This window comes from Promicromonospora umidemergens (assembly GCF_024171995.1).
Taxonomy (GTDB): domain Bacteria; phylum Actinomycetota; class Actinomycetes; order Actinomycetales; family Cellulomonadaceae; genus Promicromonospora; species Promicromonospora umidemergens.
The window spans coordinates 588,827-702,319 of the sequence record NZ_JAMTCT010000001.1 but is presented as its reverse complement, the minus strand read 5'-3'; the positions used below and the strand labels follow the sequence as shown (position 1 = coordinate 702,319).

The window sequence follows — 113,493 nt, the reverse complement described above, 5'->3', positions numbered from 1 at the left end:
GAGGTCGACGTCGCGGAAGGTCTTGCCGGACAGGCCACGCACCACGAGACGGGGAGTGCGGGGCTCGTCGGACCGCTCGTCTGACCGCACCGCGGCGGACGCGCCGTGGTAGTGGTCGTCACCCCCGGTCGAGCCGATCATCATGCGGTGCAGCTCGGCCGGGGCGGCGTCCGCCGCGGGCACCTCGCCCACCGACCGGCCACCACGCAGCACGGCGACCCGGTCGCAGACGTCGAGCACCTCGTCGAGCCGGTGCGAGACGAAGACGACGGACGCGAACTCGCGCAGCCGGCGCACCTGGGTGAACAGGGTCTCGATCTCCTTCGACTCCAGCACCGACGTCGGCTCGTCGAGGATGATCACCGGCGGGTGGGACGTGCGCTCCTCGATCCGGAGCACCTTGGCGATCTCGACCATCTGCCGGTCGGCGAAGCTCAGGGTGTCGGTGCGAGCCAGCGGGTCGATGTGCGACCCGATCTTGTCGAGCTGCTCCTGCGCGAGCCTGCGCATCGTGTTCCAGCGGTAGACGCCGCGGCGCACGCCCGGCCCCTCGCTGCCGAGCACGATGTTCTCGGCGGCGGTCAGGTTGGGTACGAGCGACTGCTCCTGGAACACCATGCCGATGCCGTGGTCGGCGGCGTCGACGATGCTCCGCAGGCGCACCTTCTCGCCGCGCACCCAGATCTCGCCGCCGTCCGGCCGCACCAGGCCGACCAGGGCCTTGAGCAGCGTGGACTTGCCCGCGCCGTTCTCGCCGGCCAGGCCCAGCACCTCGTGCTGGCGCACGACCAGGTCGACGCCGTCGAGCGCCTTGACGCCCGGGTAGCTCTTGACCAGGCCGCGCACCTCGAGGGCGTGCACGGGCGCTGGCACCCGTGCCTCGGGCTGGGCCTGCAGGTTGGTGGTCATTTGGTCACCTGGTTCCTACGACGCTGTGGGATGACGGCGGCCGCTACGGCCGCGACGACGATGAGGCCCTGGACCCCGCCCTGCCAGTAGGGGCTCACCCCGACCTGGACGAGGCCGTTGGTGAGGACCGTCACGAGCAGGACTCCGACCGTGGAGTGGAGGATGCCGCCGCGGCCGCCGATGAGCAGCGTGCCGCCGACGACGGCGGCCGTGATGGCGGAGAAGTCGTAGCCCCTGCCCGCCTGGACGAGGCCGGCGCCGAGCTGGCTGGTGACCATCACGCCGGCGAGACCGTAGAACGCACCCGCCATCGTGAAGACCGCCACCTTGTAGGGCGCGACCTTCACCCCGGAGAGCGCCAGCACCTCCTCGGCGCCGCCGATCGCGAAGGCGTACCGGCCCAGGCGCGAGTATCGCTGCACCAGCCAGCCCACGAGCACGCAGGCGAGCGCGATCCAGGTCAGGTAGGCCAGACCGAGGAACCGCTCGACCGCCCAGCCCTGCAGCATCGTGTCCGAGACGTTGGGCTGCACCCCCGCGAACATGAGGGTGGCCACGCCAAGACCCACGGCGGAGATGCCGAGGGTGGTCATGAACGACGGCACCTTCAGCACGACCAGGGCGAGCCCGCTCAGGCAGCCGAGCCCTGCCGCGAGGAGGACGGCGACGACGACTCCGAGGACCCCGAGGTCGTTGTCGTTGCGGTTGTTGGCGACCAGGAGGGCGACCGTGATCGCGGACGCCCCCATGATCCCCGGGGAGGACAGGTCGATCGACCCCATCATCAGCACGAAGCTGATGCCGCAGGTCACGACCGCGAGGACCGCCGCGGCGTCCAGGACGTTCTGCACGTTCGAGACCGTCCGGAAGTCGGGGCTGAGGACCGCGAAGACGCCGAAGATGACGACCAGGGCGATCGGCGGACCGGCGTCCCTCAGCGACACCCCCCGCCGAGGCCGGGGGCGCTGCGCAGGCACGACGTCGCCGTCTGCTTCTGTGCCGGTAGCTCTGCCGGCCCCTCTGCCGGCTTCGGTGGGGGACGTCATGGTCACGACATCGAGCCCTGCGAACGGCTGAAGAGGCTGTCGCAGGCGAAGTCGGCCTCGCTGGTCTCCGGGGAGACGAAGTCGGCGACGTTGTCCTGCTCGATGAGGAACTGCTCGGCGAACCAGGCGCGGTCCTCGTCGGCGATGTCCTCGACGGCGAGCTCCCCCGTGGCCACGCAGTAGCCGATGGCCAGGCCGATGCCACCCTGCCAGGGCCCGTCGCTGGAGACGGTGGCCGTCATGGTGCCGTCCTGGATCGCGGTGAGCGCGTCGGGCACTGCGTCGATGCCGACCACCGCCACGTCGTCGCGGCCCGCCTGCTGCAGCGCCTCGAGCGCACCGAGCGCCATGTCGTCGTTGGCAGCCCAGATGCCCTTGATGTCCTCGCCGTGCTTGGTGAGGAGCGTCTTGGTCACCTCCAGCGCCTCCGCGCGGGAGAAGTTGGCGGTCTGGTCGTCGAGCAGCTCGACGTCCGGGTTGGCCGCCAGCGACTCCTCGAGCCCGACGAAGCGGTCCTTGGCGGCGGCGGTGTCCAGGACGCCCTGCAGGGCGACGACGCCGCCCGAGCCGCCGATCGCCTCGGCCAGCGCGTCGCCGATCTGCTTGCCTGACTCCACGCCGTCGTAGGTGATGTGGGACAGCCAGGAGTCGTAGTCGGTGACGTCGAGGTCGGCCGGCTTGTTCCACTGAGTGACGAGGTAGGCGCCCGCCGCCTCCGCGCCCTCCACGATGGGCGGGGTGTCGGAGTCGCCGTTGGGCAGGATGTTCATGACCAGGCACTCGGTGTCGCCGGCGAGCAGCTGGCTGATCTGCTCCTGCTGACGCGTCGAGTCACTGTCGTAGGTGAGCCGCTCCTGGGTGAGGCCGACCTGCTCGGCGAAGGCGTCGCCGCCGTCCAGCCACGAGGCCTCGTAGGGGTTGGACTCGGTGCGCACCTGGCCCACCAGGGTGACGTCAGCTGGCTCGCACGCGCCGGCCGCGGCGGCGTCGTCGCCCCCGGCGGCCGTCTCGGTGCAGCCCGTGAGTGTTGCGGCCGCGAGGGCGACGCCGATGACGGCGGCCGTGTTTCGAGCGGCAGAGTGTCGAGCGGCAGAGTGTCGAGAGGTGAACTTCATTGTCGTTTCCTCGATTTTCGTTCGATGCCATGTGGTTCTGTGCCGCAGCGCGGCGGTGGGACTGTCGTGAGAGGGACGGTGTCAGCGGGCCATCCAGCCGCCGTCGACGGCCAGCACGTGACCGTTGACGTAGTCGGCGGCGGCGGAGCTGAGGAACACTGCCGCCCCGGCGATGTCCTCGGCGGTACCCCAGCGGCCGGCCGGGATGCGTTCGAGGATGGAGCGCGAGCGGTCCGCGTCGGCGCGGAGCGCGGTGGTGTTGTCGGTGACCATGTAACCCGGTGCGATGGCGTTGACCTGGACGCCGTGGGGCCCCCACTCGTTGGCCAGCGCCTTGGTCATGCCGGCGACGCCGTGCTTGCTGGCGGCGTACGACACCACGCGCAGGCCGCCCTGGAAGGACAGCAGGCTGGCGATGCTGACGATCTTGCCGTGGCCGCGTTCGACCATCGGCCGACCGAGCTGCTGGGTGAGGAAGAAGAGCCCGTTGAGGTTGACGTCGAGCACCCGCTGCCAGGAGTCACGGCCGACGGCGACGGAGTCCGCGCGGTCGATGATCCCTGCGTTGTTGATCACGACGTCGATCTGACGCGAGCCGTTCAGCTCGGCGCTGACCTGCTCGACCGCGTCGAGATCGCTCACGTCGAGGTCGACGACGTCGACCTTGGCACCGAGGTCGGCGACGAGGTCGCGGGTGGCCTCCTGGTTGCCCGGCCGGCCGAGCAGGACGACGTCCGCCCCCGACCGGGCGAGGCCGAGCGCGATCGCCTGGCCGAGGCCGCGCCCCGCACCGGTCACCGCCGCGCACCTGCCGTGCAGGTCGAACGGCGAGCGTGCGTCGGTGCTGGGATCGGTGACCGTCCCGGTGGTGGTGGTCACAGGTCCTCCACGGCCACGGGGCTCAGGTCGGTGTAGGCGTTGTTCTCGCCGGCCATCGCCCAGATGAAGGCGTACGACCCGGTGCCGGACCCGGCGTGGATCGACCACGGCGGGGAGATGACGGCCTCCCGGTTCTTGAGGACGAGGTGGCGGGTGGCGCCGGGCTCGCCCATGAAGTGGAAGACGCGGTCCTGCTCGTCGAGGTCGACGTAGCAGTAGATCTCGGTGCGGCGGGCGTGCAGGTGCGGCGGGAAGGTGTTCCAGACCGAACCGCCGGCCACGACGGTCACGCCGAGCTGGAGCACGGAGGACTCCACGTCCTGGCCCCAGACGTAGCGGAAGAGGTTGCGCTCGTTGGCCGCCTCGGCCGAGCCGAGCGCGACCGGCTCCACCTCGCTGTGGCTGAGCAGCCGGGTCGGGTACGTCGCGTGCGCCGGGGCGGACACGAAGTAGAACGCGGCGTCGGTGCCGCCGAAGGACACCTCGCTCCCCCGGCCCGCGAAGAGGCCGTCGAGGTGCTCGAGCTCGAACTTCTCGCCGTCGACGACGACGTGGCCGGCGGCGCCGACGTTGATGACGCCGAGCTCGCGACGCTCGAGGTGGGCCTCGGTGCCCAGCACCTCGGCCCAGGCCGGCAGCCCGAGCTCGGCGGTACCGGGAACGGCCCCGCCGACCACCATCCGGTCCTCGTGCGTATACGTGCCCCGGACCTCACCGCTGACGAACAGGTCTGGGACGAGGAAGTTCTCCCGCAGGTCCGCAGTAGTAGCCGTCTCCGCGCTGGACGGAGATGTCGAGTATCGAACCTGGATCATGAATCACCCTCGGTCTGTGAACTGTGTTCGTCTATGTGAACTTGCCTGACGATAGACGTGATCCCGCTCACTGGTCAAGGGGTCGAAACATGTCCACGTATGCGAACTCGGGGGTAGGGTGAATCACCCCCGGGGCGGTCCCGGTGCCCCGCAGAAGGACCAGAGGAGAGCGTTCATGCAGCTTCAGAGGGAGCTCCAGAGTGAGACGACCGGCACCAACGACGCCGGACCGGTCAAGTCAGCGGCCCGTGCACTGGACCTGCTGGACGACATCGCGGCCAACGGCCCTGGAACCCAGCTGCAGCTCTCGACGCGCCTCAGCATCCCCAAGAGCAGCCTGCACGCGCTGCTGCGGACCATGACCGACCGGGGCTGGCTGCAGACCGACCCGACAGGCAGCGTCTACCAGCTCGGCATCCACTCCCTCGTCGTGAGCTCGGCCTACCTCGACGGCGACCCGGCGCTGGCGCGTGCCACGTCCGTGCTCGACGAGGTGGCCGCCGCCACGCAGGAGACGGTCCACCTCGGACGCCTCGACGGCGCCGACGTCATCTACACGGCCAAGCGCGAGTCGGTGCACCCGCTGCGCATGCACTCCGCCGTCGGGCGCCGGCTCCCTGCGTACGCCACCTCGTTGGGGCGTGCCCTGCTCGCCGAGATGCCGGCCGAGGCTCGCGGCGACCTGGTGCCCGAGTCGATCTCCGCGATCACACCGCGCACGACCACCGACAAGGACGCCGTGCTCGAGATCATCGACCGCGCGGCCCACCAGGGCTACGCCACCGAGAGCGAGGAGTCCTGCATGGGCGTGCGCTGCTTCGGCGTCGCGCTCCCGTTGAGCCACGACGCCGTGGACGCGATGAGCATCGCGGTACCGATCAGCCGGCTCGGCGACGGGCGCGAGGACCTCATCATCGAGACCCTGCTCAGCGTGAAGGCGCGGCTGGCGGCCGTGCACGGCAACAGCATGGTGCGCTGAGGATCCTGTTCACCCGGCTGGCGCGCCGAACCGCAAGCTAATCGTCACGGCGAGCCGGCTGGCGCGCCGAACCGCAAGTTGGAGGTCATCTGCGGCGCCGAACCGCAAGTTGATCGTCTCCGAGTCGCCGAGCCGAAGGTTGCACGTCGATCAGCCCCCTGATGGACCCATATGTTGCGGCTGAGCAGCCGGATTGACAACCAACTTGCGGCTCGGCACCGCCGACCGCCCACGAAGGCCAGCAACTTGCGGCTCGGCACCGCTCCAGCGCCGTCGAGGTCAACCCGCCTCGTCCGACGACCAACGCGGCCGCGACGCGAAGTCGGGGCCGGTGATCACCGCCACGATCCTCGTCCCGGCGGGAAACCGCCCCCTGGCGACGAGGTCGTAGACGCCGTACATCATCTTGGCCACGTACACCCGGTCCAGGCGCACGCCGTGACGGGCCTGGAAGTCGTCGACGAACTGGGTCAGCTCGGGCTTCACTCTGGCGTACCCGCCGAAGTGGTAGCCGGTCTCGATCTCCCAGTTCTCGGTCACCTCGCCGAGAGCGGCCCGCTGGAGCGCGGCGACGTCGTCGGACAGGAAGTCCCCGCCCTTCAGCGAGGAGAAACCGATCGCCAGCTGCCCGGGCTCGCGGCCGGGCTCGCTGCCGGGCTCGCGGCCAGACGCGAGCCCGGCCGCGATTCCGGCAAGCGTCCCGCCGGTGCCGACGCCGCAGCAGACGACGTCGAAGTCCTCGTCGATCTCACCGACCAGCTCCGCACACCCGCGCACGGCCAGGGCATTGCTGCCGCCCTCTGGCACCAGGTAGAAGTCGCCGTGCTCTGCACCGAGGCGCTCGAGCACGTCGGGGCCGGTCTTGCGCCGGTACGTCTGGCGGTCCAGGTACGCCAGCCGCATGCCGTGGTCGACCGCGAACTGCAGCGACGGGTTCAGCGGGTCGTACGCCTCGCCCCGGATCACACCGATCGTCTCGAACCCGAACAGCGCTCCCGCGGCGGCCACCGCCCGGATGTGGTTGGAGTACGCGCCGCCGAACGTCAGCAGCCGCGCAGCCCCGGCAGCCTCGGCTGCTTCCAGGTTGTACTTCAGCTTGCGCCACTTGTTGCCCGGCAGCTCCGGATGGATCAGGTCGTCCCGCTTGAGCAGCACCCGCACGCCTGCCGCGTCGAGACGTTCGTCGTCGAGCGCCTCGACGGGCGACGGGAGCAGCAACGCGGGCGCGGACATGTCGGGCAGTCTGGCAGGCCGAGTCCGAACCCCGAGTCCGAACCTCAGGCCTCCTCGGCGCCGGCGGCCCGACGTGCCCATCGGTCGTAGTACTGCTCGAACGCGGCGATGACGGGTTCGGGACCACCACGCAAGCCGGTCAGCCCGATGCACACGGGCGTCCCGACGAGCTTGATGTTGCCCCGGGACATGAGTCGCGCGACCGGTCTCATCGCCGCGAGCACCGGCTCGGGGTCCTTCACCACCACGCACAGGCTGGTCTGCTTCTGAACCTGGTGAAGGTGCCATCCGGTGACCTGGTCCCAGGTGGTCCTCCCGGTCGCCACGCCGCTCGAGGTATCGGTGAAGCCCTCGGTGTCGACGACCAGGCCGGCACCAGGCTTCCGCAGGAAGGTCAGGCAGAGCACGGTGCCGTAGCCGAAGAATGCCGCACCGACCACACCCACGACCATGTACAACAGCCACAGGAGCGGTGATATCGGTGCCAGCCATCTGACTGCTGTCGGGTTGAGGGCGGCGATCACGATCAGCACGCTGGCTGCCGTCATCAAGGGTCCGGCCACCAGCCCGATCAGGAGGATGCGGGTGCGTGAGACCTCGAACTCCACGGCTTCGGTCACTGCGGAAAGATAGCGAGACGGAGCACGCGCCCGACAGAGGCCACCACGCACTGCACCCGGCTCAACCCTGCTGACGGGGCCGGGGCCTGCCGGAGCATCTGGTCCGGTGTGGTTCGCACAGCATCCGCGCCCGGTCGGTACGGTGCCCGTCGGTGGTCGTATGGTCAGACACCGTTCGGCTCCGCGTCACCCCTGCGCCAGCAGGCCGGGCCACGATGCGACGGTGGAAAACAAGCTCTCCCGCCGGTCCCTGCTCCAGGCAGCAGCGGCCGTCCCGATCCTGTCAGCGGCCTCCGCGACGGTCAGCGCACCGTCGGCTGCCGCCGCGACGACCCCGGCAACGCCGCACGGCGGCCACCCGGACACGGCCGACCCGAGGTTCACGATCGCCGTCCTGCCCGACACCCAGTACCTCCTGGACGACGGCGGCTCCGACCCCGAGCCGGTGCGCGCCACGCTGCGCCACCTCGTGCGTGAGCAGGCCCGGGACAACATCGTCTTCATGGCCCACCTGGGCGACGTGACCGAGCACGGCACGGTGACCGAGATGCGCGCGGCGAGCCGCGCCTTCGACGCCGCCGGCCGGCTGCCGTACAGCGTGCTGGCCGGCAACCACGACGTCAGCGGCGACGACCAGCGCGGCGACACGCCATACCTGCGCACCTTCGGGCCGCAGCGGTTCTCCCGGATGAAGACCTACGGCGGCTCCTCCCCCGACGGGTACAACAGCTACCACGTGGTTCGCGGCGGCGGACGGGAGTGGCTGGTCCTGGCGCTGGACTGGCGGGCGTCCGACGCCGGGCTCACGTGGGCCAAGGGCGTGCTCGACGAGCACCCGCTCCCCGCGGTCCTGACCACCCACGACATCGTCTGGGCCGAGGGCGACGGCAAGGCCAGCCTCTCCGACAACGGGCAGCGCCTCTGGGACCGGCTGATCCGGGGCAACGACCAGATCTTCCTCGCGCTCGGCGGGCACTACTGGCCCTCCGGCCGCACGACGATGACCAACGACGCCGGCCACCCCGTGCACCTGCACATCACCAACTACCAGGACCGCTACTACGGCGGCGCCGGCATGGTGCGGTACTACTCGTTCGACCTGGACCGCGGCGTGATCGACGTCGAGACGTTCTCGCCCTGGCTGCAGGCGAAGCAGGACCCGACACCCCTGGAGTCGGAGCACGTCGAGCTCAGCGGCGACGTCGACCGGTTCACCGTCGAGATCGACTTCGACGAGCGCTTCGCCGCCTTCGCACCGCCGCTCCTGCCGGTACCGCTCCCGCCATCGGCCGTCATGCCGCGCGGCACCGTCGCGTACTGGCGGTTCGACGAGGCCGGGCTGGCCACCGCTGGGGCCGACGGCGCCCCGGTCGCGCCGGGCACTGTCGCCCGCGACCTCACCGGCAACGGCAACGACCTCACCTCCCAGCTCCTGCACGCCAGCGCCCCGGAGGCGCTGACCTGGTCGGCCGAGCACCACGACGCCCAGCCGGCCCGTGGGAGCCTGCGGTTCGACGGCGGCAAGGGACCCGACCGTGGCGCGGTGCTGCGGACCGGTCCCGACGCCCCGGTCAACAGCGCGACGTTCGAGTCCGGCTACACGATCGAGACGTTCCTCAAGCTGCCAGAGCCCTTCGAGGGGGACCACGCCTGGATGGGCATCCTCAGCTGGGAGGGCCGCGCCGGCGACGCAGGCAAGCACAGCGGCTGGTCCGACGACGAGCCGACGTGCAGCCTGAACCTGTCGGGCGAACGGTTCCTGCAGTTCGTCGTCTACCCCGTACCGGGCGACGCCGACCCCACGTCCTGGAGCCACGCCATCCCGGTCGGCCGATGGATGCACGTCGCCCTCGTCAACGACGGCCGGCACACGACGATGTACGTCGACGGCTCGAAGATCGTCCGTAACGCCGCCGAGGAGTCACGGGGCATCTCGACGCTCGGCAAGCCGTTCGCCATCGGCGGCACCCAGTCCGCGGAGCGGTACGGGCAGGGGTTCTACGGCTGGATCGGCGACACCAGGATCGTCTCCCGCGCCCTGCGGCCCAGCCAGTTCCTCACGGCAAGGAGCCGCTGACAGGCGACGCAGGACGCGCCTCTCAGCGTATTCTGTCTCGGCGCACTACCCCGGGGCGGCTGGTCAGGTGACCAGCCGCCCCCGGTCTTTCGTGCGTCCGGGGCGACCGGCCCGCTAGATTGCCCCGGTGATCGTGCTGCTGCGGGACTGGCTCGAGCGAATTCCAGGGCTGAAGGGCACCGCGATCGTCGTCGGCCTCGCCGTCGGCGTCGTGGCGACGGTCGGCGTCCTCGACCTGCTCGCCCCGGCACCGGACGGAGCGAGCCCTGACGGCTGCGTCCAGGCATCGACGTCGGTCGATCGACGAGGGGAGACTTCCGTGTCCGAGCCGTCTCACGTCCCGGGCGAGGACACCCTGTACCGGTTCGAGACCTGGCAACCCCTGCTCGAGCTGGTCCGGTCGGAGCGTCCCGAGCTGTGCGAGTGGTCGGGCAGCTACAGCCCGGGCGCGTACAGCGTCCCCCTGTCCCTGCCGCCCGACGACGGGACGCTCTTCCTGGCGCTCACGGAGGCCACCGAGCCGTTGCGGGCGGCGCTGGAGGAGGCCGGCAAGGGCTCGATCACCTTCTCGGTACGGATCGACGCGGACGGCCGCACGGTCGTCACCCCAGCGGCCGAGTCGCCGACCGCGACGGTGATCAGGGACTTCGGTGTGAACAGCGCCGGCCACGTCGTGCTGGTCGACGGCGCCGAGCCTGAGCCGGTCCGGCGCGGACCGGAGGCGTTCGAGGGACGTGGCCCCGCCCCGTCGTCGGACCCCGAGGCGCTGGAACGGACGCTGCGCGAACGGATGCCCGACGCGGTCGGGGCGACCGAGCAGGAGCTCGCCGCGCTCGAGGAACGGCTCGGCACGCCGCTGCCGCCCGAGCTGCGCGCGCTGCTGAGGGTGACCCGGGCGGAGTACGGCGACTACGGCGACTACGGCGAGGACGACCGCTACGAGCGCGACGCCGAGGCGCTCGGCGGGATCCAGCAGTTCGACCTCGACGAGATCGAACGGGCCTCCGAGGCGGACGTGCGCAAGGGGCTGCCGTTCGACTTCCTGGCCCGGACCGCCGTCGTCACCCGGCCCGACTCCGCGGTGCAGGGTCTCGTGGACTCGTCGGAGTGGATAGTGATCGGCGACTACGGCGGCACCGGGGACTGGGTCGCCGTCGACCTGGCGCCCGGGCCCGCCGGCCACGTGGGCCAGCTCGTCGTGCTGAGCCACGAGTCCGACATCGGTGCCTGGCTGCTGGCGGAATCGCTCACCGACCTCGTGCGCGACGGCGGGAACCCCTGGCCGTCCGGCGAGCCCGGCGAGGAACCGCCCGCGGTGGTCATGGTCGACAGCGGCGCGGGCAGGTCGGTCCGCGCGGCGGCGACCGACGAGCTCGAGGTGCTCTCGGTCGGGTCCTGGGACGAGACGCCGTCGGACCTGTCGCCCCTGGTCGGGCTCCCCCGGCTGCGCACGGTCACCGCCGAGCCGGGCACGATCGCCGACCCGCTGGTCCTCGGGCGGCTCGACCACCTGGAGTACCTGGAGATCGGCCTGGAGGACTGGCGGGCGCTGATCGCCGCGGACGCCGTCCCGGAGTCGCTGCTCGCCGCCGGGATCTCCGGCTACGACCTCGACCAGGCGGAGATCGACTCGGTCTACGACGCGCTCATCCGGCAGTGGGGCGGCGACAGCCTGCGCACCGTGACGATCGAAGGTGAGCTGTCACCGTAACGGGCGCGGACGGACACAACCTTTCAGGCCGCCGACGCGTCATAGCAGTCATGACACGCACACACACGAAGGCACGTTCCATCGTTCTGACGGCCGCCCTCGCCGTCGGCCTCACCGCGGGCGCGACCGCGACCGCCACCGCCTCCCCCGCGACGCCGGCCTGCTCCGCCACCTCCGCGCACGTCCCGGGCCACGCCGCCGGTCCGGCCGACTGCGACCCGGTCGGGATCCCGGTCGACCTGGGCGAGCCCACCGACGGCGCCACGGACACCTGGCAGATCACCGAGACCAACGACGTCGGCTACGCGATCCCGGCCGACTGGACCGGCCGTGCCATCGTGGGCGACGGCGGCGCCGGTCACGAGTGGGAGTCCCCCGAGATCGCCGTCTCGGACGAGTACGGCGACCTGCACTGGCGGATCCTGGTCCAGTCGCCGTTCTACGACCAGGAGATGCCGGACCCGAAGGAGCTGAACAAGCTCGGCTACCACGCCTCGTACATCGAGGTCGAGGGTGCCTCGGAGGCCGTGCTCACGGCCGCGCAGACCGAGCACTGGGCCGACGGGGCGGTCGAGACGATCGACTTCCAGGTCTACGTCCAGTCCGCGAGCACTGGCGTCGTCACCCGGTTCATGGGCGAGCTGCCCGCGGGCGCGGAGGGCCAGTTCCTCCTCGACAACTTCGTTCCAACGATCCAGCCCTGACCAGTCCAGCGCTGACCGATCCTGCTCTGACATCCCGCCCTGACCATCCGGCTCTGACCGGAGCGGGCTGACCGGAGGCGGGCCCTGGCGTCGTCCAGGGCCCGCCTCTGCCTGTCCGGCCTTGCGCGAAGCGTTCGGCGCTCCTTAGCGGAAGGCGTCGATGTTGCGCGCGACCCAGTCGGTGAAGTCCCGGGGCGCACGGCCCAGGGCCAGCTCGGTATCGGACGACGGCTTGCGCTCTTCGTCAGTGGGGGTACCGAGCGCGTCGAGCGTCTTCTCGACGACCGCGGGCGGCCAGATCCGCGACAGCTCGGCGAAGGACTCCTCCCGGGTCTGCTCGACGAGCTCGACCGGTTCGCCGAGCGCGTGGCCGATCGCGGCGACCTGCTCACGCGGCGTGACGGCAGCGGGGCCGTTCAGCGTGTAGTACCGCCCGACATGGGCGTCCTCCAGCAGGGCCGCCGCTGCCGCGGCAGCGATGTCCGCCGGATCGATCGGCGGGAGCCCGACGTCGGCGAACGGCGCTCGGACCGTCCTGGTGGAGCGAACCGACTCGGCCCACAGGAGTGCGTTCGAGGCGAAGCCACCGGGTCGCAGCACCGTCCACTCGGGAACCGAGCCGGTCACGGTCTGCTCCATGCTCGTCAGGACCGGGTCCTGCCTCGACTGCGCCCGCTGGGAGGACAGCAGCACGATGCGGCGTATCCCGCTGGCGCGTGCGGTCTCGACGATCCGGGACACCGGCAGCGCCGGGTCCGGGATCATGAGGAACAGCCGGTCGGCGCCGCGGAACGCGGGCTCCAGGCCCTCCGGGTCGTTCAGGTTCCCGGCGAAGTGCCGAGCGCCCTCGGGAAGACTGATCGGGTTCCGGGAGACGGCGGTGACCGACTCCCCTGCGGCGGTGAGCGCGTCGAGCAGGGGGCGCCCGATGTTCCCGGTGGATCCGGTGACTACGATCATGATCGTTCCTTCCAGTGTCAGGTACGCGGCAGACTCTAGGAAAGCGACTTACTTCTCGAAAGGACGTACCTCGACGTAAGGTCCTGACATGGAGCTCGGAATCTTGGCAGGGCAGTCAGCGGCACCCAAGGAACGTGACCCGTTCCACACGGACTGCGGGGCACGGCAGGTCCTCGACCACGTCACGAGTCGCTGGGGTGTCTGGGTCCTGCTCAGGCTGCAGGAGCAGCCGTTGCGCTTCTACGAGCTGCGCGACCACATCGAGGGCATCAGCGAGAAGATGCTGTCCCAGACCCTGCGCAACCTGGCCAAGGACGGCCTGGTCTGGCGCAAGGTCGAGCCGACCTCCCCGCCCCAGGTCACCTACGGGCTGACCTCTCTCGGCAGCGGCCTTCGGGGCCACCTGGCCACCATGCTCGACTGGATCGAGGACAACACCGAGCCGGCGCGCGATGCGGCTCAGCCGACGTTGTAGACCACGATCAAGGCCAGCCACGCGCTCACTGTCGAGATCGCGGTCCACAGGATGATCGCTATGCCCTGCCAGAGCAGTACCCGGGGTTTGGACACACCACCGGCGACCAGCAGCGCGGCGGTGAACTGGGTCGGCATCGCGAGGGGGCCGAGAAGGCTCGCCCCCGGTACTCCGTACCGATCGAGGTAGCGCCGGAAACGTTCCTTGCCCTTCGAATCGGGCTTCACCTTCGTCGGCGGTTCCTCCGGCGCGTCGCTGCCCCGCTCCGTCGGGTTCACCGGTACCCGCACCGCTTCCCGCCGCGCGCGTCGCGCGAGGGTCGCCGTACGGACACGACTGCTGAGCGTGACGATCAGGAAGACGCAGAGGAAGTTGCCGCCCGCTGCGGCGATCCCGGCCACGATGGGGTTGAGGCCACCGAGCACACCGACCGTCGTCGCGAGCTCGCCCTCGACGAAGGGCACGGCACCGGCCAGCGCGATGACCAGCGGCTGGACCACGTCTGGAACGTTTGCGACAAGATCTCGGAATCCTTGGACCACTGGTTCGACCGGATTCATCGTGTCTCTCTTTCAGCGACTGTCGATGCGATCTGGGCGCGCCAGATACGCGTGGTGAGTGGTGGGTGGTCTGCGCAGGTCGCTCGAGGGCGCTGCGACTCCTACGACTGCGGAGGTGATCAGTCGGGCTGTGCGAACGTCGCCAGGGCCGTCGCGAACGCAGTCCCGACGACCTGCACGACCAGGGTGCTCAGGATGATGTCGGAGGCGGCCTTCGCGCCCCAGTCGCCGCGCTCGAACTTCTTGCCGCGTGTATAGACCTCACCGGACCAGGGGATGTCGGCATGCATCGCGGCCAGGTTCTTGCTGGCCGAGAGCAGCGCGGCGAGTGTGGCGGTCCGGGCGTCGGGATCGACGCCGTCCACCAGCGCCGACCGAACCGGCCTGAGCAACCGGTCGCGCGTGTCGGTGTCTCCGCCCTTGAGTGCGTGTGTCGGGATGAAGCCGAGGAGACGGCGGGGCTCCTTGCGAATATCGCCTCGCACGACGAGCCGGTCCAAGGTGCTCTCTCGGGACCGGACGCCGATATCGATCGCGAGCGCCCTGATTCCTGTCGCGGTCTCCGGGACCCGTTCCCATGCTCCGCGTAGCAGCAGGTCTTCGGGGGCGTGGCCGACGGCGCGAACGCGGCGGTTCTTGTCGTCGAGCTCGATGTGCTTTCGTACGGCGAGCTCGGTGAGCATCGCGCCGCCGAGCGTGTACATCAATGACTGGCCCTCGCCTGCGATGGTGCCGGTGCGGGGATCGAACAGGAGCAGCATGACGGCTTCGGGAAGCGTCACGTCCGCACCACGGGCGTCGTCCGTGTTCCCCGGTCGAGGGCCTGAGGTCGGGTCGGTCACCTTGTTCCTCCGTCAGTCGCGCCAGGAGAGAGTGCGTCGCCGTGCGGGAGGTGCGAGTGGGCTTCTGAGGAGGGCGTAGCGATCGCGTGCGCTCGACGGAGCACTTCCAGCTGGGCCGGGTGGTACAGATCCCCCATCGCCTGCGAGACGGTGCTGGCCGTGCGCTCGACGCTGTGCGTGGAGAACTGGGCGGCGTCACCGACGACCGGAAATGCGGCCTGTGCCGCGGCGAGCGGACCGGCCATCCGTTCGGCAAGGTCTTGGATCAAGGCTTCGTCTGCGTCCGCCGGTAGAGCGTCGAACTCGTCGTCGATGGGATCGCGCCGGCTCAGTAGTTCACGGAGCTCGCCCATCGCGTTCTCGTCGAGGACCTGGCCATAGATGGCGAGCATGGCGCGGTCGTTGTCCGAGAGGCCTTCCATGATCGACTCGAAGCCACGGGGAACATCGATCGGAGCGCGGTGACGCAGTATGACGGCAAGCTCTGCCCGAACTCTCTGTAGCCGTTCGATCGTCGCCGCGAGTTCCGCATCGATCAACCGGACCGCTTCGTCCGGCACCTGATCAGCGCGATCCATGGTGGCGATCTGCGAGAGCGGAAGCCCTAGATCGCTCAGCCTCTTGATCTGCAGCAGCCGGATGAGGTGGGCCGTCTCATACTGCTTGTAGCCGTTCGCCGTACGACGCGGTTCATCGAGCAGCCCGAGCGCGTGATAGTGCCGTACAGCCTTGATCGTCGTACCTGCGAGGTCCGCGAGCTGACGTGTGCTCCAGGCCATTGCTCTCACCGCCCTTCCGTTGAGAACCAGTGAAAACTATGCCCTTGGGGCACAGTCAACCGGCTCGTGGAACGGTGACGACGGCAGGCCCCCAGCAAGCCATCATGACCCGGCTCCTCCTTCGCCTCCCCCGCCCAGCGCACCCAGCAGCGTCCTGACCAGCAGCTCGACCCGGGCGTCGAGGTCATCGTCCGGCGCGTCCGCCGCCCCGGTCAGCGCAGGGGAGCCACCGGGCAGCTCGTGGACCTCGTGCAGGAGCGCGACATAGAGACGCCGGCACCAGGCCGGGTCGCCGACGGCGATCTCGCCCGCCGCATGGAGCCGGGCGAAGAGTCGCTCGAGCCCGTCCTGGATCTCGGGGTCCGACGCGGGGCCGGTGCCCTGCTCTGCGGGAGTGAGACTGATGACGAAGGGATGGCTGACCTTCAGCTCGAAGGCCATCTCGGTGAGGCGGTACAGGCCCACCAGTGGCGGGCCGTTCATCACTCGCGCCTGGTCGAAGGCGCTCCTGTAACGGGCGTTGAGATCACCGACCAGCGCCGCGAGCAGCGACTGCCGGGACGGGAAGTGCCGGTGCACGGTCGCCCTGCCCAGCCCCGCGGCCCCCGCGATCTGCTCCATCGAGGCGCTCGGGTCGCCGGCGAGCACGCGCTGCGCCGCGTCGAGGATCCGGGCAATGCTCTGCTGCGCATCCGCTCGCACCGGTCTGGACCGGACGTCCTCGCTCATCACGCATCGCCTCCCGCGCTCATGCTATCCGAGCCGGACGCGGAGCCGTATCCGGGCGATCTGAGACTTAATTGTCTTAGTTATTGACGCGAACGGGGCATCCGTGGTCCAGTTAGCGCACCGGAAGTCGACCCCACGAACGGGAGAACATGATGGATCTCGGCCTTGCAGGTAAGCGCGTCCTGGTCACCGGAGCGAGCAGAGGGATCGGCCTCGCCACCGTCCAGGCGTTTCTCGCGGAGGGTGCCTCGGTCACCGCCGTCTCCCGGCGCAGCACCCCGGAGCTCGAGGCGACCGGCGCCACGTTCCTCGCCGCGGACCTCTCCACGCCCGACGGACCGGTGCGCGTGGTCGAGTCGGCCCTCGCGAACGACCCCCGGCTCGACGTGCTGGTCAACAACGCCGGGGGCGGCGTACTGCCCGACGGCGTGCTCGCCGACCCGTTCGGCGGTGACGACGATGTCTGGGAGCACGCTCTCGCCCTGAACTTCTTCAGCGCCGTGCGGACCACGCGTGCCGCCCTGCCCGCGCTGACGACGGCGCGCGGGTCGGTGGTGAACGTCGGCTCCGACTCCGCGCTGATGCCGCACCGGGCACCGCTGTCCTACTCCACGGCGAAGGCGGCGATCAACGCGTTCTCCCGGGGGCTGGCCGAGCAGGTCGGCGGCGCGGGCGTGCGCATCAACGTCGTCACACCTGGCGCGACGCGCACGTCTCTCCTGACCGGGGCGGACGGCGTCACCGGCCAGGTGGCCGCCGCCATGGGCGTGAGCCACGCCGCCGTGCTGGAGGGCTTTCCCGAACAGAACGGCATGGTGACCGGGCGCCTGATCGAGCCGTCCGAGATCGCCCGCGTGATCGTGCTGCTGTCCTCCCCTACGCTGCCCAGTGCCGTCGGGTCCAACTGGGCGCTGCACGGCGGTTCGCTCAAGGCGCCCGCCTGAGCCGAGTACCCCGCCGGCTGTGAGCACGCCGCCGATCGCGGGACGATGAGCACATGCCATCTCCCGTCCGCCCCGGCCTGACCGTCACCACCGTACTGACGATCCCCCGGGCCGAGCTCACCGAGCGGTTCTCCCGCTCGTCCGGCCCGGGCGGTCAGGGCGTGAACACGACGGACTCGCGCGTCGAGCTGTCGTGGGACGTCGGCCGGTCCGCCGTCCTGAGCGACACGCAGCGCCAGCGCATCACCGACCGGCTGGCGGACCGGCTGGTCCACGGCATCCTCACCGTCGTCGCCTCGGAGCATCGGGAGCAGCGCCGCAACCGCGACGCCGCCGCACGACGCCTGACCGCTCTGGTGGCCGACGCACTGGCTCCCTCCTCGCGGGCACGCCGCCCCACGCGGGCGACCCGCGGATCGCAGGAGCGCCGGCTGACCGCGAAGAAGCAACGCTCCGCGACCAAGCGGATGCGCTCGTCGAAGCCCCGCCGCGAGGACTGAACCCCGCAGGCGTCGGCCCTCTCCGCACCAGGCAGGGGGATACGATCCGAGACCAATGACCCGCACCGAATCGTCCGCGCTGGCCGCGGCCCTGCAGACCGCTCTGCCCGACGGCGCCGTGCTGATCGACGAAGCGGCGGTCGAACGCTACGCCCACGACGACGCCGAGTGGGCCGACTACGCGACGCCGGCCGCCGTCGTGCTCGCGACGAGCCTGGACGACGTCGTCGCGACGGTGCGGATCGCCGCCGAGCACGACGCGCCCGTCGTCCCGCGCGGCGCCGGCACGGGTCTGTCCGGCGGAGCGAACGCGATGGCCGGCGCCGTCGTGCTGTCGCTGGAACGCATGACCCGGATCCTCGAGGTCGACGCCGCGGAGCGCTACGCCGTCGTCGAGGCAGGCGTGCTCAACGACGATCTGCGCAGGCACGTGGCCGAGCACGGGCTCTGGTATCCCCCGGATCCGGCGAGCCAGGCGATCTCGACGATCGGGGGCAACGTCGCGACGAACGCGGGCGGACTCTGCTGCGTGAAGTACGGGGTCACCCGTGACTACGTGCTCGGGATGACGGCGGTGCTCGCCGACGGCTCGGTCGCCCGGCTCGGCCGGACCACGGCGAAGGGCGTCACGGGCTACGACCTGACGGGGCTCCTGGTCGGCTCCGAGGGGACGCTGGGGATCATCGTCGACGTGACGCTGAAGCTCCGCCCGCTCGCCGGCCGCGAGGACCGGGCGATCGTGGGCTGGTTCCCGTCGCTCGCCGACGCCGGGAACGCCGTGGCCGCCGTCTCGGCCGCCGGGATCGTGCCCGCCGCACTGGAGCTCATCGACAGCACCTGCCTGCGCGCCGTCGCCGACTGGCAGGAGTGGACGCTCCCCGAGGGCGCCGACGCGCTGCTCCTCGCGAAGGTCGACGAGCCAGGAGGCGCGGGAGAGGCCCTGGCGGACCAGGTCGCCGCACTCTTCGAGGACGCGGGCGGCACCCAGGTGGAGCGGGCCTTCGCGGCCGATGAGGTCGACCGGCTGTTCCTCGCCCGACGTCTCGCGTACCCGGCGCTCGAACGGCTCGGCCCCGTGCTCACCGAGGACGTCTGCGTCCCGCGCGGCGCCGTGCCCGAGATGCTCAGCCGCATCGAGCGCATCGCCGAGGAGGCCGACGTCGTGATCGCCAACATCGCGCACGCCGGTGACGGCAACCTGCACCCGCTCATCATCGCGCCGGAGGGCGACGACGCGGCGAAGGCCCGCGCGAAGACGGCCTTCGACCGCATCGTCGACGAGTGCCGGGCGCTCGGCGGCACGGTCACCGGCGAGCACGGCGTCGGCATCCTCAAGCTCGCGGGTGCGGCGGCGGAGCTCAGCCCCGTGGCGCTTGCCATGCACCGGGCGATCAAGGATGCGCTGGACCCGCGCGGGCTGCTGAACCCCGGCAAGGCGTTCCCCGCCGGCACCTGACGGTCCCTCCTGGCCCGGCCATCCGTGGCCCGGGCCAGGAGGTCTCGTGGTCAGCCCTCTGTGCGGCGCTCCGCGAGCACGTCCTCGAGGACGTCGGGGAAGTTGGTGATCACGCCGTCGACGCCCCGGTCGAGAACCTGGTTCATGTCGCCGGCCCTGTTGACGGTGTAGGTGTGCACCTCCATGCCGAGCTCGTGAACCGTCCCGACGTATGCCGCGTCGAACGTCGTGTAGCCGGGGTTGATCTGGTCGGCCCACGTCGAAAGCTCGGGAAGGAGCGCCTCGGCGGGGCGGCCCAGCAGGCCGACGGGGACGGACGGCTGCACCTCGTGGTACCGCTCCATCGACGCCCAGTCGAAGCTCTGCACGACCAGCCGCTCGGCGCGGACCGCCGACGTGACGTAGCCGGGGTAGCTCGCGAACTCCTCGGCGACCTGCCGCTCGATCCCCGGGTAGAGCGCCGGCGACTTCAGCTCCATCAGGATGCCCGCGCGGGTCGGCCTGATCAGCTCGATCATCTGCGCCATCGTCGGAACGGGCTCGCCCGCGTACTCCTCCGAGAACCAGGAGCCTGCGTCGAGCTGCTGGATCTCCTCGTAGGTGAAGTCGCTCACGCGCCAGGGCGCCCGGTCGGGAAAGACCTGCTCGACGTCGGTGGTGCGGGACAACGTCGTGTCGTGCATGAGAACCAGGACGCCGTCCTTGGACCGCTGCACGTCCGACTCGACCAGGTCGGAGCCCATCTCGACGCCCAGGGCGAAGGCGGCCAGCGTGTTCTCCGGTGCGTGGCCCATGGCCCCGCGGTGCGCGGTGCTGACGACGTCGACATGCTCAGGGGAACCAGCCGCCAGGGCGGACGAAGCGGGCAGCACGGTGGAGGCACCGGCGAGGGTGACGGCAAGCAGGGCGGACAGGCGTGGGGTCAAGCGCATGATCGATCTCCCGAGGGGCCGAACGGACAGGGCAGGACGTGACGTTGCCGAGCCCACGCGACCCAGGGATGGCCTTCGGGTGACTCGGCCGGGAACTTGTCCGGAACATCCTGCCAGGGCCCCGTTCCGGCCAGCTGTTCGACGGGCCGCGGCCACCGCGCGTCATACCGGGGTGAAGAAGTTGACCAGGTTGCCGTCGGGGTCCCGGAACAGCAGCGACCGGTTTCCCCACGGCATCGTGGTGGGCTCGTTGACGAAGTCGGTGACGAACCCGGTCAGGTTCTCGTGGACGCGGTCCACGTCGTCGACGAGGAACTCGATGATCACGCTGTGGTTGTCCCCCGGACCTGACGGCGAGGTGCCGATGTCCGGCGCCCGGTTCGTTCTCCGACCCGCCGCGCTCCGGACGCTCAGCCGACCCGCACCGGTCCTGCACCCGTTTCGCCCTGCCAGCAGCGTCGCCCCACATCCTTGGTGCTGACGTAGTAATACTGTACAGTCTAGTTTTATGCCCGTCATTGAGAGGACGCAGATGAACGCCACAGAACTTCGACCACCTTCCAACGATGTCGCCGTGCCGTTGCTCGTCGCGGGTGCGCTGGGTGGGGTCGTGTTCGCTGCGTCCAGCCTCGTGCAGGCTGTGGTGCGAGAAGGTTTCGATCCGTTGCGGCACGCAGTGAGCCAGCTGGTGCTCGGGCCCGGGGGCGCCGTCCAGATCGTCACCTTCGTCGTCGCCGGCGTGCTGATGATCCTCGGCGGCATCGGCCTGCGCCGCGCCCTGCACGGAGGGCGCGGCGCGCGCGCTGTCCCGGTACTCATCATGATCGAGGGCCTCGGATTCATCGCCGCCGGCACCTTCCGCGCAGACCCGGGAAACGGATTCCCGCCGGGGTCGGAAGCCGCGTTCTCCGTGACCGGCATGGTGCATCTCGCGTGCGCCGGCATCGCCTTCATCGCCCTCATCGCGGCATGCTTCGTCCTTGCCAGCCGCATCTCGAAGCAAGGAGACCGCGCATGGGCGGTCGCAGGCCGGGTCAGCGCCATCCTGTTCGCGCTGGGCTTCCTGTTCGCCAACACCGGGATGACCGGCGGTCCGCTCGCCCTGTTCATCGGAGCCACCATCGCGTGGGTCTGGTTCGGGCTGACCCTCATCTCCCGCCGCCGACTCGCGTCCTCCTGAGACAGGAGCGAGGAGGGAGATGGCGATGCGCCGTCGTGAGGGCACCGTGTCCGCGGCCAAGCATGAAGCGATCCGGGAAGCCGCTACACGCGCGTTCCTGGAAAAGGGGTACGCCGGAACCAGCATGGACGAGGTAGCGGCCCTCGCCGAGGTGGGCAAGCAGACCGTCTACAAGCACTTCTCCGACAAACGTCAGCTCTTCACCGACATCGTCCTGGCCACGACGCACCAGGTCGATGGCCTGGTGCGGCTGATCGCTCAGACGCTGGATGCGTCCGACGATCCGCGCAGCGACCTGGAAGCACTGGCCCACCGGTTCCTGACCACATTGATGCAGCCGCAGATGCTCCGGCTCAGGCGACTTGTCATCGCCAATGCGGCCGATTTTCCCGAGCTAGGAGAGGCCTGGTACGAGCTCGGCTTCGAACGCGTCCTATCGACTCTGACTTCGTCGTTCTCCTTGCTCGACGAGCGCGGCGTGCTTCGCGTCCCAGACCCGGAGAGCGCTGCCGAGCACTTCGTCGGAATACTGTTGTGGATTCCACTCAACAAGGCCATGTTCACCGGCAACGAGCATGCCTACACCGAGGACGCGCTCCGTCGACGAGCCGACCTCGCCGTGCACGCCTTCCTCGATCTCTACCGAGTTGCCGAACACCCCCTCGCCAGGAACAACCCGGCAACCGATTCCACCGACCGACCCCTCTGACTGATCGGAGACTGCTCATGACCACTTTTCGCACGACCCTGTGGCCCGCTGGCGGCAACAACGTCGGCATCGTCGTCCCCGAGGAGATCGTCCTCAGCTTCGACCGGGGCAAGCGCGTCCCGGTCGTCGTCACCATCGACGGTGGCTACAGCTACCGCAGCACGATCACCAGCATGGGCGGACAGTATCTGATCTCGTTCAACGCCGAGACTCGCAAGGCGACCGGCCGCGGCGCAGGTGACGAGGTCGAGGTCACCCTCGAAGTCGATGACCAGCCCCGCACCGTCGAGCCGCCGGAAGCCCTTGCGGCAGCACTGGCGGACAACCCTGACGCGGCGAAGACGTGGTCGGCACTGTCGTACAGCAAGCAGCGACAGCGCGCGGAGTCCATCGCCGGCGCCAAGACCGAGGAGACCCGGCAACGCCGTCTCGCCAAGACCCTCGACGCGCTCACCGCCAACTGACGTCGGGAGAGAGAAGCGAAGCTGACACAACCGACTCAAGCCGTTCCTCAGAGGAACGACTCCGGCGGGTCGAACTGCGCGAGCACGAGCTCGGCGCCGAACGGGTCGCGGATCGTCGCCTCCTTGCTCCACTCGCCGTCCTCCGTCGCCAGGACCGTTGCACCGGAGCGCTGTGCGGCCGTGACGGAGGCGTCCCGGTCACCGACGGCGAAGGCCACCGACCAGCGCGCCGGTCCCGCGGCTCGCAGGATCCCGGCCACGACGTCGGCGAACCCGGGTGGCACGAACTCCTGCCGCTCGTGGATGCCGGGATCGATCGTGCGGGCCAGGTGGTCCCCGTACCCGGGGACGCGCGCCATGCCGGCCCCGAGGTCGTCGGTGCGTTCCCAGCCCAGCAGCGGGCCGTAGAACCGCAGTGCGGCGTCGACGTCCGGCGTGAGCAGGTTGCTGAAGTTCCACGTGCCCGGCGCGTTGGCAACCTGGGCACCGAGTCGTGTGCCCGCCTGCCACAGCCGGCTGGGCGCCCCCTGCGGGTCGACGATCCGCGCCATCCGGCCGGCGGGCTGCCCCGGGGGTCCGACCGCCTCCGGCGCCGAGCTCACGACGCCGCCCAGCTCCGCGGCCCGGGCGGCCGCGGCGTCGACGTCGTCGACGGCGAGGTAGGTGTGCCACGCCACCTCGCCGTCGAGCCCCGCGGCGGGCGTGGCGACCGCGGCGATCACCGTGGCATCTGTGCCGTCCAGCGAGGCGACGACATAGCGCCCGGCGCTCCTGGCGGTAGCTTCTCGGTGAACTTCCAGCCGAACAGCTCGCCATAGAAGTCGAGCGCCGCGTCGACGTCCTGCGTCTCGAGGTCGATCCAGCTGGGTACGCCGTGCGGGTAGGTCCGGGGCGTGGTGGGTGTGTCAGCCATGAGGTCCTCCAGGTCGGTTCTGCCATCCCCGATCCTGCCCCCAGCCACTGACACTGGTGATCTCTGCGGGCAGGCCTCGGCGCCGGCGGGCGCGCGGACACGGCGGAGGACCTTCACCGCTCACAGATCCCTGGCCAGGAACAGCGAGTCCCCGTGCACCTCGTCGGGGTCCACGCGGCCGGTCTCGACGAACCCGAGCTTCGCCAGCACCCCGCGGGACGCACCGTTCCAGTCCCGGACGGTGGCCCACAGCCGCCGGTAGCCCGACGCCTGCGCCCAGCCCAGAACCGCCCGTGCCGCCTCTGTCGCGTACCCCTGGCCCCAGACCCTGCGCAGGAGCTCGAACGCCAGCTCCGGCTCGTCGTCCGACCCATCGGTGTTGGGGATCAGTCCGCAGTAGCCGATGACGTCGCCCGATGCCTTGCGTTCGGCGGCCAGCACCCTCGGAGAGCCGGACTGCGACCAGCTCCGGATCCAGTCCTCGACGTCCTCGAGGGTGGGGTGGCCTTCGGCGTCGATCCGACGGTGCGGAGGGACACGAGGGTCACGCTCGGTCCACATCTCGCGCTGGACAGCCGCCTCAGACACCTGCCAGGGCCGCAGGAGCAGGCGGTCGGTCTCGAGCACGATCTCCCGCACGCGAGCTGTGGGATGTTCCATCGCGTCGACGTTAGCAGTGCTCTGATCGGCGAGGGAGCTGCCGTGAGTCCAAGGCCCAGGGCCTAGGCTTGGCCGCGCAGCTCGTCGAGGCACTCGGCCCATCGCAGGACGAGCTGCACGAGCACTACGTACCGGGAAGCTGGACACCGCACGTCACCGTGGCGACACGTGTGCGCCTGGAGCAGACGCCGCTGGTGCTCGAAGCAGCCTACGAGATCGTGCCCCTGACCGGAACGATGACGCATGCCGCGCTCGTTGACGCGGGCACCGGCACGGTGCACCCGCTGGCGGGCGTCCCCTGATCTCCCGTCACGCCAAGATCGGGCGTCCCCTCCGCCGCGAGCGCTCAGGACAGCCCAGCGTCGTCGACCGCCTGCTCCAACGACTCGACGAACGCGTCGACGACCTTCTTCAACAGTCGCGCCTTGAACAGCGCGTTGCGGGCGAACGCACGGTCACCCGCGCTGAAGTCCAGCTGCGCGGCCCTGCCGCAGTCCGCAACCGTCAAGGTCGCGTCGACGCGCTGCGGGCTGTCCCCTGAGTAGCCCTCGGTGACCTCGATATCAGCGTGCACGTACGCGCCCGCGTGGAAGCCGCGCTTGTTCAGGAAGGCGCGGCGGTAGAACGGGGGAAACGCCATCGGCGTCCTCTTCTCAGGACAACACCCGCCTGAGGGGGCGGGGTTGGAACCCCGCCGGCCGCGTCTTCTGCATGGCGCAACGCTACCTCTACGACGCTCCATGGCTCTGCTTGATTTCTCGCCCTCCGTTCACCCGCTGCACGCCGGGTGCGACACCCGGTCGGCTGCGACGACTGCCCGGTTCTGCACACTGCTGTGAGGGGAGATGCATGTGACCGGGTACGCCGTCGTCGACGTGGAGACCACCGGTCTCTTTCCTGGTGGACACGACCGGATCGCTGAGATCGCGATCGTCCGGGTAGATCCGGACGGCCGCGTCGAGGACACCTGGACCACCCTCGTCAACCCGGGTCGCGATCTGGGCCCGCAGCAGATCCACGGGATCAGCGCATCCGACGCACGCCACGCTCCGACGTTCGACGACGTTGCCGGCCTGGTCGCCGACCGGTTACGAGGACGAACCTTCGTCGCGCACAACGCGCAGTTCGACCGCCGGTTCGTCTGGCACGCGTTCGCCGCGACCGGATACGACGTGCCACTGATCGAGCCCACCACGCTGTGCACCATGCGCACCGGCGCGCAGCTCTCCCCCACCGCGCCCCGTTCCCTGGCAGGTGCGTGCTTCCATCACGGGGTCGCGCTCGGCTCCGCGCACGAGGCGCTCTCAGATGCCCGCGCCGCCGCAGGACTGCTGGGGATCTACCTCGCCCGCGGCGCCCGGCATGCCGTCCCCGGGTGGGACGACGTCGTCGAGCTCGCCGCCACCACGCCCTGGCCGCAGATCCACTCATCCGGTGCGACGCCGGTCCTACGCGGAGCCGCGACCGAGCGTGACACCCACTTTCTCGCCCGGCTCGCCACGGCTCGGACCCTGCCGATCACCACCTGGGAGAAGGAGGAATACCTCGAGCTGGTCGACCGGACATTGCTGGACCGGTATATCTCAGCACGCGAGCACGACCAGCTCGCTCAGTTCTGCTCGCAGCTCGGCATCGGGCGCGACGAGGTCGACCAGCTGCACCGCGAGTACCTCGCTGGGCTCGCCGCCGTAGCGTGGGCCGACGGCGTGCTCACGCCGGCGGAAGTAGCCGACCTCAGGTCCGTCGCGACTCTGCTCGAGGTCTCCGCTGCCGATACCCAGCTCCTCCTCCAGCCGCCCGCGCCCAAGACCCCTGCCGTGACAGGGAGCGGGGCAGACGACGGTAGCGGCACCGGGGCGTCGAGCCGGTTCGCCCTGCGGCCGGGCGACCTGGTGGTGTTCACCGGAGCGATGGACGAGCCGCGCGACGTGTGGGAACGCCGGGCCGGCGCCGCAGGACTCCTCCCCCGCCCCGCCGTCACGAAGAAGGTCCGCGTGGTCGTCGCGGCAGACCCCGATTCGATGTCCGGCAAGGCGCGCAAGGCAGAGTCCTACGGAATCCCCGTCATCAGCGAGTCAGGGTTCGGACGGCTCCTCGGCGACCTCGCGCACGCTCTCGCACCGGCGGCCGGAGTCGTCCGCTGACCACCCGACGGCCCCCACCCGGCACACCGTGGTCGGGATCGTGCCCACAGCGATCACGTCCCGGGCCCGAAGTCCTCCGGCCCCACCACGACCGGCCCTGCGGTCAGCCGACGCCGCACCTCGCGCCCCCGCCACCGCAGCACCACCGTCCGTCCTTCGACCGCCTCCGGCGCCGGGGAACGGGGCCGCACCACGGCCCGCACGAGGTCGCCGTCGGCCCAGTCGAGGTCCACGACGACGCCGGGCCGCGCGACCAGACCATGGGCGGAGCCCGTGGCGAGCTCGGCGGGCAGCGCAGGGAGGAGCTCGACGTACCCGCGGTGGCTCTGCAGCAGGCACTCGGCGAGCGCGGCCGCGTACCCGAGGTTGCCGTCGATCTGGAACGGCGGGTGCGCAGCGAACAGGTTGCGGTACAGGCCGCCCGCCCACTGCCCGCGCACGCCGGTCGCGTCGCGGAACACGAGGTCGAGCAGGTCGGAGACGCGGTCGGGGCGGTGCAGACGGGCCCAGAGCGCGATCTTCCAGGCGAGCGACCAGCCGGACGAGTCGTCCCCGCGCCGCTCCAGGGACGCGACCATCGCAGCCTCCTGGGTCGCGGTCAGCGCCTCGTCACCGGGGAAGAGGGGGTAGAGGTGGCTCACGTGCCGGTGGTGGGGATCGCTCTCGACCTGCTCCTCGCCCCACTCCTGGACCCGTCCGTCCGTGGCCACCCGGACGCCGGGCAGGTCCGGGAGCACGACGGCGGCGCGGCCGGCGAGGTCGGCCGAGCCCGTACCGATGCGCGGCGCGAGCTCGACGACGGCACGCAGCACGTCGCGCACCAGGGCCCGGTCCATGGCGCTGGAGCAGGTCACGGCGACGGTGCGGCCGTGCGCGTCGACGAACGTGTTCTCCGGGGAGGTGGACGGCGCGGTGCCCCAGGAACCGTCCGGCGTGCGCACGAGCCACGAGAGGGCGAACTCCGCGGCGTCGCGCAGCACCGGCCACACGACGTCGCGCACGTGGTCGTCGTCGACCGAGCCGAAGCGGACCCGCTCGACCAGGTGCCGCACCAGCCACAGGCCGCCCACCGGCCAGAACGCCCAGGCCGGGTCGCCGTGGCCCGCACCGACGGACGAGGCGAGGGCCCAGGCGTCGCTGTTGTGGTGCGCCGCCCAGCCCTCGGCGCCCAGCCGGCGGGCGGTGGACCGGCCGCTGGACGCGAGCGCCACCACCAGGTCCTCCAGCGGCTGGACCGTCTCGGGCAGCCCGAGCACCTCGGCGGGCCAGTAGTTCATCTCGGTGTTGATGTTGAGCGTGTAGCCGGAGCTCCACGGCGGTTGCATGTCGAGGTTCCACAGGCCCTGCAGGGTCGCGGGCAGCCGGCAGCCACGCGAGGACGACATGAGCAGGTAGCGGGCGTGGTCCAGCAGAGCGCCGGCCAGTCCGGGATCGGTCTCCAGGACCCGCCGCGGGTCGGCGCGCGCAGCGGCCAGCCGCTCCTCGAGGGTCGGGGCCTGGCCGCCGGTGTCGCCCCGGTCGCCCGGCGCGTCCCGGCCGGGTTCTCCCACCCGGACGCCGCACCGGTCGAACAGGCTCGTGTGCTCGGCCTCGTGCCGGCGCAGCACCTCCGCGGGATCCTCGGCGAGCACGCGCGCGACTCGCCCGCGGGCCCGGCCGGCCACGTCGCCGGCCGATCCGTGCAGCGCGGAGCCGGGCCCGCGGTACGTCGTCTCGACGGCGAGGGCGAGCACCAGCCGGTCGCCGTGCCGGCGCCAGCCGACGACGACGCAGGCCTCGACCGCGCCGGGACCCCAGGTCGCGGCCGGGAGGTCCGGCTCGTGACCGGGCGCTATGTCGGACGGCGCGCGGAGCCAGACCTCGATCCGCTCCGGGCCGTGCTCCCGGTGCAGCTCGCGCAGCGGCGAGGTCAGGCGCACCTCGACCGGGTCCGACGTCGCGCCGTCGACCACGTGCAGCAGGACGTCGTCGACCGCGGAGACCACGGTGCGCGACCGCCCTCCTGGCCCGCTCCAGGTGTGGGTACCGGTGCGCAGGTCGAGGGACCGGCGGCCCGGACCGGCGTCGGGTGTCACGACCTCCAGCGTGCCGAGCGGCAGGAATGCCTGGGCGTACGGCGCCTGGAGCGCCTGCAGCGGCCCGGTGGCCTCGTGCCAGCGCCCCGACGTCGCCGCGTCGCGAGCGCGTGCGAGGAGCTGCCGCGCCTCCCGGTCGGTGCCGCCGGCGGACGCCGCGTCGCCGTCGGGCGATCCGGACCACACGCCCTCGTGGTTGAGGTCGAACCGCGCTGTCGAGCCGCCCCAGCACATCGCTCCCAGCCGTCCGTTGCCGAGCGGCAACGCGTGCAGCCACTCCGCCGCCGGGCCCGGGTGCTCGAGCACCGTCATCGCGCGGTCATCCGCGCACGCTGCCCGCGCTCAGGCCGGCGCGCCAGAAGCGTTGCAGCGCCAGGAACACGATGGCGATCGGGACCACCGAGACCAGTGAGCCCACCACGGTGAGGATCTGCAGGCTCGGGATGGTGATGGACGCCTGGTTCCACCCCGTCAGGCCCACCGTCAGCGGCATGAGCTCAGCGTCGGTGAGTACGAGCAGGGGCAGCAGGTAGTTGTTCCAGCTGCCGAGGAACGCGAACAGCAGGATCGTCACCAGCCCGCTCGACATCAGCCGCAGGCCGATGCCCGCGAAGGTCCTGAACTCCCCCGACCCGTCCAGCCGGGCGGCCTCGAGCAGCTCGGTCGGGATGGCGTTCTGCGCGAAGATCCAGGCCAGCAGCACGCCGAACGGGTACGACAGGCCCGGCAGGAGAAGACCCCAGTACGTGTTGTTGAGGCCCAGGTTCACCAGCAGCACGTAGGTCGGCTGCGCGAGGACCGTGCCAGGAACGAGCAGGCTGCCGAGGACGACGCCGATGAGCAGCGCACGGCCGCGGAACCGGTAGACCGCGAGCGCGTACCCGGTCGCCGCGCACAACAGCGTGGTCGCGACCGACCCGATCACCGAGTAGACGACCGAGTTCAGTGCCCAGCGCCAGAAGATCCCGCCGTCGTACGTCGACAGGTCGCGCACGTTCTCCCACAGGTGCCAGTCCGCCAGGGCGAACCCTGGCGTGCTGAACAGCTCCGACGCCGACTTGGTCGAGGCGATGACGAGCCACACGACCGGCGCGAGGAAGTACAGCGAGGCGAGGGCGACGACGGCGGTAGCGGCGATCATCCACCCACGGCTGACGCGCTCGCCGCCGGACACGACGGTCCGGGAGACCCGGCGCGGCCGCGACGAGGGCGCGGTGCCGGCACGAGGGCGGTCCTGCAGCGCGGCGGTCATCGTGCGCCTCCTCGCGAGGAGGAGTTCGTGAACCGGACGAGCACCAGGGACACCACGAGCGTCACCAGGCCGAGGATCACGGCCATGGCCGAGCCGAGGTGGGGGTCGCGTCCGAGCGTCGAGACGGCGTAGATGGCCATGTTGGGCGTCCAGTCGCTGGAGATGTTCGGGGTGATGGACTGCAGGACCTGCGGCTCGTTGAAGAGCTGCAGCGTGCCGATCACCGTGGACAGGGTCGTGAGCAGCACCGCGGGCGCGATCATGGGCAGCTTGAGGTTCAGTGCGATCCGCAGCTCGCCCGCACCGTCCAGCCTGGCGGCCTCGAAGGTGTCCCGCGGGAGCGACTGCAGCGCGGAGAACAGGATGATCATGTTGATCCCGGCGTTCGACCAGATGCTGATGTTGGCCACGGACCACAGCACCGTCCCGGGGGCGAGCAGGTCGGCGTCGATACCGATCGCCTGCAGGCCCTGCACGAGAGGGCTGACCGACGGCTGGTAGAAGAAGCCCCACAGCAGCGCCGCGATGACGCCGGGGACCGCGTAGGGCAGGAACACCGCGAACTGGAAGAAGCGGCGCGCACGGACCAGCGCCGAGTCGAACAGGAGCGCCAGCACGGCAGCGATCACCATCATCACGGGTACCTGGACCAGACCGTAGAGCGCGACCCGCCCGAAGCTGGCCAGGAAGTCGGCGTCGGCGAACGCCCGCGCGTAGTTGCGCACGCCGACGAACACCGTCTCCGCACCGCCGAAGCCCAGTCCCGAGCTCTGGCTGGAGTACAGGCCGTTGACGAGCGCGATCACGATCGGCGCCAGCATGAAGGTCAGGAAGACCAGGACGAACGGGGTGACGAAGGCGTAGGGAACCCACCGTCCGCCGCCGAGCGCACGGCGGCGGACGGCGGTCGACGGCGTCTGGACGGCCATCAGGTCACTCGTTCACGGTGAGGCCGCGCGCCTCGAGGTCGTCCACGGTGGCGGCCTGGGCGTTGTCCAGGGCCTCTGCGAAGGTCTGCGACCCGCCGACCACCTCGGCGAACTCGTCCAGCACCGCGGTCTGCGCCGTGCCCCAGTTGGGGCCCTCGGTCCACGTGGCGGGAGTGTTGCCCGCCGACTCGATGTACACCTCGTTGATGGCCTGGCCACCGAAGAACTCCTGCTCCTCCAGCAGCGCCGGCGAGTCCAGCCCGTTGACCGTCGACGGGAACAGGCCGCCCTCGGTGATGAGCGCCTCCTGAGTCTCGTCCGAGCCGTTCAGCCAGGACGCGAACTCCGCGGCAGCGGCAGCGCTCTCGGCGCCGTCGAGCACGACGACGGCCGCGCCGCCGGAGTCGCCCTGGTTGTCCGAGCCCGCGTTCGTCGGCATGGCCGCGACGCGCCACAAACCCGACGTGTCGGCGGCGTTCTCGGCCAGGGCGGTCGGGAACCAGGCCGCGTAGCTGATCGTGGCGATGTCACCGGCGTTCACGCGGGCCCAGTACTCCGGCGTCCACATGAGCTCGGTGGTCACCAGGTCCTCGTCCAGCAGCGTCTGCCACCGTTCGGCCACCAGCATGCTGGCCTCGTCGTTGATCCCGACGGTCCACGCGTCGCCGTCGATGCCGAACCAGCTGCCCTCGGCCTGCTGGACCTCCTGCACCCACTGACCGATCTCCCCCGGCGACAGGTTCGCGATGTAGGCGTCGGGATCGGCGGCCTGCAGGGCGCGCGCCGCCTCGAGGTACTCGTCCCAGGTGGTGGGAACGGGGATGCCGTGCTCCTGAAGGATGTCAGTGCGGTACATCATCCCGCTCGGCCCGATCCCCTGCGGGACCCCGTACACCCGGCCGTCGAACGACACCGACGCCCAGGACGCCGCCGTGTAGTCGGCCTCGTGCTCGGCGACATGCTCCGTGATGTCCTGCACCCGGCCGTTGATCACGTAGTCCGGCAGGTCGTGCGTGCTGAGCTGGACGAGGTCGGGTCCGGTACCGGCGTCGACCGCCGCCTGGACCTTCTGCCCGTCGTCGCCAGTCATCCGATGAAAAGACACCTGGATGTCGGGGTTGTCGGCGTTCCAGGTCTCCACCAGATCCTCCAGGCCCGGTACCCAGCCCCAGAAGTCGACCTCGACCGGTCCGTCGGCAGGCGCGCCGCCGGCAGCCGTCTCACCAGCGCCCGGGGAGCCGCACGCCGTCAGACCAGCAAAGGCGACCAACCCGGTGGTGAGGAGCGCGGTCCACCGCCGCACCCCGTGTCTCGAGAGCGCCTTTGCATCCACAAGATCGTCCTTCCGTCGTGGTGGCCGCCGTCGGCCATCGTCCGGAGTTTGTCGCACTCTGCAACATACTGTCAACACAAAGGTAGGATGACTGCTCCGATTCGCCCCGAACACCTCCGACGGAGACCCGCATGCCGCTGACCGATCTCCCCCTCGCCGACCTCGAGCGGTACCGCCCGCACCTGGACGAGCCCGACGACCTGGACGACTTCTGGTCGACGACGCTCTCCGCGGCCCGTGCGGCCGGCGCCGCCCCCGTCCTGGCGCCCGTGGCCACACCGGTCCGGGAGCTCGTCGTCGAAGACCTCACCTTCCCGGGCTTCGCGGGCGACCCGGTCCGGGCGTGGGTCGTCCGGCCGCGAGACCCAGGGCCGCACGCCTGCGTCGTCGAGTACGTCGGCTACAACGGCGGGCGCGGGGCACCCGGCGAGAAGCTGCAGTGGGCGGCCGCCGGGTACGTCCACGTCGTCATGGACACGCGGGGCCAGGGCAGCGGCTGGGGCAGCGGCGGACACACCCCCGACCCGCACGGTGCGGGACCGTCCGTACCGGGCTTCATGACGCGCGGCCTCGAGTCGCCCGAGACGTACTACTACCGCCGGGTCTTCACCGACGCGGTCCGCCTCGTCGACGCCGTCCGCACCCTCCCGTTCGTCGACCCGGACCGGATCGCGCTGACGGGGGCGAGCCAGGGCGGCGGCATCAGCATCGCGGCGACAGCGCTCGCGGGCGACCTCGTCGCCGCGTGCCTGCCGGACGTCCCGTTCCTCTGCCACTTCCGCCGCGCGGTAGAGCTCACACCCGAGCTGCCCTTCACCGAGATCGCGCGCTACCTGGCCGTGCACCGCGGCAGCGAGGAGACGGTCTTCCGCACGCTGTCGTACTTCGACGGCGCCGTCCTGGCGCGGCGCGCGCGGGTCCCGGCCCTCTTCTCGGTCGCGCTGATGGACGCGATCGTCCTGCCGTCGACCGTCTACGCCGCCTACAACGGGTACGGGGGCCAGGACCGCTCGATCGAGGTCTACCCGTGGAACGGGCACGAGGGCGGGCAGGTGCCCCACTGGATCCGCCAGGTCGACTGGCTCCGGTCGCGGCTCTGACCTACGGCGCCCGGAGCCCCGCTCACACGAGGTGCCGGACAGCCGTGATGGCAGCGCCCCAGGCGTAGTCCGTGAACGCGAACGGGGGGACCTCCACGGGTGGGGCGACCGCCGAGGGGTCGAGCATCCGGCCCAGCGCCTCGTCGAGCTCAGCACGGGCGTACTCGCCGACGATCCGCGCCTCGCCCGTGATGATCACCTTGTCCGGGTCGACCAGGTTGACGAGGTTGGCGGCGAGCACACCCAGCGCGGTGCCGGCAGCCCGCAGCGCCTCGTCCGCCGCCGGCTCCCCCGCGCGCGCCGCACCGACGACGTCGTCGAAGGTCCTGGCACCAGCGTTGGCGAGCACCGCCGGGACGGTGACGTAGGCGGACGCGCAACCCACGTGGCCCCGGTAGCAGCGCGGACCGTCACCGGTCACGATCAGGTGGCTCACCTTGCCCGGGCGGCCGTGCGCGCCACGCAGCAGCCGACCGTCGACGACGAGACCCGCGCCGATACCGGCACCGACCGCCACCACGGCCAGCGACCCGGTCCCCCGCCCGGCACCGAACCAGTGGTGGGCGACGGTGAGCGCCTGCACGTCGTTGCTGATCGCCGCGGGCAGGCCGGTGGCGGCCACCACGGCCGCCTCCAGCGGTACCCGGTCCCAGCCGAGGAAGTCCGAGCCGATCACCCAGGCCGACCGGTCCACCACCTGGACGTCACCGGCCAGGCACACGCCGACCGCCGACACCCGGGGGAACGCCGTCCGGACCCGTTCGACCGCCGCGGCCAGCGTGGCGACCACGTCGTCGACCTCGCGCGACCCGAGCGGGACCTCGTCGGTGGCGACCACCCTGGCCTGCAGGTCGGTCACGGCGACGTACAGGGCCGCGCCCGTGAGCTTCATCCCGACGAAGTACGCGCCGTCGGCCCGCAGCGCGACGACGTCGGAGGGGCGCCCCGGCCCGCTGGCCACCGCCGGGCCGCCCTCCTCAAGGAGACCCGCCGCGGTGAGGTCGCGGGTCAGGCGCGAGAGCGTCGCACGCGACAGCCCGGTACGGCGGGTGAGCTGGGAGCGCGACCTGGGACCGTGGACGAGGACGTCGAGGAGCACCGTGCGCTGTGCCGACGTCAGCGGCGGCCAGGCCAACGGGGTACGGGACTCGATCATGCCGTGAGCCTATGGCTGCCCGCGGGGCACGCGAGCGAGCAGGGGTCCAAAGGTAGGATGTTTCGCCGGGCGGAAACCCGCCCGCGGCAGAGAGGACCCCATGGCGCTCACGGACGATGCCATCACTCAGATCAAGGCGATGATCACGTCGGGCGAGCTCGGGCCGGGAGACCGGCTGCCGCGGGAGGCTGATCTCGCGGCGCTCATCGGCGTGTCGCGGAACTCGCTGCGGGAGGCGGTGCGCGCGCTCAGCATGGTCGGGATCCTCGACGTCCGGCAGGGCAACGGCACGTACGTGTCGAGCATGAGTACCGGCAGCCTGCTGGAGTCCCTCAGCTTTCTGCTGGAGTTCCGCCGCGACTCGGGCGTGCTGGAGTTCCTCCAGGTGCGCCGCATCCTCGAGCCCGCCGCCGCGGCCATCGCCGCGCGGACGATGACGCCGGAGCAGATCGACGGCCTGCGCGCCTCCGTGCGGGCGACCGGGGCGTCCACCGACGTCACCGAGCTCGTCCGCCACGACCTCGCCTTCCATTCGGCGATCGCGGCGAGCACCGGCAACACCGTCCTGGCCTCCATGGTGGACACGGTCTCCATGCCGACGGAACGGGCGCGGATCTGGCGCGGGCTCACCGACACGGACGCCGTCACGACGACCATCGACGAGCACGTCCGGATCATCGAGGCGATCGAGGCCCACGACGCGGAGCTCGCGGCGGCGCGCACGCTGGTGCACATCTCCGGCGTGCTGGAGTGGCTGGAGCGCGCGAGCTAGGCGGTGCCGTCCGGGTGCGGCCGCCCGACGGCGCCCGACTGCGCCCGACGGCGCCCGACGGCGCGGCCGGGAGGAAGAACGCGATGCGCACATGTGCGGGAGGTCTTGTCGGGATGGACGATCAGGGCTCGGATCGGCCGTAATGTCTGCACCGTGAGAACACCACGAACCGGGATCATCACCGTCGCGACCGCCCTGCTCGTGGGCGGCTGCAGCATGGGCCCAGCACCGAGCCCGAGCCAGAGCGAGAGCCCTCCGATGCTCGAGTTTCCGCCCGCGCCGCTCCAGCTGGTGCCCGAGTCCGCCGCGGAGCCCGACGCGGGCGCCGACCCTGTCCCCCTCGCCGAGCTCGCCCACTCCGACTGGCTCCAGGACGTCTCCGAGCGCACGGAGATCCCCGAGCGGGCCCTGGCCGCGTACGCCGGCGCGTCCCTCTGGCTGGCACAGACCGAGCCCGAGTGCGGCGTCGGGTGGAACACGCTGGCGGGGATCGGCGCCGTCGAGACGATCCACGGCAGCTACGGCGGGGCGCGGGCGGCCACCGACGGCACCGTGCGCCCGTCCATCATCGGCATTCCGCTGGACGGCAGGGAGGGCGTCAAGGAGATCCTCGACACCGACCGGGGCGAGCTCGACGGCGACAAGAAGTTCGACCGCGCCGTCGGCCCCATGCAGTTCATCCCGACCACCTGGGAGGACTACGCCGAGGACGGGAATCTCGACGGCGAGGCGAATCCGAACCAGATCGACGACGCGGCCCTGACGGCAGCGCTCTACCTCTGCGACAGCGGTGACGACGTCACCACCGACGACGGCTGGGCGACGGCTCTGGGCACCTACAACGAGTCGGTGTCCTACGCGCACAAGGTCGCCGACTTCGCCGAGGCCTACGGTTCGTAGCCCCGTCGGCACCGCGGTGCCCTGGTGCGTGACCCCCGGCCGTGGCCCAGGCACCTGGCATTGCGACGGCATGCGGCCCGGTCTAGGTTCGAGAGGCTCTCTGACCGAGAACTGACCGCTGACGAGCGAAGGTGCAAGCAGATGACGAATGTCGCCGAGACCGTCGTGGACATCATCAAGGACGCGGGGGTCGAGCGGGTCTACGGCCTGCCGGGCGACTCCCTGAACGGGTTCACCGATGCCATCCGCACCAGCGCAGGGGTCACCTGGGAGCAGGTGCGGCACGAGGAGTCGGCGGCGTTCGCCGCAGCGGCCGAGGCCGCTCTGACCGGTGAGCTCACGGTCTGCGCGGGCAGCTGCGGTCCGGGCAACCTGCACCTGATCAACGGGCTCTTCGACGCCAACCGGAGCCGGGTGCCGGTGCTCGCGATCGCGGCGCAGATCCCGGCGGCCGAGATCGGCAGCAACTACTTCCAGGAGACGCACCCGCAGGACCTCTTCCGGGAGTGCAGCGTCTACACGGAGCTGGTGAGCGTCCCGGAGCAGCTGCCCCGCGTGCTCGAGATCGCCATGCGCACAGCGGTGGAGAAGCGCGGCGTCGCCGTCGTCGTCATCCCGGGCGAGGTCTTCCTCGCCGAGAGCGCGGGCCGCAAGAAGTCGGCGCCGATCCGGGCTTCGCAGAGCATCGTGCGACCGGGCGACCGCGAGCTCGGGCAGGCGGCCGAGATCCTGAACGCGGCGAAGAAGGTGACGATCCTCGGCGGCGCCGGCACCGAGGGGTCCCACCGGCAGGTGCTCGAGATCGCCGAGAAGCTCAAGGCGCCCGTCGTGCACGCACTGCGGGGCAAGGACTTCCTCGAGTACGACAACCCCTACGACGTCGGCATGACGGGGCTGCTGGGCTTCACCTCGGGCTACCGCGCCATGGAGGCCTGCGACGCGCTGCTGATGCTCGGCACCGACTTCCCCTACCAGCAGTTCTACCCGTCGAAGGCGAAGATCGTGCAGGTCGACCTCAGGGGTGAGCAGCTCGGGCGGCGCACCCCGATCGACCTCGGGCTGGTGGGCGACGTCGGCGACACCGTCGACGCCCTGCTCCCCCTGCTCGACGACCGCACCAACCGCAAGCACCTCGACTCCTCGCTCAAGCACTACGCGAAGGCACGCAAGGACCTCGACGAGCTCGCCGACAACGACCGCAACCGCCGGCCGATCCATCCGCAGTACCTCGCGCGGCTGGTGAGCGAGCTGGCCAGCGAGGACGCGGTGTTCATCCCGGACGTCGGCTCACCGGTGGTCTGGGCGTCCCGCTACCTGACGATGAACGGCGCGCGCCGCCTCATCGGCTCGTTCAGCCACGGGACCATGGCGAACGCCGTGCCGCACGCCATCGGCGCCCAGTCCGCGTTCCCCGAGCGGCAGGTGATCGCCCTGTCGGGCGACGGCGGGCTCGGGATGCTCTTCGGCGAGCTGCTGACCGTCCGGCAGAACAAGCTGCCGGTGAAGATCGTGGTGTTCAACAACTCCTCGCTGAACTTCGTCGAGGTGGAGATGAAGGCCGCCGGCTTCGTGAACTTCGGTACGCAGCTCGACAACCCGAACTTCGCTGACGTCGCGAACGCCATGGGCATCCACGGTCAGCGGGTCGAGCAGCCCGATGACCTCGAGGGCGCCCTGCGCACGGCCTTCGCCCACGACGGCCCGGCACTGGTCGACGTCGTCACGGCCCAGCAGGAGCTGTCGATCCCGCCGGCGATCTCGGCCGAGCAGGTGCGGGGCTTCACGCTGTACGCGATCCGCACGATCATGTCGGGGCGCGGGGACGAGCTCGTCGACCTCGCCGACACGAACGTGTTCCGGCGCCTGTTCGACTGATCACGCCGAAGACAGTCCAGCAGGACGTCAGTCAGTGGCAGGGCCACGACCCCGGCAACCACCCGAACATCATCACTGTCAGTGGCTCGTGGCAGCATCTGGGCATGGCATCGATACAGCGTCTTCGCCCCGAGGGACTCGTCTCGAGCCCAGCCTTCAGCCACGTCGCGGTGGTACCGCCCGGCGCGACCACCATCTACGTGGGCGGCCAGAACGCCGTCGACGCGGACGGCTCGCTCGTCGGTGCACAGGACGTCGCCGCCCAGTCGACGCGTGCCCTGGAGAACGCGGGGACCGCGCTGGCCGCGGCCGGCGCCACCTTCGCCGACGTCGTGCAGTGGACCGTGCTCTTCGTCGACGGCGTCGACCTCGCCGCCGCGTACGGGGCGATCGCGCCGTTGCTCGCGTCCGACGAACCACCGCTGGTCCTCGGGGCACGCGTCGCCGGGCTGGGCGTGCCCGGCGCGCTCATCGAGGTCAGTGCGATCGCGGCCGTGGTGCGCTGACGGGATCAGCCAGCGACCAGCTCGCCAGGAGGCTCAGCGCCCGCTGCGACGGCGATCCCGGCTCGGCCGAGTAGGCGTACAGCGTGGTGTGGGCGTCGCCGGGCAGCGCGAGCGTCTCGTACTCGACCGTGAGGTCACCGACCACCCGGTGGCGCAGCCGCTTCGAGCCGTGCGTGCGCTGGTTGACCCGGTGCTCGTCCCACCAGCGGCCGAAGTCGGGGCTGGACCCACGGAGCTCGGCGATCAGCTCGGCGGTGGCCCGATCGGCGGGATCGTTGCCCGCCTCCAGCCGCAGGCTCTGCACGGCGACGCGCGCCTGCTCCTCCCAGTCGACGAACAGGGTGCGCGCGTCGTCGTCGAGGAGCATCCAGCGCGCGTAGTTGCGGTGCGCCGCCGGGAACCGCTCGAAGTCGGTGAACAGCGCCCTGCCCAGGCGGTTCTGCGCGAGCACGTCGGCGCGACGACCGAGCACGAGCACCGGCACGTCCGCTAGGGCAGCGAGCAGCTGGTAGAGCCCCGGACGGACCCGCTGGACCGGACGCGTGCGGGGCCGCGGGCTCGTAGAGCTCAGGCCGAGCAGGTCCGCGAGGTGGGCCCGCCCCGCCTCGTCCAGCCCCAGCGCCCGGCCGACGGCGTCCACCACCGACGGGGACGGGACGATGCGCCTGCCCTGCTCGAGGCGCGCGTAGTAGTCGGTCGACACCCCCGCGAGGAACGCGACCTCCTCCCTGCGCAGCCCGGGCACCCGGCGCACCCTGCCGTCGGCCGGCAGACCCGCGCGGGTGGCGTCGCACTGGCTGCGCGCCCTGCGCAGGAAGTCCGCGAGCTCGGCGTTCTTCTCGGTCATGCCTCCATTCTGGGCGCCCGCTCGACGTGACGGTGCCCCGTGGGTAGGCCTCCGCGTCCTGGTCCTCGCGCGCCCAGGACGCACGCGACGGGTTATGGAGCACTCGGGCGCCGCGTCCGAATGGAGGGTTGAGGGGTCGGCACGACGTGCCGATGCCCACCTCCCAAGACGTCCACCTCCCAAGGAGCACACCACCATGGCCTACCCCACAGACCGTCCCGCCACCTGGTTCGTCACCGGTGCCTCACGGGGCCTCGGCCTCGAGCTCGTCCGGCAGCTGCTCGAACGGGGCGACGACGTCGCGGCCACCACCCGCTCGACAGAGCGGCTGGTCGCGGCGCTCGGCGTGACAGACACGTCCCGCCTGCTGCCCCTCTCGGTAGACCTCGCCGACCAGGCGCAGGTCACGCAGGCGATCGCCGCCACCGAGCAGCGGTTCGGCCACCTCGACGTGGTCGTGAACAACGCGGGCTACGGCTATCTCGCCGCCGTGGAGGAAGTCTCCGACGCCGACGCTCGTGCGATGTTCGACGTGCAGGTCTTCGGCGTCTGGAACGTGCTGCGCGCGGTCCTGCCGGGCTTCCGCGAGCGCCGCAGCGGCCACATCGTCAACGTGTCCTCCGTCCTCGGGCTGCTCTCCTTCCCGGGCTGGAGTCTTTACAGCGCCGGAAAGTTCGCGCTCGAGGCGCTCTCCGACTCGCTGGCCGCCGAGGTCGCGGACCACGGCATCAGGGTGAACACGGTCGAACCCGGATACCTGCGCACCGACTTCCTGCGCCCGGTCTCGCTCGGCATGCCGCGGTCCACCAGCGACGCCTACCCGGCCGTCCGGGAGATGGTCGAGCAGCACCTGGCGATGCCGGGGACGCAGCTCGGCGACCCCGCCAAGGCCGCCGCGGCCATCATCACCGTCGCGACCGCCGGCGAGGCCCCGCTGCATCAGCTCCTCGGCTCGGACTCCCTGTCGCTGGCGGCCGGCCGCCTCAAGGCCCTGGCGGACGACGTCGAAGCGTCGCGCGACCTCGCGATGACGACCGACATCACCACAGCCGGCACCGCCGTGTCCTGAGCCTGGCTCTCCGGGACGCCCGGGCCGCTTCACCCGAACGCGCGGTTCGTGGTCATGATGGTTCGCCGGCGCGGGTGTGCCGGGACAGACTGGAGACCTCAGCGGAAGCGGCGGCGTGGGGCGGTACGAAGGGAGACGGCGTGATGAACGAACGGACGACCGGACCAGGCGGCCTCGCCGGCCGAGGCCATCTCCTGCGGCTCGGGGCGCCGCGCGACACGGCGGCGGTGCGGCACCTGGTGACCTTCCTCGTGGCGAGCGTCGTGACGGTGCTCACCACGCGGGCCGCCCTGGCCGCGACGGGGTATCCGCAGCTCGGCGGAGGCGGGCTGCATGTCGCCCACGTCCTGTGGGGCGGCCTCCTCATGGCGCTGGCGATCATGCTGCTGCTGTCGTACGTGGGCCCGGCGCCGCGGTCGCTCGGCGCGGTGCTCGGCGGCGTCGGCTTCGGGTTGTTCATCGACGAGGTCGGCAAGTTCGTCACGTCCGACAACGACTACTTCTATGCGCCCACCGCCGCGATCATCTACTTGGTAACGGTGCTGCTCGTCCTGGTCATCGAGGGGCTGCACGGGCGCAGGGCGCACCACCCGGCCGAGTATCTTGCCGTGGCCGTCGACCGGCTCACGGCCGGCCTGGCCGGCGGTCTCACCCCGGCGGCCCGGCAGGAGGCGCGGACGCTCGCCGCCAGGGGCGCCGGCGAGCCCGGCGCGGACCTGGTCGCCGAGCTGATCGACGCCGTGCCCGACGACGACACGGACGTGCCGGACCCGGTGCGCGGCGGCGTCCACCGCGTGGTCCGGTGGCTCGACGCACTCGTGGACCGGGCGTGGGCGGCGTGGCTGGTGGTCGGCGCGCTCCTGCTCGTCGGTGCGGCACAGGCGCTCGTGGGCGTCCGGGTCGCGCGCGGTCTGGTACCCGGGCTGCCGGGATGGACCGGGGTCGCGATCCTCGTGGCCGTCGGGGCGTCCGTCACGCTGCTGGCGGTCGGCGTCGCCGTCTGGCGGCGGGACCACCTGCGCGGCGCCGTCTGGGTGCGCCGCGCGGTGCTGATCAGCTTGCTGTTCACCCAGCTCCTGGTGTTCCGCGCGGTGCAGTGGACGGCGGCGTTCGGGCTGCTCCTGGACGTGCTGGCCTACATGGCGCTGGAGGTGGCGCTCCGCGAGGAGCGGATGGTGCGGGCACGCGGCGACGGTTGACGACCCCGCGCGCCGCGGCCCGGCTTCACGCCCGCGAGCGCCCGAGCAGCCAGACGAAGTAGGGCGCGCCGAGCAGTGCGACCGCCAGCCCGGCGGGCAGCTGGGCCGGTGCGATGACGGTCCGGCCGAGGACGTCGGCCAGTCCGAGCAGCACCGCACCGAGAAGCATCGCCACCGGCAGCACCCGCGCATGCCTGCCGCCCACCAGGGCACGCGCGGCGTGCGGGGCCACGAGGCCGACGAACCCCACGACGCCGACGGCCGTCACGCTCGTCGCCGCCAGCACCGCCGCCACGGCGAGCACCAGCAGCCGGCTGTGCTCCAGCCGGACACCCACCAGGCGGGGCGTGTCGTCGTCGACCGCGAGCAGGTCCAGCTCACGCCGCACCAGCACCGCGAGCGGCACGGCGAGCGCCAGCACCACGACGACGGGCAGGATCTGGGAGAAGCTGCGCCCGTACGTGGTGCCCGACAGCCAGGTGTAGATCCGCGGGGTGTTCCACGGGTCGGAGTTCAGCAGCAGGAAGGTCGTCAGGGCGGTGGTCAGGTAGCCGAGGCCGATGCCGACGAGCACGAGCCGGTCGGCGTGGAGCCCTCCGCGCCAGGCCAGCAGGTAGACGATCGCGAAGGCCAGCAGGCCACCGCAGACGGCGGCCACGAGCATCGCGCCGTCGCTCGCCGCGATCCCGTTGCCCCAGGCGGTGCCGGCAACGGCGGTCACCACGATCACCGCGCCGAGGCCGGCTCCCCCGGTGATCCCGAGGATGGCGGGTTCGGCGAGCGGGTTGCGGGCGGTCGCCTGGACCATCGTTCCGGCGAGGGCGAGAGCGGCCCCCGCGACGACGGAGGCGAGCACGCGTGGCGCGCGCTCGTCGAGCGCGAACTGGACCACGGCGGGACCCTGGCCCTGCAGCCACAGTGAGATGTCGCCGGTGCGGAGCCAGGTGGACCCGGCGAGCATGCCGAGCAGCAGCACGCCGACGGCGAGGGCCGCGCACACGCTCAGCACGATGACGAAGCGCCGCCCGCTGCGTGGCCCGGTCGTCGCGGCCGGCGGTGTGCGGGACGGCCCTGCGTCGCGCAACCGCCGTGCGAGCACGACCATCACGAGCGCGCCGAGCAGGGTCGTCGCGACGCCCGTCGGTACCGACAGCGCGTCCTCGGCACCCAGCAGAGCACGGACGACGACGTCGGCGAGCAGCACGACGAAGGCTCCGAGCAGCCCGGCGGCGGGCAGCAGGATCGCGTGCCGGTGCAGCGCGGGGACCACCCGCGCGAGCAGCCGGGCGACCACGGGCGCGGCGAGGCCGACGAACCCGATCGGACCAGCGAGAGTGACCGCGGCGGCCGTGAGCAGCACGGCCAGCAGCACACCGAGCACGCGGGTCGAGCGGACCGGCACGCCGAGGGCGCCGGCGGTGTCGTCGCCGAGGCCGAGCACGTCCAGGCGCCGGGACAGCACCAGCCCGCCCGTGGTGGCGAGCACGACGACGGGGAGCACCCGCCAGAACGCGGTGAGGTCGAGCTGGCTCAGTGAGCCGCTGCCCCAGGCGAACAGCCCGGTGGTCTCGGCCTCGAACAGGATGAGCAGCGCGGAGGTCGCGGCCTGGAGCGCCAGCGCGACGGCGGAGCCGGCGAGCACCAGGCGCGTGGTGGACGAGCCGCCGCCGCCGGCCAGCCCGAGCACGAGCGCGGCGGCGGCGATACCGCCGGCGAAGGCGATGGCGCCCGATGCCCACAGCGGGACGGCCAGCCCGAAGGCGGCCACGACCACGACCGCCAGGTAGGAGCCTGCGGTCACCGCGAGCGTGTCCGGCGAGGCCAGCGCGTTGCGGGCGATCGACTGGAAGAGCGCACCCGCGACGCCGAGGGCGAACCCGACGGCCACGCCTGCCGCGAGGCGCGGCAGACGTGAGCCGACGAGGATGTCGCGGACCGCACCGGAGTCGCTCGGGGCCTGCCCCGTGATCAGGCGGAGCAGGTCCCCGGCGCCGACGCCGGACGTGCCCTGCGTCAGGTGCCAGGCACCGACGACGAGCACGGCCAGCGCGAGCACCGTCAGGGTGGCGGCGCCGGTCGCCCAGGCAGCGGGCCTGGAGGCGGGTGCATGGGGCAGGGTGTCCGTCGGCGACGGCGACCGGGTGACGGTCATCGCGTCACTTCGCGAAGATGTCGACGTAGGCGTCGACGACCTTCTCGGCGGAGCGCGGTCCGCCGAACATCCAGATGCGCTCGGGGAACGCGTGCGAACGGTCCTCCGCGACAGCCGGAAGGTTCGCCCAGACGTCGTTCCTGGCCAGCTCGGCGGTCCAGTCACCGTCGGGGTCCTTGGTCCCGCTGCGCAGGAACGTCGCGTCGCCGACCTCGGTCATTCCCTCGATGTCGGACTGGCCAAGGCCGTAGGCGGGGTCGACCTCGCCCGTCCAGGCGTTGGTCAGGCCGAGCTCCTCGCCCAGCTCGCCGATCAGCGAGCCCTGGCCGAACGGGCGCAGGGTGACGTTGCCGCCGTCGACCCAGCCGTCGAAGAACACGAAGTCGGTGTGCTCGGGCTCCGCCTCCGCGATCGTGGTCTTCGCGTCGGCGACGTGCTGCTCGAACTCCTCGGTGACGGCGGCCGCACGCTCGGTACGGCCGGTGGCCTGCGCGATGAGGTCGAAGGTGGCGAACATGTTCGCGACCGGGTCGGCGGCGTCGGCGCCCTTGGTGGCCAGCACCGGCACGTCGTAGGCCTCGAGCTGGGCGATGATCTCGTCGTCGGGCGTGTAGGCCTCGATGATGACCAGGTCCGGGTCCGTGGCGTAGAGAGCGTCGAGGTTGGGCTCCCCGCGCGTACCGACGTCGGTCACGCCCTCCGGCAGCTCCTCGGCGCTGTTCCAGGTGGTGTAGCCCTTGACGTCAGCGACGGCCACGGGGTTCACGCAGAGGGTGAGCGCGTCCTCGACCTGCTGCCACTCGAGCACCGCGACGCGCTCGGCCGGCTTGTCGAGCTCGACGGTGCGGCCGAACGAGTCGGTCAGCGAGACCGCCCCGGTCTCCGTCGCGACGTCGGCGCAGTCGCCCGAGGCTGCCTCGGTCGGTGCGGGTGCGGCCGCGCCGGGGTCGGTGGTGCCACAGCCCGCCAGCACGAGCGGCAGGATCAGGGCGGCGCCCGCAAGGGAGGCGGTTGAGCGCAGGGACATGGGTCTCCTCAGGGTTCGTGACACGTCGTGTCGGTCAGTTCTCGCCGCACGCGGCGGCTGGTGCGGGGCGCCGAGGGGCGTCCGACGGATGGGTGTGGTTCAGCGTGTCCAGCCGTGGTGGCGGCCGCGCGGGTGCACGCGGACCCGCCCCGTACCGGGGTCTGTGGTGACATCGATCGGCAGGCCGTAGGCGAGCGACAGGTGCTCGGCCGTGAGCACCTGCGCGGGCGGGCCGGCGGCGAGCACGCGCCCCTGGTGCAGCAGGACGACGGCGTCGGCGACGGAGGCGGCGTGGTCCAGGTCGTGCAGCACGATGCCGACGGCGGTGCCGTGCTCCTCGGCGAGGTCGCGCACGAGGTCGAGCGTCTCCACCTGATAGCGCAGGTCGAGGTGGTTGGTCGGCTCGTCCAGCAGGACGACGCCGGTCTCCTGCGCCAGGCAGGTGGCCAGCCAGACTCGCTGCACCTCACCGCCGGAGAGCTGGTCGACGCCCCGGCGGGCCATGGCGGCGACGCCGGTGATCTCCATCGCCCGGTCGATCGCGGCGTGGTCGGCGTCGGCGAGCGGCGCGAACCTGCGGCGGTGCGGGTGCCGGCCGAACGCCACGACGTCGCGCACCGCGAGCCCGGCCGGGTGCGGGCGGGACTGGGCGAGCAGCGTGACGCGGCGGGCGAACTCGCGCGCCGACAGCGGCGCGGCGTCGACGGCGTCGTCGGGCGTCGGCCCGAGGTTGACGGTTCCCTGCCGCACCGGGTGCAGGCGAGCCAGCGAGCGGAGCACTGTCGACTTGCCGGACCCGTTCGGGCCGACGAGGGCGGTCACGACACCCGGCGTCAGGTGCACGACGACGCCGTGCACGACGGTGGTGCGCTGATAGCCCAGCACGAGGTCGTCACCACGGAGAGCGGTAGGAGTCACGCAGGTAAGCCTAACCTTATCGGCACTCGACCCGGACAAGCGTCCACCAGAGCCCTCGGTCGCGCCAGGGCCACCACTGCCGAACGGCACGCGGCCGCGGGAACCACCGTCAGTGACCACGGCTACGTTTGCGGCCATGGCTCCCCCGCGCTCCAAGACTCCGCCCCGCCCACTCACGCCTGGCGACGTCGTCGTGACGTTGCACGTCGACCTCGGCGGGTGGGCCGCTGCGCAGGTCACGGGCCTGGACGCGGCCGAGGCGCTGGCAGACGTGCTGGACCTCGACTGGTCCAGCCCCACTCGGCCGGAGTCGCTCGCGGACCTCGGCGCTCTCCGGCCCTTGTTCCGGCAGGCCGGCAGCTGGGGCGGCCAGCGCAGCCACTGCCACTACCCGTGGGTGCTGCCGCGGAGCTGCACCGTGATCGGCACTGCTACCCCGCTGAGCGCAGAGTCCTCCCAGAGCTACGGTCTGGGGTGGGGCATCGGCGATGCGCTGCACCGGGAGCGGCTCGCCGCGAGCGGCCGGACCGACTGGAACGACGATCCCGCGCAGGCATCGATCGAAGGGCCCGAGCTCAAGATCCCCGACGGCGTCGACGCCCTGACCATCCGGCGCCTGTACGTGAACGGCGTCGCACGCCTCGACGCCGCGGTCCTGGCCGCGGCCTTCCCGAACCTGACGGAGCTCCGCCTCCACGGCGAGCTCGGCGAGCTCGCGAACGCCGTAGCGCTCAACCAGCTCACGAGACTCCGGGACCTCTCGGTCACCGGGTACTTCGGGATGACGGCCGCCGACCACGTCACCCTGGCGAGCACACCCGAGCTGGAGCACGTCGACCTGCACGAGTACGCCACGGCGATGCACCGCGTCTGGCGGCCCGAGGCCGCCAACGGCACGTACCTGAGCGTGACGGGGGCGCGGAAGCCCGGCTGGGTCGCCGAGAACAGGGACAACCCGCTGCGGGCCTGGGATGCGCGCGAGGGTGTCGGCGAGCGCACCTACCAGAAGTCGGTAGCGCAGTTCCGCAAGACCCGTCGTCAGATCCTCGCCGCGCTCGACGGTGCCCCCGGCGACCGTCCGGCGGTCCTGGAGCGCATCGGCTCCGAGTACGGCGAAGCCTTCAACGCCATCGACGACGCCGCCTCCAACGACCTCATCATGACCGAGGAGCGCGAGGAGCTGTACGCGGCGGTCGTCGGCGTGCTCGACGCCGCGGCCACCGAGAGCGGCATCGACCTCACCGCCGAGCAGCAGGCGCTGCTCGACGGCGTCGACGCGACCCGCGACTGGTAGCCCGTACGACCGGCCGGCTCCCCGGCCTGCCGGCCCACCCAGCGAACCGGGCGGGCAGGCCGGTGGAAGGTCACGGCGTGAGGAGCCGCGCGCCCTGCTGCGCCAGCACGCTGAGCTCGGCGGCCTTGAACGCGTGCTCCTGCGTCATCGCGGTCTCCGTGCGCTCCAAGCAGTCGAGGACGAGCTGACCGAAGAACGGGTAGCCCACGTTCCCGTCCGCCACGAGGTGGTGCTCGCCCTTGCCGTCGACGAGGAACACGTGGCCAGGGCCCTCGTCGGTGCCGATGTTGGCGTACTTGCGCAGCTCGATGTAGCCGTCGGTACCCAGCACGAAGGTACGTCCGTCGCCCCAGGTGCTCAGACCGTCCGGGGTGAACCAGTCCACCCGGCAGTAGCCGCTGGCACCGTTGTCCATGGCGATCGTCGCCTCGCCGAAGTCGTCGAGCTCCGGGTGCTCGGGGTGGTGGTAGTTCGCGATCGCCGAGTACCCCACCTCGGCGTCCTTGGCGCCGGCGAAGTGCAGCATCTGCTCGAAGTTGTGGCTGCCGATGTCGCACAGGATCCCGCCGTACTTCTCCTTCTCGAAGAACCAGTCGGGACGGCCGGTGCCCAGGCGGTGCGGGCCGAGGCCCATGACCTGCAGCACCCGGCCGATCGCGCCCTGGTCGATGAGCTGGCCGGCCAGCACCGCCGCCTCGACGTGGATCCGCTCGGAGTAGTAGACGGCGTACTTGCGCCCGGTCCTCGCGGTCGCCTCCCGGGCCGCCTCGAGCTGTCCGAGCGTCGTCAGCGGTGCCTTGTCGGTGAAGTAGTCCTTGCCGGCCTCGATGGCGCGCAGGCCGAGCGCGCAGCGTTCCGACGTGACCGCGGCGCCTGCGACCAGGCGCACCTCGTCGTCGTCGAGGACCTCGTCCTCGCTCCGCGCCACCCGCACGTCGGGGAACCGCTCGCGGAACGCCTCGACCCGCGCGGGGTCCGGGTCGTAGACCCACTTGAGCGTCGCACCCGCGCTGGCCAGCCCCTCGCACATCCCGTAGATGTGCCCGTGGTCGAGGCGCACGGCGGCGAAGGGGAAGTCTCCGGGCCGCACGACGGGTGCGGGGATGGGTTCGGGCGCGTAGGCGGCGCCGCTGGTCGTCGTCGTCATGACGTCTCTTTCTCTCGGGACTTCACTGGGACTTCTCGGGACTTCTCGAAACTTCTCGGAAGGGGTCAGTCGTCGCCGGCCGAGCTGGCGCCGACGGTGATCTCGCCGGGCAGGTCGGCCACCGCCGTCGTCTTCTCGAAGAAGCGCGGGGCGCGCTGGACGAGCGTTCCCGCGCGGTAGTACGGGTCGTCCGCCGACAGCGGCAGGTCGACGGTGCGCCGCTCGATGCCCGCCACGTAGACCGCGGTCACGAGCTCGATGGCGCGGCGGCCCGCCGTGCCGTCGACCGCGGGACGACGACGTTCGCGCACCGCCCCGAGCACGTCGCCGATCTGCCCCGCGTGCCCCTCGTGCGCCAGGGGGGTGTGCGCAGCGGCGAGCGCCTCGATCGCGGCGACGCGCCCCGGGTCACCGCCAGGGGCGGGGAAGCCGTTGGGCTCGGCGACGTCGGCGACGACCTGCCACGGCTGGGACACTCGCGCGTGCCGGCCCTGGACGACGATCGCCTGCTCCTCACCGTGGTGCACCACCGAGCTCGTCACCTCGGCGAGCGCCCGGTCGTACTGCAGGACGGCCACCGAGAGGTCCTCGACCTCGGAGTTCTCGTGGGCGGCGTTGGTCAGCACAGCGGTGACGGCGCTGGGCGCACCGAGCATCCACGAGGTGAGGTCCAGATGGTGGATGGCGTGGTTGAGCGTGCACCCACCGCCCTCGGACTCCCACGTGCCGCGCCACCACAGGTCGTAGTAGGCGGTGCCGCGCCACCAGGCCGAGGAGACCTGCGCGTGGGAGACGGGACCGATCAGTCCCGAGTCGAGCACCTCCTTCAGGGTGGCCAGGTCGTCGCGGAAGCGGTTCTGCGCGACGACGGACAGGATCCGGTCGTTCTCGGCGGCGGCCGCAAGCATCGCGTCGCACTCCTCGAGCGACGGCGCCATCGGCTTCTCGACGAGCACGTCGACGCCGGCCCGCAGGGCGGTGATCGTCAGCTCGGCGTGGGTGGACGGCGGCGTCGCGATGCTGACGAGGTCCAGGTCCTCGGCCGCGAGCAGGTCCTCGGCCCGCTCGTACGTCCGCGCCGCGGGGAGGCCGAGCTCCGCGCGCACGGCGTCGGCCCTGCCGGGCGCGATGTCGCACAGGGCGACCACCTCGCACTCGGCCGGAAACCGTCGGTAGCCGTCGATGTGGGTGCGGGCGATCCCGCCGGTCCCGATGATGCCGATCTTGAGCACTCTTCCTCCGGTCGGATCCGCCAGCTGGCGCAGGTTATACGTCTCACTAGTGATACGAGTCACCAGGGTTGTGGTCAGATGGACCCCTGTCAAGAGAACTCAAGAGAACTCAAGAGAACTCAGGAGAACGGAGAGTCGTGAGCGCTGCACTTCCGCCGACCAGTCGCGACGTCGCGCGCATCGCCGGCGTCTCACAGACGACGGTGTCCTACGTCCTCACGGGGAAGGGCGCGATCTCCCCAGCGACCCGCGAGCACGTGCTGAAGGTCGCCGACTCGATCGGCTACCGCCCGAACCTCGCCGCGCGGTCGATGCGTACGCGCCGCTCCGGACGCCTCGCGGTGATCATGGGAGTCGGCTTCGGCAACCAGGTTCGTATGCTCACCGGCGCGAGCCACGTCGCGAACGAGGCCGGCTACGTCATGGAGACCCACAGCGTCGACGGTTCCGTGGAGGCCCGGACCGAGCGGGTGCTCGAGCTGGCTGCGGGCGGGCAGTACGAGGGCATCCTGACCTTCGTCCCGGTGCTCGGCTCGGCGCTGTCGGACGGTCGGGACACGCCGCCGGTCCTGGCCGCGACGGCGTTCGACGAGCAGATGCGGAGCGTGGGCGAGCTCGCCGACGCCGGCCTGGTCGACGTGTTCGTCCGCGCGCTCGTCGCGGCCGGCCACCGCCGGTTCGTGCACGTCGCGGGGCCGCAGGGGTTCTCGTCGGCTCGCGCGCGGCGCGACACCTACCTCGCCTGTATCGAGCGCCTCGGCGTCGAGTCGCTCGGCGTGCTCGGCGGGGAGTGGTCCGCGGAGACCGGCAGGCAGGCCGTCCTCGCACTGGCCGACGACGCGCCGCCGGTCGCGGTGATCGCCGCCAACGACGACCTGGCGATAGGCGTCCTGCGCGGGGCCGCCGAGCGCGGGTGGTCCGTACCGGAGGACGTGGTCGTGACCGGCTGGGACAACGCCCGGTTCGGCGCCTACACGATGCCGTCGCTCACCACCGTCGACGTCGACTTCCGGGCGGCCGGGAGCCACGCCATGCAGCTCCTCGTCGCGGCGCTGCGCGGTGAGGAGCCGCCGCCGCGGGGGGCCACCCTCCAGCACATCGTCTGGCGGGAGTCGACCGGCCGGGCCGGGCCGCCGCCTCAGGCGCCGCGTCCAGCACCGCGGTCGGGTGCGGCCATGTCCCCGGTCCCCGGTGAGCCGTCGGCCAGCCCGTAGCGCAGGTGCACGGCGCCCTTGGGGCCCGCCTCCGGCGGTTCGAGGAGCGTCAGGCTCGTGGGCACCTCACCGCCGTCGAACACCTTCTTGCCCTCGCCGAGCACGATCGGGTACAGCCAGAGGTCGAGCCGGTCGAAGAGCTGCTCGCGCAGGAGCGTCTGGACCAGGTCCAGGCTCCCGACGACCTTGATGTGCTCGTGCCGGTCCCGGACCTCGCGCACCGCGGCCGGCAGGTCCGGCCCGAGCTGCGTGGACCCGGCCCACGGGAGGTCGGGCGTGCCGCGGGAGGCGACGTACTTCGGCACGCGGTTGAAGAGCGTGGCGATCTGGTTGTCCTGGCCACCATCCTGGTGCGGCCAGTAGGCGGCGAATATGTCGTACGTCCGCCGGCCGAGCAGGAGGGCGTCGGTGCCCTCGTACGCGGCGTCGATCTGCGCCCCGGCGACGTCGTCCAGCAGGGGCGCCTGCCAGCCGCCGAACCGGAACGCCGCGGGATCCTCGTCCGGGCCGCCGGGCGCCTGCGCGACCAGGTCGAGGGTGGCGAACAGCTCGATCTCGATGAGGCCCATGATGTGCTCCGTTGCTCGTCTTCTCGGTCAGGGGGTTGACCCGCGAGCGCCGGCGAACTCATCGGCGCCACGATCAGGTTCGGCGTTTGCGCTTCACCCGCCAGTTCCACGGCAGAAGACCGGCCAGGACCTTGGACAACCAAGGGAGCTTTGCGGTAGGGGCAGGCGGGGGCATCCGGAGCCGTGTGGCCCCCTCACTGACGGTTCTGATCGACTCCTCGGCGTCCACACCGGCGAATACCATCAGGTCGGCCACGACCACTCGGAATGCGACCTCCAGAGCGACCGGGGACGAGTCGGGGACATCCTCCGAGGTGCTGAAGTCCTGAAGCAGGGCTGGGACACGGTCGACGACAGCCTGGCGTGCCGTGGCCTCGCCGGGGGAGCTCGCCAGCTCGGTCAGTAGCTCGGCGACCTGGTTCACCGCGCTGCTGAGGGTCCCGCTGTCCCCCTGTCCGGTCGCCAGTGCGGTCCTGGCGAGCATGAGGCAGCTGACACCCAGCAGGCCGAGGTGATCGGCGCTCTCCTGTTCATGCACGACCGGTGCGATTCGCGCGCGTCCCACCAGGGAATGCCTGGCGATCCGCCCGCTGACCCCGCGGGCCGTGTTCAGCACGAGCAGCTGCTCCGGCAGGTCACGCAATCGGCGCATGGCCTGCTCGCCAGCCCGGTCATCAGGGTCGTCCAGAGCGCGAGCGGTCAGGCGGAGTCCTTCCGCCATGCCGCTCAGCGCGGCCGACTCGGCCCGGCGCAGCAGCCGGACCGGCTCGGGGGTGAAGAGGAGCTGACTGAACACCAGCGCGACCCCCGCACCGATGACCGCGTCGACCATCCGGTCCGGCCCGACCTGGCCGTCCGCGGCGACGATGGTCAGGATGGCCGCCGACGCCGCCTGCGCCACCACGAGCGGCGCACCGCCCAGCCCTCGCGCGACGGTCATCGCTGCGAAGGTGGCCACTGCAAGGCTGCCGGAGCCTCCGCCCATGAGGAGGAGCGCGATCTCGCCGGCCAGGATCCCGACGATCACACCGGACAAGAGCCGAAGCGCGTTCAGCCCTCGCTCGCCGAAGTTTGCGTTGAGGGCGACAACCGCGGCGATCGGCGCGAAAAAGGGGTCCGGATGATCGCCGATCAGCAGCGCAAGCAGCCAGGCGATGGTCGCGGCCGCCGTCCGCTGCACCAGCGGCCAAGCGTCGCTCCGCACCCGTTGCCCTGCGCGACGGCCGACAGCGGCCACCCGATCCCGCCACCGAGTCGTTCTACCGTTGCCTCTCGTCTCGGCGACGTCGGGGCTCACGGGTAAACACCGTCATCGACTGAGATGCCCACGTAGATGGTGCTTTCGCCGGGCACGGTTCTGAAGGTGCGGGTGCCGTGTTCCCAGACGGGGAGTAGCGTTTCGAATGGCATGAGGAGTCCTAATGACACCCGACCAGGCCAGCGTCCCGCAGGCATCTCACAATGCGCAGTCATCCCACAACGCGCAAGAATCCCTAAATGCGCAAGAATCCCACAATGCGCAAGCAATGGCCGACAGTTCCAATGATCAGACCCTACTGATCATGGGCGCGAGCGGCGACCTGACCGCACGGCTGCTGCTCCCCGGTCTAGGAGCGCTTCTGGCCACCGGCAGCGTGCAGCGCCTCCACCTCATCGGCAGCGCGGTGGACGATTGGGACGACGATCGCTGGCGCGCCCGGATCGCCGAGTCGTTTGCGCAGGCAGACGCAAGCGGACAGGAGACTGACGCGGCCATCAAGGGCGCGCGCTATCTAAGGAGCGACGTGACCGACCAGGACGATCTGCGCGCTCTGCTGGACGCATGCCGCGGACAGGTGATCCTCTACTTCGCTCTGCCTCCCACCGTCACCGAGAAGGTGATCCACGTACTGACGGACATCGGCGTGCCCGCAGGCACACGGCTGGTGACGGAGAAGCCGTTTGGCAGCGATGCCGCCAGCGCGGCCGCTCTGAATGACCTGCTGACCCAGCTGGTGCCAGAAGATCATGTGCACCGCATCGATCATTTCGTCGCCATGCCTTCAGTGCTCAGCATCCTGGGGGTGCGGTTTGCCAACCGTATGGTCGAGCCCTTGCTGAACAGCCAGCATGTCGAGAGCGTGGATGTCATCTTTGACGAGAGCCTCGCCCTTGAGGGAAGGGCCGGCTACTACGACGGCGCCGGCGCGATGGTCGATATGATCCAGAGCCACCTGCTCGAGGTGATGTCGCTGTTCGCCATGGAGCCGGTGCCGACCCTGGCCGCGGAGGACGTGCGCGACGCCAAGGCGCAGATCCTACGGGCCACCCGGATCTGGCACGACGACCCGGCCACCTACAGTCGCCGCGCGCGCTACACCGCGGGCGAGGTCGACGGACGCATGGTGCCCTCCTACGTGGACGAGGAGGGGATCGACGGCTCCCGCGACACCGAGACCTTCGCCGAGCTTGTGCTCGCCGTCGACACCTGGCGTTGGGCAGGCGTGCCGTTTCGCCTGCGATCGGGCAAGGCGCTGGGCTCGCCACGCACCGAGGTCACGGTCACGTTCAAGCCACCCCAGAGGGTGCCCACCGGCATGACCGGCGACGGGTCGACCGGCTATGGAAAGCCCGACCGGCTGCACATCGGCATCGCCCTGGACACCAATCTTCTTGGCCTCGACCTGAATATCACCGGCAAGGGGGATCCGTCCCACATCGATCCGGTAAGCCTCGTAGGCGACTTCGGCGCGGGCAGGCTGCCACCATATGGCGAAGTGCTCAGAGGCGTCCTCCAGGGCGACCCACCGCTGTCGGTTCGCGGCGACATGGCGGTGCAGTGCTGGCGGATCATCGAACCCGTGCAAAAGGCCTGGCGCGAGAACCGGGTGCCGTTGCGGGAGTACGAGGCCGGCGGCACCGGCCCGGGTGGCTGGCCGCACACCGGACTTCCGGCATAGAACGACCCGCCGACGAAGGGTGGCACACCATGGCGAGCACGTCTGACGCGTCAAGTCCGTTGGACAACATCTCCGACGCTGGCTTGCAGAAGGTCAGACGCTGGGGGTTGTGGATCAACCTCGCCACCTTCCTCATCGGCTACGCCACCGGCATCATCGCCGGTGCCCTGCTCTACATCCGCGGCGACTTCGACCTCAACCAGGCCCAGCAGGGCCTCGCAACGAGCATCCTGCTGATCGGCGCGATGGTTGCGGCGATGCTCACCGGCAGGCTGGCGGACCGCTTCGGCCGGAAGGCCGTGCTCGGGGTCGCGGGGGCGCTGTTCGCGGTCGGATTCGCGGTCTCGGCGCTGGCCACCGGCTTTGCGCTGCTGATCCTGGGTCGCCTGGTCATGGGCTTCGGGGTCGGCATCGCGTCGGCCCTCGTACCTACCTACCTGGGCGAGATCTCTCCGGCGAAGATCCGGGGGCGGATGCTCACGCTCAACCAGCTGCTGCAGACAGTCGGGATGCTCGTCGCCTACGTCGTGAACCTCGTCTTCAGCGCCAGCGGCAACTGGCAAGCGATGTTCTGGGTGGGCGTGGTCCCGGCGGCCTTGCTGGCGGTGATAGCGGTGCGCCTCCCCGAGTCGCCTGCGTGGCTGATCGGGAAAGGACGCATCGACGCGGCGAAGGAGATGCTCAGCTCGGTCGCCGGCGCGGAGGGTGCCGACATGGTGATCGAGCGCTACCACCATGAAGACGAGGAACGCCGACGGGAGCAGGCTGGGCGCCCAGAGCAGAAGAAGGGCTGGCGCGCGCTGCTGGCGCCCCGGGTGCGGCCGGCGCTCGTCGTGGCACTCGGGCTCGCTTTTCTGCAGCAGGCCATCGGCATCAACACGGTGCTCTACTACGCGCCGACGATCATGGAGCAGACGGGACTGAGCGCCTCGAACTCGATCATCTACTCGGTCATCATCGGCGTCGTCAACCTGGCGATGACGATCCTCTCGCTCCGCCTGATCGACCGAATCGGGCGACGGCCGCTGCTGCTGGTCTCGCTGATCGGGATGGGCCTCTCGGTGGCCGGGCTGGGAGTTGCGTTCATCGCCGGCCTCGGTTCGGTGATCCTGCTCGCCTGCATGCTGGTCTTCGTCTCGTCCTTTGCCGTGGGAATGGGCCCGGTGCTCTGGGTGATCCTCGGGGAGGTCTTCGCCTCCCAGGAACAGGCCGAGGGCGCGGGCGCGGGCTCAGCGGTGAGCTGGCTGTCGAACTTCGCCATATCCACGGCTTTCCTGCCGCTGGCCGGGTTGATCGGAACAGGTCCGGTGTTCTTGGTCTTCGCGGTCATGTGCGCGCTCGCACTGGCATTCGTGTACCGCCGCGTGCCCGAGACCAAAGGCCGTGAGTTCGATCAGATCGACAGCGACCTACAGGCCCGCGCGCAGGGGAAGAAGCCAGACGCATGACCGTTGCTCCTTCTGGCCGGCAGTTCGAGATCAGCCTCCGCGGCCAGCGCGTGACGATCGTGGAGGTCGGTGGACTGCGGCGTCGGGAAAGCTGGAGTCGTACACCGGGGTTCGCCGTTATCAGCCGACCGACCGTGGAGCGTCCCGGAGTCGCCGGTACTCCTCGACAGTGGGCACCGAGGGGAGCGCGAGGAGCAGGATCAGATAGACGAAGCCGAGCAGTCCGCCCGTGAACAGCGCGAGCAGCAGAACCACCGTGCGGACCCAGTCGACGCGGAAGTCGCCCCGTGCGGCAACACCCAAGCAGATCCCACCGAACCACTTGCCCTCGATGATGCGGCACCAGAACCGCCCGCGCGCCGGAGTCGTGCTCGACGGCACGGGGCGGGAGGTGGCCACCGGTCCCACCTCGGCGAGGACCTCCGCCATCTGCGCGGCACTGGCCGGACGATCGGCGACGGTGCCGAGCCTGCCCAGCTCGTCGCCGATCGCCGCCTCCAGGTCACGAAGGATCTCGTCGCCGTCCGGATCGCCGCTGAGGGTGCCGCGGGCGCCGTCGAGATATCGCAGGAGCTGCTGGTGCGCGGCCGGCGCGAGCGGGAACGGGTCCGCGTGCCCGCTGAGCCTCATGTGCGTCGCTTGTTCCATCGTCATCGCCCAATCGTGTTGATCATGGTGGTCAGATCACTCCAGTAGCTTCTGAACTCGGCGAGCTGGCTACTGCCCGACTCTGTGAGCGAGTAGTACTTGCGCGGCGGGCCCGATGCCGACTCCCGCCACTCGTGCCCGAGGAGCCCGTCGCGCCGGAGCTTGCTCAGGAGCGGGTAGAGCGTTCCTTCCTGGACGGGGAAACCCACGTTGCGCATCGCTGTCACGATCTCCGCCGCATAGAGCTGTCTCTGCTCGATCGCAGCGAGCGCCAAGGGCTCGAGCAGTCCACGACGCAGCGCCGCCAGCTTTTGTGTTGTCTCCACACAGGTACCTTACCAGAACAAGGTACCTGTACAAGGAGCTCGGGACGCCCGCAGCGCCCGGCCACCGGGCAAGGTCGTTGCCGCGGCTAACCATCTGGCAGGATGAGGGCGTGACCGGACCGGGCGACCCAGCTGACGATCCAGCTGACGATCCGGCGTTCCGCTTCCGCGACATCGCCGTCGTCGCCTACCTGCCGTCCGTCGTCAGCTCGATCGGCCATGGCGCCGTCCTGCCGATCCTGGTGATCCACGCGGCAAACCTTGGGGCGAGCACGGCCCTTGCCGCGTTCGTCGTCGCGCTCCTGGGCATCGGGCAGCTCGCGAACTCCCTCCCGTCGGGCGCGCTGGTGGCACGGCTCGGCGAGCGCCGCACCCTCGTGATCGCCGGGCTCGTCGACGCGGTGGCGATGCTGGCCGCCTTCCTGGTGTCCTCGGTCTGGCTGCTGTGCGTGTGCGTCTTCGTCAGCGGGATGAGCTGGACGGCGTTCCTGCTGGCCCGGCAGGGGTTCCTGATCGACGCGGTGCCGGTCAGCCATCGCGCGCGCGGGATGGCGCTGCTGGGCGGGTCGATGCGCCTCGGGGTCCTGATCGGTCCGCTGCTGGGAGCGCTGCTGATCCACCTGCTCGGGGTCCGCTCCGTGTTCGTGCTCGCGGCGTGCGCGTCGCTCGCCTCGGCGCTGATCGTGACCCGGATGCCGGACTTCGGCCGCGTGGCGCGCAGCGTCACCCCGCTTCCGGTGCACTCGGTCCTGTGGGAGCACCGGCGCACGCTGCTCACCCTTGGTGTGGCCGTCATCATCATCGGCGCCTCCCGGTCGGTGCGCACCGGCCTGCTGCCGTTGTGGGCCGATCACGTCCACATCTCGGCCGCCGTGGTCTCGCTCCTGTTCGCGGTCGCCGCGACCATCGACATCGCGCTCACCCTGCCGGGCGGCTGGCTGCTGGACACCCGCGGCCGGCAGGTCGTGGCGGTACCGGTGGTCCTCGCGGTCGGCGTCGGCTGCCTGTTGCTCCCGCTGACCGACTCCGCACTCGGCGTCGGCCTGGTGATGGCGGTCATCGCGCTCGGCAACGGGCTCGGCTCGGGAATCGTGATGACCCTCGGTGCCGACGCGGCGCCACAGGCGGGCCGCGCGCAGTTCCTCGGTGGCTGGCGGCTGTGCGGAGACCTCGGCAACACCGGCGGGCCGCTGCTCGTCTCCGCGGTGGCCGCCGTCGCGCCGCTGGCCGCGGCGCCGGTGCTCCTCGGCGTGCTTGCGCTGCTCGGCGCGACCTGGGTCGGCCACTGGACCGGCAAGGCCGACCGCAGACGCCGGGGGTAGCGACAGGCCACCTACCATCTTCGGCATGCGCTCCCCCGCCCCCGGCCCCGGCACGTCCACCGTCACCGTCCTGCGCGACGTACGTCCCTGGGGCGGCGAGCGCAGCGACCTGCACGTCGCGGACGGCCAGATCACGGCGATCGTCCCGCACGACCCGGCCGGTCCCGCGGCCGGGAACGCGACCGGGCCCGCGGCCAGGAACGCGTCAGCAGCCGGCGGCACGTCCGACTGCGCGGCCGACGGCGTCGTCGACGGGGGCGGGCTGCTCGCGCTGCCAGGGCTGGTCAACGCGCACGCCCACGTGGACAAGTCCTGGTGGGGCAAGCCGTGGGTGAGCTACGGCGGCGGGGGTGGCGTCCAGGGCCGCATCGCGCACGAGCGCGCGCACCGCGCCGAGCTCGGCATCCCCGGCGTCGACGTGACGCTCGCCGTGCTGCGCGAGTCGGTCCGCACGGGCACCACCGCCGTCCGCACGCACGTCGACGTCGACCTGGGTGTCGGCCTGCGCGGCATCGAGGTGGTGCGCGAGGCGGTCGCCGCGCTGGGCGGGGCCGTGCATGCCGAGATCGTGGCCTTCCCACAGGACGGCGTCCTGCGTCGCCCGGGCGTCCTGGACCTGCTCGACGCCGCTGCCGCCGCGGGGGCCGAGCACGTCGGCGGCCTCGACCCGGCGACCATCGACCGCGATCCGGTCGGCCAGCTCGACGGCCTGTTCGCCATCGCGGAGCGGCGTGGCGTCGGCATCGACGTCCACCTGCACGACGGCGGCGACCTCGGAGCCTTCCAGATCGAGCTGATCATCGACAGGACCTTGCGCGCGGACCTCCAGGGAAAGGTGAACGTGGCGCACGGCTTCGCCGTCGGCCAGCTCGCTGCCGCACGCCAGGCCGAGCTGCTCGCCGCGATGGGCGAGGCCGGGATCACGATGACGACGGTCGCGCCGATCGGCGCCGCTCCCCTGCCGCTGCTCGCGCTGCGCGACGCAGGGGTCGCGGTCGGCCTCGGCACGGACGGCATCCGCGACCTGTGGTCCCCCTACGGCACGGGCGACCTGCTGGCGCTGACCACGCAGCTCGCGCGGCTGTCCGGCTTCCGGTACGACGAGGACCTGGTCACCGCGGCACGGATCACCTCGGCGGACGCCGGGCGCTTCGTAGGGCGGGCCGTGCACGACCTGGTGGTCGGCGCGCCGGCCGACGTCGTGCTCGTCGACGCGGAGAACGTGCCCGACGCCGTGGTCCGCGCTCCGCGGCGGGCGCTCGTGGTCGCCGGCGGACGGGTCGTGGCCCGCGAGGGCGAGGTCCTGGTCTGAGCGGGCGGACGCCTGCGCGACGTGAGTGACTTCGGTGACGAGCCCCGCGTATTGATCAAACCAATCACCCGAGACACCCCTCGCCGCCTTGACCATCGCGCCGCTCGTCCGTAGATTGCTGGCAGTTCATCCGATGTTTGCGAAGGAGCGGGCATGGCCACGATCACAGGTGTCCGCGTCGAGGACGTGCGGTTCCCGACGTCGGTCACGGCCGACGGTTCCGACGCGATGAACAAGGACGCCGACTACTCGGCGGCCTACGTCGTCCTCGAGACCGACGCCCCCGACCCGGACGACCCCGGCGGCGCACGCCTGAGCGGGTACGGCCTGACGTTCACGATCGGCCGGGGAAACGACATCGTCGCGGAGGCCGCGCGCCAGCAGGCGTCCGCGCTCGTCGGCCGGGACGTCGACGAGCTCGCGGCCGACATGGGCGCCGTCTACCGGGACCTGACGTCCGACAGCCAGCTGCGCTGGCTCGGGCCGGAGAAGGGCGTGGTGCACCTGTCGCTGGCCGCGGTGCTCAACGCCGCCTGGGACCTGGTCGCGCGCCGCGCGGGCAAGCCGCTGTGGCGCGTGCTGGTCGACCTGACGCCGGAGGAGCTGGTCGACGTCGCCGACCTCCGCTACCTCTCCGACGCCCTGACCCGCGACGAGGCGCTGGCGATCCTCCGGGAGCGCGAGGGCACGAAGCAGGAGCGGATCGCCCACCTGGAGCGGACCGGCTATCCGGTGTACACGACGTCGGCCGGGTGGCTCGGCTACAGCGACGACAAGCTCCGGCGGCTGTGCCAGGAGGCCGTGGACGCCGGGTACCACCACGTCAAGCTCAAGGTCGGGGCGAGCCTCGAGGAGGACGTGCGTCGGCTGACCATCGCGCGGGAGGTGCTGGGTCCCGACCGCGCGCTGATGATCGACGCCAACCAGGTCTGGGACGTGCCGCAGGCCATCGAGTGGATGCGCGAGCTGGCCCGGTTCGACCCGCTGTGGATCGAGGAGCCGACGTCGCCCGACGACATCATCGGGCACGCGGCGATCCGCCGCGCCGTCGCGCCGATCGGGGTGGCCACGGGCGAGCACTGCCACAACCGCGTGATGTTCAAGCAGCTGTTCCAGGCCGAGGCGATCGACTACTGCCAGCTCGACACCGGGCGGCTCGCGAGCATCAACGAGATCGTCGCCGTGCTGCTGCTCGCGGCGAAGTTCGGGGTGCCGGTGTGCCCGCACGCTGGCGGCGTCGGCCTGTGCGAGATGGTGCAGCACGTCTCCGTGCTCGACTACGTGGCGATCGGCGGCGACCTCGACGGCCGCGTGACCGAGTACGTGGACCACCTGCACGAGCACTTCACGGACCCGTGCCTCGTCGCGGACCGGGGCGCCGGCACGGCCTACGTGCTGCCGTCCCGCCCCGGCTACTCCACCCGGATGTACGAGGAGTCCCTCGACCGGTTCCGGTTCCCGCACGGGACCTACTGGGTGCGAGATACTCCTGTGCGCGATACTTCCGAGCATGTCCCGCACTGACGAGGTCGTCGACGGCATCCGCAGGATGATCCTCGACGGACGGCTCCGACCTGGCGACCGGCTGCCGGTCGAGAAGGACCTGGCCGACACGCTCCAGGTCTCCCGCGGCTCGCTGCGGGAGGGAGTGCGTGCGCTGTCGATCCTCGGCGTCCTGCATACCCGCCAGGGCGACGGCACCTACGTCACCAGCCTCGACCCCGGCCGCCTGCTCTCCCCCATGGCGCTGGTCCTCGACCTGCAGGACGACGGCGCCATGCCCGCGTTCCACAGCGTGCGCCGCGTGCTCGAGACGGAGGCCGCCGGGCTGGCCGCCACCCGGATGACCGAAGCAGCGGTGGCCGAGGCGCGCGCGATCCTGGACCGGGTCCCGGAGATCATGCACGGCACGTCGGTGGACCACGACAAGTTCATCGAGATCGACATCGCGTTCCACCGCGTCATCGCGGCACACACCGGCAACCCGGTGCTGGAGGCGCTCATCGAGTCGTTCGCGGGCCGCACCGTCCGGGCGCGGCTGTGGCGCGGCCTGCACACCGAGGGCATCGAGAAGCGCACGCACGACGAGCACGAGGCCATCTGGCGCGCGCTCGCCGCACACGACCCCGAGGCGGCGCGGATCCGGATGGCGAGCCACCTGCTGGGCGTGGAGGACTCCCTCCCCCGCCCAGGCGCCCTGGACTGATCCCCCCATTGGTCGTGGGGATCACTCGTAGAGGACTGCCGCTATCTCCTCGTCGTCGATGTTCGTCTCGTCGTACCAGTAGAAGCCCGAGTCGACGACCGGCTCCAGCTCCTCGCCGTTGATGGCGGCCACCGCCGCCTTGACGGTCTCGTAGCCCATCTTGATCGGGTCCTGGGTGATCGCCCCGGCCATGAGCCCGTCGCGGATCGCGTCCGTCTGCGCCTTGCCCGAGTCGAAGCCGATCACCGTGAGCTCGCCCGCCTTGCCGGACTCCTGCACCGCCTTGACCACGCCGATGGCGGAGCCCTCGTTGGTGCCGTAGATGCCCTCGAGGTCGGGGTGGGCCTGCATGATCGCCTTCGCGGCGTCGGCGGACTTGAGGTGGTCGCCCCCGGCGAACTGCGTGTCGACGATCTCGATCCCAGGCGCGTTCTCCTCGATGTACTGGGTGAACCCCTCGACCCGCTGCTGCCCGGTCTGGGACGTCTGGTCGTGCCCGACGATCGCGATCTTGCCGCTGCCGACCAGCTCGGCCATGTGCTTGGCGGCCTCGGCCGACGCCGCGAGGTTGTCGGTCGACACGGTGGTCACCGGCACGTCCGACTCCACGCCGGAGTCGAAGGCGATGACGGGGATCCCGCGCGACTCGGCGTCGGTCATCATCGGGATGGACGCCTCGGAGTCGAGGGCGGCGTAGCCGAGCGCGTCCGGGTTCTTGTCCAGGGCCGTCTGCAGCATGGTGAGCTGCTTCTCGACCTCGGTCTCCGTCTCGGGGCCCTCGAACGTGACCTCGACGTCCAGCTCGGCCGCGGCGTCGTCGGCCCCCTGCTTGACCGCCTGCCAGAACTGGTGCTGGAAGCCCTTGGAGACGAGGGCGACGTAGGGCTTGTCGCCGGCCCCCGGTTCAGCGCCGCCCGAGCCGCACGCGGCGAGCGCGAGCGCCACGACGACGGAGGTGGTGGCCGCCGCGACCGCGGTGATCCGTCTGCGCGTGGTGGAGTTGCTGTTCATACCGGTCCAGCTCCTTCGGTGGTCGGGTCAGGTGCGGTCGAGTCGGTGCGGTCGAGCGCGGTCAGGCCTCCTTGCCCCGGCGCAGGATGTCGGCGTAGACGGCCAGGACGATCACGATGCCGACGGCGACCTTCTGCCACTCCTGCGGGATCGACATGATCCGCAGGCCGTTGGTGAGCGTCGCCATGATCAGCGCGCCGATCACGGTGCCGAGGATCGTCGCCTTGCCGCCCCGCAGCGAGGTGCCGCCGATGACGACGGCGGCGATCGCCTCCAGCTCGTATCCGAGCCCGAGGCCCGGCTGCGCGGAGTTGAGCCGGGAGGCCATGACGACGCCGGCCAGGCCAGTGAACAGCCCGGCGACCGTGTAGATGACCACCTTCCACCGCCGCACGTCGACGCCGGAGATCGCCGTCGCCTCCTCGTTGGAGCCGATGGAGAGCGCGTAACGGCCGGTGAGCGTCTTGCTCAGCGTGACGCCGGCGATCGCTGCGGCGGCGAAGAAGATCAGCACGGCGTTCGGCAGCCCCGGGACCAGCTCACCGGCGGCGAGCTGGTCGAACCCGCCCACATCGCTGAAGTAGATGGGCTTGGTCCCGGAGATGACGAGCGAGAGGCCCTGCGCCACCATCATCATCGCCAGCGTCGCGATGAACGGCGGCAACCGCAGGTACGAGACGTTCAGGCCGTTCAGCAGGCCGATCAGGGCGCCGATCGCGAGGCCGCCCAGCACGCCGACGACGAGCGGGAGGCCGAGGTTCGCCAGGAACACACCGGTCATCACCGAGCACAGGGTCATGCCGGTGCCCACCGACAGGTCGATGCCGCCCGTCGCGATGACGAACGTCGCGCCCAGCGCCATGATCCCGGTGACGGCGGTGGCCAGCAGGATGCCCTTCACGTTGGCCCAGTCCAGGAAGTACGGGCTGGCGAACGAGAAGAAGGCGAAGATGACCACGAGCCCCGCGAACGCGAGGATCTGCTGGAGCTGTTGTCTGTTGCCGAACCGCGTGGCGGCTCGCTCGGTCCGTGCGGTCGTCGTCGACGGCGTCGTCATGCTGAGTCTCCGGTCGTGACGAGCGAGCGGTCGGTACCGAACCGCGTCGCGAGCTCCATGATGTCGTGCTGGGTGGCGTCAGCGCCCACGAGGGTGCCGGTGACGCGGCCCTCGCACATGACCACGACCCGGTCGGCCAGCCGCAGCACCTCCGGCAGCTCGGACGAGATCACGATGATGGACTTTCCCTGCGCGGCCAGGCTCGTGAGCAGACCGTAGATCTCGTCCTTCGCGCCGACGTCGATCCCGCGCGTCGGCTCGTCGACGATCAGCACGTCGCAGTCGCGCACGAGCCACTTGGCGAGGACCACCTTCTGCTGGTTGCCGCCAGAGAGGTTCTTGGCCGTCTGGGTGACCGACGGCGTCCGGATCGCCAACCGGTCCACCATCTCGGCGGCGACCCGGCGCCCGTCGGCGTCGCGGACGAAACCCGCCCTGGTCATCCCGGGCAGCGCGGACAGCATCACGTTGCGCACCACGTCCTGGTCCAGGAGCAGGCCGTAGCGCTTGCGGTCCTCCGAGAGGTAGCCGATGCCGTTGCGCACGGCGTCGGCGGGGTTGCGGATCCTGACCGCCCGGCCCTGCACCTCGACGGCACCGGTCGAGCGGTCGGCCCCGATGACGGCCCGGGCGACCTCCGTGCGGCCGGCGCCCATGAGGCCTGCGAAGCCGAGGATCTCGCCGCGGTGCAGCTCGAAGGACACGTCCCGCAGGAGCTTCCGGGTGGTCAGCCCGCGGACCGACAGCACCACCTCGCGCCCGTCAGCTCCGGGCGCGCTGCCGGACGACGCGGCGCCGGGCCGCACGCCGGTCTCCAGCTGCCGGCCCACCATGGCCGCGATGACCTCCCGGGTGGCCGTCGACGCCGTCGGCAGCGTGTCGACGTAGCGGCCGTCCCGCAGGACGGTGATGCGGTCGGAGATCTCCTTGATCTCGTCCATGCGGTGCGAGACGTAGATGACTCCGGTGCGCGGGGACACGAAGTCCCGCACGATCCGGAACAGCGTGTCGACCTCGGTCTCCGTGAGCGCCGCCGTCGGCTCGTCCATGATCAGCACGCGGGCGTCGAACGAGAGGGCCTTCGCGATCTCGACCATCTGCTGGCCGGCCACGCTCAGGTGCGACACCGGCTGCCGCGGGTCCAGCGGGATCCCGAGGCGTTCGAAGAGGACGCCCGCCCGGCGGACGAGCTCGTCGTCCCGGATGAGGCCGGCCCGCCGGGGCTCGCGGCCGATGAAGATGTTCTGCGCGACCGTCAGGTCGGGCATCAGGTGGAACTCCTGGTGGATCACGCTGATGCCGAGCTCGTTCGCCTGCCGGGGGCCGCTGGGGCTCATCGGTGCGCCATCGAGCTCCATGGCGCCCTCGTCCGGCCGGTAGATGCCCGAGAAGAGCTTCAGGAGGGTCGACTTGCCCGCCCCGTTCTCGCCGACGAGCGCCAGCACCTCGCCGTGCCGCAGGTCGAGGTGGACGTCGTCGAGCGCGCGGACACCGGGGAAGGACTTGCTGACCCCCGTGGCGCGCAGTAGGGCTGGGCTGTCCGACACGTGATGCTCCTTTGCCTCCGTGTAGTCGTATTCATACCGCAGACATCGGATGCATCTCAAGATCCCGGGCCAGATCGTCACCGAACCGTCCCTTCGGGACACGGTCCGGTGACAATAGGTCAGATGATTACCCCGGCGATCACTCGGCCACGAACGCGTGCCGCTGCCGGCCGAGCCCTTCGATCTCCAGCTCGACGACGTCCCCGTCGCGCAGGTAGGGGAACCGCCCGGAGAGCGCCACGCCCTCCGGGGTCCCCGTGCAGATCAGGTCGCCCGGCTCGAGCGCCATGTACTGCGACAGGTGGTGCACCAGGTGGTCGACGCCGAAGATCAGGTCGGCCGTCACCGAGTCCTGCCGCGGCTCACCGTTCACCCAGGACCGCAGGCGCAGGCCGGTCGGGTCGACGTCGTCGGCGGGCACCAGGTACGGGCCGGTGGGCGCGAACCCGGGGGCGCACTTGCCCTTGGACCACTGGCCGCCCGACTCCTCGATCTGCCAGGCCCGCTCGCTGAGGTCGTCGACGATCGTGTACCCGGCGACGTGCTCCCGCGCCGCGTCCGCCGACGGCAGCCGCCAGGCCCGCCTGCCGATCACCACGCCGAGCTCCACCTCCCAGTCGACCTTGTCGGCGCCGGGCGGCAGCGCGACGGCGTCGTCCGGCCCTGCCACCGTACCGGGATGCTTGAAGAAGATGATCGGGGACGACGGCGGCTCGGCGCCCGACTCGGCAGCGTGCGCGGCGTAGTTCTGCCCGATACCGATCACCGCGGCCGGCCGCGCGACCGGCGCCCCGCGGCGCAGCCGGTCGGCGCCGTCGAGCAGGGGCAGCTCTCCAGCGGCCAGGGCGGTCCGGGCACGCGTGATCCCGTCGGACGCGAGGAACGCGCCGTCGATGTCGGCGGTGAGCGGCCGCAGGTCGTGGACGGCGGCGCCGTCCTCGACAGCGGGGATCTCCTGGCCGACAGGACCCAGGCGGAGCAGACGCATCAGTACCTTCTCTCGGGTTGGTGCTGGTTCACGGGGTAGTGCTGGTTCACGGGGTAGTGCTGGTTCACGGGGTAGTGCTGGTTCACGGGATGGTGCTGGCTCATGAGTGGTGCTGGTTCACGGGTGGCGGCACCGCCGCCTCGGCGAGCAGGCCGGCGTGGGCCAGCGCGCGCCACAGGTCGGCCGGCACTCGTGCCGCGGCGCGCTCCCCGGCCTGCCGGGCCTGCTCCGGAGTGCCGAGCCCCACGACGGTGCTCGCGACCGCCGGGTGGGTTCGCACGTAGGCGAGCGCCGCCTGCGGGAGCGTGACGCCGTGGTCGGCGCAGACGGCGGCGATCCGGCGGGCGCGGTCGAGCAGCTCGGCGTCGGCGGGCGCGTAGTCGTAGGTGGCGTCCGACGGCGGGGCGTCGTGCGCGAGGATGCCGGAGTTGTAGGCGGCCGCTGCGACGACGGCGACCCCCCGCTCCGCCGCCGCGGGGAGCAGGTCGGCGAGCGCCGGCTGCTCAAGGAGCGTGAACCGCCCGGCACACATGACGACGTCGACGTCGGTCTCGCGCACGAACCGGGTGAGCATGGCCGACTGGTTCATCCCGGCGCCGACCGCGCCGACCACGCCCTGGTCCCGCAGCTCCGTGAGCGCGGGCAGCGCCTCGTGCGCCGCCTGTTCCCAGTGGCCGTCGGGGTCGTGCAGGTAGACCACGTCGACCCGGTCCAGGCCGGTGCGCTCCAGGCTGGACTCGAGCGACCGCAGCACGCCGTCGCGGGAGAAGTCCCAGACCCGGCGCAGGTCGGCCGGCACCTGGAACAGGTCCGGGTCGGGCAGGTGCGCGGTCTCCGGCGACGGGACGAGCAGTCGTCCGACCTTCGTGGACACCACCACCTCGTCGCGCGGCCGGGTGCGCAGGAACGCGCCGAGCCGGCGTTCGGAGAGCCCGAGGCCGTAGTGCGGCGCGGTGTCGAAGTACCGGACGCCTGCGGCCCAGGCCGCCTCGAACGTCGCGTGCGCCTCCTCGTCCGTGGTCGCCCGGTACAGGTTGCCCGCCGGCGCGGCGCCGAGGCCGAGCGCGGTGAGCCGGACCCCGGTGGTGCGTACCGCCGTCGTCTCCATCGTTGGCCTCCCTCCGTGACCGGCCTCAGCCCTGCTCGGGCGCACGGGTGCGCAGCGCGTGCGAACCGCCGTCCACGGCGAGCATCGCGCCGGTGGTCGCCGCGGCGAAGGGGCTCGCGAGGTAGCAGACCGCGTGCGCCACCTCGTCGGCGCCGACGAGCCGGCCCGAGGGCTGGCGCGCCTCCAGCGCCGCTCGCTCGGCGGCGGGGTCGTCGGCCGTGTCGAGCAGCCGGGTCACCCACGGGGTGTCGGCAGTGCCAGGGTTCACGCAGTTGACGCGGATACCTTCTTGCACGTGGTCGGTCGCCATGGCCAGCGTGAGGGCCTGCACCGCCCCCTTGGACGCCGAGTACAGGGCCCGGTTCGGCAGGCCGGTCCAGGCGGCGATCGAGCACGTGTTCACGACGGCGGCGTGCGGCGACTCGCGCAGGTACGGCAGCGCGGCGCGGGTCACGCGGACGATCCCGAGCACGTTCACGTCCAGGACCCGCAGCCACTCGGCGTCGTCGTTGTCCGCGACGGTGCCCTGTGCGCCGATCCCCGCGTTGTTGACGACGACGTCGATGCCGCCCATCGCCTGCGCGGCGGCCTCGACGGCTGCGCGCACGGCCGCGTCGTCGGTCACATCGGCGACCTGGGCCCCTGCATCCGCGGGGACGCCGTCGGTCACGCGGTCGATGGACGTCACCTGGGCGCCGCGGGCGAGCATGGCGCGCACGATCGCCGCCCCGATCCCCGACGCGCCGCCGGTGACGACGGCGCGGACGCCGGTGAGCTCGGCCGCCGGTGCGGCCGCGGTCTCGGATGTTGTGGTCTCGGATGTCATGTGTGGCTCTCCTCGGGGTTGTGCGCGCGCTCCAGGTGGTACACACGCTGTGCGGTCCCTGACCACACGGCGGCGGACTCGTCCGGGCTCAGCCCGCCGAGCAGGTCGCCGAGCGTGGCCATCCACCCGCCGTAGTCGCTCGCGAGCAGGCACACGGGCCAGTCGGAGCCGAACATGAGCCGCTCCGGTCCGAAGACCTCGAGCGCATGGTCGACGGCGGGCCGCAGGTCGTCCGCCCGCCAGCCGTCCCAGCGCGCCTCGGTGACCAGGCCGGACAGCTTGGCCGTCACGTTCGGCCGGGCGGCGAGCTCGGTCAGGCCCTGCTTCCAGGCGGCCAGGGGCGGCGCGGTGCCAGCGCCGGTGCCGGCGCTGGTGTCGAGGCGCGGCTTGCCCAGGTGGTCGAGCACGAAGGACACCTCGGGCAGCGCCGCGGCGAGCCGCGCACCTGCCGGGAGCTGGTCGGCGCGCACCAGCAGGTCGAACACGAGGCCGTCCGCGCCCGCAGCGCCGCAGGCGGCGGCGATGCCGTGGCGCACGTCGGCCCGGTCCAGGTACGCCGGATCGGCCTCGGCCTGCACCTGCGTGCGGATCCCGGCCAGCGCTCCGCCGCCGGGCCCGGCCCGTAGTGCGGCGACGCGGTCGCCCACGTCGGGATCGAGAAGGTCCGCCCAGGCGACCACGCCGCCGATCCTGGCGGCCCGCCCGGCGTCGGACGCGGCGATCTCGAGGAGCTCGCGGCCCTCGGACCACAGGTTCGCGGACTGGACCACGACCGTCGCTGTCACCCCGTGCGCGGCGGCGGGCAGGTCGGCGGGCGTGAAGTCCGCGTCGATGGCGGCCATGGTCACGGGGTCGATCCAGTCCTGAGGGGCGCGCGAGCGCACCCACAGATGATGATGTGCGTCCACGACATCGTGCAGCACCGATGCTCCCCTCCGGCGATGTTCGAGCGGAAACATCAGATGTATATCACGACGACCGCCGCCGACACCGCCCCGTCCCGAGTGCAGACTCAGTCGCCCCCGTGATCGGTGAGTGCAGACTTCGTCGCGGATGGAGACCCGGTATCCGCAACGAACTCTGCACTCGCTGGATCATGGCGCCATCAAGTCTGCACTCGGCGGGGTACCGACCGGCCCGGCCCCGGCACGAGACACGCGGGCCGAGCAGGATGCAGGATGGGTCCCATGCTCAACCCCGAGAACCCGGTCGACATCAAGCCCCGCTCCCGCACGGTGACCGACGGCCTGGAGGCAACCGCGTCGCGCGGGATGCTCCGCGCCGTGGGGCTGGGCGACGAGGACTTCGCGAAGCCGCAGATCGGCGTCGCGAGCTCGTGGAACGAGATCACGCCCTGCAACCTCTCGCTCGACCGGCTGGCGGGGGCCACCAAGGCGGGTGTGCACGCCGCTGGCGGCTATCCGCTGGAGTTCGGCACCATCTCGGTGTCCGACGGCATCTCGATGGGCCACGAGGGCATGCACTTCTCGCTCGTGTCCCGCGACGTCATCGCCGACTCGGTGGAGACCGTCATGCAGGCCGAGCGCCTGGACGGTTCGGTGCTGCTGGCCGGGTGCGACAAGTCGCTGCCCGGCATGCTGATGGCGGCCGCGCGCCTGGACCTCTCCAGCGTGTTCCTCTACGCCGGCTCGATCATGCCGGGCTGGGTCAAGCTCGAGGACGGCACGGAGAAGCAGGTGACCATCATCGACGCCTTCGAGGCCGTCGGGGCGTGCTCGCGCGGGCTCATGAGCCAGGGCGACGTGGACCGGATCGAGCGGGCGATCTGCCCGGGCGAGGGCGCGTGCGGCGGCATGTACACGGCCAACACGATGGCGTCGGCGGCCGAGGCGCTCGGCATGTCGCTGCCCGGGTCGGCGGCCCCGCCGTCGGCCGACCGCCGGCGCGACGTGTGGGCGCACCGCTCGGGCGAGGCGGTGGTGAACCTGCTGCGCAAGGGCATCACCGCGCGCGACATCCTGACGAAGGAGGCGTTCGAGAACGCGATCGCCGTGGTCATGGCGTTCGGCGGGTCCACGAACGCGGTGCTGCACCTGCTCGCCATCGCGTACGAGGCCGAGGTCGACCTGACGCTCGACGACTTCTCCCGCGTCGCCGACCGCGTGCCGCACCTGGGCGACCTCAAGCCCTTCGGGCAGTACGTCATGAACGACGTCGACCGGATCGGTGGCGTGCCGGTGGTGATGAAGGCCCTGCTGGACGCCGGGCTGCTGCACGGCGACGTGATGACGGTCACCGGCCGCACCATGGCCGAGAACCTGGCCGACATCGCCCCGCCCGACCCGGACGGCAAGATCCTGCGGGCCATGGACGACCCGATCCACAAGACCGGTGGCATCACGATCCTGAACGGGTCGCTCGCCCCAGAGGGCGCCGTCGTGAAGTCGGCGGGCTTCGACTCCGACGTGTTCGAGGGCACCGCGCGGGTGTTCGAGCGCGAGCGCAGCGCACTCGACGCCCTGGAGGACGGGACGATCCAGGCGGGCGACGTCGTCGTCATCCGCTACGAGGGTCCCAAGGGCGGACCGGGGATGCGCGAGATGCTCGCCATCACCGGCGCCATCAAGGGCGCGGGGCTCGGCAAGGACGTCCTGCTCATCACGGACGGCCGGTTCTCCGGCGGGACCACCGGCCTGTGCGTGGGGCACATCGCGCCGGAGGCCGTCGACGCCGGACCCGTCGCGTTCGTGCGCGACGGCGACCGCATCCGCCTCGACGTTGCGTCCAAGACGCTCGACCTCCTGGTGGAGCCTGCCGAGCTGGCCGCCCGTGCGGCAGGCTGGGCGCCGATCCCCCACTCGTACACACGGGGCGTGCTCGCCAAGTACTCGAAGCTGGTCCAGTCCGCGTCGAAGGGTGCGGTGCTGGAGTAGGGAGCACCGCCGCAAACTAACGATCCGGATTCGTTTCGGCGGGCGATTCGAGTCTCGGGTAACACTTCGTGCGAGACTTCCCGGCTCAAGGCCAAGCGCACGTAAGTTTTTTCCGCAACGAATACTGGAGCGACTCCATGACCCCCGAGGCCTGGAAGACGATCGCGATCGTCGCGTACCTCGCACTGATGCTGGGTATCGGCTACGCGGCGTTCCGCCGGACGAACGACAATCTCGACGACTACATGCTCGGCGGCCGACGGCTCAGCCCGGGCGTAGCCGCGCTGAGCGCCGGCGCGTCGGACATGTCCGGCTGGCTGCTGATGGGCCTTCCGGGCGCCATCTACGTGAGCGGGCTCGTCGAGTCCTGGATCGCCATCGGCCTGACGATCGGCGCCTGGCTCAACTGGAAGTTCGTGGCGCCGCGCCTGCGCGCCTACACGGAGACGGCGAAGAACTCGATCACCATCCCGAGCTTCTTCGAGAACCGGCTGCGCGACACGTCGCGCCTGCTGCGCGCCTCGTCGGGCGTCATCATCCTCGTGTTCTTCACGTTCTACGTCTCCTCCGGCATGGTGGCCGGCGGCACGTTCTTCGAGAGCTCGTTCGGGTTCGACTACACGACCGGCATCTGGGTCGTCGGCGGGGTGACGCTCGCCTACACGCTCTTCGGCGGGTTCCTCGGCGCCACCTGGACCGACGTCGCGCAGGGCATCCTGATGCTGCTCGCCCTCGTCGCCGTGCCCGTCGTCGCGTTCTTCGACCTCGGCGGCTGGGAGCCGATCCGCGAGGGCCTCCTCGCCGCGGAGTCCAGCGGCGCGGCCAACCACCTGTCGTTCGTGGCCGGCGCGTCCGCCACCACCATCATCTCCGCCGCCGCGTGGGGCCTTGGCTACTTCGGCCAGCCGCACATCATCGTGCGCTTCATGGCGCTGCGCTCCCCGCAGGACGCCGTCGCCGGACGCCGCATCGGCATCAGCTGGATGATCGTCACCGCTCTCGGCGCGGTCGTCACGGGCCTGATCGGCGTCGCCTACGTCAATGCCCAGGGTGAGACGCTGGAGAACCCGGAGACGGTGTTCCTGTACCTGTCGCAGATCTTGTTCCACCCGCTGCTCGCGGGCCTGGTCCTGGCCGCGGTCCTCGCGGCGATCATGTCGACGATCTCGTCCCAGCTCATCGTCTCCTCCTCGGCCCTGGTCGAGGACCTCGTCAAGATCACAGGCAAGGAGATGTCCACCCGCACCCAGGTGATGCTGGGCCGCGCCGGCGTGCTGCTGGTCGCCGTGGTCGCCGCGGTCATCGCGTTCGGCCGGACCGACAGCATCCTGGACCTGGTCGGGTTTGCCTGGGCCGGGTTCGGTGCGGCGTTCGGCCCCATCGTGATCCTGAGCCTGTACTGGTCCCGGCTCACCCGCTGGGGCGCACTGTCCGGCATGGTCGTCGGCGCCGTCGTCGCGTTCGCCTGGGGCCGCTCCCCGCTGGCCGACACGCTCTACGAGCTCGTTCCGGGCTTCGTGCTGGGCGGGCTCGTCGCGATCGTCGTCAGCCTGCTCACCCCGGCGCCGTCCGAGGCGATCCGCGAGGAGTTCGCCGAGGCGACGCGCCTCGCGTCGGCGAAGCGCACCGTCGCTTCCTGACGACCAGGCCCACCCGTGCGACACGGTCGGACGGGTGGGCCGGCTGGTCAGACCGCCGTGAGCCCTGCCCAGCCGACGATCCGGAAGCCGTCCCCGTCCTTCGCCACCCGGAACCCGCCGTGCCCCCCGAAGTGGGCAGGCAGCAGGAGCAGGTCCCGCTCGGCCGCCTCGGTGAACAGGCGGGCACGTGTGCGATGGGCCTGCGCGGGGTCCTCGTCGAAGCAGCTGCTCGTGTGCATGTCCATGACCTGGGCCGGACTGTGCAGGGTGTCCCCGACGAAGAGCACCTCGTCGCCCCCTGACACCAGCCGGAGGATCGACGCGCCCGGTGTGTGGCCCGGCGCGGCCTCCAGCGTCAGGGCGTCGTCGATCCGGTGGCTACCGCTCCACGCGGTGACCTGACCGGCGGCGAGCACCGGTGCGATGCTGTCGGCCCAGACCCCGTGCGCACCGGGCCCCATCACGGTCTCGTTGTCGTTCTCCGGGTCCCAGAACGCCAGGTCCTCGGCCGGCAGCAGGTACTCGGCGTTCGGAAAGGTCGGCACCCAGGAGCCGTCGGTGAGCCGGGTGTTCCACCCCACGTGGTCGGCGTGCAGGTGCGTGTTGACGACGACGTCGACGCTCTCCGGCGTGACCCCGGCCGCTGCCAGGTCGTCGAGGTAGGCGGTCTGCAGGTGCGACCAGCTGGGCACGTCGGGCCGGTCCTTGTCGTTGCCGACGACGGCGTCCAGGAGGATCGTCCTGCCCCCGCTCCGGATGATCCAGGTCTGCATCGCCACGCGGGAGGTGCTCTCCATCGTCGTCGCGCCGTCGGCCTCCAGGAAGAACGGGCGCAGCTCACCCTCGTGCCCGTTCCACGCCGACGGGTCCGTGCCAGGGAAGAACTGGTCCGGGGTCATGCCGATGCTGCCGACGCTCTCCACGACCCGGCTCACCGTGACCTCACCGACGACGAGGTGGTCGCTCGTCGGGGTGACCTCGGTCATCGTGCTCTGTGTCATCAGGTTCTCCGTTCGGTGGCCACAGACGCCCTGTCGCGGCCCGGACCAACAGTCGCCGGGATCGTGGCCGGTCCACCAGACCCGCCCGTGCCTACCCCTGGGAGGGTCAGGCACCGTGCGTGCGCGTGCGGGAGACTGGCACCATGCCCGCTGACGCCCCCACCGACACGCTCGGCGCCTTCCTGCGCGCCAGTCGCGCGCGCCTGAGCCCTGAGGACGCCGGTGTGCCCCGCTACGGGGACCGCCGTCGGGTCGCCGGGCTGCGGCGCGAGGAGCTCTCGCTGCTCGCGGGGGTCAGCTCCTCGTACTACACGCGGCTCGAGCAGGGCCAGTCCCGCAACGCGTCGCCGGAGGTGCTCGACGCCTTGGCCACCGCCCTGCAGCTCGACGACGCCGAACGCGCTCACCTCCGGCGGCTCGCGACCGGCCGTGGCACGCAGCGGGCGACGAAGCGGAGCGCGCCGGAGAAGGCCGACCCGGCCCTCGCGGCGCTCCTCGGCGCGCTCACCGGCGTGCCGGCGCTCGTGATGGGGCGCCGCAGCGACGTCCTGGCCTGGAACCCGCTCGGGCACGCCCTGCTCGCCGGTCACCTGGAGCCCGGTGCACCGACGACGCCGGGAACCCGTCCGAACATGGCGTCCCTGGTGTTCCTGGACGCCGACACGCGCGAGCTCTACGCCGACTGGCGAGCGAAGAGCCGGGCCGTGGTGGGCAACCTGCGCCTCACCGTGGGCAGGCACCCCGAAGACCCCGAGCTGGCGACGCTGATCGGCACCCTCTCGATGGCCAGCCCGGACTTCGCCACGCTGTGGGGCGACCACAGGGTCCGGGCCTGCGCCACCGCCGACTACACGCTGCACCACCCCTTGGTCGGCGCCCTCACCGTCACGCAGCAGACCCTGCGGTCGATCGACCACCCGGACCAGACGCTCGTCACGCACACGACGCCGCCCGGTACCTCGTCGGCGGAGGCGGTCTCCCTGCTGGCGCAGGTCGTCGGGACCCGCTCGGCGTGACTACGGAGGAGACGTGGCCTCCGCGATCGCGAAGGCCACCTCCTCGAACCCGGCGTCACCGGTCCGCCTGGCGTAGTCCGCGTCCCGGACCGCCCGGTAGCGCGCGAACAGGTACGCCCGGCCGCGGTCCGATCCGGTGGCCGCGACCAGGGTGTCGAGGCGGTCCCGGATGCCCGGCAGCAGACCAGACCCGACCGGGTACTCCGTGAAGCGGTTCCGCAGGAGCGGCACGAGGTCCCACTCGCCCGGGCCGTGCGACGGCTTGGGGTCGATCGCTCGCCACGCGGGGCCCGAGCGGAGCACGTTCTCGTAGTGGAAGTCGCCGTGGAGCAGCACGTGCGGAGCGTTCCGGAAGGCCTGTTCGACGGCGGGCCGGAGCTCGCGGAGGTGTTCCTGACAGGCGGCGCTCGGCGCGTGCACCCTCGACTCCAGCTCCAGCGCGTCGTCGAACCCCGACCACTCCGGGACGTGCAGGAGGTCCAGCAGCTCGGCGGCGACGTCGACGGCCGTGCCGATCGGCGCAGCCGTCAGGCTCGTCCCCGCGTCGAGCCGCTCCAGCAGCAGGGCCCCCGCGTCGGGGTACGACTCGATGAGCCGCGCAGCGCCCTGGCCGTCCCACCGGCGTAGCGCCTCGGCCTCGTTCCTGGTCTCCGCGTCCAGCCAGCCCACCTTCAGCATGCAGGGTGCACCGTCCCGGCGCCGCGCTTCCCACACCAGGCCCACGTTCCCGGCGACGGGCGGACCGGCGAGGGTGAGCTGCCACTCGTGCAGGAGCCGCCGGACCAGGTCCGGAAGCCGGCCGACCCACTCCAGCCCGGCCGCCTGCTCCCGCTGGACGGTCCGGGCCGCGAACCCGGACGGGACTGTGAGGAACTCCGATGTGAGGAACTCCGATGTCACGCCGGCTCCGTTCCGCGCGGCCCCGGCGGCCGGCATCGGGTCAGGGTCTCAGAGCGGCCGCGCGCCCGCCAGCACCAGCAGCACACGACCGACGGTTGCCTGCCCGGCAACCCTCGCACCGTCGTCTTGCGTTGTCAGCAAGACCCTACGCCTCTCGCGCATGCCGCTCGTAGGGTCGCGCCATGACCGCAGACAGAGTTCCACCCCAGCAGACGGCCCTCCTGGCCGCCGAGGTGCCCGCTGAGCACCACGCGTGGCGCACGACGAGATGGGAGGAGGTGGCCGGCCCGAACGGCAAGGCGACGGTCGTCGCCAAGAGTACGGTCGCCGGGCTCGCGCCCCGCACGATTCCCGGTGTCCCGGGGCGGTGGCGCACCACCGAGGCAGGCGCCCTGACTGTGACGGCCTCCGCCGGTGAGGGGGTGCGGGTCGATCGCGAGACGGTGGACGGGACGGTCACGGTGCCGTCCGGCAGCGCCCTGGAGCTTCCCGGGGACCTCGTGGGCTTCGCCGGGGGCTCGGACGGGGCCTACGGGCTGGTCGTCATGGACCCCGGCGCCGTCGAGCGGTCCGGCCTCACCGGCATCGAGACCTTCCCGTACGACCCTGCCTGGGTCTTCGAGGGCGAGTACCGGGCGGCACCAGAGGGCCGCCGCACCGAGGTGGGCCGCCTGACCACTCCGCGCAGCACCGAGGCCATGAGCTCGCCCGTCGACCTCGCGGTCACCATCGAGGGCACCGAGTACGTCCTGACGGTGCTCGAGGAGATGCCGGGACACCGGCTGGTCATCTTCACCGACCGGACCAACGGGACCGAGACGGACCCCGGCAGCCCGCTGACTGTCGACTTCAACCGGGCGACCCTCTCCCACCACCACCTGGCCCCGACCGTCTTCACCTGCCCGCTCGCACCCACGGCCAACCACCTGCCTCTGCGGGTCGAGGCCGGGGAACGGGCCCTCGTACACCACCAGCAGAAGGAAGCCACAGCATGAGCCAGGACCTCAGCCAGGACCTCAGCCAGGACCTCACGGACAAGGCGACCGCCTACCTCCGCCACCTGGAGCAGGCGGACTGGGCGGGTGCGCGGGCGATGTGCTCGGCGACGGCCACCGTCTGGCACAACGACGGGAAGGGCGACTCGACGATCGACGAGAACATCGCCGGGATGGAGAGCCAGATCGGCGCCATCGAGTCGATGCGCTACGACATCACGCGGCAGCTCGCCCGGCCCGGCGAGGTGCTCCAGCAGCACGTCGTCCACGTCACCACGAAGGACGGCCAGCACTTCCGGGTGGACGCTGCCGTGTACTTCCGCTTCGACGACGGCGACGACGGGCTCATCGCCCGCATCGAGGAGTACGCGGCCCTGCCCAGCGGCACCCCCGTCTGACGTCGCCGCCGTCAGCTCCCCGCGCCGGTCTGGGCCACACCGTTCTGGTAGGCCCAGACCGCCGCCTGCAGCCGGGACCGGACCCCCAGCTTGGGCATCATCCGTGCGAGGTGGGACTTCACCGTTGACACCTCAAGGAACAGCGCACCCGCGATCTCCTCGTTGGACATCCCTTCGGCGAGGCGCAGCAGGATGTCGAGCTCGCGGGCGGTGAGCAGGTCGGCCGCGCGCGCCGCGGTGACCGGCTGGGTCCGACGCCGGGTGACGACCTCGCGCAGCACCCGCTTGGTGATCGAGTTGTCGAGCGTCCCGTAGCCCGCGGCCACCGACCGGACCGCCGCGACGAGCACCTCGGGCTCCGCGTCCTTGAGGAGGAACCCGGACGCGCCCGCCTCCAGGGCACCGAAGACGTAGTCGTCGATGTCGAACGTGGTCAGGACGAGCACGGGGACCGGGTCGGTGACACCGGGTCCGCACAGCTGCCGGGTGGCCGAGATCCCGTCCTGGCCCGGCATCCGGATGTCCATGCAGACCACGTCGGGACGCAGCCGGCGGGCTGCCTCGACCGCCTCCGTGCCGTCCTGCGCGGTCGCGATCACCTCGATGTCCGGCTCGACGTCCAGCATCGCCGTCAGCCCGGCACGGACGAGCGGCTGGTCGTCCGCGACGACTACCTTGATCATTCGGGGGTCTCCTCAGGGTCGGCGCCCGGTCGGGCATCGCTCGTTACCGTGGCCGGTTCGGCCGGGATCGTCAAGGACACGAGCCAGCCGCCGTCGTCGGTGGGGCCGTACCGCAGGCGTGCGTCGGTCAGCTCTGCCCGTTCCCGCATGCCGACCAGGCCGAACCCGCTCCGGCCCTGTGACGACACGGCCGCACGGGGTGCGTCGTTCCGGACCGTGAGGACCACCAGCGCGGGGTCACGCAGGTCGAGGTCCACCTCGCAGGGAGCGCCAGAAGCGTGCCGCGCGGCATTGGACAGGCACTCCTGCACGGTGCGGTAGGCCGCGAGCTGCGCCAGCGGTCCGACGCCGTCCCCCAGCGGGCTCCCTTCGCGTGCTCCACGGAGCGAGAGCGTGACGTCCCTGTTCGCCACGGCGGCCGCCTCGACGAGCGCGGGGATGCCCGCGAGCGACTCGACGCGGGCTTCCGGCGCCACGTCCGGCCCCGCTCCGGGGTCGCGCAGGAGGCCTACCAGGGCGCGCATCTCGCGCAGCATCTCCGTGCTCTGCGAGCGGACGTGGCGGACGGCGACCTTGGCGTCGGCCGGAGCGACGTCGATCTGCCGCTCCATGGCGCCGGTCATCACCGCGATACCGGTCAGATGGTGAGCAGCGATGTCGTGCAGCTCACGCGCCATCGCCATCCGCTCCCGCGAGACCGCCACCTGGACCAGCGCCTCGTGCTCGCGCCCCAGCGCGGCGAGCCGGTCGGCCTGGGCCGCCCGCGCGTCCTGGCGGGCCGTCACGAACAGTGCCACGGCGGCGGGCAGCCCGACCACCACGACCGCCTGGAGCAGGCCGGTGCTCCAGGCCAGGCCGAGCGCCGTTCCGGTGACGGCATTGCTCACGGAGCTGCCCAGACCGACGAGCGCGACGGCCGCCACCAGGGCAGGCGCCGCCTGGCGGACCCCCGAGCGCACCGTGGCCGAGTACGCCATGATCAGGACTGCCAGCACGCCGAAGCTCGTGGCGTTCTGCGCTCCGAGGACGGCCAGGACAGGGACTGCCGCCGCGACGGCGACCAGGGTCGCGCGGGGGAAGCGTCGGCGCCCGAGGAGCGCGCCCGCCTGGAGCGACAGGACCACCAGCGCCCACCACCAGGCCGGCTGTCCCGGGTGGGGGGTGACGATGTCGCCGCCGGGATCGGCCGACGCCGCGTGCCCGACGCCGATCAGCATGGCCGAAGCAGCCACCCAGCAGCCGACCGCCACCGCGAGGTCCGGAAGGCGCCCCTCGTGACCGGTCCACTGCTCCGTCAGCTCGTGCTGTCGGCCCTCGAACGTCATGGCGAACTCCCTCATCGCGTCCAGTCCCGCGGGAACGTCTCGTCCGTCCGCACCATACGCAGGGTGCCTGCCGACCCCGCACCTCCCGGACGCCTCACCGGTGTGCGACCAGAGCCTGACCGGCGGTCGAACGGCCGACGCCAGGCACGGTGTCGTCCGGGTGGTAACCGAGCCGGCCCCGGGTGGCCACGAGGAGCGCGCCCGCCACGACCGAGGAACCGAGCAGCAGCGCGTGCTGGATGTAGTCCCCGTGCAGGCCCGGGAAGACGCTGCTCCAGACCACCGAGGCGAAGTTGTTGATGCTGACGTGGAACAGCATCGCCATCGGGAGGCTCTGACCGGTCCGGTTGAAGACCCACATCATGACGATGTTGAACATGACGCAGACGACCACGAACTCGATCGGGCGGTACCAGGCGGCATCCGGGTAGCCGCCCCACTCCGTGAGGAACAGCGGCAGGTGCCACACCCCCCAGAGCGGGCCCACGATCGCGGCCGTCCCCAGGGGGCCGACCTTGCGCTGCAGGCGCGGGAGGGCGAAGTCACGCCAGCCCGGCTCCTCGGCCAGGCCGGTGGTGATCATCTGGAGCAGCAGGCCAGGCACGTAGGCGGCCAGGACCAGCACGGGCGGCACCTGCGCCTCACCGCCGACGAACACCGTCGAGACCACGAACACCGCCGGGACGCCGAGCAGGATCCCGGCGTACCAGCGCCACGAGACGCGCCAGCGCCAGAGCCGTCCGGCCCACTCGCGCAGCCCGGCGCGGCCGTCGGCGACCGCCGTCACCAGGAACGCGGACGCGATGGGGCCGAGGTAGGCGCCCGGGAGCACGCCCAGCAGCTGCGAGCCAAGGCCTCCGCCAGGGAAGGAGATGTCGAGCACGCCCAGACCGTGCTGCGAGAGGATGTACGGGGTCCAGGCGATCCAGCTCGCCAGGTTCGCGAGCACGAAGAACACGGTGACGGGGCGGCGCTCGATGAGGGCGCGCAGACCTCGTCCCGGGGCTTCGGCTGGGGCGATGACACTCATGTCGTCTCGTTCCGTCGTAGCGGTGCTGACGTGAGACGACGCTAGGAGTCGGCACCTTCCGCCCGCGCCGGGCGAAGGACCGAACCTCCGGACCTGCATCGAAGGATGGAGGCCCGTTCGGCATGCCATGGTCTCGGCATGCGATGGTGGAGGTAGGCCATGGTGGAGGCAGGTCCGTGCCCGCACGCGACTCGCCGGACCGGAGGGGGATGCCGTTGACCACGTCGGAGACGTCGGAGACGTCGAGATCCGCCGAGCTGTGGACGATCGGCCACTGGACGTGCCCGGAGCCGGAGTTCCTGCGGCCGCTCGACGAGCACGGGATCGAGCTGATCGCCGACGTCCGGGCGCTGCCCGGCTCGCGGCGCACCCCACACTTCGACCAGGACCAGATGCCGCAGTGGCTGGCGCGTGCCGACATCGGCTACCTCCACCTGCCCGAGCTGGGCGGTCGGCGCCGCAAGCAGCAGGTGGACCCGGACATCAACGCCGGCTGGGAGAACGCGAGCTTCAAGAACTACGCCGACTACACCCTCGACGCCCAGTACCGGCAGGGCGTCGAACGCCTGACGAAGCTGGCGCAGGACCAGCGGGTCGCGGTCCTCTGCGGCGAGCCGATGCCCTGGCGCTGCCACCGGCTGCTCATCGCCAACACCTTCGCCGCACGAGGCTGGACGGTCTGGCACCTGATCGTCGGTGCCTCGCCACGACGCCACGAGCTCGGTCGGTGGGGCGCCACACCGTCGGTGGACTCGGAGACGAACGTGACCTACCCGGCACAGGACGCCGCCGACGGTCGGTAGACCGGGTTCTCGGGGTTTCCTGTGAGTCGGTCCGCCCGGCGGACGGCGCCCTGCCGACGACGCCAGGGTGACGGCGCACGACGCGGGCGGGACTCACCGGAACCTCACAGAGGTCCCCAGAACGCGGCCAGCACGCCCCGGCAGGGTCTGCCTCATGAACAGAATCGACGTACGAGGACTGACCAAGCGGTACGGACCGGACACCGCGGTGGACGACCTGTCGTTCACCGTCGAGCCCGGCCAGGTGACGGGGTTCCTCGGCCCGAACGGCGCCGGCAAGTCGACGACCATGAAGATCATCATGGGCCTGGCCTCGCCGACGCACGGTTCGGTCACCATCAGCGGCCGCCACTACCGCGACCTGCCCGTGCCCCTGACCCACGTGGGTGCGCTGCTCGACGCCGGCGCAGTCCACGGCAGCCGGACCGCGCACAGCCACCTGCTGGCGCTGGCGGCGAGCAACGGCCTGCCTGCCCGCAGGGTCGGCACGGTGCTCGAACGGACCGGCCTGACGAGCGTGGCAGGCAAGCACGCCGGAGGATTCTCGCTCGGCATGCGACAGCGCCTCGGGATCGCGGCGGCCCTGCTCGGCGACCCCCAGGTGCTGATCTTCGACGAGCCGGTGAACGGCCTCGACCCAGAGGGCATCCGGTGGATCCGGGGCTTCATGCGTTCCCTGGCCCACGAGGGCCGAGCGGTCCTGGTCTCCAGCCACCTGATGAGCGAGATGGCGCAGACCGCCGACCACCTCGTCGTCATCGGCCGGGGCAAGCTGATCGCGGACACCAGCATGACCGATTTCATGACGGCCAACGGCGTGGGCACGGTGCTCGTCCGCTGCTCGGAGCCCGGCGTGTTCGCACGCCTGCTCACGGCCGCCGGGGCCACCGTGCGCGACGGGCCCGAGTCCTCGCTCGTCGTCTCGGACCTGGCCGCCGGGGAGATCGGCAAGCTCGCCGCCTACCACTCCGTCGTGCTCAGCGAGCTCTCCCCGCAACAGGCCTCGTTGGAGGACGCCTTCATGGAACTGACCAAGGACAGCCTCGAGTACCTGGGAGCCACCTCATGACCGCACCCGCCGCCGCACCCGCCGCCGCCCTCGCGGTCCCCTTCTCCCGGACTGTCCACGCCGAGTGGATCAAGTTCCGCAGCCTGCGCTCCACCTGGTACACCCTGGCCGGCCTCGGCTTCGCCGGGCTCGGCATCACCGCCCTCGGCATGAGTACCGTCGGGGTGGACTACGCGAACCTGACCGCCGCGGAGCGGGCGGACTGGGACCCGACCAACCAGAGCCTGACGACGTATCTCATCGCCCAGCTGATCATCGGCGTGCTGGGCATCCTGGTGGTCACCTCGGAGCACGCGACCGGCCTCATCCAGACGTCGCTGGCCGCCACACCCCGCAGGCACCGGCTGCTGGCCGCCAAGGCGGTGCTGCTCACCGGCGTAGCCGCCGTGACGGGGCAGGCACTCATGTTCATCTCGTTCTTCCTCGGGCAGACCATGCTCGCCGCGCAGGGCGTGCCGAACGCGAGCCTCGGCGACCCGGGGGTCCTCTCCGCCGTGCTGGGCGGCGGCGTCTATCTGACGGCGATCGCGCTGCTCGCCGTCGGCCTCGGCACGATCCTGCGGACCACGGCGGGTGCGCTCGTCACCCTGGTGTCCATCGTCTTCCTGGTCCCGGGATTCGCCGGCCTGTTCCCGTCGGGGCTCGCGGGCATCCTGGACTTCTGGCCGAGCCAGGGCGCCGCAGCGGTTCTCACCACCCTCCCGAACCCCGACTACCCGTACCCCTGGCTGAACCTTGGCGGGATGTGCCTCGGGGTAGCTGCGGTGCTGACCGTCGCGTTCGTCCTCTTCCGGCGCCGCGACGTGTGATGCCCCGGGCCGCGGAGGGCGATTCGTCCGCCGGTCACGCCCGTGACCTCCGTACTCTGATCGACGTGGAGCGAACAGGTGGGGCAAAGCCGCCGGCAGGCGCCCAGCGTCTGCTGGTGGTCGACGACGAGGACACCGTCCGCGAGCTGCTCTCCGCGACCCTGCGGTTCGCCGGGTTCGAGGTGTCGTCTGCGGCCACCGCCGGTGCGGCGGTGGCCGCGGCCGTCGCCGAGCCGCCCGACCTGGTGCTGCTCGATGTCATGCTGCCGGACATGGACGGCTTCGAGGTGGTCCGGAGGCTGCGGGAGCAGCGGCTGGGCGGACGCGGCCGCCCGGTGCCCGTCCTCTTCCTCACTGCCCGCGGCCGCCAGGCCGACAAGGTCACCGGGCTGTCCCTCGGCGCCGACGACTACGTGACCAAGCCGTTCGACCTAGAAGAGCTGATCGCCCGGATCCGCGCCATCCTGCGACGCACCTCCGAGCACCCGGCCGACGTGCTGACCGTCGGCACGCTCGCGCTCGACGCGGAAGGGCACCAGGTGACCCGGTCCGGGCGGCCCGTCCGGGTCTCACCCACCGAGTTCCGGCTGCTCAGGTACCTGATGGAGAACGCGGGACACGTGGTGTCCAAGGCGCAGATCCTCGACCGGGTGTGGAGCTACGACTTCGGCGGCGACGCCAGCATCGTCGACACGTACATCTCCTACCTGCGGCGCAAGGTGGACAACGAGGAGCCCAAGCTCCTCCACACCGTGCACGGGGTGGGCTACGTGATGCGGGAGCCGCGACAGTGACGCTGCGAACGAGGTCGGGAACGAGTTCGGGAATGCGGTCGGGAATGCGGTCGGGGATCCGGCCGCTGCGGCGGTTCTCCCTGCGCGTCCGGCTCCTGGTGATCACCGCGGGCCTGCTCCTGGCGGGGCTGAGCCTCATCAGCGCGCTGCTCTCCGAACACCTGGAGCGCTACCAGCTCGACCGCATCGACGGCCAGCTGCGGTCCTTCACCGACCTCGTCTCGCGCGCCTCCCCGAGCCTGCCACCGGAGCTCGACGCGGCCGGCGAGCTCTTCGGGCCCGCGCTCGACCTGCTCGGCGCCCCGTACCTGGTGTACCTGGACGCGGACGGCCAGGTGGACCAGGACCTCCGCTCCGCCGAGCTCGACGGCAACACCCTGCCGACGCTCGAGGGGCTGCGTACCGTCCCGACCGACGGCGAGGTCGTCGGTCTCCCGGGCGCGGACGGCGCCGAACGGTGGCGCGCCGCTGCCCGGCCGACCCTCGGGCGGGACGGCACCGTGATCGCGGCCGCTCCGCTCGCCGAGAGCCAGGCAACCATCGACGCGCTCCGGCGCAGCAGCGTGCTCAGCGGGGGCGTCCTGCTCGTCCTGCTGACGGCGGTCGGCTGGCTCGCCCTCGGCCGCGGCCTGAGGCCGCTGCGCCAGATCGAGCACACCGCGGCCGCGATCGCCGGCGGCGACCTCACCCGGCGCGTGCCCGACCTCGCACCGCCCGAGACCGAGATCGGCCACCTCGCCGGCTCGTTGAACACCATGCTCGGCCAGCTGGAGCAGGCCTTCGCCGACCGGGCCGCGTCCGAGACGCGGATGCGCGACTTCGTCTGGGACGTCAGCCACGAGCTACGCACCCCGCTCTTCGGCATCAAGGGCTCCACCGAGCTCTACCAGATGGGCGCGCTGCCCGACCGGGCCGACGTCGACGACGCGATGGGCCGGATCAACCGCGAGGCCACCCGGCTGGCCGCCCTCACCGAGGACCTGCTGGTCCTCGCCCAGCTGGACGAGGCGCCCGAGCAGCTCGACCGGACGCCGATGGACCTGCGCACCCTGGCGAGCGACGGCCGGCTCGACGTGCGGGCTCTCGATCCCACCCGCGCCGTCGAGCTCACCGGACCGGGTGGCGACGGGCCGGCTGGTCCCGCCCCGGTGCGCGCCGACGAGGCCCGGCTGCGGCAGGTCGTCACGAACCTCGTGGGAAACGCCGCCGCCCACACCCCGCCGGGAACTCCCGTCCGGATCGGCGTCGGCACGGTAGGGGACCGCGCCGTGCTCGAGGTCGCGGACGAAGGTCCGGGGATGAGCGCCGAGCAGGCGGGGCGCGCCTTCGACCGCTTCTACCGGGTCGACCGCTCCCGGAACCGCCATGTCGTCGGCCAGGGCGGGGCGGGTGCGGGGCTGGGGCTCGCCATCGCACGCTCGATCGCCCGGGCCCACGGCGGCGACGTCGAGCTGGAGACCGGCCTCGGCGAGGGTGCCTGCTTCAGGCTGACGCTGCCGCTGTCGGGTGCGGACCCCGCGTCCGACACCGCGTCCGACCCCGCGGGGCCAGCCGAAGGAGCCTGAAGGGGCGCCGCCAGGACTCGGCGACCTTCCCTGAGCCCACGCTGGCTCTCGTTCGAGCACGTCCCGCAGGCTGTGCGGCGGTCGACCGGTAAGGCGCTCGACCGTGTCGGTGGTGCGGTCCTCCGCACCAGCAGCGATCGCACGGTCCATACCCGCGAGCAGCGCGGCGAACTCCGGTGGAAGATGCGCCGCGAGGTGTTCCCGCATCTGCCCGTAGGACAGCCGGTCGTGGCGCACGGTCCGGCCGGTGACCTCGGTGATGATCGTGGCGACGTCGTCGTAGCTGAGCGTCTCCGGGCCGGTCAGCACGAGGTCGGAGTCGGGCGCGCGACCGGCGGTCAAGGCGTGCACGGCGACGGCGGCGATGTCCTCGACGTCGACGAATCCGACGCGGCCGCCCTCTGCCGCGCTCAGGATCACGCCGTTCGCCCGGATGCCGCTGGCGTGGAGATGACTGCCCGTGAAGTTCTGCATGAACCACGAGGGTCGCAGCACCGCCCATTGGTCGAACAGGCTTGGCAGAGCCTGGTGCACAGCTCCCACCGCTGGGCCTCCCGACGGCACAGCCGACGAGCTGAGCAGGACCGCACGGTCAACCCCCTCAGCACGTGCCCGCTGGAGAAAGGGCAGCATCACGGACGCCGGGTCCGGGTCGCCGACGGGCGGAATCAGGTAGACCCTGTCGACCCCGCCGAGAGCGTCCGCATGCGTCGTCGGGTCGTACCAGTCGAACCGGACCGGCTCAGCGCCCGGCACCGGGGCCGCACCACGGCTGGCCGCCCGCACCCGGCGGCCGGCGGCGACCAGCTGCGCGGCGGTGCGGCTCCCGGTGGTGCCCGTAGCGCCGATGACCAGCACGGCGTCGGCGGCGGTCATCGGCCGCTCCTGGCGAAGTCGGCGCCGGGTGCGCTGACCACGAGCGGGTTCCAGTAGTCGCGATAGCTGACGATCAGCCCGTCCTGGACCGTCACGACTGCGATGTAGCGCACGTCGAACGGCGCGGCGGTCTCCACCAGCCTGCCCACGCCGCGCATCTCGACGACGATGGTGTCGCGGTCGGCGGTCTCGTGGATCCGCACGTCCGAGAACTCGTGCAGATCGATGTGCTCGGGATATGCCTGCATGTAGGCGGCGATGGCCTCTTTCCCGTCCAGCTTCCCCGGCCAGCCCTCAGGTGCGAACGGGAACTCCAGCACACCCTCTTCGGCCCACAGGCCGACCCAGGCGGTGATGTCCTTTGCCAGGAGGAGGTCCAGGCTATGGCGGTACAGCTCTACCGGTGCGGTGCGTTGCGACACGATTCTTCCTCCACGTCGAATAGAATTCGGACCAGCGGTCCGCTTCAACGATACGGACCGCTGGTCCGTTTTGTAAAGGAGGAGCACCATGCCTGATCGCAGCCCCCGCAAGGACGCTGTCCGCAACCGCGCGGCGGTCCTTGCTGCGGCCGATGAACTCTTCGCCGCCAGCGACAGCACGGAGGAAGTCAGCATGGCCGAGATCGCGGCGGCGGCGGGCGTCGGCAAGGGGACGCTCTTCCGCGCCTTCGGTGACCGCGTCGGGCTCATCCGCGCCCTGTACCAGGCGCGGCTCGAACCGGTCTGGCACGCCGTCGAGGACGGCCCTGCCCCACTGGGGTCCAGCACCCCACCGCTCTCTCGCGTGCCGGCGCTGCTCGACGCCGTCCTGTGCTTCAAGCTCGACAACCGTCGACTCGCGCTCGCGCTGGAGAGCACTGGGAACGCCAGCCCGTACGAGGCCGAGCACTACGAACGGTGGCACACCCTGCTCCGGGACCTGCTGCGGCAGATTCCCGGCCATGCCGGCGACAGCGACTTCGCGGCACACGTGCTGCTCGCCGCCACAAGAGCCGACCTCGTCGAGCACCTCGCCGGCCACGAGCAGTTCCCGCGTGCGAAGCTACGCGCGCAACTGGCGACCTTCGCCGCCGCGGTGCTGGGCTCCGGTCCTCCCGCTCCGGCAGCCTGATCAGAGCATCCGGCCGACGACCCGGCGTCGGACGACGACGCCGACGTGCACGACGAGCGCGGCGTAGAAGCACAGGTGCGCCGCGACATGGAGCGGCACGAGGTCGCTGCTGCCGACCACCAGCGCGATCCCCGTCGCAGGGACGACGAAGAGCAGCGCGAGCAGGACGCGCTCCACCCGGTGCAGCACCATGCGGTCGGTCTCGGTGAGCCGGTCGTCCCACGGTGGCAGCGGCGTCGTCCTGCGCCACACCACGCGCAGGACGCCCATCGCCACGATCGCCAGCCCCAGCAGCACGTGCCACCCGGGGAGCGTGAGCTCGCCGCCCGCCAGGTCGCCCGTCCACAGGTCCGACCACGCGGCGCCGACGGCGTCGTCCGCGCCCTCCTCCCGGGCCTCCGCCACCTGCTCGCACTCCTCCTCGGCGCGGTCGAGCCGTTCCTCCTCGGCGTCGGAGGTGCGGCCGCCTCCGAGCTGCTCGCCCACCGGGTCACAGTCGACGTCCGTCGGATCCGCCTCATCGTCCATCACGTACCCGACGGTGAGCTGGGCGAGCAGCAGCGCGACCGTCGACCAGTGCAGGACCTTCGTGACGATGCCGTACCCGTGCTCGCCGTTGCGCCACCTCATGCCCGCAACCTCACCGCACACGGGCCCGTCCCGTCCACCCGTCCCGTCCACCCAGGAACCCGCGTGGTCGGTAGAACGTCACGAGATCGGCAGCTCGGAGTGCCGATCTCCTGACGTGCTGCCGACCAGCGGAGGCCTCGGTCAGCGCGGAGTGCGAGCCACCCGGTCCCGTGACACGGTGCGAGAAGGGCCGAGCGGCCCAGCACCGGCCACGCCCTTCCGGACAGGAGACGACGATGACCGACCAGCCCGGCTACGACCCTGCCGAGGACCCCGACGCCGACCCGGACCAGCTCAACCCGCGCACAGGCGCGGCCGCCGGAAAGAGCGAGCACAGCGCCTCGACCCCGCGGACCACCGGTGACGAGACCGGTCAGACCTATGACCCGGACTCTGATCCTGACTCCGACCCGGACTCGATGAATCCAAGAACAGGGAATCCCAGGACGGAGAACCCCAGGACCGACGGCCCCGCGCAGCCGGAGAGCTGAGGATGGCGATGCGTTCCTCCTGGTTCACCGACGCGGTCATCTACCAGCTCGACCCCCGCCTGTTCGTCGACTCGGACGACGACGGCTGGGGCGACCTGCCCGGCGTCGTCGAGCGCCTGCACTACCTGCGCGGGCTCGGCGCCACCTGCGTGTGGCTGCTGCCGTTCTACGAGTCGCCGTTCCGCGACGGGGGCTACGACGTCGTCGACCACCTCGCCGTCGACCCACGCCTCGGCGACCTCGCCGACGTGGCGCGGCTGCTGGAGACCGCCGACGACCTCGGGCTGCACGTGCTCGTCGAGCTGATCACGCAGCACACCTCGGACCAGCACCCGTGGTTCCAGGAGGCGCGGCGCGACCGGAGCTCGCCGTACCGCGACTACTACCTGTGGTCCGACGAGCCGCGCACCGACATCAAACCCATGTTCCCCGACGTGGAACCGGACACGTGGACCTGGGACGAAGAGGCGCAGCAGTTCTACCGGCACGCGTTCTACGCGCACGAGCCGGACCTGGCGCTCGACAACCCCCGCGTTCGCGAGGAGCTGCACCGCATCGTGTCGTTCTGGCTGCGCATGGGCGTCTCGGGGTTCCGGGTGGACGCGGTCCCCCTGATGCTCGAGCGTGCCATGGCCGCCCGCCCGGACACGGACGGGCAGTGGCTCGTGCGTGACCTGCGCGCAGCGGTGTCCGCGCAGCGCACCGGCGCGGTGCTGCTCGGCGAGGTGGACGTCGAGCCGGACCGCTATGCCGACTACTTCGGGGTCGACGGCGAGCAGGGGATGACGATGCTGCTCGACTTCTGGTCGAACAACCACGTCTTCCTCGCGCTGGCCCGGGGCCAGGCCGAGCCGCTGGAACGGGCCCTGCGCGCCCAGCCCGCGCCGCCGCCCGGCTCGACGTACGCGCACTGGCTGCGCAACAACGACGAGCTCGACCTGGAGCGGCTCACCGAGGGTGAGCGGCAGGAGGTGCTCGACGCCTTCGCCCCCGACGAGTCGATGCGCATCTACGACCGGGGCATCCGGCGTCGTCTGGCCCCGATGCTCGGCGGTGACGCGCGCCGCCTCGCGCTCGCGCACGCGGTCCTGCTCTCCCTGCCCGGGCCGCCGGTGCTGCGGTACGGCGACGAGATCGGGATGGGTGAAAACCTCGACCTGCCGGAGCGGGAGGCCGTCCGCACGCCGATGCAGTGGTCGACGACGCCGTCCGCCGGCTTCTCCCGTGCCCCGCAGGACCAGTTCCAGGCACCCGTGATCACCGGCCCGTTCGGCCCAGACCGCGTGAGCGTGGACGAGCAGAACGTGCGTGCCGGCTCGCTGCTGCACCGGGTCGGTGGCCTCGTGCGGGCCCGGCTGGGGATGAGCGAGCTGGGCAGGACCCGGCCGGAGACCTGGGACGTGGGTGCCCCGTCCGTCCTGGCGCTGCGATACCAGGTCGAGGAGTCCAGCGTGCTGCTGCTCAGCAACCTCGCGGACGAGGAGGTCGAGGCGACCCTGCCCGCCGACGAGATCACTGCCCTGCGCGCGGGTGCTGCGCGCTACGTCGACGTGCACGTGGACCAGGACTACCCGCAGGTGGAGACCGACGGCAAGATCGCCCTCGCCGGGTACGGCTACCGGTGGCTGCGCCGCACGATCGACGGTGAGGCGGGCAGCGCGGGCAGCTCTGGTGGCGGCGGGAGCGGCGAGGGCGGCGCGTGACGGTCGTCGGCTTCCACGTCTCCCACGAGCAGCTCCCTCCGGGCGAGGGGCTGCGCGTCGCCCGGCTCGCGCAGAACGCGGGTTTCGACGCGGCGATGTGCTCCGACCACCTCGCCCCGTGGAGCGAACGGCAGGGCGAGTCCGGCCTCGCGTGGCCGTGGCTCGGGGCCGCGCTGGCCGGCACCGACCTGTCCTACGGCACGGTGTGCGCGCCCGGTCAGCGCTATCACCCGGTGATCATCGCGCAGGCCGTGGCCACCCTCGGGGCGATGTTCCCCGGCCGGTTCTGGGTGGCCCTCGGCTCGGGCGAGAACCTCAACGAGCACGTGACCGGTGACCCGTGGCCCCCGAAGGCCGACCGGGACGCCCGGCTGGCCGAGTGCGTCCACGTGATCCGCGCGCTGCTGCGCGGGGAGGAGGTGGACCACAAGGGTCTGGTGGTCGCGCACCAGGCACGGCTGTGGACGCTACCTGAGGTCGTGCCCCCGCTGCTGTGCCCCGCGCTGACGGCGGGCACGGCCGCCCGGCATGCCGCCTGGGCGGACGGTCTGATCACCGTCAACCAGCCCGTCGCGGACCTGCGCCGGATCGTCGAGGCCTACCGGGAGGCGGGCGGCGCGGGCGAGGTCATGGTCCAGGTGCACCTCTCGTGGGCCCCCGACCTGGCCGAGGCTGAGGCGGTAGCACTCGACCAGTGGCGCACCAACACCGGAACGCCCGCGACCGCTGCGGACACCGCGACGACCGCCGCCTTCGACGCCCGGGCCGCGGACGTCGGGATCGCGGAGGTCCGGCGTGCCGTCCTGGTCTCCGCCGACCTCGGCGAGCTGACGGCGCGCCTGGCAGACCTGCGCGACGCCGGTGCCGACCGCCTCTACCTGCACCACGTCGGGCGCAGGCAGGACGAGTTCGTCGAGGCGTTCGGCGAGCACGTCTTGCCGGCGCTGCGCTGAGCTTTCCGGCGCTGCGCTGAGCTTTCCGGCGCTGCGCTGAGCTTGTCGGCGCTGCGCTGAGCTTGTCGGCGCTGCGCTGAGCCGCCGGGCCGGCAGCCGGATAGCGTGGACGTATGGCAGGCACCCTGCCCGACTGGCTCGGCTGGTGGACGAGCGCCGACTACGACGTCGCGCGCACGCTGCTCCAGCGCGGCTTCGGCGCGCTGTACGCGCTCGCGTTCTGGGGTGCGCTGCGGCAGTTCCGGCCGCTGCTCGGGGAGCACGGCCTCCAGCCGGTCCCCGCGTTCGTCGCCCGCACGCACTGGCGGGACGGGCCCTCCTTGTTCCGGTGGCACTACTCGGACCGGCTGCTCGTAGCGGTCGCCTGGTGCGGCGTGGTGCTGGGGGCGAGCGTCGTCGTCGGGCTGCCGCAGGCAGGGCCCTGGTGGGTGCCGATGCTCGTGTTCCTCACGCTGTGGTGGCTCTACCTGTCGGTGGTCAACGTCGGGCAGACCTTCTACGCGTTCGGCTGGGAGACCCTGCTGTGCGAGGCCGGTCTGCTGGTCGCGTTCCTGGGGTCCGGCGCCGTGCCGGTGCCCTTTGTGATGATCGTCGCGGTGCGCTGGCTGCTGTTCCGCCTGGAGCTCGGCGCCGGCCTGATCAAGTGGCGTGGCGACACCGCCTGGCGCGACCTGACCGCCCTCGACTACCACCACGAGACCCAGCCGCTGCCCGGCCCGTTCTCCTGGCACGCGCACCACCTGCCGCGCTGGTGGCACCGGTTCGAGGTGGTGGGCACGCACGTCAGCCAGCTGGTGGTGCCGTGGCTCCTCTTCCTGCCCCAGCCGTTGCCGTCCGTCGCCGGCGCGGTGTTCGTCCTCACCCAGGGCTGGCTCGTGCTGACCGGCAACTTCGCGTGGCTCAACTGGGCGACCATCGTCCTCGCCCTGGGGGTGATCGACGACGGCGCGTGGGCCTGGCTGGGTGGGCTGCTCGGGCTGCCCGACGGCGCCGCGGCGGCTTCCGCTGCCTCCGCACCCCCGACGTCGCTCGCCTTCGTGCTCGTGGTCGGTGCCGTGGCGCTGGTGCTCCTCGTGCTGTCGGTGCGGCCGGCGCTGAACCTCGTGTCGCGGCAGCAGCGGATGAACGCGAGCTTCGAGCCGTTCCGGCTGGTCAACGCGTACGGCGCGTTCGGCTCGGTCACCCGGCGCCGCGACGAGATCACCGTGGAGGGCACCCTCGCCGCGCGGCCCGGCCCCGACGACTGGGTCGAGTACGAGTTCCGGGGCAAGCCCGGACCGCCGGGCCGGCGACCGCCGCAGGTGGCGCCCTACCACCTGCGGCTGGACTGGCTCATGTGGTTCCTCCCGCTTGGCCACTCCGCCAGGTGGTTCACCGTGTTCCTGCGCCGGCTGCTCGAGGCCGACCCCGCGACCCTGCGCCTGCTGCGGCACGACCCGTTCGACGGCCGGCGGCCGAGCACCGTCCGAGCGGTCCTGCACCGCTACCGGTACACGACGCCCGAGGAACGACGGCGCACCGGGGACTGGTGGGTGCGGGAGCGGCTCCAGCTGGCCGTCGACCCGGTGCGCCTTCCGGACAGGTGACGGGTCGTGGCGGGTCAGGGGTGGGCGTGGTGGGGCTGGACCGTACCGACCCGCTCGCCCTCGCCCAGCACGACGAACTGCCCCATCATCCCGTCGTCCTCATGCTGGAGCACGTGGCAGTGGAACATGTACGGCACGTTCGGGTCGGTGTGGTCGGTGAAGCGCATGGCCAGCCGGTACCGCCTGTCCGGGACGAGCAGCACGGTGTCCTTCCAGCCGCCCAGGTGCGGCGGCGGTGCTTCGCCGTCGACCGTGAGGACCTGGAACTGCACGTCGTGGACGTGGAAGTTGTGCACGTAGCCGTTGTCGTTGACCACCTCCCACACCTCGACGGTGCCCTCGCGAACGCCGAAGTCGATGCGGTCCATCGCCATCGACCTGCCGTTGATCTTGTCGGCGGCCAGCGAGAACGAACGCTCGGCGGCGACCGCCGCGCCGGCCAGGTCCGGTGCGTCAGCGAGCACCGCGGGCAGCTCGGCGTCGTCGGACAGGGTGGCAGCGGCCCGGAACTGGCAGATGTCGAGGCGGTCCTCGAAGCCGTCGAGCCGTCCCGACGCGCCGCCGTACTCCGGAGAGGGGTAGGAGCGCAGCTCGACGCTCGCGCCGGGCTCGAAGGCCACGACGATCTCCGCCCGCTCTCCGGGCGAGAGGTGGAGCCGGTCGGTCTCCCACGGCTGGGCCAGCAGACCGCCGTCGGTGGCGGTCAGCGAGAACTTCCGGTCGTCGGAGAACCCGAAGTTGTACAGGCGCGCGTTGGAGCCGTTGAGCAGCCGCAGCCTTACCAGCCTGGTCGTGACGTCGACGTACGGGCCGAGCGTGCCGTTGACGAGGATCTCGTCGCCGATCACGCCCAGCGAGCCCGCCAGGGGGATGCGCTCGGTGAACTGGTTGTCCCGGTCGAACGCCCGGTCCTGCACGATCATCGGGATGTCGTCGACGCCGTAGGTGGACGGCAGGCCCTGCGCCCTGTCGTCGGTCCTGTCGTCGGCGCTGTCGTCGGCGCTGTCGTCGGCGCTGTCGTCGATGATGAACAGGCCCGTCAGGCCCCGGTAGGTGTGGTCGGCGGTCGCACCGTGCACGTGCGGGTGATACCAGAGGGTCGCCGCAGGCTGGTCGATCGTCCACCGCGGTTCCCACGTCGCACCGGGCGCGACCGGCTGGTGCGGACCACCGTCCATGGCCGCAGGCAGGTGCATGCCGTGCCAGTGCAGCGAGGTCTCCCTGTCCAGGCCGTTGTGCACGGCGAGCTCGACCCGCTCGCCGCGTCGTGCGCGGATCGTCGGACCGAGGTAGCTGCCGTTGACGCCCCACGTGCGGGTGGCCTGCCCCTCCTTGAACGCCGTCTCGCCCGCCTGGATCCCGAGCGCGAACACTCGGGCCCCTGCGGCGCTGGTGGTGGACTCTGCCAGCGGCGGGATCGCCAGGGCTCTGCCGAAGTCGATCGTGCCGACCGTGTCCCGCTTCGCGGCGGCGTAGTAGACCCCGAGGCCACCGGCGCCGAGCACCACCGCTCCCCCGATACCGATGCCGAAGATCTTCAAGGCTGTGCGACGTTGCATGCGGCGTTCCATGGGACGACCGTCCCGCGACGAGGGCCGCCGTCGCATCGGTGAGAACTACGTAGACCCGAGGCTGGGCTGGGCTCTGAGCTGTCGCCGGGAGGTGATCCCTAGCTTGGGGAAGATGTTGCGCAGGTGCGCGTCGACGGTGCGCGGGCTGATGAACAACCGCGCGGCCACCTCGTTGGACGTCGCACCGGTGGCAACGAGACGGGCGATGTGGAGCTCCTGCATGGTGAGCTGGTCCCTGGTGTGCCCGGACCGCCGGCGCGCCGTCTCGCCCGTGGCGCGCAGCTCGTCGGCGGCCCGCTGGGCGAACGCCTCGAGCCCGGCCCCGGACAGGAGCTCGTGGGCGGTGCGCAGGTGCGGACGGCAGTCCCGGCGCCGACCCTCGCGGCGCAGCCACTCCCCGTACAGGAGGTGGGCCCTGGCCCGGTACGGGAGCATCGGGCTCTGCGCGAGCCGGTCGACGGCCTCCCTGTAGTGGTCCTCCACCCCGGTGACCAGCCCGCGCGCGTAGGCCGCTGTGCCAAGGCCCGACGTCGTCCCACTGGCCTCGGTCCGTTCGGTCAGCGACTCCAGCGCGGCGACGGCGGCGTCCCGCTCACCACAACGGACCGCGGCCTCGACCAGCTCGGGCAGGGAGAACGTGGCGATGAAGAGGTCTTGGTCGGCGACAGCCCGTCGGGCCGCGGCCAGCGCAGCAGGGTAGTCGGCCAGGCCGTTGTTCAGCACGGCCTCGGCCCAGTGGACGTTGGCCACGAGCTGCCCTGCGCTGCGCGCCCTCTCCGTGGCGGTCTCGAACAGCGCGAGCGCCTCCTCGCGTCGACCGCGCATCGCCGCCAGGTGCAGCCGGTGGTACATGACCGAGGTGCCGCCGGTCGCGTCGGCTATCGCTTCCTCCTCCGCGACCGCGGCCATGGCGCTGTCGAGGTCGCCGGTCAGCGCGGCATGGGAGGCCGTCTGGGCGAGACCCAGGCGGAGCACGAGCGGCGAGCCCGACTCACGCCCGTCCTTCATGAGCCACTCGATGATCGTCGCGTGGACGTCCGGGTCCCACAGCTCCGCCGCGAGCGTGACCGCGAGCGCCGGATGCCGGGTCCACATCGCGCCGTCGGAGCCGTCGAGGGCGTCGCGGATCAGAGGAACGGCCGCGCGGTGCCCCTCCGCGCCCAGCACGGACAGCGCGTCCAGGACATCCGGGGCACGTGGCGGGGAGGTCGACGGCGAGGACTGTGCCGCGGCCAGGACCCGATCCATCATGCCGGTCGCCCGGCCGACGAGCAGGCTCTTCTCGAGCGCCTGCAGGTAGACCTCGCGGGACTGCTCGGGATCCAGCAGGGCGAGCCGCCCTGCCGCGCGCAGCATGAACATCGGGCCGTCGCCGTCTCCTTCCCTTACGAAGGCGATCTCGCCCCTGATCAGGTCGGCCTCGGCATCCTGGAGCTCGTCGAGGCCCGAGCTCCCGACGGCCGTGAGCAGCTCCGCCGCCCGATCGGCAGCGCCCGCCTCGAGCTGGGCACGCGCCGCCGTCAGTGTTCGTCGGACCCGCTCGGCAGCGCCCAGCGACAGCTCCGCCGCCCGTTCCAGGAAGGCCGCGGCGGCGACCACTCCGCCACGCGCCCGGGCGCGTGACGCCGAACGCTCCAGCTCCACGGCGATGTCGTCGTCCGGGCCGCTGACCGCCTGGGCGCGGTGCCACGCGCGCCGGTCCGGGTCCGTGACCGGGTCGGTCACGGCACCGAGGGCCCGGTGTACCAGCCGGCGCTCCCGCGCACCCGCAGCCTGATAGGCCGCTGTCCGGGCCAGCGGGTGGTAGAACCGGACGCGAGTGCCGAGCTCGACGAGCTCCGTGGCGGTGGCTGCCGCGACCGCGGTCGGCACGTCGATGCCCAGACGCTGGGCCGCAGGCCACAACAGCCCGGGGTCTCCGGTCGGGTCGGCGCTCGCGAGGGCCAGCAGCAGCCGCGCCTCGGCGGGCAGGCCGGTCAGCGTGGCGCGGAACCCCCGCTCGACCCGGGTCGGCGCGGGGGACGGGTCCGGCGGGGCGAACCCACCAGCCCGGGGCAGTGCCAGCAGGGCCAAGGGGTTCCCGCGTGCTTCGGCCACTATCCGGTCGCGCACCTGCTCGTCGAGCGTCTCGTGGCTCTGCGCGGCGAGCAGGGTCCGGGCGTCGCCGTCGCTCAACCCGGCGACCGTCAGGCTCGGCAGCCCGTCCAGCCCGTCCAGTCCGTCCAGTCCGTCCAGTCCGTCCAGTCCATCCAGTCCGTCCAGTCCGTCCAGTCCGTCCACGGGACGGGGCAGCCGAACCGCGAACACCATGGCCACCGGCTCCGCGGCGATCCGCCGGGCGAGGAACGTCAATGCCTTCGACGACGCCGAGTCCAGCCACTGGGCGTCGTCGACCAGGCAGAGCAGCGGGCGTTGCCGGGCCGCAGCCGCCAGCAGCCCCAGAGCCGCCAGACCGATGTGGAAGACCTCGGGTGTGCCCGCCATCAGCCCCAACGCGACCCGGAGCGCGTCCTGATGCTGGACGGGCAGCTCGTCGAGGTGCCGCAGCACCGGCAGGCAGAGCTGGTGCAGGGCGGCGAACGGCAGGTCCGCCTCGAACTGGGACCCGGTCGCCTGGATGACCTGGAACCCGGGCGCGCTCTGCCGAACATGGTCGAGCAGTGCGCTCTTGCCGATACCTGCTTCACCGCACAGGACCAGCGACCCACCGAGGCTTTCCTGCGCGGCACCGGTCAGCTCGGTGATGCGCCGGACCTCGTGCTGCCTTCCGACGAGCGGTCCCCGAGGCCTGGCCGACGTTCGCATACGCGTACGGTATCCACCCGACCGGGTGGGTCCTGCCGCGGGGTGAAGCTACCCCTGCGAGGTGTGCTGCTCTGCGTCGACAGCGTCGACAGTGCCGACAGCGTCCACGCAGAGCAGCACGCTCCGCCTCCGGACGGTCACCCCCGAGGTCCGCCGTGGCCCCTGCCGCGCCGGACATACAGGCGGTTGCCCTCTGGACCGGTCCACTCCAGCTCCACGACGCCCGCGACGGCGGCGTCGTCGATGCGCGACGGGTCGGCCCAGTAGCCCTGGGCCGGGTTGCGGAAGAACGTCGCCCAGGGCTTGCCGCTGCGATCGAGGAAGATGTTGTTGTGGCCGGCTCCCACACCAGCGGTCCAGCGCTCGGTGTACGGGCCCTCGAAGCTGTCGGACACGGCGACGACGAGGTCGTACTGGTACTGCACACGTCCGGGTGCTGGAGGGTCGTAGGCGTTCCGTGTGCTCCCGTCGAGGTTGGTCGACGTGCGGTCCCACGCGGCGTGCGAGAGGTAGTACCTGCCGCCGTGCTTGAACATGTACGCGCCCTCAAGGTACGGCTCGGGCGTGTACGGCGTCTGCCGGAACCTCGGCAGGTCGGTGGTCGGGGCGATGTCCTCCATGTCGTCCCGGAACTTCGCGTAGAGGTCGTTGTGCAGCACGAGCCACGCGTCGTCGCCCTCGGAGAAGAGGCTGCCGTCGATGTGGTGGTAGGCGCCCGGCTCGATGAAGCCCGGCCCGCCGACGAACGATTCGCCGAACGGCTTGTCGAGGTTGCCCTCGACGAGCCGGTACGGGCCCTCGACGCCGCCCTCGCTCACGAGCATGAACGAGCCGACCTTGCGGGAGTGGTCACCCATGCAGGCGACGATGTACCAGGTGCCGCGGAAGTAGTGCACCTCGGGGGCCCAGGCGTTACCGCGCTTGCCGAACTGGCCGTCGTCGTACCAGTACTCCTGCCACGGTGCCACGACGGTGCGCCCGGGCCGGTTCTCGTCCACGAACTCGGGCGACCACACCTTGCCCTTCTCCGCGTCGGGCCGGATGCCGGTCGTGTCGACCAGCTTCCACGGTCCGCGCAGGGAGCTGGCCACCCACATGAAGATGCCGTCGTTCCACGGGCCGGCCGCTGGGCGGCCCGGCACGCGGGTGGTCCCCGTCGCGACGTAGACGGGTCGCCCGTCGACGACGAAGCAGTTGACGTACGTGTCCCGGATCCAGACCTGGCCGCGCTCCTCGTCACGAGGGCGGAGCTCCAGCGGCAGGATGAAGGAGTTGTCCTCGCGCGGCCACAGGTCCAGCCGGGTGTCCGCGGCTCCGTAGGGCTCGGGGTCGGGCCAGTTGGCCGGGTAGCTCGCGGGGTTCCGGTGGGTTGCACCCGCGGCAGCCGCTCCCGGAGCCCGCACGGCCGACGCCGCAGTGGCAGGCTGCGCCCACCCCAGTGCCAGCGAGCCTGCGAGGCCTGCGGCGCCCGCAAGGACCGCCCGCCGGTCGACAGGGGACTCTTTCTCGAAGCCAGTCATCTCAGGCATTCTCCTTCCACGCACAGCGCCGGTGCCGCGCGTCGAGAGGGACGCTAACCACAGTCATTTCAACGCTCAAGACGCGACAGAAAGGTTCGTGAACGGGGTTCGCCCACCCGGCCTATGCCGCGCGCCCCTGCACCACCCAGTCCGCCAGGGCGGACAGCGGGACCAGCAGCTCGCGGCCTCGCGCGGTGAGGTCGTACTCGACGCCGGGCGGGACCGTGGGGAACACGGTCCGTGCGACGAGCCCGTCGTCCTCCAGCGTCCGGAGCGTACGGGTCAGCATCCGCTGGCTGATGCCGTCGGCGCGCCGGTGCAGCTCGTTGAACCGGTGCGCCCGCTCCGCGAGCAGCATCAGCACGAGCAGCGTCCACTTGTCGCCCAGCATCCGGACCGTGTGGGTGACCGGACACGCCTCGTAGTCCGCCGCTCGGACCTGGCCCGGCAGCCGGGCGCCGACGGCGGCGGTGACCATGTGGGGCACACCGGTGTTCCCATCTGACATGAAAGTGCCTTCTTCCGAGACGTCCGCGCGACGGTGAGGATCGATCCCGTCACCGTATCCAACGGTCGGCATCTCACGGCCGGATCGGCGGCCGACGACGAGGAGACAAGAATGAGCACCTCCCCCACGCTGCTGGTCCTGGGAGCAGGTCCCGGGCTCGGCATGTCGGTAGCCCGTCGCTTCGGCGCCGAGGGGTACGCCGTCGGTCTGGTCTCCCGCAGCGCCGACCGGCACCCCGGCTACCTGGACGAGCTGCACTCGGCCGGGGTCCGCGCCGTCGCCGTCGCCGCGGACGTGCGCGAGCCCGGACGGCTGCGCCGCGCGGTCGACGAGGTCGAGAGCCGGCTCGGACCGGTCGACGTCGTCTACCACGGGCCCGGCGCGGACAATCCCGCGGCAGCACCGGTCGGCATCCTCGAGACCGGTGCTGCCGACGTGCGCGAGGTCGCCGCTCAGGTCGTCGAGCCCGCCATCGAGCTGGCTGGGCTGGTCCTGCCCGGGATGCGCGAGCGCGGCAGCGGCGCCATCGTCTACGTGGCTGGGCTCAGCGCCGTGGTCCCGCTGCCGTTCCTCGGACCGTTCGCCCCGGCGTCGGCCGCGCTGCGCACGTACGCCCTCACCCTCGCGGAAGCCGTGGCGTCCGACGGCGTCCACGTGGGCTCCCTCGTGATCGGCGGCCTTGTCGAGCGTGGCGACATCCACCGGATGCTGACGTCCCTGCCGGCGGACGCCGGTGACGCGCACGGGGCGGCCGTCGCCGGGGCGACTCTCGATCCCGACGACCTCGCCGACGCCGTCTGGCGCATCGCGGCAGGCGCTGAACGCGAGGTCGTGGCCGACGCCATCACGACGTAGCGCGGTTCGGCCGGGCCATTGCGCCCGCCTGGGGCAGCCGCCGTGATCCGTGGTCATGCCGCCGCGCCCGGTGGTTCGAGCGAGCAGGTGTTGTCCGGCTCTGGCGCGGGTTCGATGGCCTCGGGCAGGCGGATGCGGCGACCGTGGGCGTCGGTGAAGGCCCACCCTGTCTCCAGCAGGGTTCCAGCGCCGTCGGCGGCCGTGGGCTTGCCGGTCCAGTGCATGACGATGCCCCTGGCGTCCACGAGCTGATGATGATGCCAGCACAGCAGTGCGCTGTTGCTCACGGAGGTGCTTCCGCCGTCTGCCCAGTGCGTCACCGCATGATGAACCTCGCAGCGCGAAGCCGGCTGATCGCAGCCCGGGAACACGCAGTGCTTGTCGCGGGCGATCACCGCGCGTCGCATCTGGCCGGTCACCGTGCGCTGCGCACGTCCCACGTCGAGCGCGGCGCCGTCCGGACCGAACACGATCCGGGTGATCGCACTGTCGCAGGCCAGACGGCGCACCACTGCCCGCGGCACCCGGACACCGGTCTCGGTGAACACCGGGCCTCCTGCCGACAGCAGCCCGGACGGGGTGGACGGGGCTGAGCCGGGGGCCGCGTGGCCGCAGCTGAGGCAGAGCCCGTCGCGGCTGCGGGTGACCTGCGTGACCAGCTCCGTCCAGGACACCGTCACGTTCAGGTGCGGCGCGATCGCGGCCCCCGGCGAGGCCTCGTTCGCGTCCAGCACGAGGCGGGCCACGTCGGCCACGGCCTGGGCACGTCGCTGGCCCGGGGTCCTGTTGTCCTCGGCGGCGGGCGACCCCGTCACCGCGTTGACCGCGGTGGACAGCAGCAGGCCGTGCTCGTCGGTCAGGAAGCCCTCGACGTGATACCCGCCGAACGTCTTGGCCAGGTCCAGGTATTCGCCCTTGGCGGCCTTGTCGTCCTCGACGTCGTCGGTGTCCGGGTCCGTCACCGTGGCGAACCGGCGCGCCACCGTACGGAACTGGTCGGCGTTCAGAGCACCGGCCTCCCGCAGGACCAGGCCTTCCCCGGTGACCAGCGCGCCGTCGGCGATCGCATCCTCGAGCACCTGCGTGATCCGCTCACGGGTGCGGGTACCGTCCGGGTCGTCCGCGGGATCCGGGAAGTCCACCGCGACGCTCTGCACGAACTGCTCTGGCGTGGTCGCCTCTCCGGTGCGGGTGTCGACCAGCCAGGCCAGCGCATCCTGACGCGTCTCGCTGGTCGGGGCGACCTCGGTCATCACCCTTGCGTGGTCGGCACCCAGCGCTCCGGACACCAGCCGCTCGCGCGTGGCGGGCAGCGCGGTGGCCAGGCGGCGCGCGGTGGCCACCTCCTTACGCGCCGTGGCCGCCGCAACGCCTTCCCGCACGCGCAGCCACGACGTGAAGGTGCGCGACATTCCGCCCGACCGCCACGACCCCTCGTCCTCGATGCGCGGCAACAGGGTGTACCGGACCCCGTCCAGCCGCCCCGTCACCCGGCGGACCCGGGTGTGTGCCTCGGCGAGCCGCGCGACGCTCGGTGCGTCCCACCCGTCGAGCACCTCCGGACCGACCAGGTCTGCGAGGTCACCGACCGCGCTCTCGATCCGGCCGAGGACCTCCTCCAGCGCACCGGGAGGCACACCACCGGAGGACGTGCCGCTGGTCGGCTGCCGCACGGTCACCACCTCCTGCCACCTAGGTATCCACTTCCTCACCGCGACCATCATCTCGAACATTCGTACGGATCGCATGCCGGCTTCTGAATCTGTGGATAACCCATTCACGACCGGCTCGGAACGCGTCGCCGCCCGCCGGATCGCCGCCCGCCGGGTCCGACCGCGGGTTCACCGACCGCGGGCCTCCCGGCGCCGGCGGCGGGCCTCGGCCGCGCGCTCCACGGCGTCGTCGAGGTCGTCCTCGACGGCGGTCAGGTCCGTGCGCGCCTCGTCGGCGGCCTCCCGTGCGTCGTCGAGCACCTGACGCGCCTCGTCCCGCTCGGCGACAAGGCGTTCGAGCTCCTCATCCAGGCGTTCCACCTCGCCCTCCCCGCGCTCGATCGCCGCGTCCGCGGTCCGGAGCCGCTCGCGGGCGTCGTCGCGGCGGGCCTCCAGCCGGTCGACGTGTGCGGAGGACTCCTCGACCGCCTGCTCCGCGTCGGCAAGATCAGACCGTGCCTTCTCAGACCGTGCCTTGTCAGACCGTGCCTTGTCAGACCCTGCCCCATTAGACCCGGCCCCGTCGGCCGCTGCCGGATCCTGCTCGGCAGGCCCGGACCCGGAGGGGCCCGTGGGCCTCCCAGCCTTCCCAGCCTTCCCAGCCTTCGACGACTTCTCAGCCCTCGACGGCTTCCCGGGTCCCGACGAGCCCTCGGCCTCCGACCCCTTCGCGGAGCGCGGCCCGCCGTGGGACCTCGCCGGGTGGAGCACCACGAGGTCCGCGTCCTCGCCCTGCTCGTCCACGATCCCGAACCCGACGTGCTGCAGCGCCCGCGAGAGGCGGCCCGCCCGGACCACCACGGCGGCGTCCGGGTCCATCACCGCCGCGGTGAGCGTCTCCGTCAGGCGGTCCAGCACCGCGGACGACACGGTCCGCCCACCCACCTCGCCGGCCTCCCGGACGGTGCGGACCAGACCCTCGGTACGCTCCCGCCGCAGGTGGTCCAGCGCCCGGAGACGGCCACGGTCCCGGTCCTGGGTCGCGGCCCGCAGCTCGTCGCCGAGGTCCGCGAGCGCCTCGATCTCCTGCGGGTGGTCGCGGGCCACCCGGTTGATCACCCAGGCCGCCACCGACGGTTTGGGCAGGCGCTTGACCCGCTCGGCGCCGATCCGGTCACCGCCGTCCGCGACCTGCCGGACGGCGGCGTCCCTGGCGGCGACGAACTCGTCGAGGGGCCGCGTGTAGAGCGCGTCGACGACGGCATCGACGTCTGTCGGGTGCTGCGCTGGCACGCTCCTACGGTGACACGACGGCGCCCGCCGTGCCCAGGCGCCGCGCCCCAGGTCCCCAGGTCCTCACGCCCGCCCACGCCCGAGGCCCCGCTCCCGTCCCCGGTCCCGGTCCCGGTCCCGGTCCCGGTCCCGGTCCCGCCCTACAGCGTCGGCACCAGCATCGTGACCAGCTCGCCCGTCCCCAGGTGCACCAGGGCCTTGCCCGGATTGACCTGTGTCGTCACCGCTGAACGCGACAGGCTCGCGCCGACGAGGTCGCCGTCGAACCGGTCCTGCGGGCTGAGCAGCGCGCCCCGCCGGCTCTTCTTGATGTCGACCTGCCAGCCGGAGAACCCGCTGGCCACCTCGGAGGCGTCGCCGCCGATGATCAGCCCGCGCTGGTTGTCGGTGGCCGTGCGCAGGTAGGCGCGCAGCCAGGTCTTCGCCGGGGCGTCGGTCACGAGCTCCGCGTCGTCGACCACCAGCACCACAGGGGAGCCGTCCGGATCCAGGTGCGGCGCCAGGTCCTCCTCGGTGATCTCCGTCCCGGTGAGCACCGCACGCACGCCGGCCCGGCCCTCGAAGTCGCGCAGGACGCTCGCACGCGGAGCCAGCAGCACCACCTGGGTACCGCCACGCAGCAGGGACTCCGTCATGACGGCGAGCATCGTGGACCGTCCGGACCGCGAGGGCCCGGCCACGATGAACGCCGGGGCGTCCCCTGCGAGGTCCATGCCGAAGGCCGACAGGTCGTCGCCGCCCACTCCGAGCAGCGCCCACATCGGCTTTGCCGCCTCGGGGCCGACGTACTTGTAGGCCGCGTCCACGGTGATCGTGGTCGGGAGGTCGTCCACCCGGAACGGACCCCTGCCGGGCAGCACGGTCTCCCGCTCGCGGACCTCCGCGGCGATCTGGCGTGCCGCGTTGGTCTGGGCACGCCCCGCCGGGTCGGAACCGAGGATGGCCACCTGCACCTCGAGCGCGCTGCCCGACCGGAAGCCGCGCCCGGGCTGGATCTCCTCCGGCAGCTTCTTGTGGTCGATGCCGACCATCCCGTAGTCGAACCGGTCCGTGAGGCGCAGCACCAGGGAGTCGTCGGTCAGGACGCTCATCCGGCTCGACAGCAGGCTGCGGTCACCGGACACGAGCAGGTGGATCCCCGCGCTCGCGCCGTCGCGCAGCAGCTCCTGGACCGCCTCGACGAGCGCACCGCTGTCCACCTCACCGTAGGTGCTGATGAAGCTCTCCCAGCGGTCGATCAGCACCATGATGCGCGGCAGAGCGGTCCCCGGCTCCGAGAGCTCACGCTGCTCGGTGACGCTGGCGAAGTTCCCGTCCGCGAGCACCTGCTGGCGTCGTCCGAGCTCGTCCTTGAGGCGGGTGAGCAGCCGCTTGGTCCGCTCGGTCTGCCCACGCAGCACGACGGCGCCGGTGTGCGGCAGCTCGTTCAGCACCGTCAGCGCCCCGTTGCCGCAGTCGATCGCGTACAGGTGCAGGTCGGAGACGGGCATCTTGGACGCCGCGGCGAACGCGGTGGTCCGCAGCACCGTGGAGCGGCCGCTGCCCGGCGCCCCGACCACGTACCGGTGCCCGAACTCGTCGAGGTCGATCACCGCAGGGCCCTGGCGCTGGTCGGACGGCGAGTCCTCCAACGCCCACCCGAACTGGGACCCCGCGCTCGGCTGGACCACGTCGGAGAACGGGAGCAGGTCCGGGAGCGCCGGTAGCCACGGCCGCCGCGGGGCGGGCCAGCCGCCCATCCGGGCGGTCTCGCGCAGGGTCTCGACCAGTGCCGCGAGGTCGGTCTCGACGTTCTCGTGGCGCTTCGTCCGCGGCCGGCGGGGCGGCGGGGCACCGAGGTCCGCCGTCGCCACGCGCGCGACGAACGGCGGTTCCAGCTCTACGACGTCGGACAGGGACAGGCGCCGCCCGCCCACCCGGGCCGACTGGAACGGCACCAGCGACGTGCTCCCGAGCCGGGCGTAGGCCCGGCCGGGCTGCGACTTGGCGATGTCGGCCGCGTCGTTCGCGTCGATGACGTCCTTTGACTCGCTCTTGTCCGTCATCCGCAGCGCGACGCGAAGGTTGGTGTTGGCCCGGATCTCGGGCGAGACGACGCCGCCCGGGCGCTGGGTCGCGAGGATCAGGTGGATGCCGAGCGAGCGGCCACGCTGGGCGATGTTGACCAGCCCGGCGACGAAGTCGGGCAGCTCGCGGGCCATCGAGGCGAACTCGTCGATGACGATCAGCAGGCGCGGCAGCGTGGGACCGACGTAACCGCGGCCCTGCGCGTCGAGGTAGTCCTCGAGGTCCTTCGCCCCGGCTGCTGCCAGGACGTGCTCCCGGAAGGTGAGCTCGGCGCGGAGCGAGTCGAGCGCCCGCTCCACGAGGTGCGAGTCCAGGTCGGTGACCATGCCGACGGTGTGCGGCAGCTGCTCACACTGGCTGAACGCGGCGCCACCCTTGTAGTCGACCAGCACGAAGTTCATGGTCTCGGGGGTGTTCACCACGGCGAGCGAGGCGACGACGGTCTGCAGGAACTCCGACTTGCCGGAACCGGTGGTGCCGCCCACCAGGGCGTGCGGCCCGTCGCGCACCATGTCGAGCGTGAACGGACCGTCCAGCGACACACCCACCACTGCCTCGGTGCTGCCCTTGCCGCCGTTCGAGATCATGCGCCACCGGGCGACCATGTCCTCGGCGTCGACCTCCTCGATGCCGAGCACCTCGACGAGGCGCGCGGAGTCGGGGATCAGCCCTTCACCCTCGCTGGCCGTCACGTCGTGCACGGCGGCGACGGCGCGGGCGACCGGCTCGTACCAGTCGTCCAGCACCTCGTCGACAAGGACCGAGCGCAGGTCGTCGGCGTCCTGCCTGCTCAGCGTCATCCCGCCGTCGACGCGGGCGAGCGCCACGACCGTGCACTCCTCGGGCAGCAGCTGCTCGTCGCCGTCCAGGCAGACGACGCTCACGCCGACGCCGGGACCGTCGCGCAGGATGGAGACCACGCCGGGCAGCGCCCGCAGCCGCCGGGCGCCGTCGAGCACCACCACGACCTGTGCACCGGCCATGATCTTGCCGCTGTTTCCCTCCATGGCCGCGCGACGCTGGCTGATCAGGGAGTTCACCTCGGCGACGCGGGCCGACAGCGTCTCCGTGGTGGTGCCGATCAGGGCGACGGCCTCCTGGCCGAACGACGGACGCACGTGCGGGAGCCAGGCCGCCCAGGCCCAGTCCTGCACGTGCTCGGAGCTGGTCAGCACGTAGACCTGGACGTCGCGCGGGCTCTGCAGCACGCCGAGCTGGCCCACCATCCACCGGGCTCGGCGACGCGGCCAGTCCCCTGGGCCGGCGAGACCGACCACGCCGGCCTCCCGCAGAGACACCGTGACCGGCACGGACCGCACGGTCGCGCGGGTCTTGCGGCGGTGCTCGGGCTCGGCGCTGTCCTCCACCTCGACGCGGCTGGTCGCGTCGGAGAGTCCCAGCCGGACCGTGAGGTGGTCCCCGTCGGTGCTGCGGCGCTCCCAGAGGCGGCGCGTCGGCGTGGTCGCGACGAGCCGCAGCTCGGCGGCCCCCGGGCTGGAGACCCGGCGGCGGTGCTGCTCGCGCCGCACGGCGTCCAGCACCTCCTCCTCCAGCGCCGCGCGTTCCTCGGCGTGCTGCTTCAGGCGCTCCTTGTGGGTGATCACGCCGTTGCGCTTCTGCATCCACCAGTTGCCAAGGCCCATCAGCGGCGAGGCCAGGGCGAACATCAGGTAGTACGGCGACTGGAACACCATCGCCATGACGATGCCGAGCACCGCGGGCATGGCCATGGCGAGCCAGGGCAGCGGGTTGCGGGCGGGTGCCATCGGCTCAGCAGGCAGCCGGAAGTGCGTGGCCGGCATGGGCGGCAGCAGCCGCGGCGGCCGGTTGTAGTCCAGGTGCCCGGGCTCGGCGGCCGGGCGGAGGTCGGCGTCGGGCCGCGTGGCTGACTGGACCGTCAGCACGCTCGGGCCGATCCGCAGCTGCGTGCCGGCGGGCCACGGCGCCTCGTCCTCGCCCAGCGGTTCCTCCGACCGGTCCACGTGGACGGGCCTGCCCGCGGAGCGCGGGTCCGGCAGCCGCCGCACCCGAACTCCGCCGTCCAGCGCGACGACGATGGCGACAGCGGCCAGACCGCCCTCGCGCGGCTCGTCCACCCGGAGCCGACCGTCCGGGCCCACCTGCAGCAGGGACTCCCCGACGCCGAGCCGTACGACCGCTCCGGTGCCCGTGCCGCCCGTGACGCACAGGTCGACCGGTCCTCCCGACGCGCCGGCTCCCGGACCGGGATCGGCGAACGTGACGACGGCCCCGTCCCGGATCCCCGAGTGGGCGGCGAGCGCCTCGCTGCCCGACCCGTCCTCGACCCGCACGGTGCCGGCAGAGACCGGGCTGCCGTCCACGTACATCGTGGCGCCCCGGGGAGCGCCCACCTCTGCGGACAGCCGTTCGGCCAGGTCCGTCACCTTGGTCCGCTCGTCGAGGTCCAGGGACAGGAGCGTCTCGCGCGAACCGTGCCGTGTCGTGATCAGAGCGTGCATGTCATTCGCCTCCCCGCCGCACGGCGGTCTGTTCGTCGAAGCGCACGTCAGGCAGGAACCCGCTGCGCAGCCATCCGTCGTCTCCCGCGGTGAACCGCCACTTCGCCGACGGCGACGAGCCCAGCACGATCACCACCCAACCGAACTCCGGGTTCGCGAACCGTGCCGCGAGCATGTCCTGCTGTGCGGCCGACGGCGCCTGCGACAGCACCAGCACCCCTCCGTCACCGACCTCCAGCTCGGGAACTATCTGCTCGATCCCCGTCAGGTGCTCCACCTGCTCGGGCTGGGGCAGGCCGTTCCCGACCATCACCACTCGCGGGTCGTTCGACCACGGGTTGCCGGTCAGCTCGCCCAGCCACCGCCGCAGCACCTCGTGCCGCACCCGGGTGGGACCGTCCAGGCTGACGACGCCCCGGGCGACCGAGAAGTCCACGAGCACGCGCCCCGTCTCCCCCATGCCCAGGTTGATCAGCCGCGAGAACTGTGCCGTCGAGCCCTCCGACGCCGCACCAGACTGCAGCTTCGCCAGCGGCGCGGACCAGCTCTGCCCGTCCTCGCTCACCGTCCACGGCTCGGGGGCGGGAGATGCCGGGTTGGTCAGCCGCAGCCGCAGCAGGCCGCCCTCGATGAACACCCCGGTCATACCGGGGACGTCCAGGCCGTCACGCTCGCACGTCGCGATCAGCACGCGCAGGGCCCGGTCGACCGTCCACGCCGCGGACGTGTCGGTGCGCAGCAGGCTGTCGTCGAAGGGTTCGTGCCGCTTGCGTCGCCGCACCAACCACAGCACCAGGCTGAGCAGCAGCGCGAGCCCGAGCACCGCCGCCACCGACCAGGCGATCAGCGGCACCAGGCCCGAGCTGCTCGCCGGCTCGGCGTCCGTGACGTCGGCAGCGGGCTCCGGCGAGGGCGACGGCGACGGCGAGGCGGACGGCGACGCGGACGCCGTCTCATAACCGGGTAGCGGGCCGAACTGCAGGCCCTCCCCTGTGGCGTCCTTCGGCATCTTGAGCACCCAGCCCGGTGTGAGCTTCCTTGGGTCGGTCATGAACTCGCCGTCGGGCTGTCGGTGTCCCTCGGTCAGCTCGGCGATCTCCGGGTACCGGTCCCGGTCGCCGAGGAACTGTTCGGCGATGTCGTTGAGCTTCTCGACGTTGTCGTCCGGCGTCGCCTTGACGACGTAGTAGAGGACGGAACCAGGGGGCCCGCTGCGGCTGGGCACGGGTGTGGGCGTCGCCGAGGGCGTCGGCGACGGCGAAGACTCCGGGCTGGCCTCGGGACTCGCCTCCGGACTGGCCTTCGTGCTCGGGCGCCGCTCCACCTTCTTGGGCTCCGGCTCACCGAAGATGCGGAGCTCCCAGATCGAGTTGCCCGCGGTGCCGCTGCGCTGCGTGGAGTACATCTGCACGTAACGGCCCTCGCCAAGGATGTTGTGCACGTCCGTGCCGCCGTCGCCCTCACCGAACCAGTGCGTCTCCCAGGTCTCGCCGTCGTCCGACAGCTGGATCGAGTACGCCGCCGAGTGCGAGACCTCCCAGTCGATCTCGACCCGGTGCACCACCGTGGACCGTCCCAGGTCGATCCGCAGCCACTGCGGGTCGCTGAACTGGCTGGACCAGCGGGTGTTCGAGTTGCCGTCCACCGCGTTGCTCGCGACGAACTCGTCCTTCTCGCGCGACGATCCCAGTGTCGGCCGGCCCTGCGAGACCAGCACCGGGTCCTCGGCCGCCTGGGCCGGCACCACGGACCCGGTGAGCCCGACGACCGCTGTCAGGACGGCGGTCGTCAGTGCCCGCAGCATGCTCACTGCTCGGGGATCACTCACCGGCTCGCCGCACGGCGGTCTGCTCGGTGTAACGGACCGCGGGGAGGAACGCGCTGGTGAGCCAGCCGTCGTCGCCCGCTGTGATCCGCCACTTGGCCGACGCCGACTCGCCCAGCACGATGACCACCCAGGCGAAGCCCGGGGACGCGAACCGGGCCGCGAGCATGTCCTGCTGCGCGGCCGACGGCGCCTGCGACAGCACCAGCACGCCACCGTCCGCTGCCTCCAGCGCGGGAATCACCTGCTCGATCGCCGAGTGGTGCTCCGCGAGCTCGGGCTGGGGCAGGCCGTTCCCGACCATCACGACCCGCGGATCGTTGGACCACGGGTTGCTGGTCAGCTCGCCCAGCCAGCGGCGCAGCACCTCGTGCCGCGCGCGGGTGGGACCTTCAAGGCTGATCACGCCGCGTGCCGTGGAGAAGTCCACGAGCACCCGGCCCGTCTCGCCAACGCCGATCGTGACCAGGCGCGCGAACCGCGCCGTCGAGTCCTCCGACGCCGGTGCCGACTGCAGCCGCGCCAGCGGCGCTGACCAGCTCTGCCCGTCCTCGTTCGCCACCCACGGCGCCGGGGCCGGGGAGACCGGGCTCCCGAGACGGAGCCGCATGGCCCCGCCCTCGATGAACACGCCGGTGACCGCCGGCAGGTCCTGGCCGTCCCGCTCGCACGAGGCGATCAGCACCCGCAGCGCGCGGTCCACCATCCACGCCGCCGACGTGTCGGTCCGCAGCAGGCTGTCGTCGAACGGCTCCTCCCTGCGGGCCCGCCGGCGACGCACCAGGAGCACCACGCCGAGCACGATGGCGGCGACCAGGACCGCCGCTCCGGCGGCGATCAGGACGGGGACGAGCCAGGACGGGCTCGCCGCAGCGTCCTGCTCGTCAGCGGCCGCGGCGGCCGACGCGGGTGCGCTCGCCGCAGCGGTCGGGCCAGGGAGCGGGCCGTTGTGCACGGCCTTGCCCTTGGCGTCCTCCGGCAGCTGCAGGACCCAGCCCGCCTTCACCTCTCTGTGGTCGGTGAGCACACCGCCGTCCGGCTGGACGCGACCTTCGTTCAGCCAGAAGATCTCCATGTTGCGATCACCGTCGCCCAGGAACCGCTCGGCGATCCGGTACAGGTGCTCGGGCTCGCCCTTCCGCGTCTTGCCGATCACGTAGTACGGCACCGACGGCCCCGCCGCGGCGTTCGACGGCGCCGCCGGGAGCACCCCGACCTCGACGCCCTCACCCTTGGCGTCGTCCGGCAGCTGCATCACCCAGCCGGGCAGCACTGCGGCGGGGTCTGTCAGGACGTTCCCGTCGGGCTGGGTACGGCCCTTGTTCAGCTCGAAGATCTCCGTGTACCGGTTGCCGTCGCCGAGGAATCGCTGTGCGATGTCGAACAGGAAATCCGGCTCGCCGTTCGGCTTGGTCCCCATCACGTAGTACTTGACCTCTTTGCCCTTCTCGCTCGTGGCGTTGGCCGGGGCAGGAGGGGCAGAAGTGGCAGGAGCAGCAGAAGTGGCAGGAGCGGCAGGAGTGGCCGAGGTGGCAGGAACGGTACGCACGAGCGCGGGTCCCGTCCCGGTCGGCGAGGCCGCCGCGAGCGGGACCGCGACAGTGGTCGCGAACAGGGCCGCCGCGGCGAGTGCGGCGGCGGCGCGGTGGAGATGTTGCACGGTTGCTCCGTCTTCAGATGTGTCGCGTCAGTCGGGTGTGGTGCTCGGAGCGGCCCGGGCTCACGCGGAGCCGGGCACGGTCCGTTCGGGCAGGTTCATCGGGGCCACGCCAGGGCCGGCCCAGCGGAAGGTGGTCATCAGCGCGTCGAAGAAGAGCACCAGGGCCTCGGCGAGCAGCTCGGTCTTCTCGCTGTTCCAGAGAGTGCTGAAGGAGAGGACCAGCCACTCCCCCGCGGCCTCGTCGCGAGAGATCACGTACAGCACCTGCCGGGTCGACACCTCGGGCCAGTCGGGACCGCGCCGCATGTTGTGCTTGGTCTGCACGACCCGCGCCGCGGGACGGCCGTCGACCTCGGCCGGATCGCTCTGCTCGTACCCGCCGGTCAAGATGCTCGTCACGACCCGTAGCGGGTCCTGACCCACATCGCTGACGAGCTCCACCTCCGCGATGGTCGCCGGGACGAGGACGCCGTCCATCGGCTCGGTCGGCAGATACACCGCTCCGGTACCGGCTTCCTGCGACTCGGCGAGCGTCTTGTGCAGCTCGTCACGCAGCATCCGGCGGTACGGCTCGGCCTTGTCACGAGGCATCGAGTCCGGCAACGCACGCGCGACCACCTGCTCGATCGCAGCGTCCAGCTCCCGTGCCCGGCCCTCGCCCGTCGGGAACCGGGCCCAGCCCGGCGGCAGCAGCATCGTCCAGCCGTCGGTCGGCTTGCCGTTCAGCTGCCTGCGGTCCGCCCCTGCGGACGCCGTCGGTGCGTCGGTCATGACTCGCTCCGGGTGATCGTGATGGCCGGCAACAGCTCGTCGAGAACTTCCATCATGAGCGGGACCGCGAAGAGGTCCTGGGTGCGCCAGAGGATCACCGTGTCGACAACGGCGTCCGGGTACTCGGTGCGGCGCCCGAGGCCGACGCTCAGCCAGGCGCCACCGTCGTCGCCGATGTCGAGCCGGCTGACCCGCACCCCGTCGCCGTCAGGCAGATCGAGGTACTCGACCGTCGGCGGGTTGAGCGGTGCTCCGCCACCCTTCGCACCCAGCGCCTCGAGCAGGGCGGCGTCCGGCGTTCCCGGATCGCTCATGCCCACGGCCACGACCACCGGCACGGGACCGCGGTCCGGCAGACCGAAGGCCGCCACCACCCGCTCGCCGGCGCCCGCAGCCCCGTCTGCCTGCGCCCGGAGGTTGGCTATCGAAGCCGTCACCGTCTCCAGGACGTGGGCCCGCTCGTCCTCCGACAGGTCGGAGCCCTCGGACGCCTGCTCGAACGAGACCCGGAGGGCCTCGGTGACCTCTTGCTCCCACGCACTGATCACATCTGGCGTCTCGGTGCCGGCCGCTGGTACCACCAGCCACCCCTCGGGCGGATCGATGGTCCAGTCCAGCTCGCCGACGACGGCGGTGCGCGCGCTCACGGGTAGAGCGCCGGCGAGATGTTGTGTTCCTCGTCCCACTCGGCCCAGGCCCAGTCACCACGTGAGTCGCTGTCGGCGAAGATGTCCGACGGCGCCATGATCGCGGGAATAGCAGCTGAGGCGAACCCCCAGAAGAAGTTCAGCGGCCCCATCGCCCAAACGAACGGCGTGATGGTGGCGAACCCCGGGAGACCCATCCGCCCGAAGATGCTCAGGTGCTTGAGGACCGACATGTCGGGCAGGCCCACCATGTCGTTGAACGTCCAGAACTTTCCTGGGTTCCTGATGATGGCCCAGTCCCCCGGGCTGATCTTGATCTTGTCCCAGACCTTCGAGAAGAACGAGCCCCAGCTGGAAGACACGACCTTGGTCGTGACGCTGCCGAGACCGCCGGCTCCGCCGAGGCGAAGCGGCGGCAGCTTGATGTTCTGGAGCATCTTGGCGAACCCACCGCCGCTGAAGATCTTTGAGATATTGGGCAGCCCCTTCATCAACGCCACGAAGTTGGGAATGCGCGTGGCAAAATTCTTCGCCATGTTCATGAACGTCTGACCAGCCTTGGCGAGGTTCATCGCGACCTTCCCCATGCCGAGGGTCAGCACACCGAGCACCCCGAAGATGACGTTGACCCAGCTCGACTCCCCCGCGATGGCGAGGACGGTGCTACCGAGCAGGCCGACCAAGGCGACGCCGAGTGCGAGGGTTGCGAGGAACTGTAGCCCTGGGACCAACATCGCCAAGATCGCGAGCGCCATCCCGATCCAGCCGAGGATCTCGACGATCCACTTGAGAGCCTTGTGGAGAAAGGCTTCCCAACCGCTGTGCCCGAGGCCGTCGTCGCCCCAGTTCTCCTTGATCTTGGTCGCTGCCCGGTCGGCCGCCGCTTGCAGGGTGGCCAGTGCCGCCTGGCACTTGGCCTTGGCCGCGCCCAGATCGGCCTTCGCGCCCGCGATCGCGTTCTCGCGGTCCCGCGAGTCCTGCTTCTCGCCGTCGGTCAGAGGCTTCGCGTCGTCCGGCCGGTCGGCGTTCACCGGGTCGGCCATTCCCTCGGCGCCCCGCTCCTTGTCCGCGGCGGCCTCCGCGTCCCTCAGAGCCGCGCCGGTCTCCGAGCGCGCCGTCTCCAGTGCCGGCTGGTACTCCTTGAGCGCGGCGTGCACGTCGTCGTACCTACCCGCTACGGCGCCCAGGCGCTCGTGGCTCTCGCCCGCCTTCTCTCGTATGGCGTCGGCCGACTCACCCTTGAGCAGGGACTCGTCGCCCTCGCCGATCTTCTTGAGGAGCGCCGCCTGCGTGGTCATCATGCCGGCGATCGCTTTGTAGTGCCGGATCACTGCGTCCAGGCCGGACGCCTCGGCCGGCACCGGGTCGTCGTCGTGATCCAGCAACTGCCACTCACCCACGCGGGCGGCGCTCATCCGGTCTCCTTCTACGTTCTCGGGTCTGCTCTCGGAGCCCGTTCGGACTCGAGCGGGCTGTTCAGCTCGGTCTCGGCGCGCCTATTCGGGCTTGAGCGAGTTGTCCAGCTCGGTCTCGGTGTCGTTCCAGGTCTGCGCGGACTGCTCCATCTTTTCCTGGAGGTCCTCGAGGCTGCCCGTGAGCTTCTCCCGCTTGACCCACCAGCTACTGATGAAGTCGTCCATCGCGCCGTCCACCGTCGTGTGACCCCAGATGTCGCCGCCGTCCCAGCTGGCGTCCATGTGCTTGAGCTCTTCGATGACGGTCTTGAGCTGCTTGGCGCCTTCGTCGATGACCTCCGAGGTGACGATCAGGTCAGCCATGACGTCACTTGTTCAGAGCGTTGGCCAGCTCTTCGTCGGTCTTGCGCAGCGCGTCGGCAGCCTGCTTCAGGTACTCACCGATGCCGTTGAGCCCCTCCATGACCTGCTTGCCACCCTTGTCGAGCTCCTTGTAGGACTCGTCGAACCG

General features: G+C 71.5%; 104 protein-coding genes and 1 pseudogene (1 of these 105 running past the window's edge). 44 read left to right on the top strand and 61 right to left on the bottom strand.

The window, feature by feature from the left end:
• The 5 genes from APR04_RS03285 to kduI form a co-directional block, all read right to left on the bottom strand.
• Window positions 1–909 carry the 5' portion of a sugar ABC transporter ATP-binding protein gene (locus tag APR04_RS03285; protein WP_253867883.1) on the bottom strand. 669 nt of this gene lie to the left of the window's left edge, so only the first 909 of its 1,578 coding nucleotides appear in the window; its start codon is at window positions 907–909; its stop codon lies off the left edge, out of view.
• Window positions 906–1,955, bottom strand: coding sequence for an ABC transporter permease (locus APR04_RS03280; RefSeq protein WP_253867881.1), 1,050 nt, complete (start codon window positions 1,953–1,955; stop codon window positions 906–908). The genes APR04_RS03285 and APR04_RS03280 overlap by 4 nt, the downstream gene beginning before the upstream one ends.
• Before the next feature lie 2 nt (window positions 1,956–1,957).
• Window positions 1,958–3,070 (bottom strand): sugar ABC transporter substrate-binding protein, encoded by a 1,113-nt coding sequence (locus tag APR04_RS03275; RefSeq protein ID WP_253867879.1) that lies wholly within the window; start codon window positions 3,068–3,070, stop codon window positions 1,958–1,960.
• A gap of 81 nt (window positions 3,071–3,151) precedes the next feature.
• A complete protein-coding gene (gene kduD, locus APR04_RS03270; protein ID WP_253867877.1) occupies window positions 3,152–3,949 on the bottom strand; it encodes a 2-dehydro-3-deoxy-D-gluconate 5-dehydrogenase KduD in 798 nt (265 codons plus the stop codon).
• Window positions 3,946–4,764, bottom strand: a complete 819-nt coding sequence (gene kduI, locus APR04_RS03265) for a 5-dehydro-4-deoxy-D-glucuronate isomerase (protein WP_253867876.1) — start codon at window positions 4,762–4,764, stop codon at window positions 3,946–3,948. Before kduI ends, kduD begins: the two co-directional genes overlap by 4 nt.
• Window positions 4,765–4,939: 175 nt before the next feature.
• On the opposite strand from kduI, the gene APR04_RS03260 reads away from it, so the two are divergent.
• Window positions 4,940–5,743: an IclR family transcriptional regulator gene (locus tag APR04_RS03260; RefSeq protein WP_253867874.1), complete on the top strand. Its 804-nt coding sequence runs from the start codon at window positions 4,940–4,942 to the stop codon at window positions 5,741–5,743.
• A 279-nt stretch (window positions 5,744–6,022) separates the two neighbouring features.
• On the opposite strand, the gene APR04_RS03255 is transcribed toward APR04_RS03260, so the two are convergent.
• Complete coding sequence (locus APR04_RS03255) at window positions 6,023–6,976, bottom strand: 1-aminocyclopropane-1-carboxylate deaminase/D-cysteine desulfhydrase (RefSeq protein WP_253867872.1); 954 nt, start codon at window positions 6,974–6,976, stop codon at window positions 6,023–6,025.
• Between the two features lie 44 nt (window positions 6,977–7,020).
• Window positions 7,021–7,596, bottom strand: a complete 576-nt coding sequence (locus APR04_RS03250) for an STM3941 family protein (protein ID WP_253867871.1) — start codon at window positions 7,594–7,596, stop codon at window positions 7,021–7,023.
• Window positions 7,597–7,819: 223 nt separating this feature from the next.
• Here APR04_RS03250 and APR04_RS03245 point away from each other — a divergent pair, with 223 nt between their 5' ends.
• The 3 genes from APR04_RS03245 (at window position 7,820) to APR04_RS03235 (ending at window position 12,088) form a co-directional block, all read left to right on the top strand.
• The gene (locus APR04_RS03245; protein WP_253867869.1) at window positions 7,820–9,673 is read left to right on the top strand and encodes a LamG-like jellyroll fold domain-containing protein; all 1,854 of its coding nucleotides are present in this window, start codon (window positions 7,820–7,822) and stop codon (window positions 9,671–9,673) included.
• A 127-nt stretch (window positions 9,674–9,800) separates the two neighbouring features.
• Window positions 9,801–11,384: an SMI1/KNR4 family protein gene (locus APR04_RS03240; RefSeq protein WP_253867867.1), complete on the top strand. Its 1,584-nt coding sequence runs from the start codon at window positions 9,801–9,803 to the stop codon at window positions 11,382–11,384.
• 50 nt (window positions 11,385–11,434) lie between these two features.
• Window positions 11,435–12,088 (top strand): hypothetical protein, encoded by a 654-nt coding sequence (locus tag APR04_RS03235; RefSeq protein ID WP_253867865.1) that lies wholly within the window; start codon window positions 11,435–11,437, stop codon window positions 12,086–12,088.
• Between the two features lie 144 nt (window positions 12,089–12,232).
• Here the strand turns inward: APR04_RS03235 and APR04_RS03230 are convergent, their stop codons facing one another.
• The gene (locus tag APR04_RS03230; protein ID WP_253867863.1) at window positions 12,233–13,048 is read right to left on the bottom strand and encodes an NAD(P)H-binding protein; all 816 of its coding nucleotides are present in this window, start codon (window positions 13,046–13,048) and stop codon (window positions 12,233–12,235) included.
• A gap of 88 nt (window positions 13,049–13,136) precedes the next feature.
• Between APR04_RS03230 and APR04_RS03225 the strand changes: the two genes are divergently transcribed.
• Entirely contained in the window at window positions 13,137–13,523 is a 387-nt protein-coding gene (locus APR04_RS03225) for a winged helix-turn-helix transcriptional regulator (protein WP_253867861.1), read from the top strand.
• Here APR04_RS03225 and APR04_RS03220 read toward each other — a convergent pair.
• From APR04_RS03220 to APR04_RS03205, 4 genes are all read right to left on the bottom strand, one after another.
• Window positions 13,508–14,023 (bottom strand): small multidrug efflux protein, encoded by a 516-nt coding sequence (locus tag APR04_RS03220; RefSeq protein WP_308292314.1) that lies wholly within the window; start codon window positions 14,021–14,023, stop codon window positions 13,508–13,510. The two genes, APR04_RS03225 and APR04_RS03220, sit on opposite strands and share 16 nt — an antisense overlap.
• 179 nt (window positions 14,024–14,202) lie before the next feature.
• On the bottom strand, window positions 14,203–14,925 hold the full coding sequence (locus APR04_RS03215) for a GOLPH3/VPS74 family protein (protein ID WP_253867857.1): 723 nt from the start codon (window positions 14,923–14,925) through the stop codon (window positions 14,203–14,205).
• A complete protein-coding gene (locus APR04_RS03210; protein ID WP_253867856.1) occupies window positions 14,922–15,704 on the bottom strand; it encodes a helix-turn-helix domain-containing protein in 783 nt (260 codons plus the stop codon). The genes APR04_RS03215 and APR04_RS03210 overlap by 4 nt, the downstream gene beginning before the upstream one ends.
• Window positions 15,705–15,806: 102 nt before the next feature.
• On the bottom strand, window positions 15,807–16,433 hold the full coding sequence (locus APR04_RS03205) for a TetR/AcrR family transcriptional regulator (protein ID WP_253867854.1): 627 nt from the start codon (window positions 16,431–16,433) through the stop codon (window positions 15,807–15,809).
• A 152-nt stretch (window positions 16,434–16,585) separates the two neighbouring features.
• On the opposite strand from APR04_RS03205, the gene APR04_RS03200 reads away from it, so the two are divergent.
• Genes APR04_RS03200 through APR04_RS03190 form a run of 3 tightly spaced genes read left to right on the top strand, consistent with a single transcriptional unit; the run spans window position 16,586 to window position 19,333 of the window.
• Window positions 16,586–17,377, top strand: a complete 792-nt coding sequence (locus tag APR04_RS03200) for an SDR family NAD(P)-dependent oxidoreductase (RefSeq protein WP_253867852.1) — start codon at window positions 16,586–16,588, stop codon at window positions 17,375–17,377.
• Window positions 17,378–17,430: 53 nt separating this feature from the next.
• Window positions 17,431–17,877, top strand: coding sequence for an alternative ribosome rescue aminoacyl-tRNA hydrolase ArfB (gene arfB / locus APR04_RS03195; RefSeq protein WP_253867850.1), 447 nt, complete (start codon window positions 17,431–17,433; stop codon window positions 17,875–17,877).
• Window positions 17,878–17,932: 55 nt separating this feature from the next.
• Window positions 17,933–19,333 carry an FAD-binding oxidoreductase gene (locus APR04_RS03190; RefSeq protein ID WP_253867848.1) on the top strand — a complete coding sequence of 467 codons (1,401 nt, stop codon included), beginning with the start codon at window positions 17,933–17,935 and terminating at the stop codon, window positions 19,331–19,333.
• 50 nt (window positions 19,334–19,383) lie between these two features.
• Here APR04_RS03190 and APR04_RS03185 read toward each other — a convergent pair whose 3' ends face one another.
• Window positions 19,384–20,265, bottom strand: a complete 882-nt coding sequence (locus APR04_RS03185) for a glycerophosphodiester phosphodiesterase (protein WP_253867846.1) — start codon at window positions 20,263–20,265, stop codon at window positions 19,384–19,386.
• Between the two features lie 162 nt (window positions 20,266–20,427).
• Window positions 20,428–20,784 carry a VOC family protein gene (locus APR04_RS30900; protein WP_308292317.1) on the bottom strand — a complete coding sequence of 119 codons (357 nt, stop codon included), beginning with the start codon at window positions 20,782–20,784 and terminating at the stop codon, window positions 20,428–20,430.
• A gap of 55 nt (window positions 20,785–20,839) precedes the next feature.
• Between APR04_RS30900 and APR04_RS03175 the strand changes: the two genes are divergently transcribed.
• From APR04_RS03175 to APR04_RS03165, 3 genes are read left to right on the top strand one after another with little or no spacing between them, the layout of a single operon-like run.
• Window positions 20,840–21,445, top strand: a complete 606-nt coding sequence (locus APR04_RS03175; protein WP_253867844.1) for a DUF998 domain-containing protein — start codon at window positions 20,840–20,842, stop codon at window positions 21,443–21,445.
• Window positions 21,446–21,464: 19 nt separating this feature from the next.
• Complete coding sequence (locus APR04_RS03170) at window positions 21,465–22,154, top strand: TetR/AcrR family transcriptional regulator (protein WP_253867843.1); 690 nt, start codon at window positions 21,465–21,467, stop codon at window positions 22,152–22,154.
• A 17-nt stretch (window positions 22,155–22,171) separates the two neighbouring features.
• Window positions 22,172–22,618: a YdeI/OmpD-associated family protein gene (locus APR04_RS03165; protein ID WP_253867842.1), complete on the top strand. Its 447-nt coding sequence runs from the start codon at window positions 22,172–22,174 to the stop codon at window positions 22,616–22,618.
• A gap of 47 nt (window positions 22,619–22,665) precedes the next feature.
• On the opposite strand, the gene APR04_RS03160 is transcribed toward APR04_RS03165, so the two are convergent.
• The 3 genes from APR04_RS03160 to APR04_RS03155 all read right to left on the bottom strand — a co-directional run bounded on the left by APR04_RS03160 (window position 22,666) and on the right by APR04_RS03155 (window position 24,191).
• Window positions 22,666–23,340: a VOC family protein gene (locus APR04_RS03160; protein WP_345374930.1), complete on the bottom strand. Its 675-nt coding sequence runs from the start codon at window positions 23,338–23,340 to the stop codon at window positions 22,666–22,668.
• Entirely contained in the window at window positions 23,337–23,531 is a 195-nt protein-coding gene (locus APR04_RS30895) for a VOC family protein (RefSeq protein ID WP_308292313.1), read from the bottom strand. Before APR04_RS30895 ends, APR04_RS03160 begins: the two co-directional genes overlap by 4 nt.
• A 120-nt stretch (window positions 23,532–23,651) precedes the next feature.
• Window positions 23,652–24,191: a GNAT family N-acetyltransferase gene (locus tag APR04_RS03155; RefSeq protein ID WP_253867841.1), complete on the bottom strand. Its 540-nt coding sequence runs from the start codon at window positions 24,189–24,191 to the stop codon at window positions 23,652–23,654.
• A gap of 68 nt (window positions 24,192–24,259) precedes the next feature.
• Here APR04_RS03155 and APR04_RS03150 point away from each other — a divergent pair, with 68 nt between their 5' ends.
• Complete coding sequence (locus APR04_RS03150) at window positions 24,260–24,493, top strand: 2'-5' RNA ligase family protein (RefSeq protein ID WP_253867839.1); 234 nt, start codon at window positions 24,260–24,262, stop codon at window positions 24,491–24,493.
• Window positions 24,494–24,537: 44 nt separating this feature from the next.
• Here the strand turns inward: APR04_RS03150 and APR04_RS03145 are convergent, their stop codons facing one another.
• Window positions 24,538–24,831: a hypothetical protein gene (locus APR04_RS03145; RefSeq protein ID WP_253867837.1), complete on the bottom strand. Its 294-nt coding sequence runs from the start codon at window positions 24,829–24,831 to the stop codon at window positions 24,538–24,540.
• 211 nt (window positions 24,832–25,042) lie between these two features.
• Between APR04_RS03145 and APR04_RS03140 the strand changes: the two genes are divergently transcribed.
• Window positions 25,043–26,335, top strand: coding sequence for an exonuclease domain-containing protein (locus tag APR04_RS03140; RefSeq protein WP_253867835.1), 1,293 nt, complete (start codon window positions 25,043–25,045; stop codon window positions 26,333–26,335).
• 53 nt (window positions 26,336–26,388) lie between these two features.
• On the opposite strand, the gene APR04_RS03135 is transcribed toward APR04_RS03140, so the two are convergent.
• Genes APR04_RS03135 through APR04_RS03120 form a run of 4 tightly spaced genes read right to left on the bottom strand, consistent with a single transcriptional unit; the run spans window position 26,389 to window position 31,894 of the window.
• Window positions 26,389–28,722, bottom strand: coding sequence for a glycosyl hydrolase family 95 catalytic domain-containing protein (locus APR04_RS03135; RefSeq protein ID WP_253867833.1), 2,334 nt, complete (start codon window positions 28,720–28,722; stop codon window positions 26,389–26,391).
• A 7-nt stretch (window positions 28,723–28,729) separates the two neighbouring features.
• Window positions 28,730–29,662, bottom strand: a complete 933-nt coding sequence (locus APR04_RS03130) for a carbohydrate ABC transporter permease (protein WP_253867831.1) — start codon at window positions 29,660–29,662, stop codon at window positions 28,730–28,732.
• Window positions 29,659–30,591: a carbohydrate ABC transporter permease gene (locus APR04_RS03125; protein WP_253867829.1), complete on the bottom strand. Its 933-nt coding sequence runs from the start codon at window positions 30,589–30,591 to the stop codon at window positions 29,659–29,661. The genes APR04_RS03130 and APR04_RS03125 overlap by 4 nt, the downstream gene beginning before the upstream one ends.
• Window positions 30,592–30,595: 4 nt before the next feature.
• Complete coding sequence (locus APR04_RS03120; protein ID WP_253867827.1) at window positions 30,596–31,894, bottom strand: ABC transporter substrate-binding protein; 1,299 nt, start codon at window positions 31,892–31,894, stop codon at window positions 30,596–30,598.
• Between the two features lie 161 nt (window positions 31,895–32,055).
• Between APR04_RS03120 and APR04_RS03115 the strand changes: the two genes are divergently transcribed.
• Window positions 32,056–33,024 (top strand): acetylxylan esterase, encoded by a 969-nt coding sequence (locus APR04_RS03115; protein ID WP_253867825.1) that lies wholly within the window; start codon window positions 32,056–32,058, stop codon window positions 33,022–33,024.
• 22 nt (window positions 33,025–33,046) lie between these two features.
• Here the strand turns inward: APR04_RS03115 and APR04_RS03110 are convergent, their stop codons facing one another.
• Complete coding sequence (locus APR04_RS03110; protein WP_253867824.1) at window positions 33,047–34,180, bottom strand: ROK family transcriptional regulator; 1,134 nt, start codon at window positions 34,178–34,180, stop codon at window positions 33,047–33,049.
• Window positions 34,181–34,280: 100 nt separating this feature from the next.
• Between APR04_RS03110 and APR04_RS03105 the strand changes: the two genes are divergently transcribed.
• From APR04_RS03105 to APR04_RS03090, 4 genes are all read left to right on the top strand, one after another.
• Window positions 34,281–34,952: a FadR/GntR family transcriptional regulator gene (locus APR04_RS03105; protein WP_253867822.1), complete on the top strand. Its 672-nt coding sequence runs from the start codon at window positions 34,281–34,283 to the stop codon at window positions 34,950–34,952.
• A gap of 153 nt (window positions 34,953–35,105) precedes the next feature.
• The gene (locus APR04_RS03100; RefSeq protein ID WP_253867820.1) at window positions 35,106–35,852 is read left to right on the top strand and encodes a lytic transglycosylase domain-containing protein; all 747 of its coding nucleotides are present in this window, start codon (window positions 35,106–35,108) and stop codon (window positions 35,850–35,852) included.
• Window positions 35,853–35,993: 141 nt separating this feature from the next.
• Complete coding sequence (poxB, locus tag APR04_RS03095) at window positions 35,994–37,727, top strand: ubiquinone-dependent pyruvate dehydrogenase (protein WP_253867818.1); 1,734 nt, start codon at window positions 35,994–35,996, stop codon at window positions 37,725–37,727.
• 104 nt (window positions 37,728–37,831) lie between these two features.
• The gene (locus APR04_RS03090; protein WP_253867817.1) at window positions 37,832–38,233 is read left to right on the top strand and encodes a RidA family protein; all 402 of its coding nucleotides are present in this window, start codon (window positions 37,832–37,834) and stop codon (window positions 38,231–38,233) included.
• Here APR04_RS03090 and APR04_RS03085 read toward each other — a convergent pair.
• On the bottom strand, window positions 38,205–39,080 hold the full coding sequence (locus APR04_RS03085) for a helix-turn-helix transcriptional regulator (RefSeq protein WP_253867815.1): 876 nt from the start codon (window positions 39,078–39,080) through the stop codon (window positions 38,205–38,207). The genes APR04_RS03090 and APR04_RS03085 overlap by 29 nt on opposite strands.
• 196 nt (window positions 39,081–39,276) lie before the next feature.
• Here APR04_RS03085 and APR04_RS03080 point away from each other — a divergent pair, with 196 nt between their 5' ends.
• Window positions 39,277–40,149: an SDR family NAD(P)-dependent oxidoreductase gene (locus APR04_RS03080; protein WP_253867813.1), complete on the top strand. Its 873-nt coding sequence runs from the start codon at window positions 39,277–39,279 to the stop codon at window positions 40,147–40,149.
• 143 nt (window positions 40,150–40,292) lie between these two features.
• Window positions 40,293–41,348: a hypothetical protein gene (locus APR04_RS03075; RefSeq protein ID WP_253867812.1), complete on the top strand. Its 1,056-nt coding sequence runs from the start codon at window positions 40,293–40,295 to the stop codon at window positions 41,346–41,348.
• Window positions 41,349–41,373: 25 nt separating this feature from the next.
• Here APR04_RS03075 and APR04_RS03070 read toward each other — a convergent pair whose 3' ends face one another.
• From APR04_RS03070 to APR04_RS03060, 3 genes are all read right to left on the bottom strand, one after another.
• Entirely contained in the window at window positions 41,374–43,500 is a 2,127-nt protein-coding gene (locus APR04_RS03070; RefSeq protein ID WP_253867811.1) for an iron ABC transporter permease, read from the bottom strand.
• Window positions 43,501–43,504: 4 nt separating this feature from the next.
• Window positions 43,505–44,527, bottom strand: coding sequence for an ABC transporter substrate-binding protein (locus APR04_RS03065; RefSeq protein WP_253867809.1), 1,023 nt, complete (start codon window positions 44,525–44,527; stop codon window positions 43,505–43,507).
• A gap of 99 nt (window positions 44,528–44,626) precedes the next feature.
• Window positions 44,627–45,445 carry an ABC transporter ATP-binding protein gene (locus APR04_RS03060; RefSeq protein ID WP_253867807.1) on the bottom strand — a complete coding sequence of 273 codons (819 nt, stop codon included), beginning with the start codon at window positions 45,443–45,445 and terminating at the stop codon, window positions 44,627–44,629.
• 136 nt (window positions 45,446–45,581) lie between these two features.
• Here APR04_RS03060 and APR04_RS03055 point away from each other — a divergent pair, with 136 nt between their 5' ends.
• A complete protein-coding gene (locus tag APR04_RS03055; protein WP_253867805.1) occupies window positions 45,582–46,739 on the top strand; it encodes a hypothetical protein in 1,158 nt (385 codons plus the stop codon).
• A 70-nt stretch (window positions 46,740–46,809) separates the two neighbouring features.
• Here APR04_RS03055 and APR04_RS03050 read toward each other — a convergent pair whose 3' ends face one another.
• Together APR04_RS03050 and APR04_RS03045 are read right to left on the bottom strand one after the other, a co-directional pair.
• The gene (locus APR04_RS03050) at window positions 46,810–47,886 is read right to left on the bottom strand and encodes a Gfo/Idh/MocA family protein (RefSeq protein WP_253867803.1); all 1,077 of its coding nucleotides are present in this window, start codon (window positions 47,884–47,886) and stop codon (window positions 46,810–46,812) included.
• Window positions 47,887–47,951: 65 nt separating this feature from the next.
• Window positions 47,952–49,118: a Gfo/Idh/MocA family protein gene (locus APR04_RS03045; RefSeq protein ID WP_253867802.1), complete on the bottom strand. Its 1,167-nt coding sequence runs from the start codon at window positions 49,116–49,118 to the stop codon at window positions 47,952–47,954.
• Between the two features lie 137 nt (window positions 49,119–49,255).
• On the opposite strand from APR04_RS03045, the gene APR04_RS03040 reads away from it, so the two are divergent.
• Window positions 49,256–50,332: a LacI family DNA-binding transcriptional regulator gene (locus tag APR04_RS03040; RefSeq protein WP_253867800.1), complete on the top strand. Its 1,077-nt coding sequence runs from the start codon at window positions 49,256–49,258 to the stop codon at window positions 50,330–50,332.
• Here the strand turns inward: APR04_RS03040 and APR04_RS03035 are convergent.
• Window positions 50,257–50,901, bottom strand: coding sequence for a dihydrofolate reductase family protein (locus APR04_RS03035; protein ID WP_253867798.1), 645 nt, complete (start codon window positions 50,899–50,901; stop codon window positions 50,257–50,259). The genes APR04_RS03040 and APR04_RS03035 overlap by 76 nt on opposite strands.
• 73 nt (window positions 50,902–50,974) lie before the next feature.
• A complete protein-coding gene (locus tag APR04_RS03030) occupies window positions 50,975–52,105 on the bottom strand; it encodes an FUSC family protein (protein WP_253867797.1) in 1,131 nt (376 codons plus the stop codon).
• A gap of 322 nt (window positions 52,106–52,427) precedes the next feature.
• On the opposite strand from APR04_RS03030, the gene APR04_RS03025 reads away from it, so the two are divergent.
• Window positions 52,428–53,840 (top strand): glucose-6-phosphate dehydrogenase, encoded by a 1,413-nt coding sequence (locus APR04_RS03025; protein WP_253867795.1) that lies wholly within the window; start codon window positions 52,428–52,430, stop codon window positions 53,838–53,840.
• A 29-nt stretch (window positions 53,841–53,869) separates the two neighbouring features.
• Window positions 53,870–55,288, top strand: a complete 1,419-nt coding sequence (locus APR04_RS03020) for a sugar porter family MFS transporter (RefSeq protein ID WP_301312063.1) — start codon at window positions 53,870–53,872, stop codon at window positions 55,286–55,288.
• Between the two features lie 120 nt (window positions 55,289–55,408).
• Here the strand turns inward: APR04_RS03020 and APR04_RS03015 are convergent, their stop codons facing one another.
• A complete protein-coding gene (locus APR04_RS03015) occupies window positions 55,409–55,942 on the bottom strand; it encodes a PspC domain-containing protein (protein WP_253867792.1) in 534 nt (177 codons plus the stop codon).
• Window positions 55,939–56,262 (bottom strand): PadR family transcriptional regulator, encoded by a 324-nt coding sequence (locus tag APR04_RS03010; RefSeq protein WP_253867791.1) that lies wholly within the window; start codon window positions 56,260–56,262, stop codon window positions 55,939–55,941. The genes APR04_RS03015 and APR04_RS03010 overlap by 4 nt, the downstream gene beginning before the upstream one ends.
• A gap of 110 nt (window positions 56,263–56,372) precedes the next feature.
• On the opposite strand from APR04_RS03010, the gene APR04_RS03005 reads away from it, so the two are divergent.
• The 4 genes from APR04_RS03005 to APR04_RS02990 all read left to right on the top strand — a co-directional run bounded on the left by APR04_RS03005 (window position 56,373) and on the right by APR04_RS02990 (window position 61,102).
• Window positions 56,373–57,584: an MFS transporter gene (locus APR04_RS03005; protein WP_253867789.1), complete on the top strand. Its 1,212-nt coding sequence runs from the start codon at window positions 56,373–56,375 to the stop codon at window positions 57,582–57,584.
• 25 nt (window positions 57,585–57,609) lie between these two features.
• A complete protein-coding gene (locus APR04_RS03000) occupies window positions 57,610–58,896 on the top strand; it encodes an amidohydrolase (protein ID WP_253867788.1) in 1,287 nt (428 codons plus the stop codon).
• 153 nt (window positions 58,897–59,049) lie between these two features.
• Window positions 59,050–60,420, top strand: coding sequence for an enolase C-terminal domain-like protein (locus tag APR04_RS02995; RefSeq protein ID WP_253867786.1), 1,371 nt, complete (start codon window positions 59,050–59,052; stop codon window positions 60,418–60,420).
• A complete protein-coding gene (locus APR04_RS02990; protein ID WP_253867784.1) occupies window positions 60,407–61,102 on the top strand; it encodes a FadR/GntR family transcriptional regulator in 696 nt (231 codons plus the stop codon). The genes APR04_RS02995 and APR04_RS02990 overlap by 14 nt, the downstream gene beginning before the upstream one ends.
• A gap of 21 nt (window positions 61,103–61,123) precedes the next feature.
• Here APR04_RS02990 and APR04_RS02985 read toward each other — a convergent pair whose 3' ends face one another.
• The 7 genes from APR04_RS02985 to APR04_RS02955 form a co-directional block, all read right to left on the bottom strand.
• On the bottom strand, window positions 61,124–62,113 hold the full coding sequence (locus APR04_RS02985) for an ABC transporter substrate-binding protein (protein ID WP_253867782.1): 990 nt from the start codon (window positions 62,111–62,113) through the stop codon (window positions 61,124–61,126).
• 61 nt (window positions 62,114–62,174) lie between these two features.
• Entirely contained in the window at window positions 62,175–63,170 is a 996-nt protein-coding gene (locus APR04_RS02980; RefSeq protein ID WP_253867781.1) for an ABC transporter permease, read from the bottom strand.
• Window positions 63,167–64,717: a sugar ABC transporter ATP-binding protein gene (locus tag APR04_RS02975; RefSeq protein WP_253867779.1), complete on the bottom strand. Its 1,551-nt coding sequence runs from the start codon at window positions 64,715–64,717 to the stop codon at window positions 63,167–63,169. Before APR04_RS02975 ends, APR04_RS02980 begins: the two co-directional genes overlap by 4 nt.
• A gap of 139 nt (window positions 64,718–64,856) precedes the next feature.
• The gene (locus APR04_RS02970) at window positions 64,857–65,705 is read right to left on the bottom strand and encodes a fumarylacetoacetate hydrolase family protein (RefSeq protein WP_253867777.1); all 849 of its coding nucleotides are present in this window, start codon (window positions 65,703–65,705) and stop codon (window positions 64,857–64,859) included.
• 100 nt (window positions 65,706–65,805) lie between these two features.
• Entirely contained in the window at window positions 65,806–66,813 is a 1,008-nt protein-coding gene (locus APR04_RS02965; protein WP_253867775.1) for an aldo/keto reductase, read from the bottom strand.
• Between the two features lie 25 nt (window positions 66,814–66,838).
• Entirely contained in the window at window positions 66,839–67,639 is an 801-nt protein-coding gene (locus APR04_RS02960; RefSeq protein WP_253867774.1) for an SDR family NAD(P)-dependent oxidoreductase, read from the bottom strand.
• Entirely contained in the window at window positions 67,636–68,562 is a 927-nt protein-coding gene (locus tag APR04_RS02955) for an amidohydrolase family protein (RefSeq protein WP_253867773.1), read from the bottom strand. The genes APR04_RS02960 and APR04_RS02955 overlap by 4 nt, the downstream gene beginning before the upstream one ends.
• 264 nt (window positions 68,563–68,826) lie before the next feature.
• Between APR04_RS02955 and ilvD the strand changes: the two genes are divergently transcribed.
• On the top strand, window positions 68,827–70,533 hold the full coding sequence (gene ilvD, locus APR04_RS02950) for a dihydroxy-acid dehydratase (protein ID WP_253867771.1): 1,707 nt from the start codon (window positions 68,827–68,829) through the stop codon (window positions 70,531–70,533).
• A gap of 137 nt (window positions 70,534–70,670) precedes the next feature.
• Complete coding sequence (gene putP, locus APR04_RS02945) at window positions 70,671–72,173, top strand: sodium/proline symporter PutP (protein ID WP_253867768.1); 1,503 nt, start codon at window positions 70,671–70,673, stop codon at window positions 72,171–72,173.
• Window positions 72,174–72,220: 47 nt separating this feature from the next.
• Here putP and APR04_RS02940 read toward each other — a convergent pair whose 3' ends face one another.
• Window positions 72,221–73,174, bottom strand: coding sequence for an MBL fold metallo-hydrolase (locus tag APR04_RS02940; RefSeq protein ID WP_253867766.1), 954 nt, complete (start codon window positions 73,172–73,174; stop codon window positions 72,221–72,223).
• A 143-nt stretch (window positions 73,175–73,317) separates the two neighbouring features.
• Between APR04_RS02940 and APR04_RS02935 the strand changes: the two genes are divergently transcribed.
• Window positions 73,318–74,190: a helix-turn-helix transcriptional regulator gene (locus tag APR04_RS02935; protein WP_253867765.1), complete on the top strand. Its 873-nt coding sequence runs from the start codon at window positions 73,318–73,320 to the stop codon at window positions 74,188–74,190.
• Here the strand turns inward: APR04_RS02935 and APR04_RS02930 are convergent, their stop codons facing one another.
• Window positions 74,191–75,090, bottom strand: a complete 900-nt coding sequence (locus APR04_RS02930; protein WP_253867763.1) for an aminoglycoside phosphotransferase family protein — start codon at window positions 75,088–75,090, stop codon at window positions 74,191–74,193.
• A 182-nt stretch (window positions 75,091–75,272) separates the two neighbouring features.
• On the opposite strand from APR04_RS02930, the gene APR04_RS02925 reads away from it, so the two are divergent.
• Both APR04_RS02925 and APR04_RS02920 read left to right on the top strand, forming a co-directional pair.
• Window positions 75,273–76,085: a DUF1684 domain-containing protein gene (locus tag APR04_RS02925; RefSeq protein ID WP_253867761.1), complete on the top strand. Its 813-nt coding sequence runs from the start codon at window positions 75,273–75,275 to the stop codon at window positions 76,083–76,085.
• Window positions 76,082–76,483, top strand: coding sequence for a nuclear transport factor 2 family protein (locus APR04_RS02920; protein ID WP_253867760.1), 402 nt, complete (start codon window positions 76,082–76,084; stop codon window positions 76,481–76,483). The genes APR04_RS02925 and APR04_RS02920 overlap by 4 nt, the downstream gene beginning before the upstream one ends.
• A gap of 11 nt (window positions 76,484–76,494) precedes the next feature.
• On the opposite strand, the gene APR04_RS02915 is transcribed toward APR04_RS02920, so the two are convergent.
• From APR04_RS02915 to APR04_RS02905, 3 genes are all read right to left on the bottom strand, one after another.
• Entirely contained in the window at window positions 76,495–77,166 is a 672-nt protein-coding gene (locus APR04_RS02915; protein ID WP_253867759.1) for a response regulator, read from the bottom strand.
• Window positions 77,163–78,491 carry a sensor histidine kinase gene (locus tag APR04_RS02910; RefSeq protein ID WP_253867757.1) on the bottom strand — a complete coding sequence of 443 codons (1,329 nt, stop codon included), beginning with the start codon at window positions 78,489–78,491 and terminating at the stop codon, window positions 77,163–77,165. The genes APR04_RS02915 and APR04_RS02910 overlap by 4 nt, the downstream gene beginning before the upstream one ends.
• A gap of 94 nt (window positions 78,492–78,585) precedes the next feature.
• Window positions 78,586–79,521 carry a CPBP family intramembrane glutamic endopeptidase gene (locus APR04_RS02905; RefSeq protein ID WP_253867755.1) on the bottom strand — a complete coding sequence of 312 codons (936 nt, stop codon included), beginning with the start codon at window positions 79,519–79,521 and terminating at the stop codon, window positions 78,586–78,588.
• A 176-nt stretch (window positions 79,522–79,697) separates the two neighbouring features.
• Between APR04_RS02905 and APR04_RS02900 the strand changes: the two genes are divergently transcribed.
• The 5 genes from APR04_RS02900 (at window position 79,698) to APR04_RS02880 (ending at window position 84,561) form a co-directional block, all read left to right on the top strand.
• Complete coding sequence (locus APR04_RS02900) at window positions 79,698–80,324, top strand: DUF488 domain-containing protein (protein WP_253867754.1); 627 nt, start codon at window positions 79,698–79,700, stop codon at window positions 80,322–80,324.
• Window positions 80,325–80,478: 154 nt separating this feature from the next.
• Window positions 80,479–81,393, top strand: a complete 915-nt coding sequence (locus tag APR04_RS02895) for an ABC transporter ATP-binding protein (RefSeq protein ID WP_253867753.1) — start codon at window positions 80,479–80,481, stop codon at window positions 81,391–81,393.
• Window positions 81,390–82,202, top strand: a complete 813-nt coding sequence (locus APR04_RS02890) for an ABC transporter permease (RefSeq protein WP_253867751.1) — start codon at window positions 81,390–81,392, stop codon at window positions 82,200–82,202. Before APR04_RS02895 ends, APR04_RS02890 begins: the two co-directional genes overlap by 4 nt.
• A gap of 65 nt (window positions 82,203–82,267) precedes the next feature.
• The gene (locus APR04_RS02885; protein ID WP_253867749.1) at window positions 82,268–82,996 is read left to right on the top strand and encodes a response regulator transcription factor; all 729 of its coding nucleotides are present in this window, start codon (window positions 82,268–82,270) and stop codon (window positions 82,994–82,996) included.
• A 32-nt stretch (window positions 82,997–83,028) separates the two neighbouring features.
• A complete protein-coding gene (locus tag APR04_RS02880; protein ID WP_253867747.1) occupies window positions 83,029–84,561 on the top strand; it encodes a sensor histidine kinase in 1,533 nt (510 codons plus the stop codon).
• A 570-nt stretch (window positions 84,562–85,131) separates the two neighbouring features.
• On the opposite strand, the pseudogene APR04_RS02875 reads toward APR04_RS02880, so the two are convergent.
• A pseudogene (locus APR04_RS02875) lies at window positions 85,132–85,437 on the bottom strand (SDR family oxidoreductase); the annotation flags it as partial.
• Window positions 85,434–85,859 carry a nuclear transport factor 2 family protein gene (locus APR04_RS02870; protein WP_253867745.1) on the bottom strand — a complete coding sequence of 142 codons (426 nt, stop codon included), beginning with the start codon at window positions 85,857–85,859 and terminating at the stop codon, window positions 85,434–85,436. The gene APR04_RS02870 and the pseudogene APR04_RS02875, both read right to left, overlap by 4 nt.
• A gap of 88 nt (window positions 85,860–85,947) precedes the next feature.
• On the opposite strand from APR04_RS02870, the gene APR04_RS02865 reads away from it, so the two are divergent.
• Entirely contained in the window at window positions 85,948–86,550 is a 603-nt protein-coding gene (locus tag APR04_RS02865; protein WP_253867743.1) for a TetR/AcrR family transcriptional regulator, read from the top strand.
• Here APR04_RS02865 and APR04_RS02860 read toward each other — a convergent pair whose 3' ends face one another.
• Complete coding sequence (locus APR04_RS02860) at window positions 86,551–87,180, bottom strand: cytochrome b (RefSeq protein WP_253867742.1); 630 nt, start codon at window positions 87,178–87,180, stop codon at window positions 86,551–86,553. It abuts the gene before it with no gap.
• 236 nt (window positions 87,181–87,416) lie between these two features.
• Between APR04_RS02860 and APR04_RS02855 the strand changes: the two genes are divergently transcribed.
• From APR04_RS02855 to APR04_RS02840, 4 genes are all read left to right on the top strand, one after another.
• The gene (locus APR04_RS02855) at window positions 87,417–87,671 is read left to right on the top strand and encodes a hypothetical protein (RefSeq protein WP_253867741.1); all 255 of its coding nucleotides are present in this window, start codon (window positions 87,417–87,419) and stop codon (window positions 87,669–87,671) included.
• An 8-nt stretch (window positions 87,672–87,679) separates the two neighbouring features.
• Window positions 87,680–89,374: an alpha-amylase family protein gene (locus APR04_RS02850; RefSeq protein ID WP_253867740.1), complete on the top strand. Its 1,695-nt coding sequence runs from the start codon at window positions 87,680–87,682 to the stop codon at window positions 89,372–89,374.
• Window positions 89,371–90,327 (top strand): TIGR03885 family FMN-dependent LLM class oxidoreductase, encoded by a 957-nt coding sequence (locus APR04_RS02845; protein ID WP_253867739.1) that lies wholly within the window; start codon window positions 89,371–89,373, stop codon window positions 90,325–90,327. Before APR04_RS02850 ends, APR04_RS02845 begins: the two co-directional genes overlap by 4 nt.
• Before the next feature lie 113 nt (window positions 90,328–90,440).
• On the top strand, window positions 90,441–91,913 hold the full coding sequence (locus APR04_RS02840) for a lipase maturation factor family protein (RefSeq protein ID WP_253867738.1): 1,473 nt from the start codon (window positions 90,441–90,443) through the stop codon (window positions 91,911–91,913).
• Between the two features lie 14 nt (window positions 91,914–91,927).
• On the opposite strand, the gene APR04_RS02835 is transcribed toward APR04_RS02840, so the two are convergent.
• From APR04_RS02835 to APR04_RS02820, 4 genes are all read right to left on the bottom strand, one after another.
• Window positions 91,928–93,472 carry a multicopper oxidase family protein gene (locus APR04_RS02835; protein ID WP_253867737.1) on the bottom strand — a complete coding sequence of 515 codons (1,545 nt, stop codon included), beginning with the start codon at window positions 93,470–93,472 and terminating at the stop codon, window positions 91,928–91,930.
• A gap of 57 nt (window positions 93,473–93,529) precedes the next feature.
• Window positions 93,530–96,289, bottom strand: a complete 2,760-nt coding sequence (locus APR04_RS02830; protein WP_253867735.1) for an AAA family ATPase — start codon at window positions 96,287–96,289, stop codon at window positions 93,530–93,532.
• A 137-nt stretch (window positions 96,290–96,426) separates the two neighbouring features.
• Window positions 96,427–97,818 carry a family 43 glycosylhydrolase gene (locus tag APR04_RS02825; RefSeq protein ID WP_253867733.1) on the bottom strand — a complete coding sequence of 464 codons (1,392 nt, stop codon included), beginning with the start codon at window positions 97,816–97,818 and terminating at the stop codon, window positions 96,427–96,429.
• 112 nt (window positions 97,819–97,930) lie between these two features.
• Window positions 97,931–98,317 carry a winged helix-turn-helix transcriptional regulator gene (locus APR04_RS02820; RefSeq protein ID WP_253867730.1) on the bottom strand — a complete coding sequence of 129 codons (387 nt, stop codon included), beginning with the start codon at window positions 98,315–98,317 and terminating at the stop codon, window positions 97,931–97,933.
• Between the two features lie 111 nt (window positions 98,318–98,428).
• On the opposite strand from APR04_RS02820, the gene APR04_RS02815 reads away from it, so the two are divergent.
• A complete protein-coding gene (locus APR04_RS02815; protein ID WP_253867728.1) occupies window positions 98,429–99,172 on the top strand; it encodes an SDR family NAD(P)-dependent oxidoreductase in 744 nt (247 codons plus the stop codon).
• Window positions 99,173–99,225: 53 nt separating this feature from the next.
• Here the strand turns inward: APR04_RS02815 and APR04_RS02810 are convergent, their stop codons facing one another.
• The 9 genes from APR04_RS02810 to APR04_RS02770 all read right to left on the bottom strand — a co-directional run bounded on the left by APR04_RS02810 (window position 99,226) and on the right by APR04_RS02770 (window position 113,345).
• Entirely contained in the window at window positions 99,226–100,845 is a 1,620-nt protein-coding gene (locus tag APR04_RS02810; protein WP_253867727.1) for an HNH endonuclease signature motif containing protein, read from the bottom strand.
• A gap of 168 nt (window positions 100,846–101,013) precedes the next feature.
• A complete protein-coding gene (locus APR04_RS02805) occupies window positions 101,014–102,117 on the bottom strand; it encodes a hypothetical protein (RefSeq protein WP_253867725.1) in 1,104 nt (367 codons plus the stop codon).
• A 140-nt stretch (window positions 102,118–102,257) separates the two neighbouring features.
• A complete protein-coding gene (locus APR04_RS02800; RefSeq protein WP_253867723.1) occupies window positions 102,258–106,664 on the bottom strand; it encodes an FtsK/SpoIIIE domain-containing protein in 4,407 nt (1,468 codons plus the stop codon).
• A 1-nt stretch (window position 106,665) separates the two neighbouring features.
• Window positions 106,666–108,468, bottom strand: a complete 1,803-nt coding sequence (locus APR04_RS02795; RefSeq protein ID WP_253867721.1) for a galactose-binding domain-containing protein — start codon at window positions 108,466–108,468, stop codon at window positions 106,666–106,668.
• Window positions 108,469–108,484: 16 nt separating this feature from the next.
• Window positions 108,485–110,149 (bottom strand): LysM peptidoglycan-binding domain-containing protein, encoded by a 1,665-nt coding sequence (locus APR04_RS02790; RefSeq protein WP_253867719.1) that lies wholly within the window; start codon window positions 110,147–110,149, stop codon window positions 108,485–108,487.
• Between the two features lie 60 nt (window positions 110,150–110,209).
• Window positions 110,210–110,920, bottom strand: coding sequence for a hypothetical protein (locus tag APR04_RS02785; protein WP_253867717.1), 711 nt, complete (start codon window positions 110,918–110,920; stop codon window positions 110,210–110,212).
• Window positions 110,917–111,567 carry a hypothetical protein gene (locus APR04_RS02780; RefSeq protein WP_253867716.1) on the bottom strand — a complete coding sequence of 217 codons (651 nt, stop codon included), beginning with the start codon at window positions 111,565–111,567 and terminating at the stop codon, window positions 110,917–110,919. The genes APR04_RS02785 and APR04_RS02780 overlap by 4 nt, the downstream gene beginning before the upstream one ends.
• The gene (locus APR04_RS02775; RefSeq protein WP_253867714.1) at window positions 111,564–112,982 is read right to left on the bottom strand and encodes a hypothetical protein; all 1,419 of its coding nucleotides are present in this window, start codon (window positions 112,980–112,982) and stop codon (window positions 111,564–111,566) included. The genes APR04_RS02780 and APR04_RS02775 overlap by 4 nt, the downstream gene beginning before the upstream one ends.
• Before the next feature lie 81 nt (window positions 112,983–113,063).
• Complete coding sequence (locus tag APR04_RS02770) at window positions 113,064–113,345, bottom strand: hypothetical protein (protein ID WP_253867712.1); 282 nt, start codon at window positions 113,343–113,345, stop codon at window positions 113,064–113,066.
• Window positions 113,346–113,493: the final 148 nt, after the last annotated feature.

Coding starts and splice junctions, on each gene's coding strand:
- APR04_RS03280 (WP_253867881.1), bottom strand. CDS start 1,955: ATGACGTCCCCCACCGAAGCCGGCAGAGGGGCCGGCAGAGCTACCGGC.
- APR04_RS03275 (WP_253867879.1), bottom strand. CDS start 3,070: ATGAAGTTCACCTCTCGACACTCTGCCGCTCGACACTCTGCCGCTCGA.
- kduI (WP_253867876.1), bottom strand. CDS start 4,764: ATGATCCAGGTTCGATACTCGACATCTCCGTCCAGCGCGGAGACGGCT.
- APR04_RS03260 (WP_253867874.1), top strand. CDS start 4,940: ATGCAGCTTCAGAGGGAGCTCCAGAGTGAGACGACCGGCACCAACGAC.
- APR04_RS03255 (WP_253867872.1), bottom strand. CDS start 6,976: ATGTCCGCGCCCGCGTTGCTGCTCCCGTCGCCCGTCGAGGCGCTCGAC.
- APR04_RS03235 (WP_253867865.1), top strand. CDS start 11,435: ATGACACGCACACACACGAAGGCACGTTCCATCGTTCTGACGGCCGCC.
- APR04_RS03230 (WP_253867863.1), bottom strand. CDS start 13,048: ATGATCGTAGTCACCGGATCCACCGGGAACATCGGGCGCCCCCTGCTC.
- APR04_RS03225 (WP_253867861.1), top strand. CDS start 13,137: ATGGAGCTCGGAATCTTGGCAGGGCAGTCAGCGGCACCCAAGGAACGT.
- APR04_RS03210 (WP_253867856.1), bottom strand. CDS start 15,704: ATGGCCTGGAGCACACGTCAGCTCGCGGACCTCGCAGGTACGACGATC.
- APR04_RS03205 (WP_253867854.1), bottom strand. CDS start 16,433: ATGAGCGAGGACGTCCGGTCCAGACCGGTGCGAGCGGATGCGCAGCAG.
- APR04_RS03200 (WP_253867852.1), top strand. CDS start 16,586: ATGGATCTCGGCCTTGCAGGTAAGCGCGTCCTGGTCACCGGAGCGAGC.
- arfB (WP_253867850.1), top strand. CDS start 17,431: ATGCCATCTCCCGTCCGCCCCGGCCTGACCGTCACCACCGTACTGACG.
- APR04_RS03190 (WP_253867848.1), top strand. CDS start 17,933: ATGACCCGCACCGAATCGTCCGCGCTGGCCGCGGCCCTGCAGACCGCT.
- APR04_RS03185 (WP_253867846.1), bottom strand. CDS start 20,265: ATGCGCTTGACCCCACGCCTGTCCGCCCTGCTTGCCGTCACCCTCGCC.
- APR04_RS30900 (WP_308292317.1), bottom strand. CDS start 20,784: ATGACGGGCATAAAACTAGACTGTACAGTATTACTACGTCAGCACCAA.
- APR04_RS03170 (WP_253867843.1), top strand. CDS start 21,465: ATGGCGATGCGCCGTCGTGAGGGCACCGTGTCCGCGGCCAAGCATGAA.
- APR04_RS03165 (WP_253867842.1), top strand. CDS start 22,172: ATGACCACTTTTCGCACGACCCTGTGGCCCGCTGGCGGCAACAACGTC.
- APR04_RS30895 (WP_308292313.1), bottom strand. CDS start 23,531: ATGGCTGACACACCCACCACGCCCCGGACCTACCCGCACGGCGTACCC.
- APR04_RS03155 (WP_253867841.1), bottom strand. CDS start 24,191: ATGGAACATCCCACAGCTCGCGTGCGGGAGATCGTGCTCGAGACCGAC.
- APR04_RS03145 (WP_253867837.1), bottom strand. CDS start 24,831: ATGGCGTTTCCCCCGTTCTACCGCCGCGCCTTCCTGAACAAGCGCGGC.
- APR04_RS03135 (WP_253867833.1), bottom strand. CDS start 28,722: ATGACGGTGCTCGAGCACCCGGGCCCGGCGGCGGAGTGGCTGCACGCG.
- APR04_RS03130 (WP_253867831.1), bottom strand. CDS start 29,662: ATGACCGCCGCGCTGCAGGACCGCCCTCGTGCCGGCACCGCGCCCTCG.
- APR04_RS03125 (WP_253867829.1), bottom strand. CDS start 30,591: ATGGCCGTCCAGACGCCGTCGACCGCCGTCCGCCGCCGTGCGCTCGGC.
- APR04_RS03115 (WP_253867825.1), top strand. CDS start 32,056: ATGCCGCTGACCGATCTCCCCCTCGCCGACCTCGAGCGGTACCGCCCG.
- APR04_RS03110 (WP_253867824.1), bottom strand. CDS start 34,180: ATGATCGAGTCCCGTACCCCGTTGGCCTGGCCGCCGCTGACGTCGGCA.
- APR04_RS03105 (WP_253867822.1), top strand. CDS start 34,281: ATGGCGCTCACGGACGATGCCATCACTCAGATCAAGGCGATGATCACG.
- poxB (WP_253867818.1), top strand. CDS start 35,994: ATGACGAATGTCGCCGAGACCGTCGTGGACATCATCAAGGACGCGGGG.
- APR04_RS03090 (WP_253867817.1), top strand. CDS start 37,832: ATGGCATCGATACAGCGTCTTCGCCCCGAGGGACTCGTCTCGAGCCCA.
- APR04_RS03085 (WP_253867815.1), bottom strand. CDS start 39,080: ATGACCGAGAAGAACGCCGAGCTCGCGGACTTCCTGCGCAGGGCGCGC.
- APR04_RS03080 (WP_253867813.1), top strand. CDS start 39,277: ATGGCCTACCCCACAGACCGTCCCGCCACCTGGTTCGTCACCGGTGCC.
- APR04_RS03075 (WP_253867812.1), top strand. CDS start 40,293: ATGAACGAACGGACGACCGGACCAGGCGGCCTCGCCGGCCGAGGCCAT.
- APR04_RS03070 (WP_253867811.1), bottom strand. CDS start 43,500: ATGACCGTCACCCGGTCGCCGTCGCCGACGGACACCCTGCCCCATGCA.
- APR04_RS03065 (WP_253867809.1), bottom strand. CDS start 44,527: ATGTCCCTGCGCTCAACCGCCTCCCTTGCGGGCGCCGCCCTGATCCTG.
- APR04_RS03055 (WP_253867805.1), top strand. CDS start 45,582: ATGGCTCCCCCGCGCTCCAAGACTCCGCCCCGCCCACTCACGCCTGGC.
- APR04_RS03050 (WP_253867803.1), bottom strand. CDS start 47,886: ATGACGACGACGACCAGCGGCGCCGCCTACGCGCCCGAACCCATCCCC.
- APR04_RS03035 (WP_253867798.1), bottom strand. CDS start 50,901: ATGGGCCTCATCGAGATCGAGCTGTTCGCCACCCTCGACCTGGTCGCG.
- APR04_RS03025 (WP_253867795.1), top strand. CDS start 52,428: ATGGCCGACAGTTCCAATGATCAGACCCTACTGATCATGGGCGCGAGC.
- APR04_RS03020 (WP_301312063.1), top strand. CDS start 53,870: ATGGCGAGCACGTCTGACGCGTCAAGTCCGTTGGACAACATCTCCGAC.
- APR04_RS03015 (WP_253867792.1), bottom strand. CDS start 55,942: ATGACGATGGAACAAGCGACGCACATGAGGCTCAGCGGGCACGCGGAC.
- APR04_RS03000 (WP_253867788.1), top strand. CDS start 57,610: ATGCGCTCCCCCGCCCCCGGCCCCGGCACGTCCACCGTCACCGTCCTG.
- APR04_RS02995 (WP_253867786.1), top strand. CDS start 59,050: ATGGCCACGATCACAGGTGTCCGCGTCGAGGACGTGCGGTTCCCGACG.
- APR04_RS02990 (WP_253867784.1), top strand. CDS start 60,407: ATGTCCCGCACTGACGAGGTCGTCGACGGCATCCGCAGGATGATCCTC.
- APR04_RS02985 (WP_253867782.1), bottom strand. CDS start 62,113: ATGAACAGCAACTCCACCACGCGCAGACGGATCACCGCGGTCGCGGCG.
- APR04_RS02980 (WP_253867781.1), bottom strand. CDS start 63,170: ATGACGACGCCGTCGACGACGACCGCACGGACCGAGCGAGCCGCCACG.
- APR04_RS02970 (WP_253867777.1), bottom strand. CDS start 65,705: ATGCGTCTGCTCCGCCTGGGTCCTGTCGGCCAGGAGATCCCCGCTGTC.
- APR04_RS02965 (WP_253867775.1), bottom strand. CDS start 66,813: ATGGAGACGACGGCGGTACGCACCACCGGGGTCCGGCTCACCGCGCTC.
- APR04_RS02960 (WP_253867774.1), bottom strand. CDS start 67,639: ATGACATCCGAGACCACAACATCCGAGACCGCGGCCGCACCGGCGGCC.
- ilvD (WP_253867771.1), top strand. CDS start 68,827: ATGCTCAACCCCGAGAACCCGGTCGACATCAAGCCCCGCTCCCGCACG.
- putP (WP_253867768.1), top strand. CDS start 70,671: ATGACCCCCGAGGCCTGGAAGACGATCGCGATCGTCGCGTACCTCGCA.
- APR04_RS02940 (WP_253867766.1), bottom strand. CDS start 73,174: ATGACACAGAGCACGATGACCGAGGTCACCCCGACGAGCGACCACCTC.
- APR04_RS02935 (WP_253867765.1), top strand. CDS start 73,318: ATGCCCGCTGACGCCCCCACCGACACGCTCGGCGCCTTCCTGCGCGCC.
- APR04_RS02925 (WP_253867761.1), top strand. CDS start 75,273: ATGACCGCAGACAGAGTTCCACCCCAGCAGACGGCCCTCCTGGCCGCC.
- APR04_RS02920 (WP_253867760.1), top strand. CDS start 76,082: ATGAGCCAGGACCTCAGCCAGGACCTCAGCCAGGACCTCACGGACAAG.
- APR04_RS02915 (WP_253867759.1), bottom strand. CDS start 77,166: ATGATCAAGGTAGTCGTCGCGGACGACCAGCCGCTCGTCCGTGCCGGG.
- APR04_RS02910 (WP_253867757.1), bottom strand. CDS start 78,491: ATGACGTTCGAGGGCCGACAGCACGAGCTGACGGAGCAGTGGACCGGT.
- APR04_RS02905 (WP_253867755.1), bottom strand. CDS start 79,521: ATGAGTGTCATCGCCCCAGCCGAAGCCCCGGGACGAGGTCTGCGCGCC.
- APR04_RS02895 (WP_253867753.1), top strand. CDS start 80,479: ATGAACAGAATCGACGTACGAGGACTGACCAAGCGGTACGGACCGGAC.
- APR04_RS02890 (WP_253867751.1), top strand. CDS start 81,390: ATGACCGCACCCGCCGCCGCACCCGCCGCCGCCCTCGCGGTCCCCTTC.
- APR04_RS02880 (WP_253867747.1), top strand. CDS start 83,029: ATGCGGTCGGGAATGCGGTCGGGGATCCGGCCGCTGCGGCGGTTCTCC.
- APR04_RS02865 (WP_253867743.1), top strand. CDS start 85,948: ATGCCTGATCGCAGCCCCCGCAAGGACGCTGTCCGCAACCGCGCGGCG.
- APR04_RS02860 (WP_253867742.1), bottom strand. CDS start 87,180: ATGAGGTGGCGCAACGGCGAGCACGGGTACGGCATCGTCACGAAGGTC.
- APR04_RS02855 (WP_253867741.1), top strand. CDS start 87,417: ATGACCGACCAGCCCGGCTACGACCCTGCCGAGGACCCCGACGCCGAC.
- APR04_RS02850 (WP_253867740.1), top strand. CDS start 87,680: ATGCGTTCCTCCTGGTTCACCGACGCGGTCATCTACCAGCTCGACCCC.
- APR04_RS02840 (WP_253867738.1), top strand. CDS start 90,441: ATGGCAGGCACCCTGCCCGACTGGCTCGGCTGGTGGACGAGCGCCGAC.
- APR04_RS02835 (WP_253867737.1), bottom strand. CDS start 93,472: ATGCAACGTCGCACAGCCTTGAAGATCTTCGGCATCGGTATCGGGGGA.
- APR04_RS02830 (WP_253867735.1), bottom strand. CDS start 96,289: ATGCGAACGTCGGCCAGGCCTCGGGGACCGCTCGTCGGAAGGCAGCAC.
- APR04_RS02825 (WP_253867733.1), bottom strand. CDS start 97,818: ATGCCTGAGATGACTGGCTTCGAGAAAGAGTCCCCTGTCGACCGGCGG.
- APR04_RS02820 (WP_253867730.1), bottom strand. CDS start 98,317: ATGTCAGATGGGAACACCGGTGTGCCCCACATGGTCACCGCCGCCGTC.
- APR04_RS02815 (WP_253867728.1), top strand. CDS start 98,429: ATGAGCACCTCCCCCACGCTGCTGGTCCTGGGAGCAGGTCCCGGGCTC.
- APR04_RS02800 (WP_253867723.1), bottom strand. CDS start 106,664: ATGCACGCTCTGATCACGACACGGCACGGTTCGCGCGAGACGCTCCTG.
- APR04_RS02795 (WP_253867721.1), bottom strand. CDS start 108,468: ATGCTGCGGGCACTGACGACCGCCGTCCTGACAGCGGTCGTCGGGCTC.
- APR04_RS02785 (WP_253867717.1), bottom strand. CDS start 110,920: ATGACCGACGCACCGACGGCGTCCGCAGGGGCGGACCGCAGGCAGCTG.
- APR04_RS02775 (WP_253867714.1), bottom strand. CDS start 112,982: ATGAGCGCCGCCCGCGTGGGTGAGTGGCAGTTGCTGGATCACGACGAC.
- APR04_RS02770 (WP_253867712.1), bottom strand. CDS start 113,345: ATGGCTGACCTGATCGTCACCTCGGAGGTCATCGACGAAGGCGCCAAG.